The 115343-nt window shown below is 46.3% G+C and carries 71 protein-coding genes (2 of these 71 only partly in view); 28 read left to right on the top strand and 43 right to left on the bottom strand.

Translation table 11 applies throughout. From position 1 onward, the window contains the following. The 6 genes from FXO21_RS01390 to FXO21_RS01365 all read right to left on the bottom strand — a co-directional run. Positions 1–671, bottom strand: partial view of a PVC-type heme-binding CxxCH protein gene (locus tag FXO21_RS01390; RefSeq protein ID WP_149638418.1) — the 5' portion only. The gene continues 2362 nt to the left of window position 1, outside the view; the window shows 671 of its 3033 coding nt (coding positions 1–671); the start codon lies at positions 669–671; the stop codon falls past the left edge of the window. A gap of 47 nt (positions 672–718) precedes the next feature. Continuing rightward, positions 719–2368, bottom strand: a complete 1650-nt coding sequence (locus FXO21_RS01385) for a RagB/SusD family nutrient uptake outer membrane protein (RefSeq protein ID WP_149638417.1) — start codon at positions 2366–2368, stop codon at positions 719–721. Between the two features lie 20 nt (positions 2369–2388). Next, positions 2389–5739 carry a TonB-dependent receptor gene (locus tag FXO21_RS01380; RefSeq protein WP_192579145.1) on the bottom strand — a complete coding sequence of 1117 codons (3351 nt, stop codon included), beginning with the start codon at positions 5737–5739 and terminating at the stop codon, positions 2389–2391. 225 nt (positions 5740–5964) lie between these two features. Further along, positions 5965–7167, bottom strand: coding sequence for a FecR family protein (locus FXO21_RS01375; protein WP_149638415.1), 1203 nt, complete (start codon positions 7165–7167; stop codon positions 5965–5967). Between the two features lie 102 nt (positions 7168–7269). After that, on the bottom strand, positions 7270–7827 hold the full coding sequence (locus FXO21_RS01370; protein WP_149638414.1) for an RNA polymerase sigma factor: 558 nt from the start codon (positions 7825–7827) through the stop codon (positions 7270–7272). Between the two features lie 108 nt (positions 7828–7935). Continuing rightward, positions 7936–8988, bottom strand: coding sequence for a dihydrodipicolinate synthase family protein (locus FXO21_RS01365; protein WP_225865523.1), 1053 nt, complete (start codon positions 8986–8988; stop codon positions 7936–7938). 292 nt (positions 8989–9280) lie between these two features. On the opposite strand from FXO21_RS01365, the gene FXO21_RS01360 reads away from it, so the two are divergent. The 11 genes from FXO21_RS01360 to FXO21_RS01310 all read left to right on the top strand — a co-directional run bounded on the left by FXO21_RS01360 (position 9281) and on the right by FXO21_RS01310 (position 31033). Beyond that, positions 9281–12466, top strand: coding sequence for a SusC/RagA family TonB-linked outer membrane protein (locus tag FXO21_RS01360; RefSeq protein ID WP_192579144.1), 3186 nt, complete (start codon positions 9281–9283; stop codon positions 12464–12466). Between the two features lie 27 nt (positions 12467–12493). Then, positions 12494–14056, top strand: a complete 1563-nt coding sequence (locus FXO21_RS01355) for a SusD/RagB family nutrient-binding outer membrane lipoprotein (protein WP_149638412.1) — start codon at positions 12494–12496, stop codon at positions 14054–14056. Positions 14057–14066: 10 nt separating this feature from the next. After that, entirely contained in the window at positions 14067–15587 is a 1521-nt protein-coding gene (locus tag FXO21_RS01350) for a hypothetical protein (protein WP_192579143.1), read from the top strand. Positions 15588–15779: 192 nt separating this feature from the next. Next, positions 15780–17228 carry a sialate O-acetylesterase gene (locus FXO21_RS01345; protein WP_149638410.1) on the top strand — a complete coding sequence of 483 codons (1449 nt, stop codon included), beginning with the start codon at positions 15780–15782 and terminating at the stop codon, positions 17226–17228. A gap of 426 nt (positions 17229–17654) precedes the next feature. Then, positions 17655–19970, top strand: coding sequence for a PSD1 and planctomycete cytochrome C domain-containing protein (locus tag FXO21_RS01340; RefSeq protein ID WP_149638409.1), 2316 nt, complete (start codon positions 17655–17657; stop codon positions 19968–19970). 135 nt (positions 19971–20105) lie between these two features. After that, a complete protein-coding gene (locus FXO21_RS01335) occupies positions 20106–21563 on the top strand; it encodes a DUF1501 domain-containing protein (RefSeq protein WP_149638408.1) in 1458 nt (485 codons plus the stop codon). A gap of 22 nt (positions 21564–21585) precedes the next feature. Continuing rightward, the gene (locus tag FXO21_RS01330; protein WP_149638407.1) at positions 21586–23751 is read left to right on the top strand and encodes a chitobiase/beta-hexosaminidase C-terminal domain-containing protein; all 2166 of its coding nucleotides are present in this window, start codon (positions 21586–21588) and stop codon (positions 23749–23751) included. 53 nt (positions 23752–23804) lie between these two features. Continuing rightward, positions 23805–24677, top strand: coding sequence for a helix-turn-helix domain-containing protein (locus FXO21_RS01325; protein ID WP_149638406.1), 873 nt, complete (start codon positions 23805–23807; stop codon positions 24675–24677). A 174-nt stretch (positions 24678–24851) separates the two neighbouring features. Beyond that, positions 24852–26300 (top strand): c-type cytochrome domain-containing protein, encoded by a 1449-nt coding sequence (locus FXO21_RS01320; protein ID WP_149638405.1) that lies wholly within the window; start codon positions 24852–24854, stop codon positions 26298–26300. Further along, positions 26300–29542, top strand: coding sequence for a DUF1553 domain-containing protein (locus FXO21_RS01315; protein ID WP_149638404.1), 3243 nt, complete (start codon positions 26300–26302; stop codon positions 29540–29542). Before FXO21_RS01320 ends, FXO21_RS01315 begins: the two co-directional genes overlap by 1 nt. A gap of 6 nt (positions 29543–29548) precedes the next feature. Beyond that, positions 29549–31033 carry a DUF1501 domain-containing protein gene (locus FXO21_RS01310; RefSeq protein WP_149638403.1) on the top strand — a complete coding sequence of 495 codons (1485 nt, stop codon included), beginning with the start codon at positions 29549–29551 and terminating at the stop codon, positions 31031–31033. Between the two features lie 140 nt (positions 31034–31173). On the opposite strand, the gene infB is transcribed toward FXO21_RS01310, so the two are convergent. The 3 genes from infB to FXO21_RS01295 all read right to left on the bottom strand — a co-directional run bounded on the left by infB (position 31174) and on the right by FXO21_RS01295 (position 36111). Next, positions 31174–34224, bottom strand: coding sequence for a translation initiation factor IF-2 (gene infB, locus FXO21_RS01305; protein ID WP_149638402.1), 3051 nt, complete (start codon positions 34222–34224; stop codon positions 31174–31176). Between the two features lie 75 nt (positions 34225–34299). Beyond that, positions 34300–35541, bottom strand: coding sequence for a transcription termination factor NusA (nusA, locus tag FXO21_RS01300; RefSeq protein ID WP_149638401.1), 1242 nt, complete (start codon positions 35539–35541; stop codon positions 34300–34302). A gap of 87 nt (positions 35542–35628) precedes the next feature. Next, on the bottom strand, positions 35629–36111 hold the full coding sequence (locus FXO21_RS01295; protein ID WP_149638400.1) for a ribosome maturation factor RimP: 483 nt from the start codon (positions 36109–36111) through the stop codon (positions 35629–35631). A gap of 163 nt (positions 36112–36274) precedes the next feature. Here FXO21_RS01295 and FXO21_RS01290 point away from each other — a divergent pair, with 163 nt between their 5' ends. Further along, positions 36275–37369 carry an endonuclease/exonuclease/phosphatase family protein gene (locus tag FXO21_RS01290; protein WP_149638399.1) on the top strand — a complete coding sequence of 365 codons (1095 nt, stop codon included), beginning with the start codon at positions 36275–36277 and terminating at the stop codon, positions 37367–37369. 19 nt (positions 37370–37388) lie between these two features. Here FXO21_RS01290 and FXO21_RS01285 read toward each other — a convergent pair whose 3' ends face one another. Both FXO21_RS01285 and FXO21_RS01280 read right to left on the bottom strand, forming a co-directional pair. Beyond that, on the bottom strand, positions 37389–37745 hold the full coding sequence (locus FXO21_RS01285; protein ID WP_225865522.1) for a DUF4907 domain-containing protein: 357 nt from the start codon (positions 37743–37745) through the stop codon (positions 37389–37391). Further along, complete coding sequence (locus FXO21_RS01280) at positions 37742–38767, bottom strand: Kelch repeat-containing protein (protein ID WP_149638398.1); 1026 nt, start codon at positions 38765–38767, stop codon at positions 37742–37744. Before FXO21_RS01280 ends, FXO21_RS01285 begins: the two co-directional genes overlap by 4 nt. Positions 38768–39310: 543 nt before the next feature. On the opposite strand from FXO21_RS01280, the gene FXO21_RS01275 reads away from it, so the two are divergent. After that, complete coding sequence (locus FXO21_RS01275; protein WP_192579142.1) at positions 39311–40651, top strand: DUF4270 family protein; 1341 nt, start codon at positions 39311–39313, stop codon at positions 40649–40651. Positions 40652–40708: 57 nt separating this feature from the next. Here FXO21_RS01275 and FXO21_RS01270 read toward each other — a convergent pair whose 3' ends face one another. The 6 genes from FXO21_RS01270 to FXO21_RS28655 all read right to left on the bottom strand — a co-directional run bounded on the left by FXO21_RS01270 (position 40709) and on the right by FXO21_RS28655 (position 49634). After that, entirely contained in the window at positions 40709–41611 is a 903-nt protein-coding gene (locus FXO21_RS01270) for a bestrophin family protein (RefSeq protein WP_149638396.1), read from the bottom strand. 90 nt (positions 41612–41701) lie between these two features. Beyond that, a complete protein-coding gene (locus tag FXO21_RS01265; protein WP_149638395.1) occupies positions 41702–44878 on the bottom strand; it encodes an efflux RND transporter permease subunit in 3177 nt (1058 codons plus the stop codon). 37 nt (positions 44879–44915) lie between these two features. Further along, positions 44916–46022, bottom strand: coding sequence for an efflux RND transporter periplasmic adaptor subunit (locus tag FXO21_RS01260; RefSeq protein WP_149643315.1), 1107 nt, complete (start codon positions 46020–46022; stop codon positions 44916–44918). Between the two features lie 63 nt (positions 46023–46085). After that, complete coding sequence (locus FXO21_RS01255; RefSeq protein WP_149638394.1) at positions 46086–47450, bottom strand: TolC family protein; 1365 nt, start codon at positions 47448–47450, stop codon at positions 46086–46088. A 337-nt stretch (positions 47451–47787) separates the two neighbouring features. Then, positions 47788–49500, bottom strand: a complete 1713-nt coding sequence (locus FXO21_RS01250) for a sodium:solute symporter (protein ID WP_149638393.1) — start codon at positions 49498–49500, stop codon at positions 47788–47790. After that, positions 49497–49634, bottom strand: a complete 138-nt coding sequence (locus FXO21_RS28655) for a hypothetical protein (RefSeq protein ID WP_192579141.1) — start codon at positions 49632–49634, stop codon at positions 49497–49499. Before FXO21_RS28655 ends, FXO21_RS01250 begins: the two co-directional genes overlap by 4 nt. 413 nt (positions 49635–50047) lie before the next feature. On the opposite strand from FXO21_RS28655, the gene FXO21_RS01245 reads away from it, so the two are divergent. The 3 genes from FXO21_RS01245 (at position 50048) to FXO21_RS01235 (ending at position 56234) form a co-directional block, all read left to right on the top strand. Then, positions 50048–51808, top strand: coding sequence for an alpha-L-rhamnosidase-related protein (locus FXO21_RS01245; protein ID WP_149638392.1), 1761 nt, complete (start codon positions 50048–50050; stop codon positions 51806–51808). 13 nt (positions 51809–51821) lie between these two features. Next, positions 51822–54659, top strand: a complete 2838-nt coding sequence (locus tag FXO21_RS01240) for an alpha-L-rhamnosidase (RefSeq protein WP_149638391.1) — start codon at positions 51822–51824, stop codon at positions 54657–54659. Positions 54660–54734: 75 nt separating this feature from the next. Beyond that, positions 54735–56234 (top strand): capsule assembly Wzi family protein, encoded by a 1500-nt coding sequence (locus tag FXO21_RS01235; RefSeq protein ID WP_149638390.1) that lies wholly within the window; start codon positions 54735–54737, stop codon positions 56232–56234. On the opposite strand, the gene rfbD is transcribed toward FXO21_RS01235, so the two are convergent. From rfbD to FXO21_RS01220, 3 genes are all read right to left on the bottom strand, one after another. Beyond that, complete coding sequence (gene rfbD, locus FXO21_RS01230; protein ID WP_149638389.1) at positions 56224–57093, bottom strand: dTDP-4-dehydrorhamnose reductase; 870 nt, start codon at positions 57091–57093, stop codon at positions 56224–56226. The genes FXO21_RS01235 and rfbD overlap by 11 nt on opposite strands. 191 nt (positions 57094–57284) lie before the next feature. Further along, positions 57285–58652, bottom strand: coding sequence for a sugar transferase (locus tag FXO21_RS01225; RefSeq protein ID WP_149638388.1), 1368 nt, complete (start codon positions 58650–58652; stop codon positions 57285–57287). Positions 58653–59042: 390 nt separating this feature from the next. Continuing rightward, positions 59043–59798 carry a WecB/TagA/CpsF family glycosyltransferase gene (locus FXO21_RS01220; RefSeq protein ID WP_149638387.1) on the bottom strand — a complete coding sequence of 252 codons (756 nt, stop codon included), beginning with the start codon at positions 59796–59798 and terminating at the stop codon, positions 59043–59045. Between the two features lie 368 nt (positions 59799–60166). Between FXO21_RS01220 and FXO21_RS01215 the strand changes: the two genes are divergently transcribed. After that, positions 60167–62233, top strand: coding sequence for a right-handed parallel beta-helix repeat-containing protein (locus FXO21_RS01215; protein WP_149638386.1), 2067 nt, complete (start codon positions 60167–60169; stop codon positions 62231–62233). Position 62234: 1 nt separating this feature from the next. Here the strand turns inward: FXO21_RS01215 and FXO21_RS01210 are convergent, their stop codons facing one another. The 22 genes from FXO21_RS01210 to FXO21_RS01110 form a co-directional block, all read right to left on the bottom strand. Beyond that, entirely contained in the window at positions 62235–63380 is a 1146-nt protein-coding gene (locus tag FXO21_RS01210; protein WP_149638385.1) for a glycosyltransferase, read from the bottom strand. Position 63381: 1 nt separating this feature from the next. Continuing rightward, on the bottom strand, positions 63382–63741 hold the full coding sequence (locus FXO21_RS01205; protein ID WP_225865521.1) for a serine O-acetyltransferase: 360 nt from the start codon (positions 63739–63741) through the stop codon (positions 63382–63384). Positions 63742–63885: 144 nt separating this feature from the next. Then, the gene (locus FXO21_RS01200; RefSeq protein ID WP_225865520.1) at positions 63886–64827 is read right to left on the bottom strand and encodes a glycosyltransferase family protein; all 942 of its coding nucleotides are present in this window, start codon (positions 64825–64827) and stop codon (positions 63886–63888) included. Between the two features lie 63 nt (positions 64828–64890). Continuing rightward, complete coding sequence (locus tag FXO21_RS01195) at positions 64891–66069, bottom strand: O-antigen ligase family protein (protein WP_192579140.1); 1179 nt, start codon at positions 66067–66069, stop codon at positions 64891–64893. 131 nt (positions 66070–66200) lie between these two features. Then, complete coding sequence (locus FXO21_RS01190; protein WP_192579139.1) at positions 66201–67061, bottom strand: glycosyltransferase family 2 protein; 861 nt, start codon at positions 67059–67061, stop codon at positions 66201–66203. A 281-nt stretch (positions 67062–67342) separates the two neighbouring features. Then, positions 67343–68296, bottom strand: a complete 954-nt coding sequence (locus FXO21_RS01185) for a glycosyltransferase family 2 protein (protein WP_149638381.1) — start codon at positions 68294–68296, stop codon at positions 67343–67345. 17 nt (positions 68297–68313) lie between these two features. Further along, positions 68314–69198, bottom strand: coding sequence for a glycosyltransferase (locus FXO21_RS01180; protein WP_149638380.1), 885 nt, complete (start codon positions 69196–69198; stop codon positions 68314–68316). Positions 69199–69235: 37 nt separating this feature from the next. Beyond that, a complete protein-coding gene (locus tag FXO21_RS01175) occupies positions 69236–70141 on the bottom strand; it encodes a glycosyltransferase family 2 protein (RefSeq protein WP_149638379.1) in 906 nt (301 codons plus the stop codon). 37 nt (positions 70142–70178) lie between these two features. After that, positions 70179–71315, bottom strand: a complete 1137-nt coding sequence (locus tag FXO21_RS01170; RefSeq protein ID WP_149638378.1) for a polysaccharide pyruvyl transferase family protein — start codon at positions 71313–71315, stop codon at positions 70179–70181. Positions 71316–71326: 11 nt separating this feature from the next. After that, a complete protein-coding gene (locus FXO21_RS01165) occupies positions 71327–72397 on the bottom strand; it encodes a nitroreductase family protein (RefSeq protein WP_225865519.1) in 1071 nt (356 codons plus the stop codon). A gap of 9 nt (positions 72398–72406) precedes the next feature. Next, the gene (locus FXO21_RS01160; RefSeq protein ID WP_149638377.1) at positions 72407–73852 is read right to left on the bottom strand and encodes a lipopolysaccharide biosynthesis protein; all 1446 of its coding nucleotides are present in this window, start codon (positions 73850–73852) and stop codon (positions 72407–72409) included. 230 nt (positions 73853–74082) lie between these two features. Then, positions 74083–75069 (bottom strand): hypothetical protein, encoded by a 987-nt coding sequence (locus FXO21_RS01155; protein WP_149638376.1) that lies wholly within the window; start codon positions 75067–75069, stop codon positions 74083–74085. A gap of 9 nt (positions 75070–75078) precedes the next feature. Beyond that, positions 75079–76494, bottom strand: a complete 1416-nt coding sequence (locus tag FXO21_RS01150; protein WP_310586875.1) for an MBOAT family O-acyltransferase — start codon at positions 76492–76494, stop codon at positions 75079–75081. 50 nt (positions 76495–76544) lie between these two features. Then, complete coding sequence (gene gmd / locus FXO21_RS01145; RefSeq protein WP_149638374.1) at positions 76545–77687, bottom strand: GDP-mannose 4,6-dehydratase; 1143 nt, start codon at positions 77685–77687, stop codon at positions 76545–76547. A gap of 151 nt (positions 77688–77838) precedes the next feature. Then, complete coding sequence (locus tag FXO21_RS01140; protein WP_149638373.1) at positions 77839–79167, bottom strand: UDP-glucose dehydrogenase family protein; 1329 nt, start codon at positions 79165–79167, stop codon at positions 77839–77841. A gap of 443 nt (positions 79168–79610) precedes the next feature. Continuing rightward, on the bottom strand, positions 79611–81974 hold the full coding sequence (locus FXO21_RS01135) for a GumC family protein (RefSeq protein WP_149638372.1): 2364 nt from the start codon (positions 81972–81974) through the stop codon (positions 79611–79613). Between the two features lie 39 nt (positions 81975–82013). Continuing rightward, on the bottom strand, positions 82014–82829 hold the full coding sequence (locus tag FXO21_RS01130) for a polysaccharide biosynthesis/export family protein (protein WP_149638371.1): 816 nt from the start codon (positions 82827–82829) through the stop codon (positions 82014–82016). Between the two features lie 278 nt (positions 82830–83107). After that, positions 83108–83842, bottom strand: a complete 735-nt coding sequence (locus FXO21_RS01125) for a tyrosine-protein phosphatase (RefSeq protein WP_149638370.1) — start codon at positions 83840–83842, stop codon at positions 83108–83110. An 8-nt stretch (positions 83843–83850) separates the two neighbouring features. After that, positions 83851–85248: a capsule assembly Wzi family protein gene (locus tag FXO21_RS01120; RefSeq protein WP_149638369.1), complete on the bottom strand. Its 1398-nt coding sequence runs from the start codon at positions 85246–85248 to the stop codon at positions 83851–83853. Between the two features lie 170 nt (positions 85249–85418). Further along, positions 85419–88922, bottom strand: a complete 3504-nt coding sequence (locus FXO21_RS01115; RefSeq protein WP_149638368.1) for a glycosyl hydrolase family 28-related protein — start codon at positions 88920–88922, stop codon at positions 85419–85421. A 137-nt stretch (positions 88923–89059) separates the two neighbouring features. Beyond that, on the bottom strand, positions 89060–89230 hold the full coding sequence (locus FXO21_RS28650) for a hypothetical protein (RefSeq protein ID WP_192579138.1): 171 nt from the start codon (positions 89228–89230) through the stop codon (positions 89060–89062). 88 nt (positions 89231–89318) lie between these two features. After that, entirely contained in the window at positions 89319–93431 is a 4113-nt protein-coding gene (locus FXO21_RS01110; protein WP_149638367.1) for a hybrid sensor histidine kinase/response regulator transcription factor, read from the bottom strand. Between the two features lie 315 nt (positions 93432–93746). Here FXO21_RS01110 and FXO21_RS01105 point away from each other — a divergent pair, with 315 nt between their 5' ends. The 11 genes from FXO21_RS01105 (at position 93747) to FXO21_RS01055 (ending at position 114955) form a co-directional block, all read left to right on the top strand. Beyond that, the gene (locus FXO21_RS01105; RefSeq protein ID WP_149638366.1) at positions 93747–96986 is read left to right on the top strand and encodes a SusC/RagA family TonB-linked outer membrane protein; all 3240 of its coding nucleotides are present in this window, start codon (positions 93747–93749) and stop codon (positions 96984–96986) included. A gap of 7 nt (positions 96987–96993) precedes the next feature. Beyond that, the gene (locus FXO21_RS01100; RefSeq protein WP_149638365.1) at positions 96994–98808 is read left to right on the top strand and encodes a RagB/SusD family nutrient uptake outer membrane protein; all 1815 of its coding nucleotides are present in this window, start codon (positions 96994–96996) and stop codon (positions 98806–98808) included. Between the two features lie 12 nt (positions 98809–98820). Next, positions 98821–99876 (top strand): glycoside hydrolase family 43 protein, encoded by a 1056-nt coding sequence (locus FXO21_RS01095; protein ID WP_225865518.1) that lies wholly within the window; start codon positions 98821–98823, stop codon positions 99874–99876. A gap of 1 nt (position 99877) precedes the next feature. Then, entirely contained in the window at positions 99878–100966 is a 1089-nt protein-coding gene (locus FXO21_RS01090; protein WP_149638364.1) for an endo-1,4-beta-xylanase, read from the top strand. 27 nt (positions 100967–100993) lie between these two features. Then, complete coding sequence (locus tag FXO21_RS01085; RefSeq protein ID WP_149638363.1) at positions 100994–102955, top strand: sialate O-acetylesterase; 1962 nt, start codon at positions 100994–100996, stop codon at positions 102953–102955. 17 nt (positions 102956–102972) lie between these two features. After that, positions 102973–105105: an alpha-glucuronidase family glycosyl hydrolase gene (locus tag FXO21_RS01080; RefSeq protein WP_149638362.1), complete on the top strand. Its 2133-nt coding sequence runs from the start codon at positions 102973–102975 to the stop codon at positions 105103–105105. A gap of 390 nt (positions 105106–105495) precedes the next feature. Then, the gene (locus tag FXO21_RS01075; RefSeq protein WP_149638361.1) at positions 105496–108615 is read left to right on the top strand and encodes a SusC/RagA family TonB-linked outer membrane protein; all 3120 of its coding nucleotides are present in this window, start codon (positions 105496–105498) and stop codon (positions 108613–108615) included. Between the two features lie 18 nt (positions 108616–108633). Further along, complete coding sequence (locus FXO21_RS01070; RefSeq protein WP_149638360.1) at positions 108634–110091, top strand: RagB/SusD family nutrient uptake outer membrane protein; 1458 nt, start codon at positions 108634–108636, stop codon at positions 110089–110091. Between the two features lie 44 nt (positions 110092–110135). Continuing rightward, positions 110136–111590, top strand: a complete 1455-nt coding sequence (locus FXO21_RS01065) for a sulfatase family protein (RefSeq protein ID WP_149638359.1) — start codon at positions 110136–110138, stop codon at positions 111588–111590. Then, a complete protein-coding gene (locus FXO21_RS01060) occupies positions 111590–113434 on the top strand; it encodes a sulfatase family protein (RefSeq protein ID WP_149638358.1) in 1845 nt (614 codons plus the stop codon). The genes FXO21_RS01065 and FXO21_RS01060 overlap by 1 nt, the downstream gene beginning before the upstream one ends. 6 nt (positions 113435–113440) lie before the next feature. Continuing rightward, the gene (locus FXO21_RS01055) at positions 113441–114955 is read left to right on the top strand and encodes a sulfatase family protein (protein WP_225865517.1); all 1515 of its coding nucleotides are present in this window, start codon (positions 113441–113443) and stop codon (positions 114953–114955) included. A 151-nt stretch (positions 114956–115106) separates the two neighbouring features. On the opposite strand, the gene FXO21_RS01050 is transcribed toward FXO21_RS01055, so the two are convergent. Further along, positions 115107–115343, bottom strand: partial view of an alpha/beta hydrolase gene (locus tag FXO21_RS01050; protein WP_149638357.1) — the 3' end only. 672 nt of this gene lie beyond the right edge of the window; only the last 237 of its 909 coding nucleotides appear in the window; its start codon lies beyond the right edge, outside the window; it ends in the stop codon at positions 115107–115109.

Here is a 115343-nt window from a genome sequence, read left to right as displayed (position 1 = left end):
TCGGGATTAAAGCGAACGCTGCGCCCCAGCGCATTTTGAGGGAGTTTTTTGCCGTCTTTTTCTTTCGGATAAAGGATCTCGCCGCCGCGGTCTCCGAACTCTTCCTGAAAAACTTTGGCCGTCACAGCAGGCTCGTGCCCCAGGTAAATCCAGTTATCGATCCCAAGAACAGGGTTGTTGAAATTATGCTGCGGGTTCGACATCGCAAACCCGGTCAGCAATGTATCCCGCACATCCGAGCTGCCGTCACCGTCGGTATCTTCCAGGTACAGTACATTAGGCGGATCCGTAACCAGTATACCCTTTTTCCAGCGCATAATGCCGGTCGGTAACACCAGATTTTCAGCAAAAACCGTTGTTTTGTCCATTTTTCCATCCCCGTCCGAATCCGCTAGCAGCCTTACTTTGCCGGTACCGCTCTTATCCAGCGGATATCCGTGCATTTCAACCACATACATGCGGCCATACTCGTCGATTTCCATCGCCACGGGATCCGAAAGCAGCGGTTCGCTGGCGACAAGCTCTATCTGGAAATTATCGGGCAGCTGGAATGTAGCAAGCGCCTTTTCAGGTGGTACTTCGCGTGAAGCCGGTTGGGTGTGTAAGCTTGCGGTAGTTGTAATCAGTAAAAGCGGCAATACGCAGGCGCCAAGCAGTTTTGAAATAGTCATTAGCAAATGTTTTTAATGAATTACTGACCAATTATTTCTCTATATACTTAATAATTAGGGTTCTGGGTCAGTTTTGAATTTCTGTCAATGGCGTTTTGAGGAATAGGAAAGAGGTAATTTTTGTTTGCAAAAAATGCCCTTGCTCCATCTGGCGCCGGTACTACTTTGTAAACCCACTTTCCGCCTGTCTGCTCGATGACCATCGCATGCACCGAACCGTTCAGGTTTTTCTCAGCCAGTTTCAAACGCATTAAATCGTACCACCTTTTTTCTTCAAAAGCCAGCTCGATACGCCGCTCCCTGTGAATGGCAACGCGCATTTGTGCTTGTGTGAGGCCTGCTTTTAATGCCGGCAGCTCGGATCTTTTTCGCACCGCATTGATCGCTTCATACACCGACGCGTCAGGTCCGACTGCCTCATTTTGTGCTTCTGCGTAACTCAAAAGCACTTCGGCATAGCGGAAGATCACAAAGTTTGCGCTGCTGAGTTTGTGGTCTCCGTTTACGGCATATTTCGGGTCGAGGCCTTTTTTGAGATAATATCCGGTATTAGTAGCCTCATTGGTATTACTCAAATCTGTCGCATTCCGACTTCCGACGCCCTGTTTCATGACCATTTCCTGGTCGACCCAAAACGCCCCGTCATAAATAACCGACTGGTAAAACCGCTTTTCCCGGTTGGTATACGGTTTCTGGGGGTCGTAACCCGAAGCGGGGTCGGAAATGGGCAGACCGTTCGCCATCGCATATTCGTCCACAAGCTCCTGCGTGGGATTTACACCGCCGTATGCACGCTGGATCCCGCCCACGATCCAGGGCCCCTGCAAGCCTTCCTTGCCGCCTCCGAGTGAAGTTCCGCCCAGGTATTGTTTGGTGAAAATGATCTCGCTATTGTTGTTGCTGGCTTCCAGGAGCATTGTTTCGTAGTTTGGAAAAAGCGTGTAACTGGCCAGATCCATCACTTTTTTATTGGTTTGGGCCGCCTGCAACCATTTGGCTTTGTCATTCGAAGGATTGTAAAGCGGACTTGCCTGGTACAATTCACAAAAACCCTGTAATGTCAATGCAGCACCTTTGGACGCGCGGCCGGCTTGTGCGGTAGCGGGCAAATCGTTTGCAATGGCGGCGCATTCGGTCACGATAAACTGGTAAGTTTCCTCGGCGGTATTGCGTGCCCGGAAAATCTCGTCGCCCTGTTCATTCTGGTTCAAAACATCTGTGATAATCGGGACGCCGCCGTGGTTGGTCCACAGCAACATATAATAGTAAGCCCGCACAAACCGCGCTTCGGCGATCCGCAACTTTTTCCAGTCGTCGGGAAGCTGCGAGGCGGTTGCTTTCGTGATAAACAGGTTGGCGGCCCGGATGCTGTTATACAGGTTCCACACATTCGGCGTATTGCTGGGGGTATAGACCGAATTGGCATAGAGTGTCCTGCTGGCGGTTCCGTTTACACCATTCATCGCATTGTCGGTAAAATTCTCGCCCGGGTCATAGGTATTGAACGGGCCAGGCAGACCGGAGTAGACATTGTTCAAAAACAGATCTGCATTACCTGACGTTTGCCACAAGGTAGCATCAGAAACCTGCTCCCTCGACTCCACTTCCAGGAAATCGGAGCAGGAGAATTGCGCCAAAAGCAACAGGAGAAATAGCGACTTACCACTGTATTTGCGAATGATTTTGAAATGTATCATGATATGGTGGATTAGCGGGTTTAAAAAGTAATGTTGAGACCTATCGAAGTTACTTTTTGCTGCGGGTAACCCCGGCCGAGAGAGTTGCCTACCTCCGGATCAAAATTGCGAAGCGGCGTCCAGGTAAACAGATTCTGGGCAGATACATAAATCCGGGCACTTTGTGTCCTGATCTTTTTGGCAACCGAAGCCGGTACATTGTAGGCGAGCGTTGCGCTTTTCATCCGCAGGTATCTCGCATTGCCCATCCAGAAGCTCGACCGCTGGGTATTGTTCGTGGTAGGGGCGGCTGTGATGCGCGGGTTGCTTGCATTGCGGTTCTCAGGCGTCCAGTAATCCATGTGGTTTGTGAATGCACCCATTCCATTGAAGAAGGCCCATCCTGCATCCATATCGTAATAAAAATTGGTTTTCGCAGCGCCCTGGAAAAGCAGGTCCAGGTTGAAGTTTTTATATCTGATGTTTGGCGCAATGCCATATATAATGCGTGGACTGGATACCGGGTCGCCGATCGTGGTAATATCATCATCATTGATCTTGCCGTCGCTGTTCATGTCTTCATAGCGTATATCTCCCGGCTGAACTTTCCCCCAGGGCTGCACGGCGATGCCGGGGTTAAGCGCTCCTGCCTCGTCAAAATCTTCAACCTGGAAAAAGCCCAGGGAATGAAAACCAAACTGGGTGCCGAGCGGCCTGCCGGTCACTCTTCTGTTAGGGTTATTGAATGTAGTAGCCGTTTCGAAAACCTGAAGTACTTTGTTTTTGGCATAGGTAAGGTTTCCGGAAAGCGATAGCTGCAAATCGTTGGAAACGCGGTAATTGGATCCGATAGAAAGGTCGAAACCGCGGTTGTCCATAATTCCGTCGTTTACCTGGCTCAGTCCGATGCCGTATTCCAGCGGAAGTACTACATCCGGGTTTACGAGCATATTGGAGCGTTTTTCGTAGAAATAATCCACTTCAAAATTCAGCAGCCCGCGCCATAGTGTACCTTCCAGACCGATATCGGTTTTCCTGGCTCTTTCCCAGGTAATGTTCGGATTGGCCTGGTTTCTTTCACGTACGGATTGCACCGCGTTGCCGCCGATGACATAAGCGGGTCCCACTACATTGTAGGTACTCAGGTACTGGAAAGGGCTGCCTGCGAGCGCGCCTACTTCTCCGTAAGACGCTCGTACTTTCAGGTTATCCAGCCAGCGTACTTTTCCTTTCAGAAACTGCTCTTCCGATAACCGCCAGCCCGCTGAAAATGCAGGGAAAAAACCAAACCGTTTTTCTGGTGAGAAGAAATAGCTGCCATCGTAACGACCGCTCGCTTCCAGCAGATATTTATCGGCATAGTCGTAGGTAACCCTGTAAACTACACCTACCTGCCGCGCCGAGCTGGATGTTCCGCTGGTGGTCATATCGGCATTACTGGAACTGCCCATATTGATTTCGTCGATGGTCAGATTGTAGTTTCTGCGGGAAGCTGCCAGGCTCATGGATTCATTGGCCTTTGCTTCGAAAAGTCCGAGGACGCCGATATTATTTTTTCCGAAAGAGCGGTTATAATTCAGGCCTGCCTGGTAGGTTAACTGGTGATTTTTGGCCAGGCTTTGATTCAGGGAAGGTTGCGCTTGTCCGAAAATACCGTCTGTGATCACGTAGGGCTTTGTAGCAGTATTGATAGAGGCAAGATGTACAGGCAACGCCCAGAGTTTACTTAGGTCAGTCGTCGGATCGTAGGCGATGGTACCTTTAAAGCTTAATCCTTCGATAAACGGAATCTGCTGTTCCAGCGAGAGTTGCGTGTAAATGCTGGTCGTATTATTGCGCTGATAGCCGCTGCTCAGAATGCTCCCGGTAACATAGGAGCCATTCATTCCATTGCTGAAAAACAAAGGCCCGTTCTGGGGATGTGCGTAATGAAGCAGCTCGAAGATCCGCGCGGTATTAATAGAAGGGTAGAGCGATTTCTGGACCCGGCCATTCAGGTTCAGCGAAATTTTGGTAGAGTTTGTAACGTTAGCGTCCAGGTTAAGTGCAAGATTGTATCTGTTGTTGTTTGTGGAAGGCCACATGCCAGCCTGGTGCTGGTAACCCACACTGGCATAATAGGATATGCGTTCTGCGCCTCCCGAAAGTTCTATATTATGCGTGGTGATCACTGCATTTTTCGAAATGAGCTCCTTGCGCACGTCATGGTTGGGGTATTTGTCGGTATCAGACCCGTCTATGAATTTCTGAAGTTCGTCGTCGGTGTAAGGTTTAGGCAGACCCGCTGCTTCCGCGGCCGCATTCTTCAGAAGTCCGAACTGGTGCGCACTGACGTAGTCCGGCAGCGCAGTTGGGTTTTGAAAACCCACATATCCATTGTATGAAAGGCTGGGAGTGCCTTTTTTGCCTCTTTTGGTCGTGACCAGTACGACACCGTTTGCGCCTGCAACCCCGTAAGGAGCCACGGCAGCGGCGTCTTTTAAAACTGTAAAGGATTCAATGGTGTTGGGGTCCAGATGCTGGAAATTTCTAGGGATATTGTCGACGATCAGAAGAGGCTGATTGGCCCCGGTAGAAGAGATCCCGCGGATAAAGATGCTGGAACCATCCCGCCCCGGCTCGCCTGAACCTTGTTTTACAATCACCCCGGATAACCTTCCTCCCAGACTATTGCTGAGATTGGTAATTGGAATAGCTGCCACCTCTTCACCCTTCAATGTGGCAACTGCGGCGGTTACAGATGTTTTCTTTTGTACGCCGTAGCCCACCACCACCATTTCGGTCAGTGATTTGATATCCGCCGTCAGTTGAATATCGATGCCGGTCCTGTCGACGGCGACCTCCTGACTCTGGTATCCTACGAAGCTGAAAATCAGGAAAACGGAACCTTCCGGCACGGTGAGCCTGTAATTTCCATCGTTGTCGGTGGTGGTTCCCTGGTTACTGCCTTTTACCATAATGCTCACGCCTGGTAATGCGTCACCTTTCTCGTCGGTCACGCGGCCATTTACCGATTTGTCTATGCTTTGCTGCACGCCCGGGTTATTTTCTTTTACCGGTTTGGGCGGCTGCTCCGAGTTGCTGAGCACGATCTGCTTCCCGGTTACATCGTAGGAAATCTGCAAGGGAGTGAGCAGCTGCCTGAGCACTTCGCCGAGCGTTGCATCTTTCACGGAAATGGTAACCGGCCTGCCGGATTCGATAACCTGGGGGCTATACGAAAAGTGTACACCAGCGGATTTTTCTATTTCTTTCAGGACCAGTTTGATCTTTTTCTCCTTCAAATCCAGAGACAGCCGCCGGTTGAGCAATTCCTGTGCAGAAAGGTCATTAGCCCAGGAAACGCCGAAAAACGTGCAAAGCAAGAGTATTTGCACCATTGAGATTTTCATACATAGGAATAGTAAATTTCTGGCATGTTCCATATTTTTGATTGTTTGTTCGTAATGATTGAAAAGTTCGGACAAAGAATTCCCTGTCAGTCTGGCAAGGCTGTTAGGAAGGAATTCCGGCCAACGATGGAGCAAGCATCGTTGGCTATTTTTTGTGACGCAGGTTTATTTGTTTTGTTTCATCGGGCGGTGATTTAGGATCAGGGGTTTAGAAATTAATATGCTTCAAATCTTTTTGCAGCCTTTGGAAGTAATAATAATCTGCGCGTCCACGATCTCGTAAGTAGCGCCAATGGACCGGCATAGGATGTCCAGCTTACCGCGCAGCGGTTCCTCGGAAAGGTTAGCCGTCAGCTCGCAACTTTGCAGCAACTCGTCGCTGTAAACAATATCGACACCGTAAGCAACTTCGATTTCTTTTAATACCTGCAAAACAGGCGTTTCATCATAAACAAATGCGCCGGCCGGTGTGGCGGGAAGCAAGACGGGGTTTTCAACAATTGCTTTGTTGAACTGTTCGCCCGTCCGCTTGAAAACGACCTGCTGATTGGGCAGCAATAAAACGCCTGCCTTTTCTGAATGCTGCTGATCGCTGGTCACGTATTCTTTTTCCTGGTATACAGACACTTGTCCGCTTTGTACTTTAACGACGATATCTGCGTCTTTTTCAAATGCACTTACCTGGAAACTTGTGCCAAGTACTTTGGTTATGATTTCATTTGCATAGACCAAAAACGGCCTTTCCGGGTTTTTACGAACGTCAAAGTCTGCTTTCCCTGACAGGTATATGTTCCTGATTTGATTTCCGTAGGTTGTCGGGTAGCTCATTTTACTGGCTGGAAAAAGCAGCACTGTGCTACTGTCGGGCAGGTAAATCAGCTGCGGTTCGGAAAGGGAATTTGTCTTTTCAATCAGTGGATCCTGCAATGTGGACACCTGCTTGTCATAAATTGAATTTGCGGTATTGTTATGCCGGATCAGCCAGTAACCTCCCGCGAGCACAGCTAGCACCACACACGCCGCCAGCACGCGGCTTTGTTTCCGGATCGTCAACGGAATTACTTTCCCTTTGTTCGGTTGGGCCGCATTCGGTCGGGCCGCATTCGGTTGGGCCGCGTTCGGTTGGGCCGCATTCGGTTGGGCCGCATTCGGTTGGGGCAGGACACTATGGTTGGTAGCCCAGATGCGTTGGAGCAATGCTTCCTCTGCTTCTTCCGAAAGGTAAATGCGTGTGTAATCTGTCAATCCAAGCAACACTGCCTCCACGAGCTTTCTTGCCTCTTCCCAATCGCCCCTTTTTTCGGGGTTATCGATCAGCCAGTTGTTCCAGAATTGGTTGGACGCTAAATCAGGATCGAGATAATGCTGCAAAAAAGCTTCGTCTACCGCCAGGTCTATGATGCTGAAATAAGTGTAGTCTGTAGTCACATTGCCGGTTGTTATTTATCAGTATATAACAAAACAGCGCCCGCCATACTCACCTGCCATCGAAAAAAAGTTAAAAATTTGAAAGAGCAGAAGATAATACTGCTATTGAAGCCATTCGCGAAGTTTTTGAACGGCCCGGTGAACGAGGTTTTGTGCAGACTGCCGGTTGACAGCCAGGATATTGCCGATCTCCTGGTAGTCCATATTTTCGACATACCTAAGCCTTATCGCCTCCTGCTGACGGTGAGGCAATAAAGCGATCAGCCTGCGGACCATTTCCCGGCGATTATCTGCCGCTTCCTTTTCTATGTAGATTTCATCTGCCGAAGGTTCTGACCAGAGATCATCGAAGTCACCCTGGGTAAGCGAGGAATGCGACTTTTCCTGTCGGTGCAGGAGATGTATGATCCTCACTTTAAGCGATTTCAGTAGATAATGGCGTATATTTTCCGGTACCGAAAGCCGCTCTCTTTTAACCCATATTTCAGTGAAAACATCGTGAATGCAATCAAACACAAAAGCCTCCGAAACTGGTACGAGGCTCATGCCGTACCGGTACATCGCTTTTACATGCAGCCGGTACAGGCTGGTATAGGCATCTTTGCTACCTGACTGAAATGTTTTCCATACTTGTATTTCGTCAACAGGTTCACTACTCATTAGCTGACTTTAAAAAAGCAATCATAATGGTTAAGGTTGCTTCCCGGGAAAAATACTCTGAGACCGGCTTGTCTGCGAGCTAATCATAATCGGCCCGAACCTTCGTCATTACGCTTTTACCGCTTCTATGCCGAGCCGGCTGCACCAATCCAGGAATGTACGGTGGGCTTTATCCAGAACCAGTTGTTGTTCAGGCGTAATCATTTTTCCTTTGGCCCTGCAAACCAATTCAACGGGCAGACCGCGTTTTCTCAAAAAATATTTTGAGCTCAAAGGATAGGAGTTGGAGATCAAAGGCTCCATCCGGGTAATTTCAGCCTGGATCCAGTTGGCGTCTTCGGCTTTGGCGGGATTATTGGCATTTTTACAAAGCCAGGTATGTATTTCGGGGTAAAAATTTCCGGAAATAGGGGACATTCCCTGTCCTCCCTTTTGTAGTGATTTTAGTGCGGATGCGGCATGTGCATTGTACAGCTCCATCTGAGTTCCTTTTGCCACGGCCAGTTTCTCCTCAATCTTGGCAATGTCTTCGGTTGTGTCCTTATGGTAAATCATGTTCTTATTGGAAACCAGGAACTTGAATACTTCGGGGGAAAGAACGCGCTTGTAGGGCGAGGGGCATTCATATGTACCCAATTTCATATCTCCGGCCAATGCGAAAAATTGCTCGAAATGTTGCATGAGCACAGCATCGCTTTCACCTTTTTCGGCGAAGTGACTGGATATCAAAATGACGCCGTCTACTCCGGTGTCATTGATTTTCTTTGCAAACAGCGCCTTGTTTGCCAGCGTGTCGCCGAAAGATCCGGTTGATACCACCGGGACTTTTCCATTTACATGTTTCACGACATGCCTGGTGAGGTCAATGCGTTCCTGTTCACTCAGAAAATACATTTCGCTGCTCAGGCAATTGGCAAAAAAGCCTTTTGCTCCTGCGGCAAGGTAGAAGTCGATTAGCCGGGAGACATGGTCATAGTCTATTTTCTGGTCTGTACCAAAGGGGGTAACCATGACCGGGACGAATTTTTTCTCGTCCGCCGATGGTGCGGTACTACGTGCTAATGCAGATGATACAAGCCCGCTTCCGGCGACGATACCAAGCGCCAGCGGCGGCATTTTTTCCAGAAAGTCCCTTCTGGTCACTTTGTTCTGAGTTTTCATTTCGCGTACAGGATTTAGGATTTATAACGGTTGTGAGAACTACTTTGACTCACACATTGTGTGTACGCCATTTGCGCCGCAAAGGCTATTCTTTTGGAGAAATATTCACATTGAAGTGCTTGAAAAAGACTTGTTGGTGACGGGTTTTACTTTTTATGAATTTTTTACTTAAAAATAGTACTACTCGGAGGCCTGATTAGTAACTCAGGAAGTACATGTAATTACTCCCATGTATGCTTTTGTCACAAGCAGCCAGCGGACCTCTATGGAAACCTTAAACCCAGTCAATTGCATGGAACAGAAAACTTTACCTGAACAAGGTGCGCGCTTCAAATATTACTGTAAAAGGTGCTGCCTGCTGGCTGCCCTGGCAGGTATAACGATCCCCGTTCAGGCGGCGGGCCCACCCGAATCCGCAAAAATCAAAGTCGCTATCAACAGCAATATCGGGAACCCCGTACTGCTTCAAACAGTGAAAGGAAAGGTAACCGACGACAAGGGCGACGGGCTGCCGGGCGTGAACATTCTGGTGAAGGGTACCCAGCAGGGTACAACCAGCGACGCGACGGGAAATTTTACGATCGAGGTCTCGGGCGCCAGTACCGTCCTGGTGTTTTCATTTGTGGGATATCAGCCTCAGGAAGTGACGGTGGGCAGCAGTTCGGTGCTGGAAGTAAAGCTTCTTACGGATACCAAATCGCTGGACGAAGTCGTGGTAACTGCCCTGGGTATCAAGAAAGAAGTAAAGTCTGTCGGGTATTCCGTAACGAAGGTAGACGGAAGTACCTTTACAAAGACCAGGGAAACCAATATCGGCAACTCCCTGGCCGGTAAGGTGGCGGGTGTTAATGTCGCCGCGGCCGCAACCGGGCCGGCAGGATCAAGCCGGATCACGATCCGGGGGAATACTTCGCTTTCCGGAGATAATGCCCCGCTTTTTATCATCAACGGGTTGCCTATGAACAATACAAAGTTCGGGAAAACCCAGGGCGACAATCCGGACTGGGGCGACAATATATCCAGCATTAACCCTGATGATGTAGAAGAAATGACCGTCCTCAAAGGAGCCGCCGCAGCAGCATTGTACGGGTCGCGGGCTAAAAACGGTGCTATTATTATCACCACCAAATCGGGCAAGGGCAATAAGGGCATCGGCATCGAATTCAATTCTAATAATACTATTGAGGTGCCTTTTTTTATGTGGGACCTGCAAAAGGAATATGGCCAGGGATACAATGGTGTAAAACCTTCGGGTGTCGGAGTGGCTGCGGCACACGGGCAAAATCACTGGGGTGCGCCCTATGACGGATCGATGGTGGTGCAGCTGGATGGCGTCGAAAGACCGTACTCCTATGTGAAGGATCAGGTATTGAAGGATTTTTACGGTAATGGGCATACGTCGTCCAATAATATAGCCTTTACCGGTGGCGGCGACAAAGGTAATTTCAGGGTTGCCGTGACGGATATGCGTAACAAGGGCATCATACCCAATGCGACCATGCGTAGGGATAATATCAGCCTGAGCATCAACCAGAATGCGACGAAAAACATCTCCATCAGCGCCAATGTGGATTACATCAATGAAGAGGTGAATAACCGCTATGTGCTCGAAAGCAACAATGGTAACAGTGCAGGGACCATTTTGTTTGTAAACAGCAACATGCCGACCAGTGCGCTGTCTCCCGGATACGACCCTATTACATTCAAAGAAAAGAACCTGGGTACCGATTTGGGCGCTACCAACCCTTATTATTCCCTCAATCAGATCAAAAACAACACCCAGAAAGACCGTTTCATCGCGGCAGTGAATGCGAGGTGGAACATTACTGACTGGCTGTTTGTGCAGGGAAAAGCGGGGCAGGATATGTTTTCCTATCAGATCAATAAAATTGTCCCCGAAGGTACGGGCTACCGCCCAAACGGGCAGATCGACCAGATCCAGACCAACTTTTATGAAAGAAATTTCGAAGGTATGATCGGCCTTAACAAAGCGCTGAGCAAGAACTTCAATCTCGTGGTCAATGCAGGTGGTAACCTGATGTCGCAACACAGCAATGGTACCAACATCAGCGGTTCCGGCATTATCACGCCCCGCCTGGAGGTCATAAACAATACATCAGTTCGCAACACAACCACGACTATTACGGACAACAAGATAAACTCCTTGTTTGGTACCGCCGAGCTGGCCTACAAAAATTATCTGTTCCTGAATGTCACCGGCCGGAATGACTGGTTTTCAACCCTCAGCCCAGAATCAAACAACTACTTTTACCCGTCGGCCAGCCTCAGTTACGTGTTTTCAGACGCGTTAGAGATGCCTAAGGCTATCAGTTTTGGGAAATTCAGGGTTTCCTATGCTTCTGTGGGTGGTGCAACAGATCCCTACCAGCTTAACCTGACCTACGGGGTATTGCCTTTCAGCTACGACGGCAAACCGCTGGGTACCATCAACCAGGCCATTGTTCCTAACAAAAACCTTCGTCCACTGAGCGTGAACGAATTAGAGGCAGGTCTGGATCTGCGTTTGTTCAACGGTAAGCTAGGGTTCGACATCGCTGCTTACAACAGGTCCACCAAAAATGACATTACTACCGAAACCGTTTCGTCAGTTACCGGATATAATGGCGCCGTAGTTACGGTGGGAGAGCTCCGCAACCGGGGTGTTGAAATGCTCTTTACCGTGCGGCCAGTCACCAAGAAGGATTTTAGCTGGGATGTTTCGCTCAATGTGGCCTACAACAAAAGCAAGATCCTGAAAATCTCCAATTCGACCAACGAATTCCTGCTGGGAACGTCAACCAAGGTTTTCCTCAAACAAATCGTAGGTGAGGAATATTCACAGATCGTCGGACGCACGATTAAGCGCGATGCAAACGGGCGGGATGTGATGGATGCCAAAGGCCTGCCGATCGTACCTACCACTGTGAAGGCGTTCGGTTCGGGTATTCAAAGATATACCACTGGTATCACAAACACATTCAGCTACAAATCCCTGACGCTTTCAGCCCAGGTGGACGGTAAATTCGGAGGCCTGATTTATTCGAACACCAATTATAACCTCGAACACCGCGGAATGTCGCCACGGTCGCTGCTTGGAAGAGCGAATGGCGTGGTGCTGCCCGGCGTGACCGAGACCGGTGAAGAAAACAAAGTGCTGGTAACACCCGCACAGGTCAATAACCGGGATATTATCGTGAGACGCCGCGACGCGTTGGACGACTATCTGTACGATGCCAGTTTCATCAAACTTCGCTACGTATCGCTGACGTACAATCTGCCACGTACGGTGTATGAGAAGATCGGCTTTGTCAAAGGTGCCAGTGTTTCATTGGTAGGAAGAAACCTTCAGATCCTGATGAAACATACGCCCGGCATCGACCCCGAAACGAATTTGTCGGCGGGTAATGATCAGGGGATCGAATCAACGGCACTTCCTCCTACCAGAAGCTACGGCTTTAATGTGAATCTGAAATTCTAATCGGCAACGGATCAAATCTATCATAAGATGAAAAAAATATTAAGCCTGATGTTTGCGAGCTGCATGGTGTTCCTGGCCGGCTGCGACGGCGATTTTGAAGAACTGAATAAAGACCCTAATGCGGCTACCGGCGAGCTCTTCAGCCCCGCCTACCTGTTCACCTCCGCGCAACTGTTTTCGTCGAGAGGCGATGAAGGGGCCTCACTGCATTATACCGAGACTTTCGTCCAGCATTTTTCGACACTTAGCGATGCCGGGACATTTGATTTCTTCGGTGATAAATACGTGTATAATAAGGGAGGGAGCGAGAGTTTGTGGAAAAACACATTCAATGCGATTAATGGGGGTAGTAAGCTGCTGGAAGATGCTATTCTGTTGTCGAAGGACAAACCGGAACTAAGCAATCTCCATCACATGGCGCGGATCTGGAAAACGGTTATTTATCACCGCCTGACAGATTTGTACGGAGATGTGCCTTATTCAGAAGCAAATCAGGGCTATACTACCCAGAACTACAAGCCCAAATACGATACGCAAAAGGATATTTATTACAGCATGCTGAGCGAACTGGAAGATGCAACGGCAAAGCTTGATGCTTCCAAAGGACCCGTAACGGCCGACATTATTTACGGAGGGGACGTTGTGAAGTGGAAGAAATTCGGCTACTCGATGATGCTGCGGCTGGGTATGCGGTTGCAGAAAATAGAACCGGCAACGGCCGAAACCTGGGTAAAGAAGGCGTTCGCCGGCGGGGTGTTCACCTCTGTTGACGACAATATGTACGTCAGGTTTCCGGACAAAACGGGTGCCAATCAATCCCTCGTGAACGGAGAAAGCTGGACATTATCCGTGTCGGGCGTGTCGCCGGGCAAGGTTAGCGCGACCATTTTCAACTATATGAAAAGCCGTAACGATCCCCGTCTCAAACACATGGTAGCCGTGTATTCCGATCCTTCCAAAGCATCGACCAAAAACACCGATCCCGCTATTCAAAAGGGAATGCCGAACGGTTTCAATCTGGTGACTATCAAAGAAAATGCGAGCTGGGATAATACCAAAGACCAACACCAGTATTCGGGCATTAACCGGGATGTTTACGCAAAACTCGACGGCCCCAGAATGTGCCTTACTTACGGCGAAGTCCAGTTGATGCTGGCGGAAGCGGTGGTCAGGGGCTGGATCAGCGGAGATGCTGCCGCGCTTTATAAAGAGGGCGTTGCCGGAGCGATGAAAAACGTTGCCAAATATGACGCGTCCGCGGTGATTACGGATGCCGAAATCAATGCCTATCTGGCAGCTAATCCTTTCGTAGGCATTGCTGACAAAGAAAAAGCATACGAACAGATCAATACCCAATATTGGGCGGCCTGTTTCATGAATGGCCTGGAAGCCTACGCCAATGTGCGCCGCTCCGGCTATCCCAAGCTGACGCCCATCAATTATCCGAGCAATGAAACCGACGGGACTTACCCCCGCAGATTACGCTACCCAGAAGACGAGCCGGTATTAAATGCTGATAACTACAATGCCGCTGTGGCGCGTCAGGGCACAGACGATTTCAAAACAAGGGTTTGGTGGGATAAACAATAGTCCGGGAACAATGAATCAAACGAAAAAAATAGTGTCACGCTTTCCTTCGACCCCAGCTTTCTTTCTTGCTGGGGTCTTGTTAATATCCCTCGTATTAACACCGGTATTGAGCTTCTCACAGCAAAAGGACTACCTGTTTTATGTCAAAACGCATTGTGACAACCTGATCACCTACGGGAAAGACGTGTATGGTACAAAAAAGTCGCATATGCTGGCGTCCGTGATCGATTCGCGTGATATGAGCGTGCCCAAATCCAAGGTACCTCCAACCGAAGGCACACGTGAATCGGACCGGGCTGTTGGCGGAAGCAATTACTATCATGATGTGGAAACCATCCGTATTCTGGATGATCTCACGCAACTCACCGGCGACCCTAAGTACAAATCGGCCGGCGAGGACTATACCCGTGACTTTATCAAATACTGCCAGAACCCTTACACCGGATTGCTGGGCTGGGGCGAGCATCTGTATTACAATTTCTTCAATGAAACAATCATGGAGGGCGATCTCGACCGGCCGGGAACGATGTTTACGCACGAATTTATCGAGAATACACCGCCCTGGACCTATCTCTGGAACATTGATTCGGCAGCCGTACGCAAAGCGATTGCCGGGGTACGCGGACATTTCCGTTCACCCGTCACCCAGAGCTTTCTTTTCAACCGCCACGCGCGCTGGAACAAGGTAGAAAAGCCCGAATACCGTGGCCTGGAACAATATCAGGACGGAGGGCAGGCGTGGATCAAGCATTCCGGTCTGTATGCCTACTCATTCAGCTTCCTTTATGACAAAAACCACAATCCGGAGTGGAAAAGGTGGGCGGAGGGATCGGGAAACCTTTACTGGAACTACCGCAACCCAAAGACCAACCTGATCGTCAGCTGCATCGACGACCCGCGCCCGACTGGCAGATATTCATCTCTGACGTCGACGGCCTTATTGTGTTATTATCTGTTGAAAGCTTCTGCCATCAATCCAGCGTTCGCCGGTTTCAGGGAAAAAGCCGGGGTGATGTTCAAGGCTGCCGAAAAGTTTTCCTGGGATCCTAAACAAAACAGCTATCATGCCCTGGTGGATCTGGATGGTAAACCGGTCGGAACGGAGATGATCCCTGTGATCGCCACAGGTTATGGCGTTGCAGACATGCTACTCTTTGGTAGTGTTGCGGCCTATTTTTACAAGGTGACAGGGGACAAAGCGTACCTGGCCATGGTAAAAAGGGTGGCGGATATTGTGGTGGACCATACCTGGCCGGACAAGTTTGTGGTCAACAGCCTGGCGAGTAACCTTCAATTTTCGCTGGATGCATATGAAATACTCGGTGATGAAAGGATGTATGAAAAGGCTAAGAAACTCGCCGAAATCGGCGTTCAGACGTTGTGGAGTGGTAAGCTTTTCCTGCGTGAACCCAAAGATCCTTATTATGAGGCAAAGTTGGGTACTAATTCCTTGGTGGCTGGCTTTCTGCGGCTGCATTATCTGGAGAAAAATAACAAACCAGCCGCTTCCATTGGGCGCTGGTCTATCTGATCAGGCCGAGAAGAATTAGCCTGGCCAACCCTGTTCTACTTTGTTGATTTCATGCGTTCCCTGTTTAAATGGGGTGAAATTTTTGAACCGGTTTTATGAGGTATTATTTTTAAATAATGAGAAAATTATACAATATGGTGGCAGTTTCTTCCTGAAAGCCAATTATCTGAGCAACCTCAATTTTAGATCTGAATGAGACCAAACCGTCAGCTACCACAAATATCATTTCTCTTTGTGGTATTAACCATCACGTTTACCAGCCCTGCTTTCGCGGTTGTCCGATTGCCCAACATCATCGCCAGCAACATGGTGTTGCAGCAAAAATCCGAAGCTGTTCTTTGGGGTTGGGCTGATCCCGGTGAAAAGATTTACATCACCACTTCCTGGAACACAAAAACAGATTCGGTAACAGGTGACCGCGATGCCCGGTGGAAGATCAAAGTTGCAACGCCGCAGGCGGGAGGCCCATACGTGATCACGCTGAAAGGCAGCAATGTCATTACACTGGATAACATTCTGATCGGGGAGGTTTGGGTCTGCTCCGGACAGTCCAATATGGAATGGAGCAGTTACCAGAACGTACAGCAGATCATGGATGAGATGCTCAATAGCGCCAATGCAAATCTGAGGCTTTTTCATGTTCCTAAATCGACTTCAAAATTTCCGCAGGAAAATATCGAAGGCAACTGGAAAACTTGTGAATCAGCATCGCTGGAAGGATTTAGCGCGGTGGGCTATTTTTTTGCCAAAGCGCTTCAGCAGAAGTTGAATGTCCCGGTCGGGATTATCAATTCAAGCTGGGGCGGCACTCCGGCCGAAGTCTGGGCGCCGGAAGGACTGGTTACCAACGATCCTGAGTTACTGACCGCAGCGGGAAAGCAAATCGTTACTGCGGCCTGGCCGGTTGACCCAGGGTATGCCTATAACAGCATGATTCACCCGATTACCAATTTTCCTATCGCCGGAGCGATCTGGTACCAGGGTGAAGGCAATGTAAACACCGCAGCAACTTATACCAAACTGTTTTCGGCCATGATCAACAGCTGGCGGGAGGCATGGCAAAAACAGTTTCCTTTTTACTTCGTCGAAATAGCGCCCTTTGCATATCCCAATCCCAACGTCGGCGCATTACTCCGCGAAGCCCAGGCAAAGACCCTGACCGTTCCCAAGACAGGAATGGTGGTGATCAGTGATCTTGTAGACAACATCAAAGACATTCATCCCAAAAACAAAAAGGATGTCGGTCTTAGACTTGCGAACTACGCTTTGGCGGAAACCTATGGACAAAACGTACAGGCTTATAAGAGCCCGTACTTTAACAGAATGGAAGTAATTGGCAGCAAAGCAAATTTATATTTCGATAATGCCCCTGCCGGTTTTAAAACGAGTGACGGACAATCGCCGAATGAATTTTATGTAGCCGGAGCAGACCAGGTATTTGTGCCGGCAAGCGTAAAAATAGAAAATGACAGGCTGGTGGTGTCAAGTGCTCAGGTAAAGACGCCGGTGGCAGTGCGGTTTGCTTTCAGTAACGAAGCAATGCCCAATGTTTTCAGTAAAGACGGGTTACCCGTTGCACCATTTCGTACGGATAACTGGGAAGTCAAAAGCGGTTCCGGACGAAGTGCCAATGCCGATTAGACCGGAAGCTTTCCTTACCCACCCGATCTTTGTTGGTTGAGTAATTTTCTAAATTCTCCCAGCTGGCTCGCGTTTCATTCATTCCAGGATCGAGATTCGGCTTCATGATCCCTGGATTTCTCTCATGATCAGGGTAATCAGATTGCAAACATAGTATTGAAAAGAGGCAACCAGCTATTAATTTACTGGGGTTTATTTGTATTAAATTTGTGTACTGTAAGTGAGGTAGTCTGCGGGAAAAGTAAACGGGATATAGGAACGAATTGAATTATTGCTATTATATTGGTAATGTGTCCTATATCAAGCGGTTGTATTTATCTGTCTGCATAATAGATGTGTGGAGCGTTTGGTTTTCGCTGCCCGTTACAAGTGGTAGTATATTAACATGGCTCTAATGGGGTTTACACAGATTTAGTGAATTGACAAATGAAGAAAAAAATCTTGTTTCTTTCCATCATTTTCGGCGTAGCTGCCTTTCTGGCTGTTTCGTGTTTTAAAAAGAACGGAACCTTACAATCCAGGTCGGGCAGCGATGCTGTGAGCTATAATTTCGATATCCGGCCGATCCTTTCTGATAAATGCTTTGCATGCCATGGGCCGGATTCTCAGAAGCGCGAGGCGGGGCTTCGGCTGGATGATCCAGAGAGTGCCTATGCGAAGTTGAAAGAGGGCAAAGGCGTCGGTATTTTCCCTGGTAAACCCGAGCAGTCGGAGGTATATAAAAGGATTACTTCGGTGGATCCTTCCTATCAGATGCCGACTCCGGAATCACATCTCGGGCTGTTGAACGAAAGCGAAATTGGACTGGTGCGCAAGTGGATCGAGCAGGGTGCCAAATATGAGAAGCACTGGGCTTTTGAAGCACCAAAGCAGAGCGCCTTGCCTGATGTGGGAGACGAAGAATGGACAAGGAATGAGATTGACTTCTTTACACTGGCAAAAATGGAGGAGAATGGGCTTGAGCCAAATGAGCAGGCAGGTCGCGAGCAACTCATCAAAAGGTTATCACTGGACCTTACCGGCCTGGCACCTTCACTGGCCCTTCAGCAGAAATTTGAAAAGGAAGACAGCGAGGAGTCTTACGAAAAGATTGTAGATGAATTGATTGCCCAAAAGGCATATGGAGAAAAAATGGCTTTGCTGTGGATGGATATCGCCCGTTACGGAGATTCGTTTGGGTATCAGAATGATCATTCAAGAACACAGTGGCCGTGGAGGGATTGGGTAATTAATGCTTACAATGAAAATATGCCTTACAATAGGTTTGTGACCTGGCAACTAGGCGGGGACATGCTCCCGAATGCAACCAAAGAGCAAATCCTGGCTACCGCTTTTCTCAGAAACCATAAGTATAATGAAGAAGCCGGTATCATTCTGGAGGAGTTTCGGATTGAATACAATCTTGACAAAACGAAAACGGTCAGCTCCGGTCTGATGGGCCTTACCGTGGAATGTGCGCAGTGCCATGACCATAAGTATGACCCAATTTCGCATGAAGACTATTACAGTTTTTTCGCCTTCTTCAATAATTCGAAGGAAAAGGGACAGGCAAAAATAATGGCAGGGACAGCAGTCGTTCCAACCCTTGCCATTACGGATGCAGAGCGTAAGAGTATTTTGAATTTTGTCAACAGTAAAGATACCAGCACGGTCTGGGTTTCGGTGATGAGTGAAAATGACACGCTACGGCCTACGCACATACTGGATCGGGGCGTGTATGATGCTCCTGGCAAGGTTGTACGGGCAAGCGGGTTAAAAGCTGTCATGAAATACGACACCACCAGGTACCCGAGAAACCGCCTGGGGCTGGCCAAATGGATGTTTGACAAGAATAATCCTTTGACTGCAAGGGTTTTTATAAACCAGATGTGGCAGGAATTTTTCGGGAGGGGGATTGTCAAAAGCGCAGGTGATTTCGGAATGCAGGGTGATCTGCCCACGCACCCGGCGTTACTGGATTGGTTAGCTGTTGATTTTATGAATCATGGTTGGAACGTAAAGCGACTTGTAAAGCAAATCGTCATGTCGGCTACATACCGTCAGTCGTCAAAATTGACGGAAGAAAAGAAAGAAAAAGATCCGGAAAATATTTACTTATCGAGAGGCTCACGCTATCGGATTCCTGCTGAGATGATACGTGATGTTGTTTTGTCGAGCAGCGGACTTTTAAATCCTGAGGTAGGCGGAGCAAGTGTAAGGCCCTATCAGCCAAAAGGGTTGTGGGAGTCGAGTACCGCGGGCAGGGGCGACCTGACGAAGTATGTACAGGACACGGCCGGCAAACTTTACAGGCGGGGCATTTATACCTTTGTGAAAGTAACCCTGCCCCCGCCGGCAATGATTGTCTTCGACGCCAGTAGCAGGGACCATTGTGAAGTGAAGAGGCAAAAAACAAATACTCCCCTTCAAGCGCTGATTATGCTGAATGACCCGGCCGTGCTTGAAGCGTCTCGCGTGCTCGCCGAGCGCATGGTACCACGCCAACTGTCAACCGAGGAAAAAATAAGGGAGCTATTTCGACGGATCGTATGCAGGGCGCCTACCGATAAAGAGGTTAAGCTCCTCCTGGACTATTACGATTCGGAATTTTTGAAATTTTCCAAGAATAAAGAAAAAGCTGAAAAGGTGCTGAATGTAGGTCAATTTGCGCACGAGAAAGGGGTAAAAAAAGATCAGGCCGCCGCATTGATGCGCGTCATCAGTACAATCTATAATATGGAAGAAGCGATCACGAAGAGTTAATCTGCTTTATGCTTTAGGCTATAAGCTTTATGCTATATGCAGGTTTGAATTTAAATTAGTCATTAAGGAACAATAAAAGCTTACAGCCTAAGGCATATAGCCTACAGCTCAAAGCTTACAGCCTAAAAAAATCACATGGAGAAGCCGATATTTGATTTTGGAATGAATACCAATCGCAGGCATTTTTTGTCGAAGCTCAGTCTGGGAATCGGTAGCGCTGCCTTGGGTTCTCTTTTGATCCCCGATATGTTTAAAGGGACAGAAGAAAGTACCGTTAATGATATCATCTCCGGTTTGCCACATTTTGCCCCCAAAGCGAAACGGGTAATTTACCTTTTTCAAAATGGCGCTCCGTCACAATTTGAGCTATTCGATAACAAGCCTTTACTGAACAAAATGTTTGGCGAGGATCTGCCTGAATCGGTGCGAGGGAGTCAAAGGTTGACGGGCATGACGGCTAATCAGGCAAAATTCCCGCTTGCCGGGTCTATTTTTAATTTTGCGCAGCATGGAAAATCAGGGGCGTGGGTAAGTGAGCTAATGCCGCATACAGCAAAGATTGTCGACGATCTTTGTTTCATTAAAACCATGAATACCGACGCCATCAACCATGATCCGGCGCTTACTTTTTTTCAAAGCGGATCGATGGTTGGAAGCCGCCCCAGCATGGGATCCTGGCTGAGTTATGGCCTGGGAAGCGAAAATCAGAACCTGCCTGCTTTTTGTGTTTTGCTGTCCAGAGGAATAGGTAACGGGCAGGGCGTGTATTCCAAGTTGTGGACCAATGGTTTCCTGGATTCGGTGCATCAGGGTGTACAGTTCAGCAGCGGTGAAAACCCGGTGTTATACCTGGGTGATCCGGACGGTATGGACAGGACCGAGCGGCGTGAAATGCTTGATAAGTTAGCGGCATTGAACGAAGGGACTTTTAACGAATATGCAGATCCTGAGATCGTTACTAAAATTCAACAATATGAAATGGCATACAGGATGCAGGCTGCTGTTCCTGAAATTGCGGATATGAGCAAAGAGCCGGAGTCTATTGTTAAAATGTATGGTCCCGAATGCCTTGTGCCCGGTTCTTACGCAGCAAACTGCCTTCTGGCCAGGAAATTGTCTGAGCAAGGTGTACGGTTTGTACAGCTTTATCACCAGGGCTGGGATGGTCATTCGAATTTACCGAAAGAAATCAGGGCCCAGTCTATGGACGTGGACCAGGCGTCTGCCGCATTGGTTACGGATTTGAAACAACGCGGGTTGCTGGATGAAACCCTGGTGATCTGGGGTGGAGAGTTTGGCAGGACCAACTATTGCCAGGGAACGCTAACCAGAGAAAACTACGGAAGGGACCATCACCCGAGAGCTTTCACGATCTGGATGGCAGGCGGGGGTATTAAACCCGGAGTGACCTACGGGGAGACTGACGATTTCGGTTATAATGTGGTAAAAGACCCGGTACACGTTCACGATTTGCATGCGACTATTTTAAACCAGCTTGGCCTGGATCATGAAAAACTGGTTTTCAAACACCAGGGACGACGTTACCGCCTCACGGATGTGGCTGGCAAACTGGTGAAAGGTATCATAGCCTAATTTTTAATAAACCTCTATCGCGGTGCTAAAATATTTATCGGATTGGAAAGGGCTCATTTATAATCTTGCCTTCTTTCTAAACGGGTTACTCCTTTTTCTCTTGTTTTTTGAAGACCGCTTTACAGTTCCTTTCTGGATGCTGGCGGTGGGGCGGCTGCACCCATTGGTTTTGCACTTTCCGCTGGTGCTACTGATGCTATACAGCTTGTGGGTGATAGTCGTCGAAAAGCCTGATTCTGTCCGGTGGAATGAGGAGTTAGCAGACAGTTTACTGGTTATTGGCATGTTTACCGCTGCGGTCGCGGCGTTTTCGGGGTTTGTTTTGTCCAGAGAAGAGGGTTACGAATCGGATACTTTGTTATGGCACAAATGGCTGGGGATCGCAATTTCGCTTATAAGTATCGGCTGGTATGGATTGCGAAATTACCTCGAACCGTCTAAGCTATTGTCAAAAGTAGTTGCAGCGTTATTCCTGGTGCTGATTTCCGTCGGGGGCCACCTGGGTGGTAACCTGACGCACGGCGAGGATTTTCTGATCTCTCCACTGGGGCCGTCAGTTGAGGACGCTCCCAAAGTAGCATTTGCAGAAGCCAGGGTTTACGACAACCTGGTCAAGCCTGTACTTGAACAGAAATGCCTCTCATGTCATAATGAAGAAAAATCGAAGGGTGGATTGCAAATGCAAACCCAGGCTTTGCTGATCAAAGGAGGTAAGGGTGGAATACTTTGGGATACGACCAAAGCCGATCTTGGCCTATTGATCAGCAGTTTGCACTTGCCATTGGAGGATAAAAAGCATATGCCCCCGCGTGGAAAAGTGCAGCTGACCGACGATGAAATCGTGCTTTTGGCAACCTGGGTGAAAGGCGGATCGCGTTTCGACCAGCTGGTGAGCTCCTTATCACCGCAAAACCCGGTCTATACATATGGTCAAAAAGTACTCGGGGGCGACCGTACCGAGGAGCATTATGATTTCAGCGCTGCCGATGCAGATGAAGTGCAGAAATTGAATACGAACTACCGTCTGATCAGACCTTTATCGGCAGAGTCACCCGCATTATTTGTCAATTTTTACAATAGGACGAGTTTCAAAAGCGAAAATATTGAGGAGTTAATGCCATTGAAGGGGCAGATCGTTTCGATGGACTTCAGTAAAATGCCGGTCAGTGACGGAGATTTAAAGAAACTGGCACAATTTCCAGAGCTTCGCAAGCTTATCCTGAACTTTACCGACATCACCGGGGCAACGCTGGGCGAGTTGCAAAAGCTGGGGAAACTGCGTGAATTGTCGTTAAGCGGCACTGCGGTTAAAATGGCTCAGGTGAAATCGCTGGAAGCCATTCCGTCTTTAAAGAAAGTATACATATGGAGCACAGGCTTGAGTAATGAGGAGCTGGAAGCATTGAAAAAGGGACAGAAGATAGCTTTTGAAACGGGCTTTCGAAGTGATACAATGATCCTTGCGCTCAATCCGCCCATTATTGTAACCGAAAACCAGCTCGTTGCAAAGGACGAAACGATAACATTGAAGCATCAGATCGCCGGGGCGATTATCAGGTATACCACAGATGGCTCCGAACCGGACAGTCTTCAATCGCCTGTTTACGAAAAGCCAATCTCCATTACCCGGAACAGCATACTTAAAGCAAAAGCATTCCGGACCGGCTGGTATGGCAGCAAAGAGGCCAAAAAGGTATTTTTTAAAGCAGGTTATCCGATTGATAGTGCGGAATTGATCACGCCCGCAGATCCTGGTAATAAAGCGAAAGGAGCGGCTTCGCTTTTTGACGGAAAAGTGGGGGATACTGAACGGGCAGGCGGAACGTGGCTTGGTTACAGGCAAAATGACTTTCAAAGCTACCTTTTCCTCAAAAAACCAGTCATAGCCGGCCGTGTAACCATTAGCATGCTGAGAGCTCTGGGAAGTTATATTTTCCCCCCAACGCGGATCGAAGTGTGGGGAGGTACCAGCGGGAAGTCGCTCAAACTATTGAAAGTGATCACGCCAGAAATTCCTGCAAAGGATATTGCCGGTACGGAGAATCTGTTTTATGAGGCGGCCTTCGAACCGCAGCAATTGAGTTGCATCAAAGTCTTGGCCAAGCCTTTGTCGAAGATCCCTGGATGGCACACGGGTAAGGGGGAAAAAGCATGGGTGTTTGTGAATGAGGTGATTGTGAGCGAGTGAATAATCGATTTGAAAATTCAACCTATTCCTTTCCAGAAACAGAATGATGTCGGATGTTACAAACAGTTTATAAATCTACATTCTCTCTTTTAAATGCGGATCTCGTAAAGTTGGACACCAAATGGTCTTACAAAAAAGTGATCAGCCCTTTTTACAGATTATACCTGATCACGGGTGGGCATGGGTGTATTTCTGATGGTCTGTCATCCATGACGTTGGAGAAAGGTTATATTTATCTGATCCCCAGTTTTATGCTTTGCAATTATGATTGCGACGAGTATCTGGAACAATATTACATGCACATTTACGAGGAAAACCCAGATGGTTTCTCATTGTTTGGATCAAATCGGAAGCTGTTCAAAATTGAGGCGCAGCCGACTGATTTGAATAATATGAAGCGAATTATAGAACTAAATCCTGGACGCGATTTAAAAAAATCCCACAATCCCTGGGATTACGAAAAAGAAAGTGTGATCCATTCCTATCATGAAATGAACAGGAAAGCATCGATTTCATCCTATCTGGAAACGATGGGAATTATAATGCAAATGATGTCCCGATTCGTCACGGCGGATCATTTCGATTTTCCCGAGACCAAAGTAATTCCTTCTAAAATACTGGACACTGTTAATTACATCCAGACAAATCTGGCCAAAGAGCTTACAATAGAGCACCTTGCAGAGCGGGTCCACCAAAATGCCGATTATTTCTCGAGGACTTTTCAAATACATACCGGAATGCGGCCCATTAATTACATTCAGCATAAGCGGGTAGAGAGAGCTCAGTTTATGATGCTTACTTCCGGTATGTCATTGTATGAAATTGCCATAGAGACAGGGTTTGGAAGTATTTCGTATTTCTCACGGGTTTTCAAAAGAATATCCGGACAAAACCCAAGTGACTACAAAATCGGTAACCATTTCTAGACATAACCACCGAAATCCTGTCATCTGGCAAGGTATTCTGCTGAAAAGGTCGGATATGTTAAAGAATGTATCCGGTTCGTGAAACGGTTTTGGTTGTTATTTTTTCAATTTTGTTTATCACTTTATGTAGTTCCGGACGCCGGATTTTTAAAGTACCATTATTTCAAGTTTAGTATGTTTAATGTAGAGTCCATAGGGCGCCTTCATCCGCTGTTGGTACATCTTCCGATTGGCATTTTGCTCTTCGCAGCGGCGCTGATGGTCTTCGGACGGATCACGAAATCCGACCTGGGTGCAGCTGTTTCATTTGCCTGGGGTGCCGGAGCGCTGATGGCTTTTTTCTCTTGCGGGGCAGGATGGCTGCTGGCCCAATCGGGAGATTACGATGCAGATATGGTACAGGTCCACCAGTGGACCGGGCTGCTGACCGCCGCACTTGGAACGGTGACTTTTTTTACTAAAAAATACCGGTGGATACCAGCCTTTGCCACAGTGATCGTACTCAGTATCGCCGGGCATTATGGAGGAAACCTGACCCACGGGGAAGGTTATCTGTTTCCAAATGGGGAAGAAGCCTCGCAGGTGGAACAAGCTACTAAACCATTGGAAGAGCAGGTGGCGGCAGTCTCGGACTCGACAGGCAAGAAACTAGTACGTCGCACATTCGTTTACAGGGACCAGGTTGTCCCCGTTTTGAAAAGCAAATGTTACAACTGTCATTCGGCAACCAAAAAGAAAGGCGGGCTCCGGCTCGATACGGAAGCATTCATCAAAAAAGGTGGTAAGAACGGCAGTGTGCTGGTGGCGGGTAATCCTGCAAAAAGTAAGCTGTTCACCTATTTGCTACTGCCCGAAGGCGACGAACGGCATATGCCGCCCAAAGGTAAATTGCAGCTCACTCGGCAGGAAATCGCCATTGTACAAAACTGGATACGCAGGGGGGCATCATTCAAAGAGGAGATTGAGGTGATTGAGGAAACTAACGGCGGTCAAACGATTGCAGCCATGCCACTACCGCCATTACTTGCAGACACGATGGAAAGCGTTGCTGCTGCTCCCGAAAAGCCGGATTTGGAAACGACATTATTAAGCACGCCAGTGAATGCGGCAGACCAGCAAATTTTACAAAAACTAAAAGCTCAGCAGGTTACACTCACGAAAATGGCCACGGGCAGCGAGTATTTGTCAGCCAATTTTGTGAATACCAGAGATTTTAATCCGGAGACGGTGCAGTCACTGAAAGGCATCGAAAACCAGGTGGTACGGCTGCGGCTGACGGGCCAGCCGATACAGGATAAGGATGTGAGGCATTTGGCACAATTTAAAAACCTGACCAGGCTCAATCTGGAAAACACAAAAATCACAGACAGTTCGCTCACACTGCTGGCTGCATTGCCCAACCTGGAACATCTGAACCTGTACGGCACCGCCGTCACCGACGAGGGCCTGGGCAAACTGGCCGCCAGCCCAAACCTGAAAGTGGTGTATCTATGGCAAACGAAGACAACGCCGGAAGGTGTGAAGCGGCTTTTGAAAGCCAGGCCTGACCTTAAAGTGGAAACGGGTACCCAGCAGTTTGTAAAGCCGGATACCAGTAAAGTACTGACAAACAATAGTAAGTGATGATCAAATATCTGATGTTTTTATTGGCAGGCTTGCCTTTGTGGCTTTCTGAAAGCCCTGGCGGCAAGGATGTTAAAGTGCCTGCGGACGTGGCGGCTGAAATGGCGAAGCTGCCGGCCCAGCTCGACTACAACCGGCATGTAAAACCAGTCCTCTCCGACAAATGCTTTGCGTGCCACGGGCCGGATAAGGCCAAGCAGAAGGCCGGCCTCAGATTGGATATGTCAAAAAACGCTTTCGGGCAGCTACCGGAAAGTCCCGGAAAAGTGGCGATTAAGCCGGGTGACTGGGCAAAAAGCGAAATGGTACACCGGATACTTTCGGACGATGCTGAATATAGAATGCCGACACCGCAATCGCACCTTACGCTCGATGCCCGCGAAAAGGCGGTACTATTGAAATGGATCAAAGACGGCGCGGAATATAAACCGCATTGGGCATTCGTAAAACCGCAAAAAGCAGCAGTACCTGCTCCAAAATCTGCAACTGAATGGGCCATTAACCCTATTGATAATTTCATACTTGCTGGCCTCGAAAGGGAGGGACTCCGCCCGGCAGCGGAGGCGGATAAAGAATTGTTGCTGCGCAGGCTATCGCTGGATATTACCGGCCTGCCTCCGACGATCGAGCAGCTGGATGCATTTGTTGCTGATAAAAATCCCGACGCTTACGAAAAACAGGTAGACAGGCTGTTGGCTTCGCCCCATTACGGGGAGCGGATGGCGGCCGACTGGCTGGATGCAGCCCGCTTTGCGGATTCGCACGGCTATTCGACCGACAGGATGCGGGACATGTCGCCCTACCGCGACTGGGTGATCCGCTCGTTCAACCAGAACATGCCTTACAGCGATTTCATCCACCAGCAGCTTGCCGGTGATTTGATGAAAGGCCCGGGGAATAGCGCTCCCACCAGGGATATGCTGATTGCCACAGCATTTAACAGGCTGCATCAGCAGAATGGAGAAGGTGGAATTGTGGAGGAGGAGTTTCAGACGGAATATGTGATGGACCGCGCCAATACGGTAGGGGATGCCTTTATGGCGATTTCGTTTGGTTGCGCCCGGTGCCATGACCACAAGTATGACCCGGTTTCCCATCAAAATTATTACGAACTGTTCAGCTTTTTCAACAATGTGCGCGAGGCAGGCCAGATCGCCCATAATGAAGACCTGCCTACGCCAACGCTGATGCTCCCCGATGAAAAACAGGAAAAGTTGATGCAGTTCATGCGGTCTGCGATCACGGAGAAAGAAGCAAAAATAGCTGGCACCAATACCTCGGCAGGTTTTGAGCAATGGCTAGCGGCTGGCAATTATCAAAAACTTGTATCTGAAACCATCCCGAAGGAGGGCTTGCAGGGGTTTTATGATTTCGAAGATTCCCTCTCAAATGCTGTTAACAAGCAACAGAAGGGCGCTATGAAACGTGATGCAGGAGACAAAGACAAGCCTGTATTTGAGAAAACCGCACGGGGGCAGGTACTTCTTCTGAATGGCGACAGCTACGCGGATTTAAAGGATGTCGGTCTGTTCCGCAGGTCGGAGCCATTCTCGATCGGCATGTGGGCCTGGTTCCCTAAGGATTTTAAAGAGGGGGTTATTTTTCACAAGAGCAATGCAGAGCGGCTGTACAACTTCAAAGGTTATCATCTGTTGATGAAAAATAATGTACTGGAAATCAGCATGGCGCATACTGCACCTTCCAATGCGATCACCCGCCATAGCCGCCTGCCGGTACCACGCGAAAAATGGGTGCACCTGACGATGACCTACGATGGCTCGTCCACTGCACAAGGTTTCCGGCTCTATCAGGATGGGGCCGAGGCGCCGATGGAAACGGTGATCGATCAGCTTTATAAGGATATTATTTTCTATCAAAAAAATGAACCTGCATTGCAAATAGGGGGGTGGTGGCGCGGACTGGGCTTCAAAGGTGGGAAAGTGGATGATATTGCCGTTTATAACCGCAACCTTACCCCTTATGAAGCGCGCATACTTGCAGGTAAGGCAGCCTGGGAAAATATGGCAGGTAAAACTGCGAACGCTCTGACTGCCAGCGAAAAGGAAAGTTTAAAAGCATATTACCAGCAGGTAGCCGATCCGGCATTGCAAACCGAAAGGCAGGAACTGCGCAGGTTACGAATGGCTTACGACGATTCGACCAAAAATGTCGCGGAGATTATGGTCATGCAGGAAATGCCCAAGCCAAAGAAGTCCTTTCTGCTCGAACGCGGCCAGTACGACATGCCTGCGCAAGAGGTTTTTCCAAACACGCCGGCGGCAATACTGCCATTCCCCGACAGTCTGCCTAAAAACAGGCTCGGACTTGCTAAATGGCTGACAAATAAAGAAAACCCTTTGACCGCCCGGGTAGCAGTGAACCGTTTCTGGCAAAACTTTTTCGGAGTGGGACTGGTAAAAACGGCGGAGGATTTTGGCAACCAGGGTGCATTGCCCAGCAACCCCGAGCTGCTCGACTGGCTTGCGATCAAATTTCAGCAGGATTATAATTGGGATGTAAAACAGTTGATCAAACTGATGGTGATGTCGCGAACTTACCGGCAGGACTCGCACACGAGCCCTGAGCTTTTGGAAAAAGACCCGGATAACCAGCTGCTGGCTCGTGGACCGTCGGGCCGACTGACGGCCGAAATGATCCGTGACAATGCGCTGGCGGCGAGTGGTCTGTTAAACCCCAAAATAGGAGGGAAGAGCATTAAACCCTACCAGCCCGAGGGGTTGTGGGAGATCAACAGCATGACTTACAAGGCAGACACCACCGATGCAGTGTACCGGCGAAGCGTATATGTGGTTGTGAAGCGCTCGGTACCCAACCCGACACTTGCCACCTTCGACGCTTCGTCCCGCAGCAGCTGCATTGTGAGACGGCAGCGGACGAATACCCCGCTTCAAGCCCTGGTGACGCTCAACGACCCCACTTTCCTGGAAGCAGCCAAGGTAATAGGAGAGAAAATGGCGAAAGAGCAGGATGCCGGAGCGGCAATCGTGCAGGCTTACCGGAAACTGACCGGCAGAACCCCGCAGCCGAAAGAAATCGGGATACTTGAAAACCTCAGAAAAATGGAGCTCGATCAATTTACTTCCAGTCCGCAAAAGGCAAAGGGCTGGCTGCAATCAGGCATGTACAAGATCGATCCGTCCCTTGATCCGGCAGCGGTTGCCGCCAATGCGGTGGTAGCGATTACCATTTTAAACTCAGATGCCACACTGACTAAAAGATAAACAGCAATGAGCGCACATCATGATGAACCATTCCGCCTGCATACCCCTGACCTGGCGGATTTGAACCAAAAGCTCGACAGGCGGGCGTTTTTCCAGCGTACTGCTTCGGGCCTGGGCGCACTTGCGCTTGGTAGCCTGATGGGGAATTCGGCAGAGGCATCACCTATGAGTGAAGAGAAGCTGGAATCGATCCGGCGGCAGGTTGCACCTAAGGCCAAACGCGTGGTTTACCTGTTTATGGCGGGCGGCCCGTCGCAGTTCGAAACCTTTGATTACAAGCCCAAGCTTGCCAATATGCTGGGAAAAGGATTGCCGGATTCTGTCAGAGGCGGCCAGCGGCTTACAGGAATGAGCGCCAATCAGGCGAACCTGCCGATTGCGCCTTCGCTTTATAAGTTTGATCAATATGGTAAATCCCGCGCCTGGGTGAGCGAGCTGTTACCTTATACGGCGCAGGTGGTCGACGAGCTTTGCATGGTGAAATCACTTTTCACCGAACAGATCAACCACGATCCGGCTATTACCTTTTTTCAAACCGGGCACCAGCTTCCGGGCAGACCTTCGATCGGCTCGTGGGTGAGCTATGGGCTGGGCTCGGAAAACCAGAATTTGCCTGCATTTATTGTTTTAGTTTCCAAAAATGCATCCAAGGACCAGCCGCTCTATGCGCGGTTGTGGGGTAATGGATTTCTGCCATCCGAACACCAGGGCGTTCAGTTTCGCTCTGGCAAAGACCCGGTATTGTTTTTAAATAACCCCGAAGGTTACGACGGCACCGACCGGGGGAAAATGCTGGAATATCTTACGCAGCTTAACCAGGTGCAGAATGAAAGCTGGGGTGACCCGGAAGTCAATGCGCGCATTTCTCAGTATGAAATGGCTTTTCGGATGCAGACCTCGGTACCGGAGGTAATGGACACTGCCGGTGAACCCGATGAGGTGTTTGAACTGTACGGATCTGACAGTCGTGACAAAGGAAGCTATGCGGCAAATTGTTTGCTGGCCAGGAAATTACTGGAAAAGGATGTGCGGTTCGTGCAGCTATACCACCAGGGTTGGGATCATCACGGATCGCTGCCGAAAGGAATGGTCAAGCAATGCAAGCAGGTTGACCAGGCCACGGCCGGGCTGATCGTGGATCTGAAACGCCGCGGTATGCTGGAAGACACGCTTGTGATCTGGGGCGGAGAGTTTGGCCGGACGGTTTATTCGCAGGGGAAACTATCAGCTGCGGATTACGGTCGTGACCATCATCCGCGATGCTTTACGATGTGGATGGCCGGGGCGGGGGTAAAGCCGGGTTTCAGTTATGGACAGACCGATGATTTTAGTTATAACATCATTAAAGACCCCGTGCATGTACATGACGTACAGGCGACCTTGCTTCATTTGCTTGGTGCGGACCATGAACAGCTGGTGTACAAATACCAGGGGCGGCGATTCCGGCTTACGGACGTTCACGGAAGAGTGGTCAATGAAATTTTAAGCTGAGCGAGCACCATTATCATCATGATAGATGCAGAACTGTGCGACGCAGCACAACTTTTTTAAGTCGCGGAAGCAAAAAATCCCAGCCGTATCAGCAGCTGGGATTAGTCTTAAACTTTACATCTCAATCTTTAAGCTTTTTCTCAAAGCGTTCTTTTCACTTCGCGAAGCTCGAAGCTTTCGATGATATCACCTACTTCGATATCATTGTAATTTTTGATGCTCAGACCACATTCATAACCGTTTCTAACCTCCTGAACATCATCTTTGTAACGTTTCAGTGAGTCGATTTCTCCGGTATAAAGTACGATACCATCTCTAACGACACGGATCTTGTTGTTGCGTTTCACATAACCATCTGTTACGTAACATCCTGCAATCGTTCCTATGCGGCTGATTTTGAATACCTCACGGATCTCGATATTACCTGTAATGATCTCTTCGATTGTAGGCGCAAGCATACCTGTCATCGCGTCCTTGATTTCCTCAATTGCATTGTAAATAACTGAGTAGTGACGGATTTCGATCTGGTCCTGTTCTGCCATTTTCTTGGCATTCGAAGACGGACGCACCTGGAAGCCTACAATAATCGCGTCGGCTGCAATGGCCAGGTTAACATCCGATTCGGATATCTGACCAACGGCCTTGTGGATTATATTTACCTGAACCTCGTTAGTCGAAAGTTGCAGCAATGAGTCGGAAAGCGCTTCAACCGATCCATCAACGTCACCTTTAACAATCAAATTCAGCTCACGGAAACTACCAATCGCTTTCCGGCGACCAATTTCTTCCAGGGTGATGTGTTTGCGGGTACGGATCGACTGCTCCCTTTGAATCTGCTCACGTTTGGTGGCGATATCACGCGCATCGCGCTCGTTTTCGAAAACATTGAAACGGTCACCCGCCTGTGGCGCGCCATTTAAACCAAGTAACTGAACTGGTGTGGATGGTCCGGCAGTTTTTAGCTTCTTACCAAGATAGTCGGTCATCGCTTTCACTTTACCGAAATGCGCCCCGGCCAGAACAACGTCCCCAACCTTTAATGTACCCGTTTCAACAAGGATTGTTGTCACATATCCGCGTCCCTTATCCAGGGATGCTTCTACTACAGTACCTATTGCACGGCGATCCGGATTGGCTTTCAGTTCTAGCAATTCTGCTTCCAGAAGCACTTTTTCCAAAAGAAGATCAATACCAAGACCAGATTTGGAAGAAATTTCCTGGGTTTGGTATTTACCACCCCATTCTTCCACCAGGATATTCATATTGGCAAGCTCTTCCCGAATTTTTTCGGTATTAGCTCCCGCCTTATCTATTTTACTGAATGCAAAAACAATAGGGGCTCCGGCAACCTGGGCGTGATTAATCGCCTCGCGTGTTTGTGGCATGATGCTATCGTCTGCTGCAATCACGATGATTACAACGTCAGTAACTTTTGCTCCACGTGCACGCATCGCCGTAAATGCTTCGTGACCAGGGGTATCCAGGAAAGTGACCTGCTTACCGGTTTTGGTTTTAACACTGTAAGCTCCAATGTGCTGCGTAATTCCACCCGCTTCGCCACTTGCCACGTTTTCCTGGCGGATATAGTCGAGCAGGGATGTTTTACCGTGGTCGACGTGACCCATTACTGTCACAATCGGCGCTCTTTCTATCAGGCTTTCTTCTGTATCAACTTCTTCAACAACGTCGTTTTGGACTTCTTCTTCGGCAGAAATAAACGCTACCTCAAAACCAAATTCGTCGGCGATGAAAGTAATTGCTTCTGCATCAAGGCGCTGGTTGATTGAAACGAACATACCCATGCTCATACATACTGAAATTACCTCTTGAACGGTAACATCCATTAGTGAAGCCAGGTCATTCGCTGATACGAATTCTGTGACGCGCAATACTTTTGTTTCCTCTTCACCAAGGCCGTTTGGATCGTTCTGATCTGCGCGGTCACGACGCCGGGCACCTTTGCCACGCGCCATATTCCTGGTGTTTCCACCGCCCATCCGGGCCATGGTTGCTTTGATATTATCAGAAACTTCTTTGTCAGAAACTTCTTCACGTCGTCCTCCTCCTCTACGGTTATTGGTGCTGCCAGCACGATTTCCTGGGCCTGTACGGGCGTTGGCCTGCTGTGTACCTGGCTGTGCGGGCGTAGTGCCTGATGCCGGTGCATTCTGTCTGTTTCCAGTTGCAGAAGCGCCTGGTGTTCTTGCAGTTGTCGACGTAGCATCTGTTGTAGTAGTTGCCGGCTTGTTCTCACCGGGCGCTACCGATCCGTCACGGATACGCTTACGCTTCCTTCTGCGTTTTTTATCGGCTGCTGAGTCGCTGGACGCAACAGGGTCTTTCTTTTTAGCCTTGTCAGAGGGCAGCTCGATTTTACCGACAACGCGAAGTCCTCGTAGCTGTTCGCCACGGGCCTCGATGAGGTCGGAACCTGCTGGCTCAGCGTCGGCGGTTTCAGCTTGTGTAATTGCGGGCTTTTCAGCTTCAACCGGGCTTGTTGCAGCGGCTTCTGCGGCAATAGCAGGTTTCTCCGCTTCTGGCTGAGGTTCCGCTGCCGGTTTTGGTTCAACAGCCACTGGCTCGGGAGCTTTTGGAGCTTCCACAGGAACAGCAGGTGCTTCTGCAATTTTCTCAACCTCTGGTTTTGGAGCAACCGGTTCGGGTTTTTCAACCGCTTTCGCAGCAGGGGCTGCTACTTCCGGCTCTTTAGCAGCGGGAGCAGCAACAGGTTCAGGTGCAGAAGCTGGCTTGGTTTCTTCCACAGGAGCTGCCGGTTGTGGCTGGACAGGGCGTTTTTGATCCAGATCGATCTTGCCGACAACCTTGATGCCTGGCAACCTGTTTTCAATAGCAGGCTGAGGTGCAGCTGGTTTCTCCTCTTCTACTGCTTGTTTTTCCTCAGGCTTCTGGGCATTACGGAAATACAGAATCCCGTCAACATCACTTTTGACCTTATCCTCTTTTATTTCAACAGGAGCTTCTACCGGGGCAGGTTTATAAGACAATGAAGACCGAAGGTCATCAGACTTAAAATCCTTGGCCAAAAACTCGATTTGATCAGAATTAATTTTGGTATTTGGATTACTTTCCACCTTATACCCCTTGGCAGACAGATGATCCACGATCGTAGTAATTCCCACGTTCAGGATCCGTGCCACTTGGCTAAGGCGCATCATTTTATCTTCTGCCATATTAGCAATTAATAGAAAAAAAGTTTTGCATTATCGCAAACCCGGTCACTTTGGCCGGGCGTGCCAGTTATTGTATTATTCAAATTCTTTCCGAAGTATTTCCAGTACTTCTTCGACTGTTGCTTCTTCCAGGTCGGTCCTTCTTACCAATTCATCGCGGTTGAGGGCCAATACGCTTTTAGCGGTATCTAAACCTATCTTATGCAGTTCACTGATAATCCATTCGTCGATCTCGTCAGAGAATTCGGTCAAGTCAACGTCTTCGTCATTTTGCTCTTCGACATCTCGGAACACATCAATTTCCATTCCAACCAGCTTACCGGCAAGTTTGATATTCTGCCCTCCTTTCCCGATTGCCAGCGATACCTGGTCAGGTTTCAAAAATACCGAAACCCTCTTCGCATCGCGATCGATCTGCATGGAACTTACTTTGGCAGGGCTCAGCGCTCTGCTGATGAGCAGTTCCAGATTGTCTGTATAGTTGATTACGTCAATATTCTCATTTCCAAGTTCACGAACGATCGAGTGGATCCGAGACCCTTTCATACCAACGCATGCACCCACCGGATCAATTCTGTCATCATAAGACTCAACGGCCACTTTCGCGCGCTCACCTGGTTCACGTACAACTCGTCTTACCGATATAATCCCGTCATAGATCTCCGGAATCTCTACTTCAAAGAGCCTTTCTAAAAAAACAGGGGACGTTCTCGACAAGGTAATCTTTGGTGATCCATTGTTCATTTCCACTTTGTGGATGACGGACTTAACAGACTCGCCTTTGCGGAACCGGTCTTTGGAAATCTGCTCGTTACGCGGAAGAGAAAGTTCGTTTCCTTCCGGATCAACGATGATTACTTCATGACGCAATGTCTGATAAACTTCTCCGGTAATCATTTCCCCAACCTGATCCTTGTATTTTTCGAACATGATTTCCTTTTCCATGTCCTTGATTTTCTGGATCAGCGTCTGACGCGCAGTTTGCACAAGCCTGCGGCCGAATTCGATGAGTTTCACTTCTTCGGCCACTTCTTCACCTACTTCAAAATCACCCTGGATTTTGCGCGCCTCGGCAAGAGGAATCTTATTATAGTCCCAGATATCCTCTGAGTTGTCGTCAACGATCTCCCTGGTGCGCCACATTTCAAGGTCGCCGCTTTCAGGGTTAATAATTACATCAAAATTGTCGTCCGTACCATATTTCTTACGAATCATGGTACGAAATACCTCTTCTAAAACGCTGATCATGGTTGGCCGATCAATGTTTTTAGAGTTTGCAAACTCCGCGAATGATTCAATTAATATTCCGCTATCCATTGCTTATTTAAAGAATATTTGCTGATACTAAGTTATACATATTATGTCATTGATTACAAGACGGTAAAGGTTTTCCGTCCGCGAATCTCATTTAAATGATATTTCAACTATTGCCTTTGACACCTCTTCGAGCGAAATTTTCCGTAGTAAAAGGCTTTCGTCAACAGGTACTTTCGATTTTTTTTTCGGGAGAGGCATTTGTATACTGATCTGCTGCTCGTCTGCATCAGTCAGCGTGCCACTGATCACTTCCCCGGTTTTCAGGGTAATTTTCAGATTCCGTCCCACATTCTTTTTGTATTGGCGCGGCAAAACCAGCGGCTGATCCAGACCCGGTGAAGAAACTTCAAGTGTGTATGCCTCTGTAATCAGATCCAGTTCTTCAAGCTGTTTGGCCAGCCTGCGACTGATGGAAGTGCATTGCTGAATTGTAATTCCTTCGTCGCTATCTACCAGAATTGTTATTTTCTGACTCACCTTGGAAGGCTTGGTAATAATGTCAACCAAATAGCAATCACCGTCTTGTAGCAGAGGGGCCAATAACACTTCTAAATTTTCCTTTATTGTCATGAAGACTTTATGCAAATAAAAAAGGGGATTGGCGTCCCCCTCAATCAATCGATCAAAATAGAATTGGCTGCAAAGATATAACTATTTTATCACATCTACAACTGAATGAAGGTCTTCAGAATTGATATCCAATGCCTATTTTTGTCAAAATAACAATGATTTGATGGTTGGAATTGAAAAGTTTTTGTGGTTTCTGTATAAGTGCTTTGCCTTCTATACTCTTTTGGTTTACGCGCTGATCTTGTGGATCCCCCTGGACGGCTGGGTGGCTGGATTCATGATGATGTCATTTCCTGTTGTAATCATTATCCATGCCATTTCTGTCCCCGTTTGGTATGTAATTAAGAAACAAAAAGCCCTTTTGCCGCTGGGACTGATTTTGCTGAGCGGCCTGTTTTTAGACAGAACGTTTGCTTTCAAGAGTTCAAGGGGTACAAGCAAGCAGGAAGTATCAGATAGTTTCAAAGTACTAAGCTTTAATACTCAGGTCTTTATGCGCAATGTAAAGGAGCAGGAGCCAGGCAGGAAAGAGCAGGTCAGGGAAATGAAAAATTGGATTGCCGGGCAGGGTGATGTGCTTTGTATGCCCGAGTTTTATGACGAAGGCAAGGCAATGTCTAAGACAGCAGATTTTTTTAAGAAACAGGGATTCACGCATTCGCTCAGATACGGGCATAGCCAAAACCGGTGGGGGCAGTACATCGGGCTGGCCGTTTTTTCTAAATATCCCATCATCAATAGCAGGGATACGATTTTTGAGGCTCAGAATGGGATGATCCAGGCTGATATAAAAATCGGAACAGATACGGTACGCATTATCGCTTTGCATCTTTACTCGATGACCCTTGATCTGGGTAAACTAGCGGATCAAAAGAAAGTAGATGGGGTAGTCAAAGAGGGGAAAGTCACTTTCAGCAGGATGAAATTTGGCTTCCGCAAGCGTTCACAGGAAATAAAGGCATTGCAGAACTGGGCCGGCGATTCTCCTTATCCGGTGATAGTTTGCGGAGATTTCAATGAAATACCATATGGATATGTATATGGAAAAATGAGGGAAAGCTATGCGAACGCCTTTGAAGAAAAAGGCAGCGGATTTGGATTCACTTTTAATAACCTGCCCTACTTTATCCGGATCGACCACCAGTTTTACGATTCAGACCGGCTGCAACTGCTGGACTTTAAGACTCACAGCGATATCAAGTATTCTGACCATTACCCTATCTCGGCGATTTATCAGGTTCGTAGAGCCCAAGATTAATAAAGAATGAGGCGTGTAGTCAGAACTTCACTCCGAGGCTATCAAGTTCCCCAGGCGAGACAGTAGGAGGGAAGATGCCCTGATCCAGTTTTTTCTTTACCAGGAGGCCGGTATTTCTTGCTAGCGCTTCGGACTCAAACCCCGCATTACCCGGAATACCGGGCAATGTAAGTTGCTCGATGACAGCGATTGAGTCGCGGTAGATCCTGTAGGCCCAGCCGGATGGTGCCTGAAAAGTCTCCACTTTAAAAACAGACCGGCCCTGGCCGTTGCTGCTCTCTCCGATATCCGGTTTAAGGAAAAAGAGAAGATAAGCTGCAATAGCCAGGGCCAGCGTACTTAGTATCAGGATAATGCTTTTATTCCTTCTAATCACTGATTGTCATCATCATTAGCTGCATTGTTAGGATCAAACGCCCAGAAATCATCCAGACCGCCTGTTCCGGAGGAACTTCCCGTGCCGAAGTAACCCACATTACCAACAGTAAAACCAGCTGCATATCCTCTCTGACCAACGAAAGGAGCCATTTCAGTAAAGCTATTTGTCCCAGGAACAAATTCCCAAACATCAGATTTACCGTCGCCACCAATGATGTAGGCTTTCTCTGCCATTACCAGCGCAAGCGCATTGGTTCTGCTTCCGAATTTTTCTTTTACATCATCATTAGGGAATTGAATCCGTGTCCATCCACCCTGAGCAGCGTCAAAGCTGTAAAGATCGTTGGTAGCTAAACCTGAATTACTTCTTCCAAATCCAACATAAGCCTTGCCTGCAATCGAGAATGACGTTGCCCCTGCGCGTTTACCGCCAATGAAAGTTGCAATCTCGGTCCACTTATCTGTGGCAGGGTTATACTCATAAAAGTCCTGGAAATAATTGCTTCCGTTGTAACCGAGTCCCACGTAAGCCTTATTGTTGGCTACGAAGGAAGTCGCATACTGGCGCGTGGTAGGGAAGTCTGCGATGGCTTTCCACTTGTTGGCAGCAGGATCAAATTGATAAAAATCCTTCTTATAGCCGTTATCAACCGTTCTGACATCATCATAGCCTGTGCCTACGTATGCTTTGCCGTCAAGAACAAATGCTGTTGCATCAGCGCGGCCTGAGCCAGGGAACGGAGCTACTTGAGACCATATTTTGTTGGCTGCATTATAAGCCCAGAAATCTTTAACCCTAGGTACAGTTTCGTTGGTATATCCGGTCCCGATGTAGCCGATCTCTCCAATCGAAAAACTTACAGAGCGGGTGCGGGCAGATCCGCCGAAGCTGGGCAGGTCCTTTCTATACCAGTTACCCATTTTATCCGCTTCAGGATCATCATCTTTACAGCTAATTTGAACGAAAGCAATAGAAGCAACTAGAATGGCTAACGAAGTCTTTTTTAAGGTATTAAACATGAAAAAATATAGTTTGACGAATTGTTACAAATGAATACTGATAAAAATGATGCGGGCGTAAATGCAACGCAGATGAAAAGGCTTCCTACATTAATTTTTTGCAAACATAATAGCTTGAAGGGGCTAAGTAAAAATTATAAGCTGTTTTTTGTCCAAAACTTTACCGGCCAGTTACTTTTAACGTGAATTTACGCGCATTGTTGCTTGCCGGTGACAGTGCCATTAGGAGAAGTTCATGTCGTGATTGGTTGTAATACCGTACTGCATTTTGCGTTTCTAAATAGCCTTGCCACTCTTTGAGCTGATCATGCGTATCGTTTTTTGAGTCTCTTAAAACTTTACGCCGGCCTGCCAGGGTTTTGTTGCAAGCCTCTCACAGATTTCTGTCAGCGTCTAATTGTTCAAATCATATTGTAATTAAGCTTACATATGATAGTTTTGCATTTTTTACTGTTCTTGCTCTAAATGAAATTCAATTACAAGTCCTTCAGGGGATCCTTAACAGCGTATAAATTCCTACTTATATTGGGGTTATCAGTCTCAATGACATCCTGTGACCCCTGGGGAGATGAGATTGAGTCGCCGGTACAGCCTGACCAGGATGATTTCGCGGTGTTATTTTCTGATACTTCAACGGTGCAGCTTTCGACTGTTATCACCGATTCGGTGATGACCGGATCGGCCACCCGGATGTTGATAGGAAGATATGTAGACCCTTACTTTGGGAAGCTGCAAGCGAGTACTTTTTTTCAGCCTGGTACCCAGAATGCGATCACTGTGCCTGAGCAGGCCGTATATGATTCACTGGTGGTTTCGATGTATTTTGATGCCTACTCTTACGGAGATACCACCAAGCCGCTTAATTTATCAGTACACAGGCTGCTGACGGATATGTTGGTAGACAAGCCGGCTTACTTCAACGAAAGTTCTACACCCCACGAGGCGGCGCCGATTGGCAGGTTGAAAGTTACCCCCTTGTCCAGAATCCGTCCAAGGTTGGTAATCCGGTTATCCGACGTTTTGGGAAAAGATATTTTTGCCAAAGCCAAATCGAATCTCCTGCCATCCAATACCGAATGGATTGATCTTGTAAAAGGGCTGGTTTTGAAAAATTCTTCTACCGACAATGGGGCAATCTTCGGACTGCGTACGGATAGTACGGCGATGCTAATGTACTACCACACGCCAGAGGTGGATGGTACCCGGCGCGATTCGACCGTGCTTCGCAGCAGAGCTATTTACAACCAGATTCTCTCTGACCGAGCCGGAACACCTTCGGCCAATTTGCCCAATAGCAAAAGAATTTCCCAGCCTTCTTCCCAAACCGGGAATATGACCTTTGTTCAGGCCGGGCCAGGTTTGATGACCAGGGTTGACCTTCCATTCATCAAGCGCCTGAGGGATGTCAAGTATTCTGCGGCTAACCGCGCCATTCTGAGAATAACGCCCAAAAGGCTTTCGATAACTAATCAACTGAGAGCGCCTGCTAAATTGTATGTTTACAGGGTCGATAAAAACAATGAATTTTACCTTAATTCAGAAGGTTTTCCGTTACAGCTTATCAAGCTTTCGGCCACAGCTCCTGAGCCTGTCTCTGCTCCGTTAGTAAATGATATGTTTACCAACAAACAATACTATTTGCTCGATGTCAGTTCATACGTAACTGAGCTGATGGCCAGTCAGGCATCAGACCCGGGCGGGCTGGTTCTCAGGACTTCTCAGTTCAATGAGCAAAATCCGGACAATAGAATCAAATCAACGACGTATCCGGCTGCCGATACGGACTTTTCACAAAGTTTTGACAGACTGATCATCGGAGATCAGCAAAGTGATGACCCGGGCGTCAGGCTCGAACTTTACTACACTTCAATAAAGGTTAAATAAAAGCATCATATAAATGCGAATATCGGCTGTCCCGTTTTGCGGGGCAGCCGATATTTTTTACATGATCACACCGGCTTTGGGTAAAATCTTCTCGGGAATCTTGTCAGCTTCAATTAGTTGGAGCAGGTTGATCTCGATCGTACGCGAAAGGGAGGTCATCGGAATATCATTGGGCCCATTTTCGAACGGGTTTTGCAGAATGTAAGCGATCCATTCCACATAAAAGAACAGAAATGAAATGATAAAGGTGATCGGAATGGCGATCCTTCCGATGCTTTCAACCAGGCCCATGGGCAGTACTAGCGTGAAAATAAAAATGACCAGCAATACAAAAAAGCTGTACTGGGTGGGAAATACCGTGTTTTTGATCCGCTCGCATTTACCCATTGAATCGCAAAGCCGCTGCAATGTCTGATCGATATTCTGATAAAGCAGCGTCTGGATTTTGCCTTGCTCATGCAGTTCTGTTATCTTAAACTGGATCAGGTTCAGTATCGCGTTTGGGATATTGTCCTGATCGGCTACATAATCGTGCTCTGTCTGGCTCAGATGCAAATCTGCATAAACGAGCACCTTGCTTCTTCTTAGTGAATTGGTCAAGGCATAGCACCAGGCGATTTGAAGGTGAGCGATGTTGGAGACTATCTCATCTTTTTCTGCCCGGTCGGCGGAAATAAATGCCTGGGACTGCCTGACCAGTGTGCGGCTGTCGTTGACGATTGAGCCCCAAACTTTGCGGGCTTCCCACCAGCGGTCGTAGGCAGAGTTGGTCCGGAAACCAAGCAGCAGCGACAATGCTGTACCCAGGATGGTGATAATCGAGATAGGAAAAGAGAGAAAATGCCAGTTTTGGTAACTGAATAAATAGAAAACCAGTGTGGCATAGGCCGTAACGACCAGGACACCTCCCCAGATGCCTTTTAATAACCTCCAAATGGAGAAGACTTGCTTAACGTACATTTTACTACAGATTCATTTTTTGAAAAGATAACAAAAAAGCGGAGCAATGGACAAATCCAAAGCTCCGCTTTTTAAATGTTTGCAGTGAAATCAGGCTACCGCATGCTGCTGGTCACCTTCCGGCCCGTCATCTTTTTTCGTATGTCCTTTCTTTCCCATCGCAATTCTTTCGATCGCGACAAAAAGAACGGGCACGACAAATATGGCCAGTGAGGTAGCTGCAAGCATACCGCCAAATACTGTCCAGCCAATCGTCTTACGGGATTCAGCCGCTGCTCCGCTTGCGAATGCCAGCGGAAGTACACCCAGGATAAATGCCAGCGATGTCATAATAATAGGCCTGAGGCGCAACTGCACTGCTTCCAGGGTGGCAGCGATCAGCTCCATACCGCCGTCGACACGCTCCTTGGCAAACTCTACGATCAGGATCGCGTTCTTGGCCGCAAGACCAATCAGGGTAATCAGACCTATCTGGGCATAGATGTTATTGGACAGGTTCGGCAAAAATGTCAGTGTCAGGATCGAGCCGAATGCACCGATCGGTACGGCGAACAATACCGAGAAAGGTATTGACCAGCTTTCATAAAGCGCTGCCAGAAACAGGAATACGAATATGATCGAGATGGCGAAAATGGTCGTGGTACTGTCGCCGGCCTTGATCTCCTCGCTACTCATACCTGAGAATTCATAGCTGTAACCCGCCGGAAGCGTTTTGGCCACCTCGCGCAGGGCATTGATCGCCTGCCCGCTACTATATCCGGCCTGCGGCGTTCCGTTGATCTCCACGGACCTGTAAATATTATAGTGAGAGATCAATGCAGGGTTTTCTACAACTTTGGTACTTACCAGCGCACTGAGCGGAATCATATTGCCGGCACGGTTGCGTACGTAAAACTTCTGAATCTTATCGAGCGACGAGCGGTAACTGCTGTCAGCCTGGACCATTACCCGGAAATTACGCCCGTAGAGGTTAAAGTCATTGACATAACTGCTACCCAATAAAGTAGAAAGTGAGCTGAAAACCTCGTTGACCTGTACGCCCAGTTTTTTGGTCTTCTCACGGTCTACATCGATCTGGTAACTTGGCGTTCTGGCATTAAAGAATGTATAGGCCATCGCAATCTCCGGACGTTTGTTAACCTCAGCCAAAAACTTCCGCATTACCGCTTCAAACTGCTGGATATTGTCTGTACTCGTCGACTGTTGCAGCTGGAATGTAAAACCGGAGGTAGCTCCAAGGCCAGGGATCGCGGGGGGCGCGATGGCCAATACCCTGGCTTCGTTGATATCGCTGGTGCGCTTCTGGATCTCCTTGATCACAGCCTGCACATGATGTTCGGCACCTTTACGGTCTGCCCAGGGCTGCAAGCTGAGAAAGAGCGTTCCTACGTTGGATTTATTTGAAAAGCTTACCACATTCAGGCCTGCCAGACCTCCCGCTACCCGCACTTCGGGAATAGAGGAAACGCGTTTCATGATCTCTTTAAGCATCGCGATGTTACGTGTAGTGGAGGTAGCTTCCTGCATTTCATAAGTCACGAAAAGGCGGCCCTCATCCTCAACAGGGATAAAGCCGGAGGGTTTGTTTTCAAAAAGGAAAAACAGACCTACAAAAAGACATACCATCATCACAAGTACCAATGGAGTCGCCTTGATCCACTTGGCTACCCCGCGCGTATAACCGTGGGAAAGTTTGTCAAACCATCTGTTGAAGCGGTCAAAGAATTTTTCCAGCCAGTTCTTCTTTTCATTGGCACCTTTGGAAGGTTTAAGCATGATGGAGCACAAAGCCGGCGTAAGGGAAAGGGCTACAAATGCAGAAAGCAGTACTGAAACGGCAATCGTGATCGCAAACTGCTGGTAGAGCCTGCCGACAATGCCGGGTACAAAGCTCACCGGCACAAAAACCGCTGCCAGAATCAACGCGATCGCAATAACCGGGCCCGAAATGTCTTTCATCGCCTGGATAGTAGCTTCCTTGGGCGACATTTTTTTCTCATCGATATAGTGCTGGACAGCCTCGACGACCACAATCGCATCATCGACCACAATACCGATCGCGAGTACAAACGCAAAAAGTGTCAGCGTATTGATCGTAAATCCAAAGGGTAAAAAGAATATCAATGTACCAATCAGCGAAACCGGGATTGCAAGGATAGGGATAAGGGTAGCACGCCAGTTTTGAAGAAACAAAAACACAACGATTACCACCAGTATCATTGCTTCGGCAAAGGTTTTCAATACTTCCTCAATAGAAACCTTTACAACAGTGGCCGTTTCGTTTGGGATCACGTAGTCGATATCCTTTGGGAAAGTCTTTTTCATTTCTGTCAAAGCTTTCATTACCCCGTTATAGGTTTCCAGGGCATTTGCGCCTGGGGCCTGGTAGATCAAAACGAATGCGGCTGGTTTGCCGGCAACAAATGCATTGGAAGCGTAGTCAAATTTTCCCAGCTCTACCCGCGCCACATCGCGCAGATATACCACGCTGCCTTCCTGAGGAGATGAGCGCACGATAATGTCTTCAAATTCGGCTTTGGTATTCAACCGGCTGTTGGTAAGCACGCTGTATTCGAAAGTCTGAGCTTTCGGCTGAGGATTTCCACCGATCGTTCCGGCAGCTACCTGCAAATTTTGCTCTGCCAATGCAGCCGAAATATCCGCAGGCGTCATTCTCAGGTTTGCCAGTTTCTCCGGATCAAGCCAGATACGCATACCGAAATCATCGGCCCTGGAAATGATATCACCCACGCCTTTTACACGCTGCAATGCATCCTTTAAATAGATATTGGCATAATTACCGATAAACTGCGCATCGTGGGTACCATTAGGCGAATAGAGCGCAAGTACGATCATGATACTGGGCTGGCGCTTCCGGACGGTTAAGCCAAGGCGCTTGACCGCATCAGGCAGCATGGGCTCGGCTACACTAACCCGGTTCTGAACATCCAGGGCTGCAATATCGATGTCTGTACCAACGTCGAATACGACGTTAATGCTGCTCTGGCCGCTGCTGGTCGAGTTACTTGACATGTAAGTCATGCCCGGCGTACCGTTGATCTGGGTCTCAATAGGGGTGGTGGTGGTTTGCTCGACCGTCTGGGCGTCGGCGCCGGTAAAGTTTCCGCTTACCGTCACTGTTGGCGGGGTCACATTAGGGTATTGGGCAACGGGCAGGTTTGTCAGGGAGATAATACCTACCAGTACCAGCACAATCGAAGTGACAATCGCTGTGATGGGCCTTTTTATGAAAATATCTGCAATCATTTTTACTGGATTAGATTAAATGCGAAAAGAGACCGGATCACTTGCCTGCGTTAATAACTGCTCCTTCTCTCAAATTCTGAACACCTTCTATGGCAATCTTTTCACCCTCTTTAAGCCCCTCTTTCACAATCACATTTGGCCCGATCGTAGTACCTAGCGTAACGCGGCGCTGACTTACCTTGCTGCTATCGCCGGCCACATAGACAAAAAATTCGCCTAGCTGTTCAGTCACAGCCTTGTAAGGTATTACCACCGATTGGGTAGCAGCATTGTTGAGCACCCTGACGGAGCCTGTCATTCCCGCGCGGAGCTGGCCTTTTTTATTAGGGAACACAAGCCGCGTCTTGATACTACCTGTCTGCGGATCAACAGCGCGGTCGATGAGCGCTATCTTACCGTGCTCAGGGTAAATATCACCTCCGAATTTGAGGCTGAAAGTGGAGTCCTGCCCCTTTTGTGATTTAAGCAGTGTTGTGAAACGGTAGATTTCTTTTTGATCAACATTGAAATCGACAGCCAGCTGATCATCCGTTGAAACGGTATTGAGGATAGTCTGCCCGGCAGTCACGGCGGCGCCCACCTTCACTGCTGAAATACCGATCACGCCGTCAAACGGAGCGGTCACTTTGGTATAGTTCACACTTGTCTGAACAGCCTGAATATTTGCTTTTGCAGCCTCTGCCTGTCTTTTGGCTACTTCTAATGCCGCATCGGCATTGTCGACCAGCTGTTTAGCCACCGCGTCATTTTTAGCGAGTTCATGGTAACGGTCCGCATCCTTTTGTGCCCTGGCCAGATTTGCCTGCTGGACATTCAGGTTAGCTACCGCCTGATCGTAATTGGCCGTGTAAAGCTGGGCATCGATGGAATAAAGCAGCTGTCCTTTGCGGACCCTGGCTCCGTCCTGAAAATGAATGCCGGTAATGAAGCCGGTGACCTGAGGGCGCAGCTCGATTTCTTTGAGCGGCACTACTGTTCCCGGGTATTCTTCGTAAAAGGAGGCATTGGTGGTGGTAACCTCGTTTAAAGTCACATTAACTGCAGGAGGCTGGGTAGGTTGTTGCTGCTGATCCTTTTTAGCGCAGGAACCCATTATTAAAATAAGGGTAGCAACAGAATAGTATTTGATTTTATCTGGAAACATCATACTTATATTTTCGATTGTATAAATCCTGTTAATGGGTTTAATGATTTGGCCGGGCACCTTTTACAGATAGTTAATCTGCCCCAGCGCTTTCTGTACATCTATTTTGCTGGCCAGCACCTGATAGAGTGCATTGTAATAGTTAATCCTTGCCAACCGCAGGTCGGTCTCAGAGGTAACCACTTCCAGGTAGGTTTTAATGCCGGATTTATATTGGAGCTGGATTACATCGTAAACTTCCCGGGCAAGATCCACATTTTCTTTCTGGGCCAAAAGATTGGTCAGATTCCCTTTGTAATTAGCCAGCGCGGCTGCATACTCGGAATTGACATTGTTTTGAAGTCCCTTCATGTCCCAGTCAAGCCTTTTCAACTGCCACTCTGCACTTTGCAGATTGGCCTTTCTTTTGCCTCCCTGAAAAATAGGAAGTGAAAGGGTCAGCAGCCCGAAAGAGTTCGGATAATTCTTATTGTATAGCTCTGTAAACTGGTTATTCTGAAAATTCAGGTTGTAGGCACCATTTAAAGAGATGTTGGGTAGATAGCTCCATTTGTTATACTGGATATTAGCCTCCTGCAGCTTTCTCTGGGTACTTAAAATCTGGTATTCTACCCGACTTGTAAAATCGACATTTTGAAGCGTATCGAGCATAATCTCACGTTCCATTTGCAAGGTATCGAAACTGACTTTCAGCTGCTGGTCGGCAGGATATCCCATTAAGGCTTTCAGGTATTGTACTTTACCTTTCAATATCTCCTCATTGGCTTTTTTATTGGCGCGGGTATTATTGAGGGAAATTGTAGCCCTTTTAAAGTCGATCTTATCTGCTATTCCCGACTTATACTGGTTTTCTGCGTCTCTTAAACTTCTTTCCAGTCTAATAATATCTTCTTCCGCCACATCAATTTGCTGGGTAGTAGCAATTACATCGTAGAAAGCTTTGGAGACATTTACTGCCAGATCAGTCTTGGTGCTGGCCGTATTCTGGCTGGCTGCCAGCAGTACATCCCTTTTGGTTTGGTTGGCCAGCAGCACATCCCGGTTAAAGATCTGCTGGGAAAGCGTAAACTGCGCCGCCGAAATATTGCTCACCCCCAGCTTGACCGGATTACCTGCAATAATGCTGGTTTGTACGATAAAATTGTGTTGCAGATTGTAGTTGAAATTAATCTGCGGGTACCAATCGGCGAGACGGCTTCTGATTTGATTTTCCGTAATGCGCTCATCGATCATCGACTGTTGGACCACCGGCTGATTTTTAATCGCATACTCGACAACCTGTTGCAGGGTAGCCTGCTCTAATAACGGCGCCTGAGTACCAGCTTCCTGAATAGTCTGACCGAAAAGGACGTGGAAAGAACTCAATAGTAAGCATGCCGAGCCAATTGCCAAACGCATTAATTTTTGTGGCTTTGACCAATAATTCATGTAATAGGATTTTGAAATAGAGAAATGATGGAATTCTGGCAATAGATTGTACTCACACTGGTTTGCAGCAATTAGCTGTCTGCGGGAACAGAAATGGTGTCGTTCCAGATAAGGAAGGGAATGTGCGGCAACATATTGACCAACATTAATTTAGAATTTGTAACGATCGGTTACATAATAGACATGCCTGTTTGGATGGCGGGCAGTCCGATTGCATTTATTAAGGATTAAAGCAACGGAATAGTTTCACCGGTAAGGCGAAAAAAGAGGGCTTCCAATTGATATTCTTTAGAATATTAAATTTAAAAATTGAATAGTACCTGAAAATACCTGGGTGCTATGCTGATTCAGCATCTGCCGGCACGAAAGGCGGCTGTGGCCAGAGTGTTTCGATCAGCCACGCAAAGGTAATTACAAGAACGCAGCCGATCAGGTTGAGCCAGAGAAATGCGGTCAGTTCCTGGATATAGCTGATCACAACAAAAATCTCACCAAGGATACTTCCCCAGAACACAGCCCGGCTACCTATCTTTTTGAAATAGAATGCGACCAGGAATATGCCCAGGATTACCCCATAGAAAAGTGAGCCGAGGATGTTGACCGCCTCGATCATGCTGCCCAATCTGGCAGCGTACTGGGCAACAAAAATGCAGAAAATGCCCCAGAAGAAGGTAGCCAGCCGCGACGCACGTACGTAATCATGCCCGTCGCTGTCTTTGCGTATCATTCGTTTGTAGATATCGACGACCGTGCACGAGGCCAGAGAGCTGTACGCGGCAGCAACCGATCCCATGGAGGCCAGAAGAATTACAGCGATCAGTAATCCCACCATCCCGACAGGCAGGTAATCGATCACAAAACGCAGGAAGATATAGTTGACATCATTCACCTCACTGCCACTGGCTTTGGTCAGCACCTGATTGGCCTCCGCGCGCACCTTGGTAACCTGATTATCCAATGCAGCCAGCTGGTCACGGTTGGTCGCGATCGCAGCCTGATCGTCTTTACGCAACGCCTCGGTCAACGAAAGCACGTAAGGTCTTTTTTCGTCCTGGATCTGTTGATGCTGTTTTTCCAGCACATTGTACTGGGCCGCGTAGGGGGTTTGTTTTACTTTATCAACAACAGTTTTATCGAAGAAAAGGGGCGGATTATTAAACTGATAGAATGCAAAGACGAGCACACCTACCAGCAGGATCAGAAACTGCATCGGAATTTTAAGCAGACCATTCATGGCCAGCCCGAGCTTGCTTTGTCCCTGGGAGCTGCCAGTCAAAAATCTGCCAACCTGCGATTGATCCGTTCCGAAATACGAAAGCTGCAGGAAAAATCCGCCAATCAACCCCGACCATACATTATAGCGACTATTAAGATCAAAGCTAAAATCGATCAGATTAACCTTTCCCATTTTTCCTGCTACGTGTATCGCATCGGTGAAAGAGACATTTTCTGGCAAAAATTTAACGACCATTACCCCGGCAATGACCATCCCTACGGTAATGATAGCCATTTGCTGCAAATGAGTATGTGATACTGCCTGCGAGCCGCCTGCGATGGTGTAGAGCATCACGATCCCGCCGGAAATGATGTTGGTTAATGTAATATCCCAACCTAAAATCGCTGAAAGGATCAATGAGGGGGCATAGATGGATAGCCCCGTGGAAAGCCCGCGCTGTAACAGGAACAGAAAAGCGGTCAACCCCCTGGTTCGGAGATCAAAACGGCTTTCTAAAAATTCGTAAGCAGTAAAAACTTTGAGCTTGCTGAACTTGGGGACAAAAGTGATACAGAGCACGACCATGGCAAGTGGTAGCCCGAAATAAAACTGTACAAACCGCATTCCGTCGGTGTAAGCCTGGCCGGGGGCGGAAAGAAAGGTGATGGCTGAGGCTTGCGTGGCCATCAGTGAAAGGGTTACATTGTACCAAGGCATCGACTGGCCAGCCAGCAGGAAAGAATCGACCGTATGCTTCTCACGGCTCCGGTAAATTCCATAGGATACAACAAATAATAGGGTTAAGGCAAGTACAATCCAGTCAAGGTAATTCATTGAAAGTGGGTCATAAAGAGATAGAAGAGCACGATCAAAAGCACGAGTGTGCCGATCATCATTAGATACAGCTGTTTCCAGCTGCTGACGAATGGGGGCAATCCGTCACGAGGGTTGTTTTCCTGATTATTCAAGGCCTTGGTGGTTTAGGCAATGGCTAAAAATAGGGCTAAAAGCAGCACTGGCAAAATTAGAACGGTTTTTTAGCGGTTTTAGCGTGGTGTAGAGGAAGGAAGTCATTTGTTGGCAAGAATTGTCATTTGTTGTCAAGTGTGGTCATTTTTAGTCATTAATTGTCAAGTGTGGTCATGAAGTAATAAGTTGGTCGTCATTGTATCACCTAACCAAATCTACAATCGTACTCGATCTGACTATAAATGACAATTAGTGACTATAAATGACCTTGATGACAAATGACAACAAATGACATTAACGAAACCACTGATCTAATAAGCCCACCTTAATCCCCCAGCAGGACACAACAGGTTAGTTGGTAAAACTATAATCATTTATTTTCCTGCAATATTACAATGAATCCTAAATCCTTATGTATAAAAATTACCTGACGATTCTTTGCTATACGCTGCTGCTGACCAGCTACGACGCCCGCTCTCAGGGGCTTCCGCCTATTTTCGATAAAACTTACGAAAGCCAGAAAGACTCCCGAATCCGCCATTATCTTACGCCTAAGCGGATCGTCTGGACCTCCGATAAGACGTCTACAAGTGTGATAGACGCCCAGAAATTACTTGTCAAAGGCAGCGGGCAGGCTGATCTGGTGCATCAGAATTTCTGTAAAATGATCAGTACCGGAGATCAAACGCCGGGGATACTCTTCGATTTTGGAAAAGAGATACAGGGTGGAATTCAGCTGATCACCGACCAGCCTGCGAACCAGAAACCCATGCGGGTCAGGATCCGCTTCGGCGAATCGGTTAGTGAAGCCATGTCCGATATTGACACGATCCAGGGCGCAACCAATGACCATGCTATGCGTGATTTTGTCGTGCAGGTACCCTGGCTGGGTAGTATGCAGGTTGGAAATTCAGGTTTTCGTTTCGCCAGGATCGATCTGGTTGACCCGGATCGTGAGTTACAGCTGAAAGAAGTCAGGGCCGTATTCGAGTTCCGGGATATTCCCTATCTGGGCTCATTCAAAAGCAATGATGAGCGGCTCAACCAGATATGGGATGTGGGCGCGTACACAGTCCATTTAAATATGCAGGAATATTTGTGGGACGGGATCAAGCGCGACCGGCTGGTGTGGGTTGGGGATATGCACCCGGAAGTGATGACGATCAATACTGTTTTTGGGAAAAATGAAGTAGTTGCCAAAAGTCTGGACCAGGCGCGCGATATTACCCCGCTACCGGGCTGGATGAATGGGATCAGTGCCTATTCAATGTGGTGGGTCTTGATACATAGAGATTTATATAAAAATCAGGGTGATTTGGCATACCTGCGCAAGCAGCAAAAGTACCTGGTGGGTCTGCTGGATTTATTGATCCAGAAAACAAAAGACAATAAAGAAAACCTGGACGGCACACGTTTTCTGGACTGGCCGTCAAGCGAAAACCCGCAGGGAATACATGCCGGTTTGCACGCGATGATGGTGATGAGCCTGGAAGCGGGAGCGGAATTGTGCACTATTCTGGACGAACCAGGACAAGCGGCCAAGTGCAAGAAAACAGCTGATCAGCTCAAACTGTATGTGCCCAAAATGAATGGATCCAAGCAGGCAGCTTCACTTTTGGCGCTGGCTGGGCTGGTTCCGTCCGAAAAGGCGAATGCGGATGTGATCTCGCAGGGTGAATGTGAGCGCTTTTCTACGTTTTACGGCTATTATATGCTGCAGGCCAAAGCAAAGGCCAAAGACTACAACGGCGCTTTGAACTGCATCCGCAACTATTGGGGCGGAATGCTCGATATGGGAGCAACGACTTTCTGGGAGGATTTTGATCTGGCCTGGACCAAAAATGCGGCGCCGATCGATGAACTCGTGCCGGAGGGTAAGGATGATATTCATGGCGATTTCGGTGCTTATTGTTACAAAAACCTGCGTCACAGCCTCTGCCACGGCTGGGCCTCGGGCCCGACTGCCTGGCTTTCGGAACACGTATTGGGCATCAGTATCGTAGAAGCAGGAGGAAAGACGATCCGCGTGCAGCCCAATCTGGGTGATCTGACCTGGGCGGAAGGTACTTATCCTACGCCGCTTGGAGTAGTCAAAGTGCGCCATGAAAAGCAGGCCGACGGCAGTATTAAATCCAACATAGACGCGCCCAAAGGCGTAAAAGTTTTACGCTAGCCAGACTAACTTCATGAAAATCTTTTTATACCTGCTTTTACCGGCATTACTGACTACTGTTGTAAATGCAAGCGGTATCGACCCGATCTACCTGCGCTGCGAATACAAGGTCAACCCGGTTACCGACCAGAAGAGCCCGCGTATGAGCTGGCAACTGCAATCCAGCGAAAATAACCAGCTTCAAACAGCTTACCAGATCCTGGTGGCCAGCTCGGCTGAGCAGCTGACGGAAGAAAAAGCAGATCTTTGGAATACAGGGAAAACGGCCGGTCGCGCTACCTATCAGATCGAATATAAAGGAAAGCCGCTCGCTTCCAGAAACGTCTGTTACTGGAAAGTAAGAAGCTGGGACAATAACGGAGTTGCCGGGAAATGGAGCGAAACGGCCTTCTGGGAAATGGGGCTTCTTGCAAAAAGTGAATGGAAAGCAGACTGGATCGGACTTGACCTGGATCATTTAGGCAAAGGAAAAATTTACCATTTACCTCCCGCGCCTTATCTGAGAAAGCAGATTTTGATCAAAAAAGGACTCAAAAAAGCCAGACTTTATGTCACCGCGCTGGGTCTTTATGAATTTCAAATCAATGGAAAAAAAACAGGGGATGCATTCCTGACGCCAGGCTGGACAGATTATGATAAAAGGGTTTACTACCAAACCTACGACGTTACTTCGGATCTTAAACCCGGAGAAAATGCACTGGCTTCCCAGCTTTCCTATGGATGGTATGCAGGGTATCTGGGCTATTCTTTTTTGGTGCAAAACCCTGTTGTACGTGCATTTTATGGAAAAGTACCGCTTTTGAAGGCGCAGCTGGAAGTTGAGTACAATGACGGGAACAAAGAGACATTTGTAACAGACCAGTCCTGGAAAGCCAGCAAAGGCGCGCTGCTGGAATCTGACCTGCTCAATGGCGAAACGTATGATGGGCGGCTCGAACCAGCTGGTTGGAACAAAACTGGTTTTGATGACAGTAAGTGGGAGAAAGCGCAGGTATTTGCTGATAAACCCGAGCGACTGATCCAGGTGTATCCCGGTCCGCCGGTAAGGATTACCCAGACTCTGGATGTCAAAAGCATTGCTGACCGGCCCGGAGGCAGTTATATTTTTGACATGGGCCAGAATTTTGCCGGAATTGTCCGTATCAAAGTCAAGGGTGCAGCCGGTGATACGGTCCGTTTGCGCTTTGGGGAAAAGCTGCACCCCGACGGCAGGCTGATGACGGAGAACCTGCGGATGGCCAGGGCAACTGATACTTATATATTGAAAGGCGACCCGCAGGGTGAGACCTGGCAGCCGCAATTCACATTTCACGGTTTCCAATATGTAGAACTTGCAGGGCTCGACTACAAACCCGCCAAGGACGCAGTTACCGGCCTGGTTATTGGTTCGGATACCCCCCAAACCGGGTCGTTTCAGACAGATAATGCCATGGTTAAGCAGCTGTACAGCAATATCGACTGGACCCAGCGTGCCAATTATATTGATATTCCAACGGACTGTCCGCAGCGCGATGAGCGTATCGGCTGGACGGGTGACGCGCAGGTTTATGTCAAGTCGGCTACTTTTAACCGCGATGTGGCTTCCTTTTTTACCAAATGGGTAGTTGATTTAAATGACGGTCAGCGAAAGGACGGCGCTTACCCGCTTTACGCGCCAGCGCCGGATCTACGGAAAACAGATACCTTCTCACCAGGCTGGATGGAAGCCGGCATCATTTGTCCATACCAGATTTACCGTGCTTATGGAGACACGCGCATGATCAGCCGGGGCTGGACGGAAATGTCCCGGTTTATGGATTTCCTCGAGAAGAGGAGCAAGGGGACTTACGTATTCAAAGAAAATGCTTTCGCTGACATTGACCCGAAAGGGGGATTTGGCGACTGGCTTTCTTTCGGCAAGAAAACCCCGCCGGATATGCTCGCCTCCTTTTACTATGCTTACTGCGCTGATCTGATGGCGGAAATGGCAGGTGCAATTAAGAACCAAAAAGATCAACAGGAATATACGGCACTTGCTGCCAAGGTCAGAAAAGCGGTTTTGGAGCATTACAGCGATGAGAATGGACATTTTAAATGCGATGCAAAGGCATATGGCAACGGGGCGGGTTATGTAGACGGGGCGCTGGGCTTTACCGGCCATACCCAAACAGCCTATGCAAATGCGATCTATATGAATATCGTAGACAAGTCCCAGACGAAAAAGTCCGGCGATTTGCTGGTTGCGCTTTTACAGGAGAATAATAATAAGCTTGGCACCGGGTTTCTGGGAGCAAAGCCGCTGTTACCTGCATTGTCTGCCACCGGGAATTCAGATCTGGCTTACCGTTTGTTTTTAAGTAAGGAGTTTCCGTCGTGGGGTTTTGAGGTCGAAAATGGCTCGACTACTATCTGGGAGCGTTGGGACAGCTATACGAAGGAAGATGGTTTCAAATATAATGCAGCAATGAACTCGTTCAGCCACTATGCATTTGGAGCGGTTTGCGAATGGATGTTTGGTAATGCAGCTGGAATACAGGCTACTCAGCCAGGTTTTGCAACCTTCGATATCCGGCCCGAGATCGCTCCTGCCGGTATGGGAAAAGATGGCATTAATCATTTAAAGGCTTCCCTTGTCACAATGAACGGTGAGATCGTTTCGGAGTGGGAGAGAAGTAATAGCGGACTTCGTTTGAAAGTAACGGTGCCAGTGAATACTGTGGCCCGAATTCATGTCCCTTCCCCGAGTGAGCAGAATATTTTAGTCAATAAAGAAGGCCTTAATAAGACCAAATCAGTGAAGCTGCTCGGGACAGAACGTGGCTATACGATTGTCGGAGCAGGGTCGGGGAGTTACGAGTTCGTAGTCAGATAATGATGATTTTTTGCTTTATTTGTTAACTTTTGAGGATCAAAAGTCTGACTCAACGTTTAAATAAATCATTAGTTAATGACATCAACCTACAACAGATTGTTTCATTCATCGATCTCCCTGCGTAAACTTTTAACCGTCACGGGTTGCTCTGTTATATGTGCACTGGCTACTCCGGCAATTGCTCAGGACACAGACACAACCATCAGCCACACGAACGCCTGGGTGGAATTAGCCGCCTACGGATCAACTGCATCGCGCACTCCTTTCTGGCTTCACGCTAATCAATGGGGTATTGTTCCGACTACTGGCCAGGTAGGAAGCCTGAGAGCCGGGGTCGTGGGAAGGCAGCCGTTTTCTCAAAATACTGAATCGAAGCAGAACTGGACTTATGTATATGGTTTGGAAGCAGTAGGTAACGCAAGTAAAAATAGCAAATTTTTACTTCCACAGGCTTATGCGGGCATTGCATTTAAAAGCTTTCAACTGACGGTGGGGAGAAGGAAGGAATATGTAGGATTCAACGACAATGAACTGGGGACAGGTTCGTATATGTGGTCTGGTAATGCGTTGCCTATTCCAAAAGTGCAGATTGGATTTGAAAATTATGTGCCGCTAATTCGGAATTTCGTTTATTTCAAGGGCTTTTATTCAGATGGTTTTCTTGAAAATACGAGACCTGTGACAAGTCATTTGAAGTTTCACAACAAGGCACTTTTCGTCCGGTTAGGAAAGCCCGACGGCAAAGTAAAATTGCATGGAGGATTTAATCATGCTGTGCAATGGGGTGGAAGATCGCCCTATTTTACAGAGAATGGAAAAATGCCGGGAGGGATCGACAATTATTGGTATGTAGTAACCGGTTTCAAACCAAAGAAAAAAAAGGATCTTTCTAATTTCGATAGGACAAATCGTATCGGAAACCACGTAGCCAGTTTAGATGCAGGTTTGGAGCTAGATCTGGCTAATGTGAATATCTTCCTTTATCGTCAGAATCTCGTGGAAGACGGGTCATTGTTTTATTTGAACAACATCAAAGATGGCTTGAATGGGGTTATATTCAAAATGAAAAACAGGGGCGAAGCCAACTTCACTGTCGATAGGCTTACCTTAGAATTGCTTTATACGAAAAGTCAGGGCGGGAGTGAGACAACTGACGGAAATGGTATCAGGGGAAAAGACGACTACTTTAACAATGGTCAGGTCAGAGATGGCTGGTCGTACTATGGAAGGGGTATAGGTACGCCTTTCATAACAGCTACGGCGGAAAACAATTGGCCAAAATATGCGGATTTTTTTACAAATAATAATCGGGTATGGGTTACTCACGCTGGTTTGAAGGGTAAGCTGAATGCAGCCACCTGGGTGACGAAATTTTCTCTTTCCAGCAATCAGGGGACATATGATCAAGGTTTTCCCGGGAAAATTTATCAGTTTTCCGCACTGTTAGCATTAGAAGTTCCTGTGCAATTGCTTGGAGGTTCTGTGATCAAGGGAGCTGTTTCAATGGACCAGGGCGAATTGTTTGAGAATGCTTTCGGAGGATCGTTATCAATACGTAAAAACGTCAATTTTTAAAAGTTGGCACTTGTAGTCTTTCAACGCAGACGATGAGGCTATCGCGCCAGTATGGTATTTGGATGCCAAAGTTCTGTTTGATTTTGCTTTTGTCCATAACAGAGTATGCAGGTCGAACCGCTTTGGTTATATACTCAGAGGTTTTAACCGGATTGACTTTCACTTCGGTGCCACTGATATCAAATACTGCCTTTGCAAAATCATACCAGGACGTGACGCCTTCATTGCTGTAGTGATAGATACCATACTGTTGATCGCCAAAATCAATGATGTCTAGAATTGCAGCAGCTAGATCGACTGCGTATGTGGGGGAACCTACCTGGTCGACTATCACTCCGATCTGGTCGCGCTCAGCCCCAAGCCGGAGCATGGTTTTAACAAAGTTATTGCCAAACTCAGAGTATAGCCAGCTAGTTCTGATAATGAAATGTTCCGGTAATAATTCCGATATCGCCGTTTCGCCTTCTAATTTTGTAAGCCCATACACATTTTCCGGTTCCGTCTGATCAGTCTCTTTGAGCAGGCCGGTTACGTCTCCTTTAAAGACAAAGTCGGTACTGATATGTACCAGCGTAGCTCCGTATTTTTTACAGGCTTCTGCGATGTTAGCCGCTCCATCGCGATTTACTTTTCTGCAAATATCAATTTCTTCTTCCGCTTTATCGACAGCTGTGTAAGCGGCACAATTAATGACGAACGATGGTCTTTCATTAGCAAACAACTTATCTAGCAAAGATGGGTCCAAAATATTTCCGTCTTGCTCAGAGGGAAATGAAATGTCCATCAAATTTCTCTCTCCTGCGATTTTCTTTAAGCAACTACCTAATTGTCCGGATGCGCCAAGAACAAGTATTTTCATTCAGAATTTTTAAGTTATTGTATAGGCAATGAAATCAAATATATATAGAATTGTTGGGATGATGGTGGATTGAACGATCCGAATGAGGGATATTTCGAAAATAGCCGTACTGCTCACTGTCGAAAAGCCCGCCTGAAAATTTTTTTTCAGGCGGGCTTTTCGCAAAGTTGAATGGTTACTAATTCTAAAACTTATTGTCCTCTTCCCAGAACCATAACCTGGACTGTTCTAAATATCAGCCTGACATCATCAAAAACACTATAAGATTTTAGGTATTGCAGGTCATACTTGAGCCGCTCCACATTTTTAGCGACGGTATCAGCGTAACCAACGTTAATCTGACCAATAGATGTAATGCCTGGTTTTACGGTAAGTAATCTTTGAAAGTCGTGTGGTGCTGCTTCCATAAGCATGTCAACATCATACTTAAACAAAGGACGTGGACCAACCACAGACATTTCTCCTTTCAAAACGTTGATAAATTGTGGCAACTCATCCAAGCGAGATTTACGCAAGAAGCGACCGATCGGCGTGATTCGTGGATCGTTATCACCTTGCGAATGCTGCAATCCCATCTTATCTGCGTCAACATACATGCTGCGGAATTTGTAGATATAAAACATTTCGCCCCAGCGTCCTGAGCGATGTTGCTTAAAGAAAACGGGTCCAGGAGAAGTAATTTTGATTGCTGCCCATACGACAAAAAAGATGGGTGCTCCCAAGACCATTACAATGCCTGAAAAAATAAGATCGAAAGCACGTTTCACAGTCTGTTCGTTGAAGCTTGAGAACGGTTTGGTATTCACCTGAATAATAGGGTACATATCGTGGTATTCGATTGTGGCCATATTAGTCATAAATCCGCGAAAATCGGGTACGAGGCGGATTTGTGTCCTTAACCTTTCGCCGAGCTTGATAACGTCCCTAACCTGATCATCGCTCATTTCCGATAGGCAGCAATAGAGGTAGTCCAAATGGTTCTTCTTAACATGTGCTTCAAGATTCCAAATGTCATTTTGTTCGCCATCCAACTCAAACATACCATAATATCGATATCCAAGTTCCTTACGCTCACCATAGAATTCCCGTATCAAATATGCCAAATCGCCCTTTCCAATGATGGCATAACGGTTATAATTATAGCCTGCTTGCCTGTAAAGTTTGAGAAACAAAACAGCGGTGGCTCGTGACGCCGTAGACATCATTACAAACAAACCGTAGGTCAGGAGAAATTGATATCTGGAATAATCTTCGCCTTGCTTGGACAGGTAAAGAAACGCCATCATAGCTGCTGCATGTACAGAAACCGCCTTTAGAAAATTCCCAAGTTGGGTATTGAAGTGGTAAGAAAGACGCGTGAACAGATATGTTTTCAGGATATGAATTGCAAATATCCAAACCAAATTTGCGACCAGGAGCAAATTAATGTAATTATCTGGAAGTAAATTGGAGCCCACCTCGAAACGAAGTAAATAGGCCAAAAGGAAGGAAAGATTCAAGAGAATCACATCAGTCCATAAGTGTGCTTTCGGGAGAAGTCCTGGATAGTGATTTTTCATATAAAGTTGACGTTGAGTTTTTTGAGGCTTAGCACCGACAGATTCGGATCAGTAACGATCTCCCCCCTTCTCGAAACCTCCGCTACAGGTAACAAATGAGATTTCCTGTAGCAGTCACGTGCTGCCGGTCGAACAAGTTTACGACTAATCACTGAAATATGCAAATTGATAAAACATATTAAATTAGTAAAGTGCAAATTATTCGCTCATTACTTATATGGTTTTAATACTAGTGACACCAAATCTTTTATTTGTACTATTACTTAGTCAAAAGTATAAACACGTATATTTATAAAACAGGGCTGTCGAAGCATTTCGGCAAGCTGGAATTTGGGTTTGGCAAAAATTCCTTCGGGCAGTTGGTAGATGTAGCAATTAAAATATTGCGGATTAATTACCCGATTTGGAGAGTAGGCGCATTTTCGTTTTAAAAAGTAACCAGAGAAATTTAGAGTTAGTTACCGCATACCTTTTGAACAGCCGCTTTGGTTCCTGGGCAAGGCGATAGAGCCATTCGAGACCAGCGTTTCTTGCCCATGATGGCGCTCTTTTTTGCATGCCAATCATTACTGGCAGCGCCCCACCTATGCCGATCATTGTCGCTGAGATACGATCTTTCATCGCAGCCATCCATTTTTCTTGCTTGGGACAGCCAAGTGCGACAAATACAATCCCTGGGCGGCCGTTGTTGATGTTATTTACGATTTCGCGCTCTTCGTCTTGATCTATGACGCGGAAGGGAGGACTGTACATTCCGGCAACTTTTAACTGCGGATAATGTTGGGAAATATAATACCGGGTATTGTCAATAGTTTCGGGCGTTCCTCCATAAAAATAGACAGGAATACCATGGCGCTCTGTCTCTTTCAGCAGATCCGGGAGAAGATCCATCCCCGCAACCCTGTCCTGCTCGATCCCATAAAGTAATTTGAGGCCCCATACCAGCGGCATTCCGTCAGGAGTGCAAATAGTAGCGTTGTTCACAATGCTGGCAAAATTCTTGTCATTTGCTGCTTCGACTAACATATGTACATTAGCTACACAGGTGTAACCAGATGCTCCTGACCTTGCTAATTCTACCAGGTCGTCAACGAATTGTCGATATGGGTTGAGGGAGATATCAATGCTGAGAAAATGCTGTTTCATGCTGATCGTTGAGTAAAATTATTATTGTTCCATTCTAAAAAAGTAGCTGTCTGGCTGCCAAAACGCCATAAGATTGCAACTCTCGGGAAGGGGGCATAAAATTAAGAAAATGATTTTAGTAACAAATTGAATAGAAGCAAACGATTTTTTAGAAAATGTGCAAGTATGGTAAGTGTCTTATTGTAAGTGATTTGCATTGTCAATGGCTACGGGGTCTTGAAAATTCATGATACGGAATACATGATACGGAATAATAGAATAATTCAATTGTAAATGCGCTAGTTAAAACTGGATTACGTAATAAGGCTCGTTTGTATTTGCACGGTTTTTTAACAGACAATGTGCAGAAGCATAAACTCAATAGATTTATGAGTAAGATATTTGAAATCAGTATAGTTTGTTTGATGGTAAGTTTGCTCGGGATGATTCAGCCTGAATTACAAACTTCAGGCGCAAAGTCATATTACGTGTCTTTGGAAGGAAAGGATACAAACCCAGGAACTATAGAGAAACCTTTTTTAACGCTAGAAAAGGCGTTGCAATTTTCTCATACGTCCACGGAAGCAACTGTTAAAATATATTTACGCGGCGGGATATATGAAATCAAAAGAACTCTCTCGCTGAACTCATCAAAGAGTAACACAAGACAAGAAATTGAAATTTCAGCTTTCAGTAAAGAAAAAGTTAAGTTGATTGGTGGGCATATGCTTGATATGGATAAGTTCCGGCGTGTCACTGACCCTAAGTCTTTACAGAAACTAACTCCGAAAATACGTGGTAGGATTTATGAAACAGATTTAAAAGCACAAGGTGTTATTGATTTTGGGAAACTAAAAAGAAATGGGTTTGGTAATGAGCGTTTGCCGTCTTATCTGGAGGTGTTTATAGACGGTAAACCTGGAGTGTTGGCCAGATGGCCGAATACGACATTGTTGCCAATAGACCAGGTCGTAAATTCCGGTACTTCCAAGGAGTTGTCTGCAGGGACAAATGGTCCTCAGATTGTCACAAGTACAGAGGAAATTTCCAAATGGCCTACTGTTAAGGATGTCTGGGTAGCCGGCTACATGTCCGCTTCCTGGTCTTATGATAATTTTCCGGTTGAGTCGTTCGACCAGAATACTAAAGTCCTGAGCCTAAGAGGTAAGTCAAACTATAAAATCAGTAAAACTTCCGTTAATAACGCGGGAGACATATTTTCAAGAGGAATATATTTTTATAATATTTTCGAGGAGCTTGATGCAGAAAATGAATGGTACCTTGATCAGCAACAGGGGAAACTGTTTGTCGTTTCTGAAGGTGATGTAAAGGGCAAGAACATCGGAGTTTCAATACTTGAATCACCAATATTTCGTCTTAATAAAGCAAGCAACGTTACCATTAGCAACATTGAATTCGCGCTTACCAGGGGGAGCGCAGTACAAATTGCAAATTCTCATAATATCACAATAAAGGATTGCAAATTCCGAAATCTAGGTTTAGTTGCGGTGGATGTTACGTCCAGTGAAAGTGTCTTGATTGAGGACTGTGAAATCTCCCAAACTGGATCGGGGGGTATTATAATGGGAGGCGGGAACAGGCGCACATTAAAATCCGGCAAAAACACGATTTCTAATTGTGATATTTCTAACTATTCGAGATTGTACCAGTCTTATTCGCCCGCGATTCAATTGGAAGGAGTAGGGGGAGTTGTGTCGAACTGTGAAATTCACGATGCACCTGACCAGGCAATTATATTTAAGGGCAATAATCATCAGATTATAAATAACCATATTTATAACGTTTGTGGAGTTTATGACGATATAGGTGCAGTTTATACCGGAAGGGATCCATCGTCGGCCGGAACCAAAATTACAGACAATTTATTTGAAAATATTGGCTACAATGGCAATGGGCGGGTTGCGGCAATTTATATTGATGATGGAAGCGGCGGGATTACCATCTCAGGAAATACTTTTTTTAAGACGGGCCCACGGGACCTAAAAGATTTTGGTGCGATCCAAATTAACGGAGGCTCGGATAATAAAATGCGGAATAACATTTTTATTAACTGTTCAAAGGCATATTCGGTTGGAGCATGGTCTAACGCCAAATGGGCAGAAACCTACCTCGGCAAAAACAGTTTGAAAAGTCGGCTTGTAAAAGATGTAGATATCAGGTCGAGTACATATATCGAAGCTTATCCGCATCTTGCTGACTTTTTCGATACAACAAAAGTCAAGGCCAGAATAAATTATATTGAGAATACAGTCGCTTTCGGTACTAAGAAAATTGTAACGGGTAAGGGATATCAAATAAAAAATGTTTCAGATAAGAGTAGTATTTCTGTCAAATCGGTGCAAGACATCAAGGAATTGGAATTACCCGAAGAAGTGAAAAAATGGGCTAACTGGGATCGTACAGAACCTGGGTTGGGAGGGCGAAAAAGGCGCTGAATTAGAAAGAATTGTAAATTTCAAGCAATTTTCGCCGATTTATTTCCGGTGTGTAAAGTGCTTCATAAGAATCAAGCGCATTTTTACTTATTACAGCCTTCTCTTCGTTTCCAAGATCATTCCATCGTTTGATGGTTTTGCACAAATCACCGCTATCGTTTGGTTTGAAATGCATTCCATTCGTTCCATCCTGAATCATAGTGGACATCGCTCCGAGATTACTGGCCAGCACCGGTGTACCTGTTGAAAATGCCTCAATGATTGTCATGGGCATACCCTCGAACCAGATGGAAGGGAAAATCAACGCAGAGCATTTGCTTATTTCGGAGAGAACCTCTTCTTTCGTGAGCGATCCCATGTAGCTGATATTGCGACAACGACTGCAGAAGTCTTGAACCAAATTTTCTAAAGGGCCAGTTCCGGCGATTTTCAAGTACGATCCGGTTTGTTCGAAGGCGGTTAACATAGCTACTATTCCTTTTTCTTCTGTAAGACGACCGACGAACATGAAATGCGGCAGCCGTGGGCCTTTTGCCACAGTGGATGGTGGACCTGAATTGGGTTTAACAATCAGTTTGTCAGGGTTTATTTTTAAGCTTGATTCCAGAAATAGATTTCGTGCAGCATCGGTCAATAGAATATATTTATCGACCAAATCCCATGTACCCATTTGTTTATGGAACCATGTTACAAATGCTAACCAGAAAGTTTGCAAAACTGAATTCCTGTATACTCCTTTAAATACTGCCTTCCATGGAAAGTCGCTTTTTACACTATCGAGAAATAGTGAGCCATCATGAAGTAAAATTCCAGAGGGGCAGATAAGTCTGAAATTATGTAGCGTCACAACAACCTTTTTGTTGGCTTTCTTTGCCAAATAAATGATAATAGGACCGAGAGCATAATGCAGATTATGAATATGGACTACATCTGGATTGTGAGATCTAAGTTCGTTCTTAAAACGGGTTCCGACGGAGCTATTCCATATTGAAAAAAAAAATAGCACAGCTCCTTTGAGGCCGCCGGCGTTCTGTCCAGTAAAAGAACGGATATCCACATTCGATTTCAGCAAGGCGTTCTCCTGATCAAAAACGAAGTCCTCGCCTCCTTTCTGCTGATAAAAAGTATGTACTGTAAGAATTTTCAAATCATAGCTGTTTAATAACTCGGCCCGGATTTCCTACCACCACAACGTTGTCAGGGACGTCTTTCACAATAACTGACCCCGCGCCGATTTTTACGTTGTTACCTATTCGAACTGGCCCAATAATACATACATTGGATCCTATGTCAACATTTTTTCCAATGACAGGAGAAGTAGAAAAAGAACCATCAGAATTCTCCTTGTTACCGATTGTTGTGCAATGCCTTATCGTGCAATTTTCACCAATTACGGAGGAGTCGTTGATGACCAGTGCGTGTCCATGAAATAAAGTTAGACCTGGTCCTATCGAGGTTTTGTATGGTATTTCTATACACAGGAACCATTCGACGAATATCCTGTGCATAATCAGGTGAGGTAAAAGTAGAATAAATGCGATCTTGTTAAGCTTTCCTAAACTGGCCAATCTAAACGAAACCATCACAAGTCTACCTTTGATGTTTCGCTGATTTCGTGGCCAATCGCAAAATAGATATTTGAGGAACATAAACTAGCCAAAAATCTTGTTAAGCAGAAAGTAATAAAGGCGTGTCAACTTCGAATATTTTGCTGTGAAAGTCCGAATTAATGCCTTGTCTTCGAATACAAATTCCGGTAAAGCGAACTCAAATTTTGGCGACCTTTCCAAGGTAGTTTTATATTTATTAAATTTTTGATTAGTGTGCGTTGCCTCTACCCCGAAACCTAAATTGTCAACTTTACTTGAAACCGGATATACTGTATACGTTTGCTTTTTAAATTGGTGATAGTTGCATCTTATAGCCCAGGAATTAATTTGACCATTCATTTGCCTTTTCAATGAATCTGAGAGGTCGCTTCCCAGTTCATCGAATTTTTTTTGCTGGGTGGTGGAATTCATAAATAAGTCGTAGTCTTTCACTGACCAATCAATTTCTTCCCATCGATCTTTCCAAATCGCCCAGCCCCACGAACAATGACGTTTGGTGAAAAAAATATCAAAATCATAGCTGCCTTTTATCTTCATATCGAAGATGAAGCCTGATATCGAGAAAACATCCGGGTTGTTTTCGTAAAAATCGAGACTTTTATTCATAAACGTAAGAAAATTTGAAGCTAATAACAGGTCGTCTTCAAGGACAATAACTTTCCCGAATTTGCTTATCACTTTCGAAACACCGGATATAATAGAATTAGCCAGGCCGAGGTTTTTGGCTGCTTCAATGATATTTACCTCCTTGAATCCTGAGATTTGCCTTATATATGCCCTGACCTTCGCCACACCTGATTCATTCTGTGCATTTTTTGCTGCGTCTGAAAATATGAAGATCGTGCTTTCGCTTGCAAGAGGATTTTTAAGTAATGAGTCAACAGTTAATTTTAGCGTATCAAGCCTATTGTAGACGAATAATAATATTGGGGCCATCAGTTTATCTTTGAATTTTAACTTTTGTGCATTGTTAAATACCGGCAATGCATTTTCTCGTTATGCTGGTCGAAGCCTCAAAATTCCTTCATTTGCATATTTAACGCGTCATTAAATATTAACTAAATCTCTCTTATGAGTTATTTCATTTTTCCTTTTAGATAAATATGAGTTAAATCTAAAGTTAAACAGGTATCCGGCAAAAAAGAGAAAAAACCATGTTTGTTGCTGAAACATGATTGCAGAATTTGTAAGGCTCGCAACTAAGAAAATCAAGGTATTTACAAAAAATAAATAGAGTACTGGGTGAACAACAATACGAGTGGTGCGTTCCTTTATTATCGTTGAATAGTTATCGGTAATAAGGAAAAATCGTTTAGCAAACAACCATAGGATAACAAAAAATGACGACAGCCCTACAAAGCCTGTTGCAATAAGCAGAAAGATGTAGCCATTATGTGCATTATGTGAAGCATTGGTTTCAAGATTTCCGACAGTCAATGTAGCGTCAGCATTCAAACCCATTCCGAATAATTGATCATAAGTAGTTGCAGCCTGGTATTTACTGATCAATACGTTCCAGATCTGATTTCTTCCTTGAAGATTAGCATCGTTATAGACATTACCCGTGGATATCTCAATTTTCAGAATATTGTCATCTCCAATTGAATTTAAAATTATAACAAGCGATATAAAACCGACAATTCCAATTGGAACTAGATACAAAATTTTTCTCTTAATATTGATGAAAAGCCTTTCTCCATATAGCCAGCAACCAATGACAATAAAAATAGTAAGTATGTGAATTCTGGCGTTAGTAAGATAAACGAGGTAGGCAGCAAATACTATCGACATAATTTTGAGCCAAATATTCATTTGATCACTTGCTAAAACAAAGGCTAAAAAGACCACAAGAGCCAATGCCATATCTGTTTTGAAATAGTATAAACCGGAAAAAGTCGTTATAGTACCCCATCTCTGGTAGGCGTAGGGAGTAAATGACAGGATCATGTTGAACACGATAAACGCACAGCTAACTTTTGCAATTGTGAAAATCAGTTTGCTCGGATTCTTATCATAAATTGCCCCGTAGTAAAATATTACAAACGAAAGTATAATTTTAAATAAAATAATACCTGTTTCTGATGTTGGGTTACGGTAAAAGCTTAATAATAAAATTAATGAGAAAAACCCAATCGCGAATAATGGAGTTAATACATATTTACCAATTTTAGCGCGATTTTGTATCGTTAAAACTACTATCAATACCAAAAGAGCGAAGTTGGTCAAAATATTAATTGGTTTAATATTCCAAAAAATATCCGATAAGAATCTTAGTATAAATATCATGTTGTTGTTTTATGTAGAATATCGGGGCTTAGCCGAGGTACAGAACAATCGTACGAATAACCCTGCAACCATTATTGCGTTCTAAGTTTTCTCAATTGTGAAAACATAATTCGTGAATAATCAAACAAAAAATATAATAGAGGAATTCTCCCGTTTCGAAATGCCCAGTTGCGCCTTAAAGTGAAATTATTGGGAGAGCGGATTGAGTTAAAAAAGTCGTTCCAGTATCGCCAGTCTTTCTTTATATGCACATTTGATAAGCCTGTTGCGGATACATGACTGTACACCGCTGATTTAACATTGACCAGAAGTTTATAACCACGTTGTGCAGCTCTATAAGATAAATCTTCGTCGGCCATATAATGAGGAAATCGGATATCGTCAAAAAAGCCAATTTCCTGAAAGACTTTAGTGGGAATCAGCGTACCGCGCCCGGGAAGCAAACTCGACGGTACCGTTTTATAATTGGATCTGAGTACTTCGTATGACATGTTCAGATCCACAGGTCTGGAATATTTAGCTGTGAGGTTATTCCAGATTGTTCCGCAAAAGACAACTCTATTGCGATTAGCTATGTCTATTGAAACGCTACCAATGAGCGAATGACTATTTTCAGCAGCAGCGTCTGCAAGCGTCTTCATATAATCAGGACCTACAATAAGATCGTTATTTAATGTTAGAATATAATCGGCATCAGTCTGCAGAATATATTTGATTCCTAAATTGGTCGCTGCTGTCCACCACATACTGTCATCACCGGTCAACACGGTGACATCAGGAAATTTCTGAGATATGATGTGTGACGTATTGTCTGTCGATCCGTGGTCAACAACTATAATTTTAAAATCACGATAGGTTTGCCTGGATAAGCTGGCTAGACATTCTAATGTGAACTGGATTCTATTAAAAACAGGAATAACAATGTATATCACTTGATCTCCGGATTTGCCATTACGTTTAACATCAATTCTTATAAAAGCCAGTTCTAAGGCTCACAAACTTACGCTGTCACTGCCAAGACTTGCCATTTATGTCCATAAATCGAATCATAAAACCCATCTAGCCCGTCCCGTATCAAAACGAAGATACGCTTTCTTTTCTACTTTTCAGGCACCGGGAATTGTATATTGTTGCAACATCGAGCTGGGCAATTTTAATGATACCGAACAAAATTCTTGTCACATTTAATCAGAATCTCGTTTCAGGTTGGTCGTCAGTTCGATCTTCCTAACATTTTTTTTATGTAAAATTTAGCAGATTGAGTTATCAGATTAATTATAAAACCTGATTTGAGTAACGCCTGGTAGGCAGGAGGCAGTGTGCTAATCATTTCAAAATGATGCCGTTTTTGATGGTTAATATCAGCATAAGCCCGGAGGCTAAGAAAACTTGGTAACACACTTTTTAAAAAACTGAGTTGAGATACATATGCTAATCCATAGTCACGTGATTTCACATAATGGCTGACCATTTTTTCGTAGTATCTACATATTGATTCTAAGCTGGATTTGCTTGTCCAGTTGCTCATAATTCTATCTGCACCGTTGTGATCGATAAATATAGATAGCGGCTCTGCCATAATTACAACTTTGGGGTTGGTCAAAAGAATACGAAATGTCAAGTCTGAATCCTGGTAACATCTCATGGTAGGGTCGTAGCCGCCAACTGCTTCTACTAGACTTCTCTTGTAAATCCAACTCTGGGTACTTCCCTTGAGCTTTTTCTTTATATAGTCTTTCATCATGTTTATTGATGAAACTGGGGGAAGATAGGTTTTTCCGCCAATCTCATTAATATAGTATCCGCACGCACAGCAATCGCTTTGAGTTGATTCTAAAATACTCACCTGCTTTCTTACCCTTTCCTTTATCATCAGATCGTCCGAATCGAAAAATATAACAAATTTCCCTCTTGCTTTTTGAAAGCCGAAATTCCGGGCAGTCGGCGCGCCCGAATTCTTTATTTTATAGTAAAATAAGATTTGAGGTAGTTTCTGATCCGTTTTAATGAGATCAGCGACCATTTCTTCAGTATGATCGGTAGAACCATCGTCAACAACTATAATCTCAATTGGACTATAATCCTGATTGATCACGGTCAAAAGAGATTTGTGTAGTCGATCCCGCCTGTTATAGGTTGGAATTATGATTGATACCAGCTCATTCATATCAGGAGACAGAGATTTTAGTTGAGTTTTGTTTTATCGATCATGCTGATCTGTGCTTGTAGCTTCGCATACGCCCTGTTGATCACCAGATATTGTCTCAAAATAAGAACCTTTAGAAGGCTTCCTGGCGGAATTCCTTTTCCATTGTTAAAAACCATCTTTATTTCCCATAATTTTGGAACGAAGGCCTTTGTAAATGAAAATATGGTGGCAAATTTACTTTGACGATGTAGAAAATTAGCCTGTCCATCGCCCACACGTTTTTCCTTTTTCAATAATTCCGTCAAATTATTTCTCGCCGGATGTTTAACCATGACGTCTTCCACATAAGCGATTTTAAATCCATTCTTATTTGCAATAGTTCCCCATTGAAAGTCGCCACCGGACATTAACTTTGAATTGAATAGGCCTACCGCCTTAAAAGTGCTGGCATAAGTGAACATATTGGCAGTTACAGCAGTACCATTGTTTTGGACATAGCCACGTTGGTTGAAGGCAAAAAAATTATCGTAAAGCTCCACTTCGTTAGGTTTGTCCTCGCGATAAAATATTTTTACACTGCCGCCAATCCGTGAAATCTCGGGATGGGTTTGCAGATATTCAACAGCATTACGAACCCAGTTTTGATCTGGTATACAATCTGAATCTGTAAAACCAATAATGCGACCCCGGGCGATCTCAATGGCCGCATTTCGCGCAGCATAAGATCCAGGTTGGGCTACATTGATCAGCTTCGCATTTGTTGGTAGCTCGAAATCACCTGGAGGTAAATCCTGGACATCATTATTGGCTATAATAATTTCAATTTCACCTTTCGGGAAACTCTGCAAAGTCAGGGTATTCAGACATTTAGCTAATCTGTTCCAATCCCGGTATGTGGGAATAACAATAGATACTTCCATTGGATTGATTAATTACAAACCCTTTACTAAGAATGAATTACACTCTAATTTTCGCAAGTGCTCTTTTTACCGTTTTTTCGATATGGAATTGCAAAAAGATGTCTATGGGGATTGAGGAAAGGAATTCTACTTTCTGCAACGATGGGATATCCTTTACAGCCAGCTTATTATTTAGTAGCTCTCGGCTTATATAAGTTAAAATCATTTTATTGCGTTTTTTTGTCAGTTCATTAATACTTGTCAGGAATTCTCTGATTTGCAATCGGAGCTTTACCCGGTTATCAATGATCGATACCAACTTGCTGGAATTTTTGCTCAATGAAATACCACTATCCGCTTTGTATATTATCGTTCGGTTGCTGTCATCAAAGCTTAGCTTACCACCTGCTTTTAGTAACCTGAACAAAAGATCATACTCCTGTGAAGAAGTCAATTCTTCGTTCCATCCACCAAGCTGTTGCAAAAGTGAAGTGCGCCAAATATTTGCACTGGTAATACCGAGATGCGAATTAATCAAAGCAATCCACACATCTTCCCGGTTTATTGGCCGTAAAGTTTTGTACGGCTTTCCATTTCGTTCGCCGACTACTGAGCAATTTCCAATTACGCAATCGACCCGTTTAGCTTCGGCAATTGCTATTTGCCCGTCTAATTTCTCCGGTAACAGTTCATCGTCAGCATCGAGGTATTGTACCCATTTGCCACGCGCTTCTTTTAATCCCCTGTTTCTAGCAGCAGGAGCTCCCGGTTTTATCTCAAATAATGCGCGAATTTTTTCAGGATAAGCTTGCACATAATGGTCTATAATAACCTGCGTCGAATCCTTGGAATTGTTGTTAACAAGCAATAGTTCCCAATATGTATATGTCTGCGACAAGACACTATCAATTGCTCTGGATAGAAAGTGCTCACAGTTATAACAAGGAATAACTATTGATATCATGGCTTGACTGTAATAGTTGAATAGATGATAACAATCGCTATTTTTTTATTGTCTCAAAGACGAGGTCCCACATCTTTTTCGACTTCATTTTTTGCGCTTCACTGGCTGATTTTAGCCGTGCACGGAGTTCTTGATTTATTTTCGAATCTGAAAAATCCTTTATCCGACTGGCTAGCATTTCATAATTTCTCAAATCCTTGATAACCGATTCTTCGAAAGAATAATCCCGGGCAAGCATTTCATACTTATGGGACCAGCTGGTACTAATGCACGGAACTGCCTGACTAAGTGCGCTGACGACACCGTGGAAACGAGAGCAGACTATGAATTTCGCAGTTGAAATAATGCCTTTTATGATAAGTGGATCATCATAAGAAACTATTTCCAGTTTTTCACCCGGATAAGCTGCATTCACATTCGCAGCAATTTCTGAATCTCGTTGTCCTTCGTGAATTAAGAAATAGGGTCTTAAATTGTTGGCTTTTATTAAATCAATTGTCTTGAACAGGAAATTGAAATAGGTGTCCTGATCAACACTTTTTTCAATCATTTTATAGTTGGGGATAATAGCTACCTGACATTTATCACTGTCAAAATCCTTTGGGACAATTCCTGAAATAAGATTTGTGAAGTCAGGTGCTAAATGAATGTTTTTAGATGAACAGGTGTCGATCAGGTATGTCTGAGACTGTGAATCCCTGGCGAAAACCAGTGTTGCATTCTTTATAATCTTGGACATCACGGTTTTGAGCTTTGTGTCGGTAAACGGGCCGAAAGCCTGAGGCAAAAGAATAGTTTTGATTCCGTTGCTGTTCCAGGCTTCAATTGAAGAACCGATACGTTTTTCAGCATATTGAGGTCCCCATTGATCTCCAAATGCAAATCCCGAGCCATCCAGGACAACATTAACTTCTGAAGGAAGTACAAATCCGGCTTTTCTGCGCAAAAACTTTGGGATTAGCATTCCGACTTTGGCCAAGTCGATTTTGAATTTCCTTTTATTTATTTTATGATACATCCCATTTTCAGTAATCTGAAGTGATGTTGCTCGGGTATTGACTTCCATAACGAGTATTGCTGATGGAAACCGTTCTCTTATTTGTGCAATGATCGCTTTCATCATTAATTCGGCGCCCTTATTCACAAATTCGACACCCCTTAATTCAATAATCATATTCGGTATATTTAATTGTAGCGTCTTATTTGACTTAATGGCCTTTTTTCTGAAAATGCCACCATACCTTCCTGATCAGCATATCCCAATCCCAGGCACATAATTGGTCTTTGATGTTTATTAATTTTCAAAAAGTCCTCCATCATTTTTTCTCTGGCTTCTATGTCCGGCCAGTTGATAGCGCAACTACTTAATCCCATAGTTTCTAATGCTAACATTAAAGACATTGCTGCCAGGGAAGCATCTATATAAATAACATGGCGATCTCTCTCATCAAAGTACGCGTCCAGATTTCCTATCAGCACAATCATCACCGGTATGCTATGACCGTAACCCTTTGTACCCATGGGGAATTTGACAACCTTTTCTACCAAATCGGGATCATCAAAGATACGAAATTCAAATGGCTGTCTGTTGCAGGCGCTTGGAGATTGGTTAGCCGCTAAAATTGCTTTGTCAATTAATTCCCGCGCCACGGGTTTGTCGGTAAACCATCTGACGGATCTGCGTTGCTTAGTTAATTTGTAGAATTCATCGAAATTAATGCTACTCCTTTCGGAGTCAAGACGGTAATAGGGAACAGACTTCGTTGAGCAATCGCTTGCAAAGCCATTTTTATGAACTTGTGATTGCGTTTTAGCAAGAAATCGTTGGTGATGGCTGGCAATAAACGGGTCGGACGGATCACCAGAGAAGTATTCACTCAGAACATCGTAAAACCACTTCATTTGCGGGTTATGTACGATTTCCTTCTCATTCCATACACCCTCGAAGCTGTCGATGGTTTCAGAAAGATAGTCCTTGCCAAATACTGCCCGTTTAGGGCGCATAAGAAGACCTTTTTCAATACGATGAGTATTTCTGACCAACAGGAAATAGTTTGCCTTGGTTTTTCGGGCCTCTTCTATGTGTTTTACCTTTCCTGTAAGAGTTGCTCGATGTTCTCTGGCGAACGATGGATCAAATAAAAAGTAATATAGCGATGATAGAAAATTAGACTTGTAACAGAAACGAGGCAGCGTATCCCTAATAAACACTTTTGATAGATAATTGTATTTACCCTTTATCTTATTAATCATCATTGGTAAGATTTAAGTTTTTGAATCAAGATACTGTTGATACTGACGTCTAAGCTGCTCGCCTAGAAGCAGCCATATAACAAAACAATAGCTTACAAAAAGCGCAAATGCGCTAAATAAATAATAGGTTTTTAAAATCTTAAATAGGAAATATGAAACCAGAAAACTAACTGCCGCTGCGAGCCATGGAGCCTTGACAGCCGTAAAGAATTCCAATGTTGATATTTTTATATTTAATAATCTATTGAAGGTATACTGAGCAATGATAACCGCCAGAACCTTGTTTATTAATACAGCCCACGCTGCTCCAACTATGCCGTAGTTGACGATTCCAAAAATAAGAGTAGGAATGAATAGTACCGCCTTAAAAATTTGAAGTTTCAGTTCTAGGTCAGGACGGCCCATTCCACGTATCAGTGCAGTATTGCTGTTCACCATCATGTGAACCATTACTGACAGGCTCAGGATTTGTAGCGGTGCAGTAGAATCGCTCCATTTTGTACCAAAAAAATTTAGGATAAAAGGCTCTCCAAGAACTGCCATAAATACCATTATGGGGTAAATAAAAATGCTATTGTAATTTAGCACCAGTAAATAATAACGTTTCAGTGATTCAGAATCCGATTGTTTCTGACCATAAATAGGATACATCACATTATTAATCACACTCATTAAGCGACTTCTGAATGTGTCAGTAAGTACAAATGCAAATGTATAAGCCCCTAATGCCTGAGCACTTAGTAATTTACCGATGAACAGATAATCGATGTTATTAATCAGGTAATTGACTACGCTGGTTCCGACCGTATAGACGCCGAATCCAAAAACATCTTTGAAAGCATCCGCCTCCCATATAAACTTGGGTCGCCACTTCGTGGCTGCAAAGTAAAGAGGCATTGCAATCACAATAGATGCCACCGAATTGAATGCAAGTGACCAGACTCCCGCACCGCTGAATGCGAGAATGAGAGAAATCGAACCCGCAGCAATATTCGAGGAATTATCGATGAAGGCCATCTTTTTAAAATTCATTTGCTTGGTTAATTGGGCCTTGTGAACCAGATTGATCGGTCCGGAGATAATACCGATACTAAGTACAGGAATTAGCTTAACCAATAGCGGTTCGTTGTAGAATTTTGCCGCGAGCGGCCCAAAAATTAAACAAATAAAAGTGTAGAGGAAAAGAGACCAGCCTATACCGGTCCAAAAAGAAGTATGATAGTGTGCTTCTCGTAAACTGTCATCCTTTTTCTGAATGAGTGCAGCGCCGATTCCTATGTCATTTAAGACCTGAACAAGTCCCGTGAAGACGGTTGCCATTCCTATGAGTCCAAATTGTTCCGGAACAAGCATTTTTGCCAGAACGAGGCGGATAACGAAAGCAAAGGATTGATTAACCACAAGTTGGAGACTATTCCAAAAAACACCACTCACAACAAGTTTTTTCGAAGCCTTCATGAAATACCCAGTCGAAAATTGAAACAACCTCTGATGTTACTTAATGCCTCCCGTTTAATCACGGTAGGCCCGAGAGCAGAATACACAGAGGAAGTAAGTAGTTTAATCAAAAATGGAAGTACCCAGTGATTAACAAATGCTTTCATAGCAAACAGCAAATAATTCTGAAATTCATTCTTTGTAGCATGGTTACGTTATCCATAACATTATCATCGTCCGACTGAATAAATTTACTCTGTCGAATGGGAGGTTACTTTCAGGATTGATGTAGCTTTTTGATCATTACTAATCGCAGACCCGAGTTTTTCGGCAACGATGGATAAGACATGTTTATTGAAGATATCTACTCCTCGCTGATTGAGATGACTAGCGTCCAGGAATTCATGATCAGAAAGAAAAATTCTTTTATTAAAATTATAGTATGTTCCAAACTTTTGGAGAATAGAATCCATTTCGGAATTATTAGTGACAGCACTATATACATCATTTCGCACAGGTGCTTGTATTAACATATATGGGATATTCCTTTTCTTTAAACTAGCAACAATATTCGTTACCGCTTCAAGTTGTTTGCGATCGACTATGTAGCGCTTTGTTCGCTGTTTGCGTTCCTTTTTTACATGATCTTGCGATGTTTCTATGTACCCACCAGCTACATATTTATCCCCGTTAGGTTTAAGTTCGGGTTCTGTTGTTTCTTTTCCCAATCCTTCAAACAGCATATCAAGCAAGAATGCATTATATACCTTGATATTCCTGGAACCTAATGCAAGGCTCGCAGTTTTTATATTTAATGTTTGGTTAGATAAAATATCTATTGTGGATTCAACGCCATCTGATCCGAGCAGCACCGGATAGATATCAAATATCACTAATTGGGGGTTGAACTGATCGATATACTCATTGAATAGAAGTTCAGTTTGAATCGGCGTTTGTGAGCTTGATCCAAGATTAAAGGCCCTCAGTCCATTGAGCCTAAATTTTCTGGTATCATAACCCCTGTATGCATGCGAACTGCCCAAGATTAGAACATCTATGTTTTTTGTGGTATCAGCTTCATTTAAACGAGTGTAAAGATGACCATTGCCACCTGGAACATAAGTAATATTTTTTACATAGGCAGGCGGCAATAGTTGCTGAGATGCAACCAACAGAATCAGGTAAAGTCCAACAGCTAGCGAAATGAATTTGAAGACGTTGCTGAGAAATTTTTTCATATTATGACCTTAGAATTGGAAATAAATAAATGCAGTTTCTTCTGTCTGCATATATATTCCGATGATAAAAATCACTGATGCATAAAAAGACCATCTTGCAATGCGACTCCAGCGAAAGCCAAGTTTTTCAAGGGCATAGTTATTCTCACGCCCCAGCCATTCAATAATCATAAAGGGTACAATTAGCATTAAGATTAGTCGGTATCCAGATTGTGGAGACCTTGTGAAAGAACCTGAGAATATGCCGGCGATATATGAGAATGCATGTTTTAAACTTTCTGCGCGAAAAAATATCCAAGCGAGAACAGTTATGGAAAAGGTTGTTCCCATCGCTATTAATTCTCTGAAGGAAGGTAATAGTTTGCCCTGAGCAACTGTTTCCATATTCCTCCTATTCGTTTTCAGGACAATTGATGGGAGAATGAAAAGAGCATTGATTGCTCCCCAAACGATAAATGTCCAGTTTGCTCCGTGCCAAAAACCACTAACCAAAAAAATGATAAACGTGTTGCGAACTTTCATCCACATGCTTCCTTTACTTCCTCCCAATGGAATATAGAGATAGTCGCGAAACCAGGAGGATAGGGAAATGTGCCATCTGCGCCAAAATTCGGCAATGTCACGAGAGAAGTAGGGAAAGGAAAAGTTTTTTAACAATTCGAAACCAAATAGGCGGGCGGTACCCAAAGCAATGTCAGAATAACCCGAAAAATCACCATATATCTGAAAAGCGAAGAAAATTGCTCCAAAAATTAAAGTTAGGGGAGAGGCGTCCGCAGTATTATTAAAGGCGGAATTGGCATATTCCGCACAGTTATCCGCGATAACGACTTTTTTGAAAAAACCCCATAAAATTTGCCTTAGGCCGTCCACCACCCGTGTATAATTGAATACGCGGGGTTTTTCTACTTGTGGAAGAAGGTGGGTCGCCCGTTCGATCGGACCCGCTACCAACAATGGGAAAAAGCTTACAAATAAAGAATAGTCAACAAAGTTTCTTGTTGGCTCAATTTTGCCGTTGTAAATATCAAATACATATGATAAACCGTGAAAGGTATAGAATGAAATGCCTACCGGAAGGATAACAGATAAAGTTGTAGCGTGTGCTTCCATTCCGAAGGAATGCAGAAGAGTAGCGAAAGACTCCGAGAAAAAGTTGAAATATTTAAAAAAACCCAGGAAGCTAATGTTGACAATAACAGCCGTAAAAAGCCATACTTTTTTTTCGATTGCTGTATCGGTATTATGAATTTTTAATCCTGAGAAATAATCGAGGAAAGTCGAAAAGGCCAGTAGAAACACAAAACGCCAGTCCCAGCAACCATAAAAGAAATAGCTGCTGAGCAATAAAAAGACGTTTTGTGTTTTTAATGATTTATTGACAACGAACCAGTAGATCAGAAAGACCGCTGGCAGGAAAATCATAAACCCAAGCGAATTAAATAGCATACCTATCGATTTTGTGGCTGGTGATCCTATTCAAAGTAATTCAGTACGCCAAAACCTTCTTTCAGCAAAATTTGATCTTTTTGAAAAAGTTTCAAATCGGCAGCGGCCATATCTTCTATGAGTGTTTCCAGGGTATATTTAGGCTTCCAATTGAGCTTGGTTTGAGATTTGGTTGGATCTCCTATCAACAATTCCACCTCAGTTGGTCGATAATATCTCGGGTCGATTTTTAGAACAGTATTACCGGGCTTCAGGTGATCTCCGGTATTAATTCCTAATTCAGTAAGTCTGTCAATGTTTAGCGACAAAATCTTTCCTGTTTCGTTTTCGGCCGTTCCGGAAAATTCCAAGTCAACGCCTAAAAAGGCAAAAGTTAGTCTGATAAACTCACGTACCCTGGTAGTTACCCCGGTTGCAATCACAAAATCCTCCGGCTTTTCCTGCTGCAAAATCAAATACATGGCCTCCACATAGTCCTTGGCATGCCCCCAATCGCGTTGCGCGTCAATGTTCCCCATATAGAGGCAATCTTGAAGCCCCAGAACTATCTTGGCAGCCGCTCTGGTGATTTTTCTAGTTACAAAAGTTTCTCCGCGCAGGGGCGATTCATGGTTGAACAGAATGCCATTGCAAGCGAACATGTCATATGCTTCTCGATAATTCACGGTAATCCAATACCCGTACAGTTTGGCAACAGCGTATGGCGATCTTGGATAAAAAGGTGTGGTTTCGGATTGCGGAACAGCCTGAACCAATCCATAAAGCTCGGAAGTGGAGGCCTGGTAGATTTTCGTCTTTTTAGTCAAACCCAGTAAACGAACTGCTTCCAGGATCCTTAGGGTGCCAATTCCATCTGCATTTGCAGTATACTCAGGCATCTCAAAACTCACCTGCACATGACTCATGGCAGCCAGATTGTAAATTTCATCCGGTTGAACTTCCTGAATTATTCGGGTAAGGTTCATCGAATCCGTAAGATCTCCATAGTGGAGAATGAATCTCGGGTCATTCACATGCGGATCTTCATAAAGATGATCTATGCGGTCCGTATTAAAGAGAGAGCTTCTCCGTTTGATTCCATGGACTGTATAACCTTTATCAAGCAGTAACTCTGCCAGATATGCTCCGTCTTGCCCGGTTACACCTGTGATTAATGCGACTTTTGACATGATCTTGTTTGGGTTAATAATTATATGATCGAAGCTAGACTGATAGATATACTCAGAAGCAGCAAGACATGCTATTTAATAGCAAGCTAATTGAACTACCTGCCTATTGAGCAACCGACAGCTCTGGCTGTCGTCGATTGGTGAATGTAACTTATAGGTCAATTACCTCCTTTACGTTTAGTGCCTCACGTCCGATACTGTAATATGTGAAGCCAAGATCCTGCATTTGGTTTAGTTCATACAGATTACGTCCATCGAAGATTACCTTTTCTTTTAGCAGCTTGCCCATTTTAGTGAAATCAGGCGTTCGGAACTGGGGCCATTCGGTGAAAATCATAAGCGCATCAGCATCGTCCAATGCCGCATAAGCTGTATGGCAAAATGTGATGTTCGGAATGATCTGTTTCACATTATCCATTGCTTCCGGGTCATAAACAGTTACGTTGGCTCCTTCTGACAGTAAAGCTTTAATATTTTCTAACGCAGGTGCCTCGCGTATGTCGTCCGTGTATGGTTTGAAGGCTAATCCCCAAACAGCAATAGTCTTGCCGTGAAGACTTCCATCGAAGTATTCACGGACGATCGGGATGAGTTTTTTCTTCTGATCATCATTCACTGCCATTACGGACTTCAATGTACGAAAGTCATAGCCATAGTCTGCCGAGGTTTTTGCTAATGCCTGTACATCTTTGGGAAAGCAGCTGCCGCCATACCCTATACCTGCGAATAGAAAACGCTTCCCTATTCTGCTGTCTGTGCCAATTCCACGACGAATATCATCCACATTAGCACCGACAAGTTCGCAAAGGTTGGCAATTTCATTCATGAAGGTAATTTTGAGTGCCAAAAACGAGTTAGCCGCGTATTTAGTCATTTCCGCTGAGCGCTCATCCATAAAAATCACCGGATTTCCCTGACGTACCAGCGGAGCATAGAGCTTCTCAATCAACTTTTTTGCCGATTCAGAAGTGGTTCCGACAACGACTCTGTCAGGCTTCATAAAGTCTTCAACAGCGACACCTTCACGCAGAAATTCGGGATTAGAAACGACATCAAAACCCACCGTTGCATTTTTTGCGATCCGGGCATGCACTTTTTCTGCGGTACCGACAGGAACTGTGCTTTTGTCAACTATTACAGTGTATTGCGTTAGAAGTGGTCCTAAATCGTCTGCCACCTTCAATATGTATTTCAAATCAGCTGATCCATCCTCACCAGGTGGAGTAGGGAGGGCGAGAAATATTATTTCTGCCCCTTCAATACCTTCTTTCAGATTGGTAGTGAAGCTCAGGCGCCCTTCTGCTATATTCCTATCAAAAAGAATATCTAATCCAGGCTCATATATTGGAATTTCGCCGTTTTGTAATTGACTAACCTTTTTTGTGTCAATATCCACACAGGTTACCTGATTTCCAGTTTCTGCGAAACATGTACCTGTAACAAGGCCTACATATCCCGTTCCGACTACTGCTAGTTTCATCCGAAGAATAAGATAGTTAGTAAATAAACAACTGTTGAGAATTAACTCTACCCAGGATAGAAAGGATTTTGTCTGTCCTGAAAGGACTTAGAGGTGAAGTTTTCATGTTTATCGTTGAGTAATTTAACTGACTTTGCTTGAAACCGATAATCCGGTTGCGAAAATAAAAATAATACTATTTTGAATGCAATACAAATTTTTGTCTTAGTTATTCGATAAGTCAAAAAAATGCATGAAATCTTCAAATTGAACCGATCAAAATACTGTAATAAGAAAGTGTAGGCACTTCAATAAGGTGACAACTGATGTCTAGCCTACTCATGAAAACCATCGTTTGTTGAAAAAGAAAAAGGTGTGCGAACAAAGGTCGATTAATTAAATGCAAATCCCTTTCTGCCAGCCGTCGACAGCAGCATGCAGAAAGGGATTAAAAAAACGCGATTTTAGCTTTTGCGGACGAGCTTTCTCAGTCTCGATTCTACTTGCTGCAGCTTGCTTGTGGAAACCTCTGCTTCTGCATAATAACCGTATCCGTAGCCGCCATAACCATAACCATATCCATATCCGGCACCGTAGTTGACCCCGTTAAAAATGATCGAGAGGTTATTAAAACGCTTGTTGCGTTGCAAATCAGAAATTCGTTTCAAATGATCGCGTAGCGTGTAATTAAAACGAACAAGATAAAGAGTTGCATCTACGTGTTCTGCGATGATCGAAGCGTCGGTAACAAGACCGAACGGGGGAGCGTCAATCAGAACATAGTCATATTGCGTGCTTAGTTCATTGAGCATGGCAGCAAGTCTTCCATTTCCAAGTAACTCAGATGGATTGGGAGGAATAGGACCGCTTGTCAGGACGTCAAATCTGGGATGCACTCCGGTTGCCTGAATAAGATCCTGCAAATTGTTCTGGCCAACCAGATAGTTGGATGCTCCTTTCAAGTTGGCGACTTCCAGGCGTTCATGCAGAGTAGGTTTCCGAAGATCGAGCCCTATGAGAATAACACGCTTGTCGGAGTAAGCGAGACTGGCGGCAAGGTTGACGCTGACAAAACTTTTTCCTTCTGCACCGATAGAAGAAGTAAACAGGATTTTCCTACATCTGCCATTCCCTAAGTACTGCAAATTGGTCCTGAGTGCACGAAACTGTTCTGCGACAGCATTGCGGCTGGTCATCTTTATTATAGCTTCCTGAGGCTGATTCTTGGTGCTCTTCATGACACCTATTTCGCCAAGAATCGAGGCGTGGGTCAGACGCTCGATCTCCTCCCGGGTCTGAACTGTATTATTAAGGAGAATCAGAATATTGATTAAAATAGCCGGAATGATCAATCCAATGATTCCGGCACCGAACCAGACGAGATTTTTTTGTGGAGATACGACTGCTGATGAAGCAGAAGGGGCATCTACCAACCTTGTATCTGTCACTGTTGAAGCATACGCAAGGGCCGTTTCTTCTCGCTTTTGTAACAAATAGAGATAGAGTCCTTCTTTAATTGATTGCTGTCTCTTGATTCCAACGAATTCCCGCTCTTTTTGAGGAATGCTTCTCAGGCCCGCCGAAAATTTATTATTGACTGATTCGAGGCTTTGCTTTGTCACATCCATTCCCCTTCGTAAGTTTTGAAGGTTTTCTGTTATTGCCTGTTTGGTGCTGGCAAGCTGAGTGGTGATAGTCTCGACAATCGGGTTGTTTTCCGTGGTAGTCCTCGCATAACGCTCCTTTTGAAGTTGAAGCTCATTAAATTTATTGAGTAACGAAACCAACACGGGATCATTGATCAGGTAGGTAGCAGGGGCCACTGCGCCTGCACCAGCATTCCTTATGTAATTTTCGACACTTTCCAGAACGCCTAGTTTGATGTTGACATCATTTAACCTGGCGTCGTTCTCTTTAATGTTTTCTAAGAACAGGTTAGATTCCGTACTCACATCGGTCAACCCCTGGTTCCGTTTGTATGACTCAACGTCCCTCTCAACATCTCCCAATTCACCGGTAATCAGGCCTAGCCGGCTTTCTATAAATTTCAAAGTATTACTTGCCTCGCTGTTCTTGTCATTTAATGACGATTGGATGTAAACGTCCAGCAATTCATTCAAAACATCCTTTCCGCGTTGCATGGAAGGGTCTTCGAAAGTCAAAAGCAAAACAGTACTCTTAATATTCTGTTTGTCGATAATGAGCCGGGCCATCATACCGGAAGCAAGTGCCTTTGCATCTGAGAATTTCACTTCAATATCTGTGAAATCCGATGACGCACCCTTTTCTACTTTAAAAATCCCCCAGGCATTTCGAAGCTTTTGGCCATAAGCAAATTTTGGAGTTTCATCGTTAATCTGGAAATGGTTTTCATCCACAATGCGGATAGTCATAGGATTCTTTAAAGCGAATTCCGAAATCAGGTCTGGTTTCACAATGACAGGACTGTTTTTATAAAGGTCGACAGTCTTTAATCCGTCCATCGCATAACACGCGATATCAAGTCCAAGCCCCTTTACGACCTGGTCCATCAATGTTTGCGATTTGAGAATTTCTATTTCATTTTCCACCAATTTGTTTCCTGCAAATTGAGCCATATCCTCCATGATGCCGTTATCACTCTCGATACCCTTTTTTTCATCTTTGACCAAAAGGGTAGCTTTCGACAAATAAGTTGGAGGAGTAACCTGGAGGTAAAAAAAAGCCGCTATTAAGGAAAGCACTAAGAACAACGGAAATAAATACCAAAACCTTACATATCGGCGGAGGTACTCGTTAAGGTCAAATGCCTTTTCCTCTTCTGCATAAAAATCAGTTGATCCTGCCATTTTGTGTTGAGTTGTGTGATGTAATAAATTGGTTTGGATTTATCTGGCAAAACGATATATAACAATCGATACTACAGAAACAATACTAACGATAAGCGGTGTGAGTTGTAACACGCGGTCCGTAGATGCAATACGAGTTTTGACTGGCTCTACGTAAATAATGTCGTTTTTGTGGATGTAATAGAAGGGAGATTCAAAAACATCCCGAGAAGTTAGGTCCAGCCTTGCATATTGCCGAACACCTTTTTCTTCCCGTATAATCATTACATTCGTCCTCTTGCCATAAATGGTAAGATCGCCCGCGAGGCTAAGAACTTCTGGCAACGTGATCTTCTCATCCGGAATTACATAAACCGAAGGTTGTTTCACTTCCCCTAGCACAGACACTTTAAAATTGAGATTTCTAATCGTTACTGAGGGCTCTTTCAGGTAAACAGTAAGCCTTCTTCTAATGGTATCCGCAGCGGCACTCAGCTTTAAACCTTCCAGTCTTATCTTACCCGCCAAAGGCAGTTCAATATTTCCTTCACTATCCACCAGATAACCAAAAGGCTGCCGGGAATTTGCGCTTGCACCCGAATAACTGGTACTTGTCGTGGTATAGCTGTTGATAGAATTAAATATCTCATTTGCCTCAGGATTTAAACTCCCGACAACAATGGAAAGCATGTCATTAACCTGAATGGTTGGCGTATATGTGTTAACAACCGGAGAGCTGCTTATCCTGGTTGTGTCACCTTGGAAATATACAACTGCTTTCGGATTGACGCATGAAAAATTCAGACAGCCAATTCCAAATAATACAAGATAAATGTATATGCGCAAAGAAGACAATGAATTTAAATGGCTTTTCATAGCAATATTTGTGAACAGGGGTTTTTGAAAGATTTAATCAACTGCTTAAAAGTTCAAGGTATCCGTACTATGGTATAGTGGCTTGTAAATAGTCTAATAATTCTGCTAACATGCTGTCAATCAAATATTAGAAAATTAGGATAGTCAATTTGGTGGCGAAGAGAGCGGTTCGTGCAGAAATTTGATGTATGCAAGTTACGAAAAGTTCTTATGAGTTTTTGATGTGATTTCTTAAAAAAATCCATAAATACAAACTTTGTATTTGTACAAATGAATTTTCATATTAAAACATCCTTGTTTCTAAAATTGTAATTCCTAAATAATTTAGAGCTTTGCATCTTCTTGATTAAATCCAAATGTCCGGGGCGATGGGCGTCCGTCCCGACCAGCGTTATCAAATTATTCTGAAGAAGCCAGCGGGCTGTTCGTTCAACACCTTCACCATAATGACCGGTAATGGATAAAATGTTCATTTGCAATTCACATCCCTGATCAGCAAATTTTCTAAAAACAGGAAGGTCTGAATGATAATACGTGTAACGTTCCGGATGGGCTAGAACTGGCTGAAATCCTTTTTGAGCAATCCGAAATAAAGTTTCCGACACATTTAAAAGTGGTGTGGAATAGGGCAATTCAACCAGTAACCTATTTCCTGGCAGGGTGAGCAGCTCCTGGTCATTATCCAAAAGATCGTTAAAATGCTCATCTAAAAAATACTCGGCTGCGGCATGTAGTCTCACACCAATGGAAGTTTTAGCCAGGGCGTTATTCACATCCTCAACACCTTTACGAATAATCTCGGGGGTGTTTCTGTAACAATCCCACATGATGTGAGGTGTTGTATAAACAGTTTGATAACCCAGCTCTTCGAGCTTTCCCGCCATTAATATCGATTCTTCAATTGTCTCGACTCCATCATCTACACCCGGAACCATGTGAGAGTGCATGTCCACCGCTATTGCTGAAAGATCTATGTTGTTTGTAGACGGCGAATTAAAGAGCCACTTAAGCATTTTCGAAATTAAAATCTTTTTGAAACACTGAAAATTACACCACTTGTATTATACAGAAGCTTGCCGGCATCCAGCGCTGCCACCACACCTACATTGTATCCCTTTCTCAGGTCCCGATGTGCTTCCATGTATCCGGAAAACTGATTTACGGTTGGAAATGTTCTTCTTGTCTGATGGGTGCCAAAATTGGTGGAGTAGGAGAACTTATTCATAAAATCGCAATTCAGAAAACGAAACTGAGATCCGATATGGAAAACTGAAACCCGGTTATTGATAAAATAATTTGTAGCCTCCGAAGGTAAGTCGGCCCTGGCCAAGTAAGCTGGTGTGATAAAGGGAGTGCCCAGATTAGCTTGCCTGTAGCTCCATCCTTCCTGATAAAGGTAATGATTATGATAGTCTTCGTTTCCGGTCGGTGTAGGCTTCGACCAGCGTTCACCTGCTTGATTTTTTGTGTACAAAAACTCAAAAACGAACCGTTTCCAGAAGAATTTTTTCGCCTCCGTCTTCCTGTTTACAATGCTTAAACCCGTGATCCCATCCGCGATATTCGCAAGATGATATAGTGCCCCAACTTCGTAAAAGTTCTGGCGATATACCGACATTAGAAAAGTCGGAAATGTATACTCTAATCGAATATCGATATTCCCCGCATGATTTCCTACTTTGCTGAAAGCCCAGTTTTTTCCAAAAACGACCGATCTGTATTTTTGCCAGTCGGTTAGAATAAAGGATTCGAAAATCTTCGCTTCATTGCCATAAAATACCTGATCGGCAAAACCACCATAGAGTTTCAGCCGCCAGTTCGGTTGACCTAACCGAAAGTAAATGGCTTTCTGATGGAAGTAGGTGACGGCTTCAGTTACTCTCTTATTCTGTATAGGTACCGTTCCGACCCATCCCTGGGCGTACACGCCTTTGACCGCCAGGACTTTCTTTAAAAAGGGTATATATGTAAACTCGGGAATTGACAACTGTATTTTGGGAATACCCAGTGAATTGCCAGAGATGGCGAAATTTCCCGTACTAAGCAGAGTGTCTGTGAGTCCAAATGACTCCTTCATCCTGCCACCTTTGATTTCGAAAACGCCAAGTTTTATTTTCCCATACCCTTCAATCAACAGTAGCCGGGTCTCTTTCCCTAGATTTGCACGCGCTTCTACTGCTGCTCCTACATCGAAGAATTTGGAGGTGGAGTCGTAATTCTTTTGTGCCCGTGCGAGAAAACTAGCAGAAAGGCCTGACAAAGGAACGCTTCCATATTGGTTACTTCTCAGCCAGAATGGTACCTGGGAATCGCTGATCGCCGATGTTTGCGCTTCTAAATGAAGGAGATAGTTGTTGCCTTGAGAATAGCAATAGCAGGAAAAGAAAACGGCAAAAACCGAACAAAAGACAAATTTCATCAAGAAGCCACGTGAGTAAATCGAAAGCAAATATACTAACTGACAATATACTGGCCAAATTAATCTGACAACAGCGCCTTGGCAATATTATATACTGGGACAAAAAAGTGCCGGTTTTTGCCTAAAAAGTGCAAAACCGGCACGCTGTTTGTCTTCTTTGCTCCTGATATCTACTTAGTCACCATGATTCGATAGTTGGCTGATCCAGGGTCAATAGCCGCTGTGGTGTTGTTTGTCAGACGAACTGTGACAACATTCGTTTGCGAAACCCAGGCAGTATATGCGTAGCCCACAGGTAAGCTTGGCGGCCCAAGTGTTACGAAATCGTTTATTGCCGCCCCACCTGCAGAGATGGTTAAATCAGCGCTGGCACCAGGTGCAACGCTGGGGAAATTAAGGGTTGCGCTTTTCTTAATGGGTGTCACCGAAGTATGGTTCATCAATTGCCAATCAGTAACTCCGGTTCCAACCGATACACTGACGAAATATTTCTTTGTGGTGGTGTTAAAGTAAAATTCGCCGAGGTAAGATGCGCTAGATCCCGGATCACTGGCAGAGGTTCGCACAGTCGTTATAAAGTTAGTTCCTGATGTGCTGTTTGCAACTCTCTGGTAAGCAGGGCCTTTGCCCAGGTTCCCGATTCCTGAAACTACTGCCAAGGATCTATCGGCATCCATCGGGCCGACCTTTTCACCTAATGTAATTGGTGAATTAAGAACTACTTTTCCGTAGACGGTTGCTTGTGTGGTAGTTGAGTTTGGAACATCCAATCTTAATACAACCTTGTCAGTGCCCGAATTGGCATGGTTTGACCCGATATCAATATACCTGCCTGTGCTTTTTATAAAGGCGCTTGTCGAATTAGCTGTTGTATCATTTTTAATGCGGATCACTTTGTCAAACGTGCCGTATGATGCAACTCCCGCACCATTATTCATTTGCTGCCAGTCATTTGCACCCAGCCCGACTGAGGTACTTACCAAATATTTTTTAGTCGTTTTGTTAAAGTAGAACTCGCCGAGATAAGTTGCACCTGAGTCCGGATTCGCAGTGCCACTTCTGACTGTCGTAAAAAAACTTGTCCCAGCTATTGAATTGGCCTTTCGCTGATACGCCGGGCCTTTGCCGGTTCCGGAAATTCCCGAAACAATGCCAATTGATTTATCTGCATCCATTGGCCCACTCTTTTCGCCAAGTACCAAAGGAGCATTGAGGTTTACTTTTCCGTATAAAAAGGCCTGTGTCGTAGTTGAATTGGGTACATCTAATCTTAGTACAACCTTATCGCTTCCAGAATTCGCATAATTTGAACCGATATCAATGTAACGGCCATTACTTTTGAAAAATGCACCGGTAGAAGCGGCAGTTGTGTCGTTCTTAACTCGTATTTGTTTATCAAATGTGCCGTAGTTTACAATGCCTGGTCCATGGCTCATTAATTGCCAGTCCGCAGCGCCACTTCCTGAGGAAATACTCACCCAATATTTCTTCGTTGCCCTGTTAAACAGGAACTCGCCAATGTAGGATGCGCTGGAATCCGGGTTTGTATATGTAGTCCTCACTGATGAAAGGTAATTTAAACCAGCTACACCGTTTAGTTTTCTTTGATACGCAGGCCCTTTACCTAGCCCGGTAATCCCGGAAACAATTGCAAATGAATTAAATTCGTCCATTGGGCCAGTAGCTTCTCCAAGGATAACACGGTCACTAAAACTAACCTTTGAAAAAAAGGTTGACCTTGCCGTCCCCGTTCCCGGTACATCCAAACGCAGGACAGTTCGATCGCTGGGATTGCCAAAGTTTGTTCCAAAATCAAGGAACCGGCCATTACTTTTAAAGAAACCGCTTGAGGATCCCTGAAGGTCGTTGTTGATTCGCAATTGCTGAGGGCTAGTTGTTCCAACCCTTCCAATCGTCAATGTGTTTGCTACGGTAGTTCTCGGCAGCAAATAAGGCGCTCTTGATAAATCGTCGTTGAAACGAATTCCATGAGAATAAGGGTAAAATGGCACATCTGGAATTTCATTGCTGGTAAACCCATTGACTTTCTTCAATATGAAGCTGTAATTGGTATTGTAGCTTTCCGTTGATTCAATTGTCACTGATGGGCTGGCACTCGGCAATCTGATCATTGCATTGTCTGTCTCACTAGGTACTCCGCAATGAGCCGTAGATATTTTGCCAATATTTACGACATGATTATCATCTAGATTGATACATGTATTCATCCCCTCAAAATGCACGTCCGTCATAAAAAAGGTGGCAGTCTTTCTTACAAGAAGTCCGTTACCTCTGTCATTCACAACGTTTCGGGGATCTCCGGAAGCTTTGTTTTTGGTATTTTCAATGTACATATGTGTAAAATGGACCAACCCGTCTTGGTTGTCGACACCATCTCTGTTAATTTCAACGGCATACCGGCTGGCATCTGTGATTAATGAATTAACGACCCAAATATGGTGGAGCTCGACGTCTAATCCGTTTGAGAGGCTAAGTGCTGTCCCGCGGTTGTTTACAATCATCACGTTCTTTAGATAGGACGTAACGTAAGCACCTTTGAAATTTATCCCGATATTCGCATCAGATTGACTACCCGCATTCCCATCAAACACAATGTTTTCAATGGCCATGTAATGCGTCGCTACTCCTGTTCCAGCTGCAAGTTGGGTCTGAAGCATTGAGCAGTTTGCGTTATTTGCTAACAGGATTTCTGTACCTCGCCCCGGACTAGTGTCCTCTGCACCTTCGCCTAGCAACCTAGTTCCTCTTGAGAGAATTATAGGCGATCCAATCACATACGTACCCGATTTGAATTTTACATCACCTTTTTTCGTATACGCAATTGCACGGTTTATTGCAGCCGCATCATCCGTTACTCCATCTCCTTTTGCTCCAAAATATTCTGGCCGGATATATTCGTAATCCCTAAAATATCTTCTGTTGCCTGCCACGATGACCATTGCTGAGTCGTCGGCAGCCGTACTACTGGCTCTGTATCGGAAAATACCTGCCTTATTATTATCGATGCAATATACCACTTGGCAATTCCCTGCTTTCCCGCTCCTCAGATCGGCTATGCTCATGTACATGACGCTGTTCAAAGAGTCGGCCATCAACCTGGCAGTACTTTCTACCTCTTCACTAATGATTTGAATTTCTTCCTCTTGACCCTGGCCCTGCCCTTCGTTCACCAGAAAGCTCAAAGTAGCCACCTGAATAAGCTTGCTTTCCTCACTGGCTTTCTTGTGGCCTCTAAGCAGCCGAAAAGACCTGTCATTACTGGATCTCGTAAATCTTCCCTTGACTAAATAGGTGATTGTTGGATTACTCGCTGTCAATTCCCCGTTAAGAAAATCTCTGTATGAACCACCAGTCTGCTCAAATCCGTCGGGCATCAAAAGCTTAATTCTAAATGAATTAGTACCCTCGAATACAAATGCTGTGCCGGTGGGTATTGATAAATACTGCGCTTTAATTTGAATTTCAAATTCGTCTCCAATCCCAACCTGACTGGCTCTGGTAGATAAGGAGAACCTGATAGGATCAATTTTAGGACTTGCTAGTGCGGGTTGAACGAACGTCATTATGATGATATGTAGAGCCACATAAACACTTGTAATGACCTTTTTACTAACCCCGAAACGTAATTTTTTTGAGGTACTTTGTGGTTTCATAGATGCTTGAAGTCGAATTAATATTATATGAATACAAGAATGTATTCGAAGATAAAAGAATAGTTCGACAAGCAAACACTTGTTTATAAAATTAGTTCTATGTTTTAGCGAAGATTTGTAGAATATTGCCGCCGGGACTAAGATCCGGACGGCCTGATAGAATCCCAGCTTTCCATATTAATGTGCGGAATGTGCAGCTTCACTTCGTAAAGTGTGCTCGGATGCCATCGTTGGATGGACGTCACAGTGACACTGCTCAGCATTCGCTCCAATAACCCGGATGCCGCTTTTTTAAATATACTGACCATTTGACCTTTCTCTTTTCGACAAAGGTTTGGGTGCAGAAAAGGGTATTTGTCCAACAAAGGGCGGGGATAGGTGGACGGATGGCATTAGTTACCGCTCCAATATCATCCGGTCAGGATACCTCCGCTTCGTGAGCTTATACTCCGTTGGCAGCATATTAAACTTGGCTTTAAATGACTTTGCAAAATAATTGGGAGCCGTAAAACCAGTCATGTAGGAGATTTGGGAAATGCTCAGATCACTGTTTTCAAGCAGTAATGCAGCTTTTTCCAGTTTAATGGAGCGTATGAATTCAATCGGCGTCTGCCCGCTCATTTCCAGGACTTTGCTGTATAACGTTCCCCGGCTCATGCCCACGTGCTTGCTCAGATTTTCGACGCTCAGCTGCGAAGTGTGCAGGTTTTCTTCAATGTAAGACAACATATCTTTCAACAATTTTTCCTGGCTCGATTCCATTTGCGGCGCATTGCCCGAAACCTGGATATGGCGGGAATAAACACCTTTCAGCAGCCGGTTCAGCAGAATCAAATTGTTGATCTTGGCATTCAGAATATCAAAGTTGAATGGTTTGGTCAGATAATCATTCGCGCCGGAGCTGAGGCCTTCCAGTTGCTGCTGCTCGCCGGTGCTGGCGGTCAGGAGAATGATCGGAATGTGCTTCGTGCGCTTGTCCGACTTGATTTTCTGGCTCAGTGCGATGCCATCCATCTCAGGCATCGCCACGTCGCTGACGATCAGTTCCGGGTGGTGGCTGAGCGTTTTTTGCCAGCCTTCTTTCCCGTTGCTGGCTTCGATGACGTGGTAAAATGGCGCCAGACTTTCTTTCAGGTATTGCCTGAATTCATCGTTATCCTCAATAATCAGCACATTGGAAGGATCTTCCGGATTGGCTTTTTCCAGCTTGTTGAATCCATTTTCCATTTCACCCGAACGCGTTTTTGGCACTGTTGCCGGCGGCTCAGCCATCGGAAGAAATTCATCCGCAATAGGCAGCTCTACCATAAATATGCTCCCCGCGCCGGGCTGACTGGCCACATTGATCCTTCCCTGATGCAGCTGCACAAATTCCCTTACGATCGATAAGCCAATGCCGCTTCCCTGGTTCAGCACCGTCAGGCCGGTATCGCTTTGGAAAAACCGGTCGAATATCCTTTCATGCTGATCTTCGGCGATGCCAATTCCGTTATCCGCAATGTTGATTTGCAGCCAGTGTTTTCCGTCAGTATCCGTTTGAGGCTGGACGTGTAAAGCCACTTCGCCGCCTTTTGGAGTGAATTTAAATGCATTGGAGAGCAAATTGAATAGTACGCGTTCGAGCTTTTCCGCATCAAAATCCATGTCCAGCTGATCCATTGCACTTTCAACTTTAAACTGGATTCCCTTTCGAATGGAAAGATCGCTGAACTGCTCGCAGGTGTCTTTGATAAATAAAATAACGTCCCGACGCTTCAAATCCAGCTTTACTTCCTGCTCCTGCATATTTTTGAAATCCAGCAGCTGATCCACCAGGTTCAGCAGTCGTTTCGCATTCCGTTTGATGGCGGTCACGGGCGCATGAAGTTCGGTAGATTTGGTCTTGACGAGCAGGTTATCGACAGGAGCCAGAATGAGCGAGATCGGTGTCCTGAACTCGTGGCTCAAATTGGTCAGAAACTTGATTTTCATCTGGTCCAGCTCCAAAGCACGTTCCACTTCCGCGCGCTGCTGCTGCTCTTTGAACTGCCTTTGCAGCTTCTGAATGCCGCGCCGTCTCATCCAGTATACAATCGCAAATGGTGTGAGAATGTAAAAAATGTAGGCATAAATCGTCAGGTAAAACGGCGGTTTCACAATTACCTTCAACGATTTGGACCGACTCCAGTTCATGCCGTCACCGCTGGCCTGCACTTCAAAAACATACTCGCCCGGACTCAGATTGGTATAGCTGGCGAAATTCGTAAGCCCCGTCTCGTTCCACTCCGATTGCATCCCGACCAGCCGGTGCCGGTAATGCATCTGCCTGGGATTGGTATAATCCAGCGCCGCAAAACCGATTGAAAAATTCTGTTTGTAATCCAGGCTGATGGTTTTGGCAACAGCAATGTCTGCGTCAATAAAATTTGAATCGGCGGGGGTAATGCTGCGGTTACCGATTTTCAAATCCTTCAAAATGATCGGCGGAATGCGTTTGCTGTTCGGCAGGCTGCGCGTGTCAATGTAGTTGAAGCCCGCAATGCCGCCAAAAAAGAGCGTGTTATCACGGGCACGGATGCCCGAGCCGAGCACAAACGTTCGGTCCTGGATTCCATTATAGGAAGTGTAGTTAATGAATTTTTTGTTTTTCAGATCAAAATAGCTGATTCCCTGGTTCGTACTCACCCAAATCCGCCCCTGCGCATCTTCCAGTCCTTTGTTGACAATATTGCTTGCCAATCCTTCCTTTGCTCCGTAAGTAATAAATTTCTTCGAGCGAGGATCATACTGCGCCAATCCTTCACCCGATGTGCCGGCCCAGATGTTCCCTTTGCTATCTTCCAAAAGCGAAAAAACAATGTTGCTGGCCAGGTCGCTGCTCTGTCTGTCAAGCAGCATTGATTTTTGTGTTATCGGGTCAAAAACAGCAATCCCCGTTCCATGCGAAGCAATCCAGAGCTTTCCATTGCGATCCAGCAATAAGTCCCTGATGTAGCCATTCAACGGAATGCTCCGCTGCGCAACCGGAATGCCCGGATCGTACATTCTTTTGAAACTTTTCGTCGCCGGATCGTATAAATGCACGCCGCCGCCATTGGTGCCCACCCATAACTTGCCCGACTGGTCTTTTTCCAGACAAAAAATCTCGTTGTTACTCAGGCTGGTGGAGTCTTTCCCTCTCAAAAACTGCGTATAATCGCCTGTTTTGGGATTAAACTGAAATAATCCATCCTGAAATGTGCCGATCCAGAGTTCATTGCTGGCCGTGAGTTCCAATGTTAAAATGGCGAGTCCGGAAGCAGCGTTTTTGTTTTTGGGGTTAATGGGGAATTTCTTGAAAAGGTTAGTCTGCCGGTTGTACAGATTCAGCCCGCCGCCGTCGGTGCCCACAAACAGTTCACCCGATTCAGTTTCCGCAAAAGCCGTGACAAACGGGCCGCTCAAACCATACGGATCATTCACATCGGAACGCTTTAATCCAAAAATGGCGAGATTCTTATCATATTTATTCACGCCGCCCTTGTAAGTGCCCAGCCAGCAAATGCCTTCATTATCAAACAAAATACTCCGTACCGATTTGTTGCTCAGGCTGAACTGGGTTCGCGCATCGGGGCCGTAACGCGTGATGATGCCCGTGCGCGTGTCGAGCATGTTCAGGCCCGCGTCCGTGCAGATCCAGAGCCGGTGCGCGTTTTCCCACGTCACCGCAAAGACCATATTGGTACTCAGGGAATGCTTGTTATCGGGCTCATATTCGAAATGCCTGATGACCTGTCCATTCCGGTTCAGCTTGAAAACGCCGCTGAATGTGCCTGCCCAAATATTCCCTTCCCGGTCCTCCACAATAGACTTCACCGGTCGCGTACCAGCCTCATCCGGCAATGATTGCAGGTAATTAATGTATTCCCCGCTTTTATCCAACGGGTCAATTTTGTACAAACCAGTCCGTGTTCCCACCCAAACACTTTTCCTACTGTCAACCGCAATGCTGAGGACCATTCCTTTGGAAATCTGATCCGGCATATTGGCTACCGAGGTGAATGTTCGGATCTGATAGGTTTCCGGGTTTACCTGAATCAGGCCCGCGGTTGTTCCTACCCAAAGTTTACCAGAAGCATCACTAGCCATACTGATGACACTGTGCGGGGATGGAATGCTTACAAATGCATCTTTCCGACGGTCATACAAATGCAGCCCGCCTTCGATCGTCCCGACCCAGATCCGTCCTTTTTGATCCTGGTGCAAGCAGGAAATGTCACTGGACCTGAGCGACGCCGAATCCTTTTTATCATGCCGGTACACGATCACGTCCGTGCCGTCAAACCGGTTCAAGCCGTCGTCCGTCCCGAACCACATCAAGCCGTAACGATCTTTCAGGATGGCGGTGACCGTGTTGGACGATAATCCGTCGGTCGAAGTCAGGGAAGTGAACTTCGGTTCGGCAGGCTGAGCTCGTGCCGTGATCGTCGCTGCAAAACAGGCAACAATCAGGCAGAACAAACGGAATGTGAGCAGCATCTTTAAGCGCATTGATCATGCGGGTTAAGTAGGGGGCTGGATGAAAGTTATCTCAAAAATGCAAGTTTGTCCCAGAATCAGGCATTTTTTTGGCCCATTTGAACAATTGTATCCTTAATATGAACAAATGTGCTCACAGCAGGCTGCCCGGCTGCGCTACTTTTGTCGACAATAAATCAAATAATATCTGGAAAAAGTGATGCAGTATTTAAGCTGTTCAAAAGCCTAAGTTACATCTAAATCAAGTATTGTCAAATTGACACTTCCGAACTAACGCTAATTAAGCCACATGATTCAATCTAATTTAAACATCAAATCATACAGAAAATGCATGAACGTTTATTAACCAATAATACGCTGGCCAGGATTCTCGGACTCTCTGGTCTTCCAATTCTGCTGCTCGGAGGCGCTTCCATGGAAGCAGTTGCTGGTAGCGGAGCATGGGCCGATTACGGCACCAGACACAGGTCGGCAGCAGCGGCTGACACAGAGGTTTCCGGAAAGGTCACCGGCCCCGATGGCGAACCGCTCCCGGGTGCCAATATCCTTATCAAATCAACCACAAGAGGCACCAGCGCGGATCAGAACGGGAATTTCCGGCTGAGTGTTCAGGATGCAAATGCAGTTCTGGTTTTCTCTCTCGTGGGTTACGCGCCGAAAGAAGTGGTCGTAGGCACGCAGCAGATCATTAATGTAACATTAGCTGTTGACAACAAGACGCTGGAAGAAGTGGTCGTAGTCGGTTACGGTGTTCAGCGGAAGCGGGATGTGACGGGTTCGGTCGTTTCGGTCAGTGAAAGCACATTAAAAGAAGTACCCGCGCCGAACCTGGTCAATCAGCTGAAAGGCCGCGCGGCCGGCGTTTCGATCATCAGTAACGGAAGCACGCCCGGTTCGCAGGGACAGATCAGGATCCGCGGAAACCGCACATTGACGACCAGTTCAGGGTCGAGCGATGGTCTGGACGGGCCGCTCGTAGTGGTGGACGGGATTCCATTTGGCGGTTTAAATGACATTAACCCGGACGATATTTTAAGTCTGGAAGTTTTGAAAGATGCCTCTGCAACAGCTATTTATGGTTCTCGCGGCGCGGGCGGAGTAATCCTGGTAACAACTAAAAGAGGGAAAATTGGCAAGCCCGTTTTCAGCTACGATGGCTACCACGGACAAACGCAGGTGATGGGCAAATTCAATGTCATGAATGGCCGGGAGTATGCACAGTTTAAAGCCGATGCAGCTAAATACAACCGCACAGCCCCGGGCACATCGGGCTATTTGTTAACCCAAAAAGAGCAGGAAGCACTTGATAAAGGCGTTTCCACAGATTGGCAGGACCTGATTTACAAGCCAGGGTTCATGACCAATCACCAGCTTGGCTTACAAGGCGGTGTTGAAAACACGCAGTATTCGCTGGGTTTGGGTTATTTCAATGAAACAGGGATCATTCCGAACCAGAGTTTCCAGCGTCTCAACCTTCGTGCGACCATTGATCAGAAGATTGGTAAAAACATTAAAATCGGTCTGAATACATTAAATACGCTGACCTACACGAATACGCCGGGCGGCGGAGGTGTACCTGGCGGCCTGGTGCGCCTGACGCCATTGGCCTCGCCTTACAATGCAGACGGATCGGTGAATACCTTTCCAGCCGAAGGTTCCATCGATGCGGCAATCGTGAGTCCGCTCACGATAATGACCAAAAAGGAATCGGCTTTGGGACGCACGCGGTCGCTGAGGACATTCAACAGCCTGTATGCGGAAGTCAATATTTTGCCGGGACTGAAATACCGGTTCAATGCAGGTTTGAATTTCAGTCAGTCCAATTTGAATAACTACAACGGCCCGCTGACCTATTTCAACACGGCCACCACGCAAGCCGGATCCACAGCCGAGATCAGCAACACCGAATACTGGGACGTGAACCTGCAGCATTTGCTTTATTTCGATAAAACATTCGCAGACAAGCACAAACTGGGTTTTGCCGCGCTTTACGAATACACCAAAAACCACTCGCTGGGAAGCCGCTTCACGGTTACGGGTGTGCCTGCGGATTATATCAAAACTTCTAATTTCTCGCTCGCAGCCGGCCAGCCTGTCGCACCGTCGGATTTTGGAAACTCCTTCTCGGAAACCGGTTTGCTATCGTATATGGGAAGGCTTAATTACAGCTTTGCCGACAAATATTTGCTGACCTTGACATTGCGCCGCGATGGGTCTTCAACATTGTCCCCGGCTAATCAGTACTTCAATTATCCTGCGATCGGCTTAGGCTGGAATGTAGTAGAAGAGGGTTTTATGAGATCGGCTCCATTCATTTCTAACCTCAAACTGCGCGGCGGATGGGGGATTTCCGGCAACCGGAATGTGGGCGCTTACTCGACATTGGGTGCATTGTCTGCGGGTTATTACAACTTCGGATTAGGCACAGCCGGGCAGCAACTGGCTTACACGGTGACTAGCTTACCGTCAAGCGATCTGAGCTGGCAATCGACCTCGCAGGTGGATATTGGAATTGATTTTGGTTTGTTCAATAATCGCATTACAGGTTCCGTAGACTGGTATCACCAAAAAACCAAGGACATTCTGCTATCCGTGCCGCTTCCGCCGAGCAATGGTGCCGGATCTACTTTGAAAAATCTGGGTAAAACAGAAGGTAAGGGACTGGAAGTAGCCGCGACTTTTGAGATCGTCAGAAAACCAAAAGGCTTCAATTGGAGCATTGACGCGACTTATTTTTTCAACCGGGAAAAAATTACGCAGCTAACTAAGCCGGAAGAAAAATCGAACCTGGGCGCCGGTTGGTTTGTGGGACAACCGCTTTCTGTGATTTTTGATTACAAAAAGTTAGGAATCTGGCAGACTGCTGATGCCGAAAACGGGACTTTGGCAAAGCAAACTTCGCCGGTCCAGTTCGCAGGACAAATCCGCGTGGAAGATTTGAACGGGGATAATAAAATCGATGCAAACGACCGGCAGATCCTCGGCAATTTCCAGCCTAAGTGGGAGGGAGGACTGACGAGCCGTTTCAGCTTCAAAAATTTCGATGCATCTATCGTAACCTACGCCAGGATGGGCATGAAGGTGCTGGTGCCTTATTTAACGGGCAACTCCACGGGTTCGGGAGGTTTTGCATTCTTTAATCAGAGCCGTGTAAATCAGGTGAAAACAGATTATTGGACCGAAAGTAATCCAACCAACGCATTCCCGGCTCCCGATGCCAGCGGCGCGGTGGCCAACTTTGGCTCTACACTGGGCTACTACGACGGCTCGTTCATCAAATGCCGCAGCATTAACCTGGGTTACACATTTGAAAGCGATCTGATCAAAAAAATCGGCGCGACTTCGGCGAGAATTTACGTCAACCTGACCAATCCATTCATCATTTACTCACCATTGGTAAAAGACGATCTGGCGATCGATCCGGAAGGAAACAGCTATGCCACGGGCCAGTCTACGCTGAACCCGCAAGGCGCCAGCGACCGCGGCGCGCCGGAGCGTCAGATTTCGGTAAACCTAAACTCTCCGCCGGTAAGGCAATTCACTGTGGGCGTAAACCTTAAATTCTAATCCGACTATGAAATCCATAAAAAACCTGATCACAGCAACCTTAATCGCTTCACTCAGTACGGGTTGCGAAAAAGTGCTCGAAGAACATCCGCAATCCCAGATCGTTCCTTCCTACTTCAACAGCCCGGCAGGCGTGCTGGGCGGGATAGCCGGGGTTTATAACGACATCCGTGGCCAGTGGGGAACCGAAGGTTTTACCGTTGAAATGCAGGCCGGGACCGATGAATTTGTTCAAGGCGTTAATGGCGGAGGAGGCCCTGCTTATACTTACAACGGCCTAAATAGCAGCAACTTCGGTGCGGCCTGGGGTATTGCTTTTCAAGATATTAACACATTGAATGGCGTGCTGCAGTACGGCGCGACCATTGATTTGCCGGAAGCTACGCGGAAACAATATCTGGCGCAGGCGAAGTTTCTGAGGGCATTCTGGTATTTCTATCTGGTGCAAACCTGGGGCGATGTGCCGCTGCATACAGAATTTATCACCGTGCCATCGCAAGCTGCATCCCGCCAGCCGGCAGCGGACGTGTATGCGCTTATCATTCAGGACTTAACCGAAGCAGCAGCTGATCTGCCTAACCAACCGACCGCGCCATTTTTGGGAAAAGCTGCCACGAAGCCTGTTGCGCAACTGTTGCTCGCCAAAGCTTATCTGACGCGCGGCTGGCTGAATAACACAGCCGCTGATTTCACACAGGCAGCAATGATTTGTGACGACATTATTGCCAAAAAAGCAGATTATGGTCTCGACTTGTGGCAGGATTACGGCGATGCTTTTGTGCCCGCAAACGATTATGGCAAAGAAACCATGTTCGTAAGCGATCACGTGCTGGATCCGAAATATGGTTACTATCAGGTTGGCGGACAGGCTGGGGGAGGCGCAGCGCAAAATTTGAGCCCATGGTTTACCAACTGGAATTATCCTAACAACAGCGGGATTAACTCCATTAAAAATGCAGCCGGCGCATTTGTCAATAACGGAACTTCCGGCATGCTGCGCGACTCGTATTATGGCCGTCCGTATGTGCGTATGCGTCCTAATTCAGATAAAATTGCGACCGGGCCGCGGGCTGGCAAAAACTATTTCCTGGATCAGGCATTCACCAACCGCAACGTGGATTCGCGTTATGCCAATTCTTTTTACACCGTTTATATTTCAAATACTGTCGTAAAAAATGAGGCGAATGCGACCAATAACCTGCGTGGGATTTCCTATACAACCGTTCCGGGTGTGGATACTGCCGTCTGGTTGCCCGATTACGAGGTGCCGGGTGCGCCGCAATTTGTAGGTAACCGCCCATTCAAGGGCATTGTGGTGCCACCTAGTCTTTGGAACAATGGTATTTTCCCGGCTTTGAAAAAATTTATGGACCCCAGTCGTGGCGCTAATTTTAATGATCCTTCTACGCGTCCTGCGGTGTTATACCGGTTCTCAGATGTGTACATGACCGGCGCTGAGGCGAATTTCAAAGCTGGTAACAATGCAAAAGCAGCTGCATTGATCAATGTGGTTAGACAGCGTGCCGCCTTCAAAAAAACCAATTCAACAGCCGAAAACGCCGCAGCAGCAACAGCTATGACCATTACGGCCGCACAGGTAACGCTGGATTTCATCCTGGACGAACGCAGCCGTGAATTTTTCGGAGAATGGCAGCGTTGGCACGACCTCGTCCGGACGCGCTCGCTCGTGCGCCGCGTGCAGGAGTGGAATCAGGAAGCTGCGCCTTACGTGAAAGATTTCAATATGCTCCGCCCCATTCCGCAAACGCAGATTGACAGGGTAGTAGAAGGACCGAAATTCCCTCAAAATACCGGATATTGATAAAAAAATGAAATGATGATAAACCGCAGCTTGCTATTCAATATATCGGCGTCCGTGGTGGCGTTCGGTTTAGGTGTTCAAAATGGTGTTTGTCAGGTTACCAATGTTAAACCATTGGTAACCGACCTGTACACCGCCGACCCTTCGGCCCATGTTTTTAACGGGAAGATTTACATTTATCCATCCCACGACATTGAGGCCGACGTGCCCCAGGACGATGAAGGCGGGCATTTTCAAATGCGCGATTACCACGTCTACTCCATGGACAAGATCGGTGGGAAAGTGACCGATCACGGCGTGGCGCTGGATGTAAAAGATGTGCCCTGGGCCGATAAGCAAATGTGGGCGCCCGACGCAGCATTCAAAAACGGCACCTACTATCTCTATTTTCCCGTAAAAGACAAAGAAGGTGTATTCCGCATGGGTGTGGCAACGAGCAAATCCCCGACCGGCCCATTCAAGGCTGAGCCTGAGCCTATGAAAGGAAGTTACAGCATTGATCCGGCGGTTTTTACGGATACAGATGGTAAAAGTTACATGTATCTGGGAGGCATCTGGGGCGGTCAGCTGCAACGCTGGCATACTGGAAAATATGACAAAACTTTAATGACGGACCTGGGCAAAGGACACGAAAATGAACCCGCATTAAGCGCCAAAGTAGCGGTGATGAGCGATGATATGCTGTCATTCGCGGAGCCTTTGAAAGATGTGCAGATCCTGGATGAAAACGGCAAGCCGATTCTGGCATCCGACAACAAACGCCGCTTTTTCGAAGGCGCCTGGATGCATAAGTATAACGGGAAATATTACTTCTCTTATTCCACGGGTGACTCGCACTTGCTGTGTTATGCAGAAGGAACCAACCCTTACGGTCCGTTTACCTACAAAGGCGTGATTATGAACCCGGTAGAAGGCTGGACAACCCATCATTCGATCGTGGAAGTGCAGGGGAAGTGGTATATTTTCTATCATGACGCGGCACTATCAGGGAAAACGCATTTGCGGAATGTGAAGGTCAGGGAGTTGCTCCGGGATAGCAATGGCGACATTAAAACCATTAATCCTTAACATGGCGAAACTTTCATTATTGATCAGTTGGCTAAAAGCGGTGACGGTTACGGCAGCACTGTTTTCGTCGCACAATATTTTGGCCCAGAAATCGCTCAAAGAAACCTATAAGGATTACTTCCCCATCGGCGTGGCGGTTTCCCCGAGAAGCGTAACCGGCCCGGAAGCGGAACTCATTAAGCAGCAGTTCAACAGCATTACGCCCGAGAATGCGATGAAAATGGGGCCGATCCATCCCGAAAAAGATCGTTATAACTGGATGGGCGCGGATGCGATCGTGGAATTTGGACAGGCAACTGGTATCAAAGTGCGCGGCCATACGCTTTGCTGGCATAACCAAACCCCCAAATGGTTCTTCACGGATTCAACCGGAGCGCAGGTTTCGCGTGAGGAATTATTGTCCCGTTTGAAACAGCATATTACGGATGTGATGACGCATTACAAAGGCAGGATTTACGCCTGGGATGTTGTAAACGAGGCAGTTCCAGACACAGGTAAGGGAATTTACCGGGAATCCAAATTTTACCAGATCATTGGCGAGGACTATATTCAGAAAGCATTTGAATACGCGCATGCTGTTGATCCGGATGCCAGGCTTTTTTACAATGATTACAACACCGAAAATGCCGTAAAGAGGGAGAAAATTTATCAGTTGGTTAAGAAATTGAAAGAGAAAAACGTCCCGATTCACGGGGTAGGATTGCAGGCACATTGGTCCATCTATGAACCCACGCAGGCCGAGCTGGAAAAGTCGATCACACAATTTGCGAGCCTGGGCCTGGCCGTTCAGATCACCGAACTCGACGTTTCGGTACACCCGAAAGAACATGAACGCCGGGAGAGAAAAGCCGGCGATGAAAAAAGCGTTTTTACGCCGGAAATGGAGCAAAAGCAGGCGGCACATTACAAGATGATTTTCGACACATTCAGAAAATACAAAGGCACCATTACCGGCGTGACATTCTGGAATGTTTCAGATAAAACGACCTGGCTGGACAACTTTCCGGTGCCTGGCCGCAAGGATTATCCGCTGCTTTTTGACCAGAATTTTAAACCAAAAAAAGCATTTGACGGCGTCGTGAATTTTTAAAAAGCATTGCTCATTTTCCTTTAACGAATGCGCTTCTTTCAGTTTTTATTGTTGCTTACCGCTCTTTCCGTCCAGGTATTTGCCCAGATTCGTTTGCCGAGGCTGATCTCGGACAATATGGTATTGCAGCGCGACCAGCCGATCACGGTTTGGGGCTGGGCTGCACCGAAAGAAAAGGTAACTGTAATATTCAAAAACAAAACTCGAAGTGCGGTAGCGGGGGCGGACGGAAAATGGTCGATTGAGCTACCCGCGCAGCCTGCCGGGACGGGTTTTGAAATGCTGGTGAAGGGTAAAAATGAAGTCCGAATTAGGAATATTGCCTTTGGGGATGTGTGGCTTTGCAACGGACAAAGCAATATGGTCATTAACATGGAGCGCGTGAAAGAGCGTTTCCCCGAGGATATCGCCAACGCCAATTATCCCGACATCAGGAATTTTTTCATCCCCACATTAATTGATCTCACCGGCCCGCAGCAGGACTTTCCCAATGCGGAATGGAAGGCAGCAAGTCCCAAAGACGTGCTTGGTTTTGGCGCAGTCTCTTACTTTTTTGCCAGAGATCTTTACGACCAATACAAGGTACCGATCGGCATCATTAACAGCTCTGTAGGCGGCACACCTATTGAAGCGTGGATCAGTGAAGGCGGTTATCAGGACTTCGCTGAGATATTAAAGGTTATTGATAAAAACAAAGACACTTCCTATGTGAAATTAAGGAAGCAGGAAGACTTAAAAAATACACCTCAAAAGCCCCGGTCAAACGATCAGGGACTAACCGAACATTGGGAAAGCGAAGCATATCAGCCCAAAGACTGGCGGAATTTCAATATCCCCGGTTATTGGGAAGACCAGGGACTCAAAAATCTGGATGGTGTGGTGTGGTTTCGCAGGGAATTTGAAGTGCCTGACAGCTGGATTGGCAAGCCGGTGAAGCTTTATATGGGGCGCATTGTGGATGCGGATGAAATGTTTGTCAATGGAAAAAGTATCGGGCGGGTAACTTATCAATATCCGCCACGCCGTTACGAAATTCCGGCCGGTTTGCTGAAACCGGGCAAGAATATATTTGTGACACGGGTAACGAATACGGCAGGAAAAGGTGGCTTTGTGTCGGATAAACCCTATTTCATGACTTCCAATGATCAGCAAGTTGATCTGAAAGGGACGTGGCAATATAAGGTCGGACAGGTTTTTGCACCATCAAAAAAGGGCGATAGCATTCACGCGCCTTTTGTCGCCCAAAACCAGCCTGCCGCACTTTACAATGCCATGATCGCACCGGTGCTGCCTGTGAAACTGAGCGGTTTCCTTTGGTATCAGGGCGAGTCGAATGTGAGCGATCCCAAACCGTACAGGGCATTCTTGCCGGCATTGATCAACGACCGGCGCAGGCTTTGGAATGATCAGGGTTTGCCATTTCTGGTGGTCCAGCTTCCTAATTTTCAAGACATTGATTTCATGCCTGCGGAAAGCAATATGGCGCTGCTCCGGGAGGCACAGAATCAGGCGTTAACACTAAAAAATACGGCTGTGACGGTGACGCTGGATCTGGGCGAGTGGAACGATATTCATCCTTTGAACAAAAAAGACATTGGAAAAAGACTGGCATTGTCCGCCAGAAACCTTGCCTACGGCGACAAAAATGTCGTTTACAGCGGCCCGACATTGAAATCTCAAAGCATTGCAGGCGACAAGATCCGCCTGACTTTCGATCACGTCGCCGAAGGCATTCGTTCCCGCGACGGCGAAGCGTTGCGCTGGTTCGCGATTGCGGGGGACGACAAAAAATTCGTTTGGGCCGATGCGCAGATTGTGGGAAAAGATCAGATCGTGTTGTGGAGCGAAAGGATTAAAACGCCCGTATATGTACGTTATGCCTGGCAGGATAATCCCGAAGGAATTAACTTTTATAACTCCGCCAATCTCCCCGCATCGCCGTTTCGGACGGACGGGGATTCAGGGCAAATTATACGCGGAGATAAATAATTTTAGCAGATATCACCATGACCAAAAGCCATTTCTTCCTCTATCTAAGCTGTTTTTTGATCAGCTCGAACTTGCTTACCGCTGATCCGTTGGCCTCTGACGGTGATGATGGATATCGGTTGTGGCTTAGATATGAGCCTGTTAGCGTTGCATCTGTCAAAACGGAATATCTAAAATATACGGCATTTATTGGCCAGTCTGCGAAAAGTGGGATCCTTCAAAGTGCGGCCGGCGAGCTGCAAACGGGATTGCAGAAACTGCTGGGGAAAACAGTGAATGTAACCAATTCAACTGCCGGAAAGTCGGGTGGAATTATCTTAAAAATTGAAACAGGCGCAGATACTACGCACCAAGCCGAGGGTTATAAGATCCAGGTTTCTGAGGGAAATATAATGATTAGTTCAAAATCAGAAAACGGCATACTTTACGGAACATTTGCCTTGCTGCGACATATGCAAATGCAATTGCCTATCAAAGGATTAAGCCTCGCGAGCAGCCCGAAAGTGCGTTACCGGATGCTCAACCACTGGGATAATCCGGACGGGACGATTGAGCGCGGTTACGCAGGTCAATCACTCTGGAAATGGTATGAACTGCCGGAGCGTGTCGACCCGCGTTATGCGGATTATGCGCGGGCAAATGCGTCGTTGGGGATTAACGGAACCGTGCTCAACAATGTCAATGCCAGTGCGCGGTTTATGTCGCAGGAATACATTGTGAAAGTTGCCGCGGTGGCCAATGTGATGCGGAAGTATGGGATCAAAACCTATTTATCAGTGTACTTTGCTGCGCCGAAAACATTGGGCGGACTCAAAACATCCGATCCGCTCGACCCGCAGGTACGTGCCTGGTGGAAAGAAAAGGTCGCGCAGATTTACAGGGAAATCCCTGATTTCGGTGGTTTTTTGGTAAAAGCAAATTCAGAAGGAGAGCCGGGCCCGCAGGATTATGGCCGCACGCACGCCGACGGAGCGAACATGCTTGCCGAAGCATTCAAACCTTACGATGGCATTGTGATCTGGCGGGCGTTTGTTTACAAGGCGGACCCTAATGCGGATCGTTTCAAGGCGGCGTATGAGGAATTTGTACCGCTGGATGGAAAGTTTGATCCCAAAGTGATTGTGCAGGTGAAGAATGGCCCTATTGATTTTCAGCCGCGCGAACCGTTTTCGCCGCTGTTTGGAAATATGCCGAAAACGCCGCTGGGAATGGAGTTTCAGATCACCCAGGAATATCTGGGATTTGCCACGCACGCGGTGTATGAAGCACCTATTTTCAAAGAATGTCTGGATTCGGATACTTATGTGAATGGGGCAGGATCGACCGTAGCAAAGGTTGTCGATGGGAGTTTGCACGGGTATCCGCGGACGCTCATGGCAGGCGTGGCAAACACCGGTAACAGCCGGAACTGGACGGGGCATCCGCTGGCGCAGGCCAATTGGTATGCGTTCGGCAGGCTGAGCTGGGACCATCAGCTGAGTTCTGAGCAAATTGCACAGGAATGGGTTGCGTTGACTTTGACACGAAACCAGAAAGCCGGTGGCCACATTACAGCACTCATGCTGCGATCACGCGAGATTTACGTCGACTATAATACCCCGCTTGGACTTTCACGTCCCTGGATGGGCGTTCACTTTGCGCCCGAACCCTGGCAAAACAAAGGCTCCCGGCCCGATTGGACCGCAGTATACTACCATCGCGCCGATTCAGCAGGACTAGGTTTCGACAGAACAGCATCCGGAAGCAATGCGCTGGCGCAGTACCGGCCGGAAGTGCAAAAGCAGTGGAATAACCCCGACCAAACGCCTCTGCCATATCTGCTATGGTTTCACCACGTGCGCTGGGACAAAAAGTTGAATACGGGCCGAACATTGTGGGAAGAGCTTTGCACCCGCTTTTACACCGGCGCCGACTCTGTTTCCTGGATGCAGCAGCAGTGGGATCTGGCGAAACCGAGTTTGGACACTCAGATTTACACCGATGTGGCCGGGCGATTAAAAGTGCAGCGCAGGGAAGCAACCTGGTGGCGGGACGCCTGGGTGCTGTATTTGCAAACCTTTGCCAAACAACCTATTCCCGCAGGATTCGAACCGCCCAGGCAGACTTTGGAAGACGTTAAGAAGTCTGTAAATGTCTATCTGATCAGATAGGCGGTCTGCTAACTGCTCAGTCCCAAAGTTCCCCAATCAATCCTTACGCACAGGAAAGTCATTCTTACCCAAAATCACCGTCATCACAGTCGGCGTTTATCCTTTCAAGTTCATATTAGCTTGCAAAGATCTCTTGATGCAGGTCCTGTAAAAGGGTGGCTGTTGAAAACGTAAACTTTGCCCAACATTCGCGGCTCGTGCCTTACAGTGATAAGGGTACCAGCCTGGGCATATCTGCGCACGAAAGATTTATTTTTAAAAATTCTTGCTTCAATATTAGGTAAAAAGGCCTTCGAACTCTTTACTTTGTCTATCAACTATATAGAGTTAGCTGCCATTAACCACCAGTGAACAGCCAACCCGGTTATTCTATTTTACTTATTCAAACAAATGGTTACAAAATTACCATCACCCGGGATCGTCAGATCCTATTTGGCAATATTGCTGGTGGCAATCATGTCCTCCCTCGGCGCTTCCGCCCAAACATTCACCATTAAAGGCAAAGTCGTTTCTCCGACCGACCTCTCCGGCGCACCGGGGATCAATGTGATTTTGAAAAACACGACCAATGGAACCACCACCAATGCCGACGGCGCTTACGAAATACAGGCGCCGGAAGGCGGTGTACTGGTGTTTTCAGGGATCGGTTACAGGTCGGGCGAGGTGGCCATTAACGGCCGCTCTACCATCGATATTACGCTGGAAGTGGATACGAAGCAGCTCAATGAAATTGTGGTTGTGGGCTACGGAACGCAGAAAAAAAGCGACGTGACCGGCGCAGTAGGTTCCGTGAAAATGGACCGGGAAATTACGAGCAGGCCCATTGTGGAGCTGGGTCAGGCGTTGTACGGGAAAATTCCGGGCGTGCAGGTTTTGTCCAGCAATGGCCGGCCGGGTACTTCTTCCACGATCCAGATCAGGGGGATCAACTCGGTCTCGGCCAGCAGCTCGCCGCTGATCGTGATCGACGGAATGCCAATCCCGAACTACGATCTGAACCTGCTGAGTGCGGGAGATATCGAGTCCATGGAAGTTTTGAAAGATGCTTCTTCGGCGGCTATTTATGGTTCGCGCGGCGCGAATGGGGTGATTTTGATTACGACCAAAAGCGGGAAAGAAGGCAGGACCAAATTCAGCGTCAACTATTCGTACGGTATCCAGAAAGTGATCGACCGCATTGCCGTAATGAACTCGCGCGAGTATGCCCAGGCTTCCATCGACGCGGCACAAAATGGCTGGATCGAAAGCGGCGGCGACCCGGCTGCACCTAATACGATCGAAGCCCGCAAACAATATAAGTACACCTGGCCTACGGCATTCGATAACCCCGAAAATTTGCAGGATACTGACTGGCAGGACGTCGTTTTCAGGACTGCGCCCATGCAGAAAATCGAGCTGAATGCGAGTGGCGGCAATGCGAAAACAAACTTCATCGTTTCGGCGGGTTATGTGAAGCAAAAAGGCATTGTGATCCATTCGGATTACAAAAAATACACCTTCAACATCAAAGCCAGCTCGCAGATCAAAAAGTGGTTGCAAGTGGGCGGAATGCTCAATGTGGCTTACGATCACGAGAATGAGCCTTATAACCGGACGGTAGAATGGGCGGTGCAATACCCGACCATTTACCCGGTTTACGGAAACAATGGCTTCCTGGGCGCGCCTGCGAATACACCAGGTTTTGAGAAGTACGACGCGATTTTATTCCGTCCGAAAAACGGCCACCCGCTTTATCAGATCACAGACGACATTCAGCACAGGCAGTTCAACAACCTCGGAAATGTCTTTGCGCAGATCGATTTTCTGCCCGGCCTGCGTTTCAGATCGTCGCTTAATTTCTTCTATAACCGCATTGATAACAACAACTATCAGGCGGTTGACCATAACCTCGGGCCGACGTATTATACAGAGGGAATTATGACGGTAAACCAATCGCGCACACTGAATTACACCTCGCAGAACCTGCTTACCTACGACAAAACCTTCAAGGAACATGCGTTCTCCGCACTTGCCGGGATGGAGTATAATAACAATGAATATTACTACACCAACCAGGAAAGGCGGGGTTACGACAATGACCTGATCAAGGCACTGAGCGCTGGAAAGACTGTTTTTCAGGCAGAGGATGACAAGAATAGAAGCATCCTGATCTCCTATTTTTCACGTCTGAATTACACATTCAAAGGCAGGTATTTGCTATCTGCCAGCATTCGGCGTGATGGTTCTTCTCGTTTTGGGCCAAATAATAAATGGGGCGTATTCCCGTCGGTTTCCGGCGGCTGGGTCGTTTCGGACGAAAGCTTTTTAAGCTCCGTAAAACCATTGAACAACCTGAAACTGCGCGCGAGCTACGGCTTCACGGGGAACGACCGTTTTGCTGACTACAAATGGATCGGCGCGATGTCGCAGGGAAGGGTCGCGTTTGGCAATAACCTGGGCACGACTTACTATCCGGGCAGCATTACCAACCCGGACCTGGAATGGGAGCGCACGCAGCAATTCAATGCAGGACTTGATCTGGGTTTGTTCAGCAACCGCATTGTGCTGGAAGCCGACTACTACATTTCAAAATCCGACGGGCTGCTGCTGGACGTACCGGTGCCCATTGTTTCAGGTTTTAACAGTGTTTTCAAAAACATCGGCAAGCTTCAAAACAAAGGACTTGAACTCAATCTGACCACACATAACCTCAAAGGCGCGGTCGGCTGGACTTCGCAGCTGAATTTCTCGCGCAACCGCAATAAATTACTCGCATTGGGCAAAGACAATGCGCCGATGATCTACCAGCCGGGCTTTGGGATGGAGTCGATCAACCAGGTCGGTCAGCCGATTTTCAGCTTCTACGGTTACCAGTATGATGGCGTGTACATGAACCAGGGCCAGATCGACTCCGATCCGTCGCATTATGCATCCGCCAAGCCGGGCGACGGGCGGTATGTGGATATCAACGGCGATGGTGTGCTGAATGCGAAAGACCGAACGATCATCGGTAACTATGCGCCGGATTTTATCTGGGGTTTTACCAATAACCTGACTTACAAAGGGTTTGATCTCAGCGTGTTGATCCAGGGTGTGCAGGGTAGCGACGTGTATGACAACAACATTCACCGCTCCATGCTGTACCACGAAGGCCGGAATTACTACAAGGAAATGACCAACCGCTGGCGGTCGGAGCAGGAGCCGGGCGACGGTTACCATTATAAACTGACGGTGGATCTGGACGGTTATGAGAAAACGGCTTCGAGTTACTGGATTGTGGATGGTTCCTATTTCCGGGTGAAAAGTCTGACAGCCGGCTATACATTCCCGTCCGGGATTTTATCCAAACTGAACCTGGAATCGCTGCGGATTTACGTGAACGGACAAAATCTTTTTACGCATAAAAACGCACCGGTTTTTGATCCCGAAAACTTTAACGGCAGCGCGACCAGTGCCACTGCGCGCGGCGTAACGCATTCTCCGTATCCTTCGGCAAAGGTTTACACATTCGGCGTGAACATTGGTTTTTAACTCAAATCCAAAAAAGAAATGAAGCTTTTTAAAAAACATATATTTTACATTCTCGCCGCATTATCAGCCATTTCGTGCAGCGAAAGCGAGTTGGACCAGTATCCGGAAACGCGGCTTTCGGAAGGGAATTTTTACACCACAGAGGCGCAGATCGTGCAGGCTGTAAACGATGTGTACCGGCAACTGAACCGTTCTTATGCAGCCAGCGGGCTGGTGGATCTGTACGGCGAGCTTTACTCGGACAATACGTATATTGAGTTTTCGGGCGGCTCGACCACTTTCGAGGATGATATCAAAGCATTCAGGATCCAGCCGAACAATGGTCCGATCCAGACTGCGTGGAACAATAGCTATAACTCGGTTTATATCTGCAACAATGCGATCAGTCAGCTTGAAAAAACGACCGTACAGTTTGGCAATCCGGCATTGAAAGACCGCCTGAAAGCAGAAGCTACATTCATCCGCTCGCTCATCTTTTTTAATATGGTCCGGGTTTGGGGAGATATTCCAATGCCGCTGAAAGTAGTGAGTGCCGACGAAAGTTATACGTACCTGCGGGAGAAAAAGGAGACGATTTATCAGCAGATCATCGCCGACCTGAAAGCCAGCAAAGCGGCATTGCCCGAAAAATACGCGGGTGCCGATGTGGGCAGGATTACGAAATACGCGGCAACTGCGATTCTGGCAAAAGTATACCTGACGATCGGCGACAAAACCAACGCGGCAAAAGAACTGAAAGAGATCATCGACAGCCATGTATATTCGCTCGATGCGAATCAGGACGGAAAAGTCAACAGCGCCGACTATGCATTCAACTTTGCGCCGGGTACCAAAAATTCAAAGGAATCGATCCTGGAATTGCAGTTTCTGGCCGGACAAAATGCGGTGAACAGCAATTACCAGCAAACCTACACACCTTACCACTGGGCTTTTCACCTGCCCGGCAGCTCCGAAACTTTCCGTGGCAGCGGGCTGAACAGTCCCACGCCCGACCTGACGAATGAGTTTGAAGCGGCTGATACGGTGCGCAGGAATGTATCGGTATATCCCGGTTATGTGAACCTGGAAACCGGCGCGTTTGTGAAGTATCCATTTACACAAAAATATTACGACCCAAACTGGCGATACCCGGGCCAGAATGTGGAGCTGGTGCGGTATGCGGACGTTCTGCTTTCGTACTCGGAAGCCACCGGGGACGCTTCTTATCTCAACCAGGTGCGGGAACGTGTCGGGCTGCCGGGCTATGGAAAAACGGGTTACCCTGATAAATATTCGACGCTCGCGCTCGCCATTGAACATGAGAGACGGACAGAATTATGCTTTGAGTTTCACCGGTTCTTTGATCTGGTTCGCACGGGCCGCGCGGTGGAGGTTCTGAAGTCAAAAGGATTCAACATTACCGAAAGCAAGTTGCTGTTCCCGATACCGCAGAGTGCCATTGACGTAAATCCGGGGCTGACGCAGAACAGTTATTAATCACCCCGTTTCATTCGTTTTCGTGTTTTTAAATTAAAATAACATTGAAAAAACAACTTGCAAAAATCCTGTTGCTGATTTTCGTACTTGCCGGCAGCTGCGTTAAAACAGCTGCCGCGCAGGCACCTAACATTATTTTCATAATCGGCGATGATATCAGTTGGGACGATATCGGGGCTTACGGAAATAAAAAGATCAAAACGCCGAACCTCGACAAGCTGGCAAAAGACGGGCTGCGGTTTACCAATATGTACCTCACAGCCAGCTCGTGCAGCCCGAGCCGGAGCAGCATTCTCACGGGGCGTTATCCGCATAATACCGGAGCGGCCGAGCTGCACGCACCTTTGCCGGCGCATTTGAAATATTTCCCGGAATTGCTCAAACAGCAGGGTTACTTTTCTGCGTTGGTCGGGAAATGGCACGAAGGCCCGAACACGCGGAGGGCTTACGATACGCTGCTGGTGGACCGGAAAGCCAATGGCGAAGGCGGCGAATTGCAATGGAACAATCTGCTGAAAGCCAGGCCGAAAGATAAACCATTCTTCTTCTGGCTCGCGCCATTTGATGCGCACCGGCCCTGGTCTGCGAAGACCGATGGCTCGCAGCACAATCCTGAAAGTGACGTTATTGTCCCGCCGACGCTGGTGGACACGAAGGAAACGCGGCAGGATCTGGCTTTTTACTACAATGAGATTTCACAGCTGGACAGGTATGTCGGCGAGTTGCGGCAGGAGCTGGAAAGGCAGGGAATTGCAGAAAACACACTCATTATCTTCACAGCCGACAACGGCAGACCGTTTCCGGGCAGCAAAACGCGGCTGTACGATGCGGGTGTAAAAACGCCATTTATCGTGAGCTGGCCTGCCGGGATCAAAGGCGGGCAGGTTTGTGAAAGTCTGATCAGCAGCATTGATATTGCCCCTACGTTACTGGAATTGGCGGGCGTCAAACCTGCGGAAACGATCCAGGGTACCAGCTTTGCGGCGCTGTTTAAATCGCCGGAAAAAGCATTTCGCAAATACGTTTTTGCCGAACATAACTGGCACGATTACGCGGCCTACGAACGCTCGGTGCGGAGTAAGGATTTTTTGTATATCATTAATAAAAGACCTGATTGGGACAATGCAGGTCCGATCGACGCCAACCAAAGTCCTTCCGCCAAAGCACTGAAAGCCACAAAAGCGAGCGGTAAGCTGACCGTTTTGCAAAACGACGCGCTGCTCAAGCCTCGGCCCGCGGAGGAGTTTTTCGATAACCAAAAAGATCCGCTGCAAATGAAAAACGAAGTCACCAACAAAGCTTACGCCGCCCATGTAAGCGAGCTCCGGCGCATTCTCAAGCAATGGCAGGACGAAACCGGCGACACGGAACCTGCAAACCTCACGCCCGACTGGTACGACCGCGAAACCGGCGAGCCGACAGCCAGCAAAGACAAACGCGGTGAAATGCCGGGAGCCGCCAAAAAAGCAGATCACATTCATCTTAAAGGCCCTTTTTAATGAAAATTTCTTTTCAAAGATTAATATTTCTGATGACGCTTGCTTTAACAACGGTTAAAGCGCAGCAGCAGGACAAACCTGTCCAGGATCGACCCAACATTCTCTGGATTGTCAGCGAAGATAACAGTCCGTTTTTAGGTGCATACGGCGACAAATACGCCACTACGCCCAATCTCGACAAATTTGCGACGCAAGGCGTTTTGTATAAAAATGCCTTTGCAACTGCGCCAGTCTGCGCGCCTTCGCGATCCACATTGATTACAGGAATGTACCCGCCTTCATTGGGCACCGAGCACATGCGGAGCACTTACCCGGTTCCGGATTTTGTCAAATTTTTTCCACGATATCTGCGCGAGGCGGGGTATTACACAACCAATAATGCCAAGAAGGATTACAACACGATTGATCAGACGGAAGCCTGGGATGAATCCAGTGGAAAAGCTACTTACAAAAACCGTAAGCCCGGCCAGCCGTTTTTCGCCGTTTTTAACCTCAATGTTTCCCACGAAAGCGGTATTCATACTTCGGTACCGACCGAAAAGTTGAAGCACGATCCTGAAAAAGCGCCGTTACCGCCTTACCATCCCAAAACGGCAGAAATGAAGCACGATTGGGCGCAGTATTATGATAAGATAGAGGAAATGGACAGGCAATTCGGGGCGCTTTTGAAAGAACTCGACGAACAGGGTTTGGCCGGCAACACGATCGTTTTTTATTACGCAGACAATGGCGGTATCCTCGGCCGCAGCAAACGATTTGTATACGAATCGGGCCTGCGCGTGCCATTAATTATCCATGTTCCTGAAAAGTTCGCAGCCCTGGCGCCCGGAAAGCCTGGCACTCAAACTGACCGCATCGTAACGTTCCTGGATTTTGCGCCAAGTATTTTGAGCCTGGCGGGACTTGAAATACCTGCCTACATGCAGGGAAAAGCCTTTTTGGGGAAACAGCAGGTAAAAGAACGCGACTATGCGTACGGGTTTCGCGGGAGAATGGACGAGCGTACCGATCTTTCGCGGACTGTCCGGGACAAAAAGTTCAGGTACATCCGCAACTATCTTCCACATAAAATCTACGCGCAGCATCTGGAATATTTATGGAAAGCGCCTTCGATGCCATCCTGGGAGGCTGAGTTCAAAGCGGGCCGGCTGAATGAAGATCAGTCCAGATTTTGGCAGGAAAAACCTGCCGAGGAACTTTTTGACGTAGAAAATGACCCGCACAACATTCATAACCTGGCCGCCGATCCCAGGTACAAAACTACCCTGGCGAAACTGCGGGAAGTAAACCACAACTGGCTGATCGAATCCAAAGATGTGGGCTTTATTCCGGAGGCACTTCTTAGTAAAATCTCCGAAACCACGCCGCTTTACGATTATGCAAAGAGTGGAAGATACGATTTGAAACGAGTTGTAGAAACGGCTGAAATCGCGTCTTCACGTGACAAATCGAAGTTGAGTGAGATTACAAAAAGGCTGGGTGACAAAGATCCGGTGGTTCGTTACTGGGCTGTAATCGGCACTATTGTACTGAAAAATGATGCGGCTTCTGCTAAAAGCAAACTCCTCACATTGCTCAGCGATCCCGAAATAGCGGTGCGTATCGCGGCCGCCGAGTCGCTGCTTGCATTGGGAGAAACCGATAAGCCGGTACAAACACTGAGTGAGGCACTGACCGACAAAAACCAGATGGCGCGGGTACAGGCATTGAATGTGCTGGAAACGATCGGACTGAAAGCACAGCCGGCAGTAGCCAATGTAAAATCACTTTTGAAAGAAAACCAGAAGGATTCGGATTACGATGTGCGGGCGGCGAAACAGATTTTGGAACAACTCAATAAATAGGGTAGTATGTTGAAAATCAATATCTTGTCTGCTCTGCTGATGGCCGCGGCGGTAGGGCTTTCAGCAAGCAAAAGCAAACCAGCGGCTGATAAACGGCCCAATATTCTCTTTGTTATTTCCGACGATCAATCTTACCCTTACGCTGGCGCATATGGCGACAAAGCTGCGCGTACGCCGCATTTCGACCGGGTTGCGCGGGAGGGGGTTTTATTCAACAATGCATTCGCGGCCTCGCCGGGTTGCAGTCCGTCACGTGCTGCTTTGCTGACGGGCCTGAACTGCTGGCAGATCAAAGAAGCGGGCACACACGCCAGCAGCTTTCCTGCCGAATTCCAGGTCTTTCCCGACCTGCTTGAAAAGGCTGGGTATGCAGTTGGTTTTACAGGAAAAGGCTGGGGGCCGGGCGATTTCAAAGCTTCGGGAAGAAGCAGAAATCCTGCCGGGAATGCATATCTGGCCAAAAAACATCAGAGCCCGAAAGGTATCTCGGATGTAGACTACGCGGAGAACTTCAAGGATTTTTTCAAACAAAAAGGGGCTGACAAACCATTCTTTTTCTGGCTTGGAACCCACGAGCCGCACCGCACTTACCAGAAAGGAATCGGTGCGGCAAACGGATTTGAGACCGACAAAGTACAGGTACCGCCTTTTCTCCCTGACCTACCCGAAGTTCGCAATGATATTCTCGACTATTTGTATGAGATTCAATGGTTTGACTCACAGTTGGGGAAGGTGATCGCCCAGCTCGAACAAGCCGGGGAGCTGGACAATACACTGATCGTCGTGACGGCGGATAACGGAATGTCGTTCCCGCGCGCGAAGGCCAATGTATATGAATATGGCATTCATGTGCCGCTGGCTGTGCGTTGGGGAAGTGAGATCCGCAAAGGTGTGGTGGCAAAGGATGTGGTCAGTCTGGTGGATCTGTATGCGACATTTCTGGAAGTAGGAAAAGCAAGTTTACCACCTTACAGGACTGAGAGCAAGAGTTTGGTGACGCTGCTAAAAACGGGTAAAGCGCAACGCACCACTGCCTTTTCGTCGCGCGAGCGGCATTCGTCATCACGTTACAACAACCTGGGTTATCCACAAAGAAGCATCCGGACCGACAGGTATCTGTATATCCGGAACTATAAACCCGAACGCTGGCCAGCAGGTGACCCCACCAGGCTGGATTCAGACGGAAAGCTGGAACCTGTCAACACCGCATTTCACGATATCGACGAATCGGCAGATAACATTGTAATCCGCGAATGGCAGAATCCTGAAATCACGCCCTTCTTCCACCTGGCAACGGACAAGCGGCCGGCCGAAGAATTTTACGATATCATCAAAGATCCGGGCTGTTTGAAAAACCGGATCAATGATCAAAATCTGGCCTCGCAGGTTAGTAAACTTCGGGATGAATTGAAAAGCTATCAGCTCGCCACGAAAGACCCGCGTGAAACGGGCAATGGTGATTATCTGGAGTCTTTTCCAAGGTTGAATGGAGAGATACGGAATTTTCCGAAGTCGCCTTAATCAGTTGAATATGCTATCGGTTTGCCAAAGATGAAGGTAGGGTGATCGAGCTTTTGTCTGACGTTACAAAATAGAAGCGGCATGCTTTGAAAACTCACTATTTCGATCCCAGATTTATTGTCGTAGCCGATGGAGTGGGAGGGTTAAAAATCTAATTGAGCGTCTTCATCCATTCCGCAACTCTCCCAAACCACTCCTGAAATGAAGGGTAGCTCAAAAATCCATGCTCACCTTTGGAATAAATGTGCAGCGCGCCGCTGACGCCGTTTTTGTTGAGTGCTTTGTAAAATTCAATGCTATTGGAAACAGGAACTACTACATCTGCGCCGGAATGCACCAGGAAGGCAGGGGGCGTATTTTTAGTAATTTGAAGTTCATTCGAAAATAA

The sequence above is a fragment of the Dyadobacter sp. UC 10 genome (assembly GCF_008369915.1).
GTDB lineage: Bacteria > Bacteroidota > Bacteroidia > Cytophagales > Spirosomataceae > Dyadobacter.
The sequence above is the reverse complement of the archived record's forward strand: the minus strand, read 5'-3'. Positions and strand labels throughout refer to the sequence as shown.

Coding starts and splice junctions, on each gene's coding strand:
- FXO21_RS01345 (WP_149638410.1), top strand. CDS start 15,780: ATGAGACCAAACCGTCAGCTACCACAAATATCATTTCTCTTTGTGGTA.
- FXO21_RS01060 (WP_149638358.1), top strand. CDS start 111,590: ATGAAAATTTCTTTTCAAAGATTAATATTTCTGATGACGCTTGCTTTA.
- FXO21_RS01070 (WP_149638360.1), top strand. CDS start 108,634: ATGAAGCTTTTTAAAAAACATATATTTTACATTCTCGCCGCATTATCA.
- FXO21_RS01100 (WP_149638365.1), top strand. CDS start 96,994: ATGAAATCCATAAAAAACCTGATCACAGCAACCTTAATCGCTTCACTC.
- FXO21_RS01130 (WP_149638371.1), bottom strand. CDS start 82,829: ATGAAAAGCCATTTAAATTCATTGTCTTCTTTGCGCATATACATTTAT.
- FXO21_RS01085 (WP_149638363.1), top strand. CDS start 100,994: ATGCGCTTCTTTCAGTTTTTATTGTTGCTTACCGCTCTTTCCGTCCAG.
- FXO21_RS01080 (WP_149638362.1), top strand. CDS start 102,973: ATGACCAAAAGCCATTTCTTCCTCTATCTAAGCTGTTTTTTGATCAGC.
- FXO21_RS01340 (WP_149638409.1), top strand. CDS start 17,655: ATGAAGAAAAAAATCTTGTTTCTTTCCATCATTTTCGGCGTAGCTGCC.
- gmd (WP_149638374.1), bottom strand. CDS start 77,687: ATGTCAAAAGTCGCATTAATCACAGGTGTAACCGGGCAAGACGGAGCA.
- FXO21_RS01170 (WP_149638378.1), bottom strand. CDS start 71,315: ATGATTATTGAATTAAGGGGTGTCGAATTTGTGAATAAGGGCGCCGAA.
- FXO21_RS01275 (WP_192579142.1), top strand. CDS start 39,311: ATGACATCCTGTGACCCCTGGGGAGATGAGATTGAGTCGCCGGTACAG.
- FXO21_RS01095 (WP_225865518.1), top strand. CDS start 98,821: ATGATGATAAACCGCAGCTTGCTATTCAATATATCGGCGTCCGTGGTG.
- FXO21_RS01325 (WP_149638406.1), top strand. CDS start 23,805: ATGTTACAAACAGTTTATAAATCTACATTCTCTCTTTTAAATGCGGAT.
- FXO21_RS01215 (WP_149638386.1), top strand. CDS start 60,167: ATGAGTAAGATATTTGAAATCAGTATAGTTTGTTTGATGGTAAGTTTG.
- FXO21_RS01140 (WP_149638373.1), bottom strand. CDS start 79,167: ATGAAACTAGCAGTAGTCGGAACGGGATATGTAGGCCTTGTTACAGGT.
- FXO21_RS01235 (WP_149638390.1), top strand. CDS start 54,735: ATGACATCAACCTACAACAGATTGTTTCATTCATCGATCTCCCTGCGT.
- FXO21_RS01090 (WP_149638364.1), top strand. CDS start 99,878: ATGGCGAAACTTTCATTATTGATCAGTTGGCTAAAAGCGGTGACGGTT.
- FXO21_RS01260 (WP_149643315.1), bottom strand. CDS start 46,022: ATGTTTCCAGATAAAATCAAATACTATTCTGTTGCTACCCTTATTTTA.
- FXO21_RS01335 (WP_149638408.1), top strand. CDS start 20,106: ATGGAGAAGCCGATATTTGATTTTGGAATGAATACCAATCGCAGGCAT.
- FXO21_RS01270 (WP_149638396.1), bottom strand. CDS start 41,611: ATGTACGTTAAGCAAGTCTTCTCCATTTGGAGGTTATTAAAAGGCATC.
- FXO21_RS01150 (WP_310586875.1), bottom strand. CDS start 76,494: ATGATTTTCCTGCCAGCGGTCTTTCTGATCTACTGGTTCGTTGTCAAT.
- FXO21_RS01220 (WP_149638387.1), bottom strand. CDS start 59,798: ATGAAACAGCATTTTCTCAGCATTGATATCTCCCTCAACCCATATCGA.
- FXO21_RS01365 (WP_225865523.1), bottom strand. CDS start 8,988: ATGAAAACTCAGAACAAAGTGACCAGAAGGGACTTTCTGGAAAAAATG.
- FXO21_RS01160 (WP_149638377.1), bottom strand. CDS start 73,852: ATGAAGGCTTCGAAAAAACTTGTTGTGAGTGGTGTTTTTTGGAATAGT.
- FXO21_RS01310 (WP_149638403.1), top strand. CDS start 29,549: ATGAGCGCACATCATGATGAACCATTCCGCCTGCATACCCCTGACCTG.
- FXO21_RS01280 (WP_149638398.1), bottom strand. CDS start 38,767: ATGTTTAATACCTTAAAAAAGACTTCGTTAGCCATTCTAGTTGCTTCT.
- FXO21_RS01135 (WP_149638372.1), bottom strand. CDS start 81,974: ATGGCAGGATCAACTGATTTTTATGCAGAAGAGGAAAAGGCATTTGAC.
- FXO21_RS01125 (WP_149638370.1), bottom strand. CDS start 83,842: ATGCTTAAGTGGCTCTTTAATTCGCCGTCTACAAACAACATAGATCTT.
- FXO21_RS01355 (WP_149638412.1), top strand. CDS start 12,494: ATGAAAAAAATATTAAGCCTGATGTTTGCGAGCTGCATGGTGTTCCTG.
- FXO21_RS01105 (WP_149638366.1), top strand. CDS start 93,747: ATGCATGAACGTTTATTAACCAATAATACGCTGGCCAGGATTCTCGGA.
- FXO21_RS01205 (WP_225865521.1), bottom strand. CDS start 63,741: ATGCACAGGATATTCGTCGAATGGTTCCTGTGTATAGAAATACCATAC.
- FXO21_RS01115 (WP_149638368.1), bottom strand. CDS start 88,922: ATGAAACCACAAAGTACCTCAAAAAAATTACGTTTCGGGGTTAGTAAA.
- FXO21_RS01075 (WP_149638361.1), top strand. CDS start 105,496: ATGGTTACAAAATTACCATCACCCGGGATCGTCAGATCCTATTTGGCA.
- FXO21_RS01255 (WP_149638394.1), bottom strand. CDS start 47,450: ATGAATTATTGGTCAAAGCCACAAAAATTAATGCGTTTGGCAATTGGC.
- FXO21_RS01315 (WP_149638404.1), top strand. CDS start 26,300: ATGATCAAATATCTGATGTTTTTATTGGCAGGCTTGCCTTTGTGGCTT.
- FXO21_RS01380 (WP_192579145.1), bottom strand. CDS start 5,739: ATGAAAATCTCAATGGTGCAAATACTCTTGCTTTGCACGTTTTTCGGC.
- FXO21_RS01120 (WP_149638369.1), bottom strand. CDS start 85,248: ATGAAATTTGTCTTTTGTTCGGTTTTTGCCGTTTTCTTTTCCTGCTAT.
- FXO21_RS01265 (WP_149638395.1), bottom strand. CDS start 44,878: ATGATTGCAGATATTTTCATAAAAAGGCCCATCACAGCGATTGTCACT.
- FXO21_RS01165 (WP_225865519.1), bottom strand. CDS start 72,397: ATGATGATTAATAAGATAAAGGGTAAATACAATTATCTATCAAAAGTG.
- FXO21_RS01295 (WP_149638400.1), bottom strand. CDS start 36,111: ATGACAATAAAGGAAAATTTAGAAGTGTTATTGGCCCCTCTGCTACAA.
- FXO21_RS01180 (WP_149638380.1), bottom strand. CDS start 69,198: ATGGAAGTATCTATTGTTATTCCCACATACCGGGATTGGAACAGATTA.
- FXO21_RS01155 (WP_149638376.1), bottom strand. CDS start 75,069: ATGAAAAAATTTCTCAGCAACGTCTTCAAATTCATTTCGCTAGCTGTT.
- FXO21_RS01175 (WP_149638379.1), bottom strand. CDS start 70,141: ATGATATCAATAGTTATTCCTTGTTATAACTGTGAGCACTTTCTATCC.
- FXO21_RS01245 (WP_149638392.1), top strand. CDS start 50,048: ATGTATAAAAATTACCTGACGATTCTTTGCTATACGCTGCTGCTGACC.
- FXO21_RS01240 (WP_149638391.1), top strand. CDS start 51,822: ATGAAAATCTTTTTATACCTGCTTTTACCGGCATTACTGACTACTGTT.
- infB (WP_149638402.1), bottom strand. CDS start 34,224: ATGGCAGAAGATAAAATGATGCGCCTTAGCCAAGTGGCACGGATCCTG.
- FXO21_RS01385 (WP_149638417.1), bottom strand. CDS start 2,368: ATGATACATTTCAAAATCATTCGCAAATACAGTGGTAAGTCGCTATTT.
- FXO21_RS01350 (WP_192579143.1), top strand. CDS start 14,067: ATGAATCAAACGAAAAAAATAGTGTCACGCTTTCCTTCGACCCCAGCT.
- FXO21_RS01185 (WP_149638381.1), bottom strand. CDS start 68,296: ATGAATGAGCTGGTATCAATCATAATTCCAACCTATAACAGGCGGGAT.
- FXO21_RS01290 (WP_149638399.1), top strand. CDS start 36,275: ATGGTTGGAATTGAAAAGTTTTTGTGGTTTCTGTATAAGTGCTTTGCC.
- FXO21_RS01360 (WP_192579144.1), top strand. CDS start 9,281: ATGGAACAGAAAACTTTACCTGAACAAGGTGCGCGCTTCAAATATTAC.
- FXO21_RS01250 (WP_149638393.1), bottom strand. CDS start 49,500: ATGAATTACCTTGACTGGATTGTACTTGCCTTAACCCTATTATTTGTT.
- FXO21_RS01110 (WP_149638367.1), bottom strand. CDS start 93,431: ATGCGCTTAAAGATGCTGCTCACATTCCGTTTGTTCTGCCTGATTGTT.
- FXO21_RS01320 (WP_149638405.1), top strand. CDS start 24,852: ATGTTTAATGTAGAGTCCATAGGGCGCCTTCATCCGCTGTTGGTACAT.
- rfbD (WP_149638389.1), bottom strand. CDS start 57,093: ATGAAAATACTTGTTCTTGGCGCATCCGGACAATTAGGTAGTTGCTTA.
- FXO21_RS28650 (WP_192579138.1), bottom strand. CDS start 89,230: ATGGTCAGTATATTTAAAAAAGCGGCATCCGGGTTATTGGAGCGAATG.
- FXO21_RS01055 (WP_225865517.1), top strand. CDS start 113,441: ATGTTGAAAATCAATATCTTGTCTGCTCTGCTGATGGCCGCGGCGGTA.
- FXO21_RS01225 (WP_149638388.1), bottom strand. CDS start 58,652: ATGAAAAATCACTATCCAGGACTTCTCCCGAAAGCACACTTATGGACT.
- nusA (WP_149638401.1), bottom strand. CDS start 35,541: ATGGATAGCGGAATATTAATTGAATCATTCGCGGAGTTTGCAAACTCT.
- FXO21_RS01370 (WP_149638414.1), bottom strand. CDS start 7,827: ATGAGTAGTGAACCTGTTGACGAAATACAAGTATGGAAAACATTTCAG.